The organism is Escherichia sp. E2748 (genome assembly GCF_005781125.1).
Classification (GTDB): Bacteria; Pseudomonadota; Gammaproteobacteria; order Enterobacterales; family Enterobacteriaceae; genus Escherichia.
This window is the reverse complement of the sequence record NZ_VATP01000010.1, coordinates 1-115,343: the sequence shown is the minus strand read 5'-3', so window position 1 is coordinate 115,343 and position 115,343 is coordinate 1. Positions and strand designations below refer to the sequence as shown.

Here is a 115,343-nt window from a genome sequence, read left to right as displayed (position 1 = left end):
CCAGATATCTCTCTGCGTCAGCCCTATATTCATTGATGAGAAATACAAACCAATCAAATCTTTATCCCGCCAACGACGCGGTACTTTTGCCCGTATCTGTGCCCGATGCAGATCGATAACCGAAATTTTTAATTCATCTTCCCGGCCAGTAAATGGCAAATGGAGCAAAAAGTGGCAAATATAACAGTCGCGGTGGTTTATCCCTGCGGCGTGCATTTTACGCACCATGGTTGCCACTCGTGTAATCAGCATACGCTTTACACGTATATCAGGCGGGTTGACTGCCCAATCAGCACAATAATCTTCAAGGCTAATCGTGGGAGTGAGATCTTCGGTAATAATAAATGATGTGCGAGTTAATGGATTTAACCCTTTTTCACCAAACCCAATGCCCTTCATTGTATCAACGCCAACATCACTCAGGCGATGAATAGCGTGCCACTCTCTGTCTGCGCCTAAAACGGGCATCCGCAATGAGAGCAGGTTTTTTATAATTTCTTTTAAAGTCGTCCCTTTGTGCCATTTGAGGAAATAGCTTTTCCCGGCCAGTTCAAAGCGTAATGTGCGACGCGTCTCGAGTTCACGAAAGACCTCGCCATTTAGTTTTTTGACTTCTGCAAAAGCATCTTTACCACGCCAAAGTGTGGCAAGCGGCTCTTTTAATTCAACCATCTAAACCACCTGTAATGATATCTGCGGCTTTCTCTGGCAGGCTATACAAATCCTGAGTATCGGCATAATGGCGAGCATTCTCCGCCCAGGCCATTCGTAATGGAGACTGTGTTAACGCTTTACGTAAAACTTCATTTAATTGTTCCTGGGAGAAAGGTTCAGCGATGACCGTTCCACAATTGGCATCCGCAATATAATGCGCATATCCACATACTGCAGTTGTTAAAACAGGTAATCCAGCAGTGATCGCTTCAAGAAGAACGATACCCGCGGCTTCCTGATAAGCGGGATGCAGTAATAAATCAGCGGCTGCCATTAATTCTGACACATCATTGCGGCCAGAGAAGAAATGCACATTGCTCCGCACGCCGAGTTTTTCTGCCAACGCTTCAAATTTCCGCGGTTTATCCTGACCAACAACAAATAAAAGCGTATTGTGACGTAATGATTCCGGTAACGATGCCAAAGCCTCAATTGAGCGATCCACACCTTTACGGCCAAAATCTGATCCAACCTGCAGTAATAAGTTTTGTTGCTCTTTTATGCCATTTTTCTGGCGATAAATTTCACGACTGTTTGGGATTTGCTCGCTGTATTTTCTGTCCGGATAAATACCGGGAGGAAGAATTTGAAAACGTTCAGATTCAGTTTGATAATGCTTCTGGAAATCGGCGATTTGCTTATCGGTCAGCATCATAAGTTTCGTCGATTTACCCTGCTCGAAAGTCGCTCGCTCAAATGCGGCATAATGGCAATATCGTGATGTTAAACGATATAAAAAACCTTTTTCTTGCGCAACTTTCTCGGCGTAACAAACATCAGCGGCAAAATAAACATCCAGACCTGGCATCTTATTAAACCCAACAACGCGATCAGCGGGATGCGCTTTGAGATGATTTTGTACCCAGGCATAATATTCTGCAGTGCGTCCATGGTTGGTATGGGACTTAACTGGCACCTGGATAAGCTCAAATGCTTTCGGGCAATCACCTTCCCACGACTGCGTATAGACTCGAACATGGTGGCCCCGTGCGGCAACTGTTGATGCAATGCGCATAAAGTCACGTTGAAGCCCACCAAATGGAAAATATTTATATAAACAAAACGCCACGATCATAATTGTGTATTCCTGTCAGCTGATGGGGCATCTTCTGGCAACAGCTTTTCCGTAGCGGCGATCACATCTTCCGCTGGAATAACAGAAAGATATTTTTTGTTGCGGTCAAGTTCATGACGGGTCGGCATTTTCTGATAATTCCCCGCCCAGAATTGAATAATATTCTCAGTCCATGGGCGCCAGAATACATGATCAGTGGCCCCAAATAGACTAATAACTGGCGTCTTCACCGCCGCCGCAATATGCCCCGGCGCAGAATCCACACCAATAAAAAGCACTGCATGATCAATTAACGCGCCTAGTTCAGGAAAACGTGTTTTACCTGCAAGGCCAGTAATGGGTTTTGTTTCGCAACCTCGTGCAATCTCATCTACACAAGCGAGATCATCTGCCGAAGGCCCACAGGTCAGGACAACCTGATACCCTCGCTGTTGCAGCGCATCGATAACCTTAGAAAATTTATCGTTATCCCAGCACTTAAATATCTGACGCGCTGTCGGCTGGATGACAACATAATGATCTTTTACGCCTAGGGCATCTAACTCCTGGCGCATCTTCTTCCAGCAATCTTCGGCGTAACTCATTGTTGTGTCGGTGTAGAAATCGGTAATACCTAATGGCTCAAGGACCGATAAATTACGCTCAACAATATGTGTGCCGTGTATTGGCGCTAAGTGGGTGAAGCTTTTTTTCCAAATGCCATGCTGCCGATGACCATAAAGTTGCGATATTTTCATCCGTGCGGGTAAAAAACGTACCAGCAGCGCCACCATCCACTGATCCGTAAGATTAATGACCAGGTCATAATTATTCGCACGCAGAGTTTTTATCAACGAAAGCACATTTTTAATTTTATCGAATGTTCCCGCACCTTTATTGCTTATCCCGTAGAGCGCATTAATTTCCGGGTTTTCAGACAAAATAGGGATGGTATCCTGATAAAGCAGCATATCGATTTTTGCATCAGGATAATTCTGCTTGAGCGTACTGATGACAGGAGTAGTTAATAACATATCTCCATGATATCGCATCTTTATGACCAGAATTTTTCGAAATGGCTTTTCCACTAGCGACTCTTTTGTGTGATTGTCTGATTAAGTTAAGCAGAAAAAAAGCACGCTACCGCCCCAGGCTCAACAGCTACCTGAATACTGATAACGCACTTACTTGACGTGCTAGTGTATCATTTCTTTCGCAGCAATCCGACCCGAATGATTTTTATACACGAAATATGTTTTAATCATAAAAATCAAATAGATAAAAAAGCATATCAATAATGTCGGTATGGCCTATGTAGAGTTGAAAATGGGGCCGAGTTTCAATGAATCGCATAAAAATACAAAAAAAATGAAGATGTAGCGGCAGATCAGACCAAACTGAAGCTATTTAAGTCAAAAACGGGAAAAGTAATGGTAAAGCCACCGTTAAATACATAGAATCCCCAGCACATCCATAAGTCAGCTATTTATTATGCTCGAATTGCTTTACACCGCCCTTCTCTACCTTATTCAGCCGCTAATCTGGATACGGCTCTGGGTGCGCGGACGTAAGGCTCCGGCCTATCGAAAACGCTGGGGTGAACGTTACGGTTTTTACCGCCATCCGCTAACACCAGGCGGCATTATGCTGCACTCCGTCTCCGTCGGTGAAACCCTGGCGGCAATCCCGTTGGTGCGCGCGCTGCGTCATCGCTATCCTGATTTACCAATCACAGTCACGACTATGACGCCGACTGGTTCGGAGCGCGTACAATCGGCTTTTGGAAAAGATGTTCAGCACGTCTATCTGCCTTACGATCTGCCCGATGCGCTCAACCGTTTCCTGAATAAAGTCGACCCAAAACTGGTGTTGATTATGGAAACCGAACTATGGCCTAACCTGATTGCGGCGCTACATAAACGTAAAATTCCACTGGTTATCGCTAATGCGCGACTCTCTGCACGCTCTGCCGCAGGTTACGCCAAACTGGGTAAATTTGTTCGTCGCTTGCTCCGCCGTATTACGCTGATTGCTGCGCAAAATGAAGAAGATGCTGCGCGCTTTGTGACGCTGGGTGCAAAAAATAATCAGGTCACCGTCACCGGTAGCCTGAAATTCGATATTTCAGTGACGCCACAGTTGGCCGCTAAAGCAGTAACACTGCGCCGCCAGTGGGCGCCGCATCGTCCAGTATGGATTGCCACCAGTACTCATGATGGCGAAGAGAGCGTAGTGATTGCCGCCCATCAGGCGCTGTTACAACAGTTCCCGAATTTATTGCTCATCCTGGTACCCCGTCATCCGGAACGCTTCCCGGATGCGATTAACCTTGTCCGCCAGGCTGGACTAAGCTATATCACACGCTCCTCAGGGGAAGTCCCCTCCACCAGCACGCAGGTTGTGGTTGGCGATACGATGGGCGAACTGATGTTGCTGTACGGTATTGCCGATCTCGCGTTTGTTGGCGGTTCACTGGTTGAACGCGGTGGGCATAATCCGCTGGAGGCCGCCGCACACGCTATCCCGGTGTTGATGGGGCCGCATACCTTTAACTTTAAAGACATTTGCGCGCGGCTGGAGCAGGCAAGCGGGCTGATTACCGTCACCGATGCCACTACGCTTGCAAAAGAGGTTTCCTCTTTACTCACCGACGCCGATTACCGTAGTTTCTATGGCCGTCATGCCGTTGAAGTGCTGTATCAAAACCAGGGCGCGCTACAGCGTCTGCTTCAACTGCTGGAACCTTACCTGCCACCGAAAACGCATTGAGGTTGTTATGCAAAAACGGGCGATTTATCCGGGTACTTTCGATCCCATTACCAATGGTCATATCGATATCGTGACGCGCGCCACGCAGATGTTCGATCACGTTATTCTGGCGATTGCCGCCAGCCCCAGTAAAAAACCGATGTTTACTCTGGAAGAGCGTGTGGCGCTGGCACAACAGGCAACTGCGCATCTGGGAAACGTTGAAGTGGTCGGATTTAGCGATTTGATGGCAAACTTCGCCCGCAATCAACACGCTACGGTGCTGATTCGTGGCCTGCGTGCGGTGGCAGATTTTGAATATGAAATGCAGCTGGCGCATATGAATCGCCACTTAATGCCAGAACTGGAAAGTGTGTTTCTGATGCCGTCGAAAGAGTGGTCGTTTATATCTTCATCGTTGGTGAAAGAGGTGGCGCGCCATCAGGGCGATGTCACCCATTTCCTGCCGGAGAATGTCCATCAGGCGCTGATGGCGAAGTTAGCGTAGCGTTTATGCCGGATGGTATGCCATCCGGCAAGCATCAATTATTTCTGGCAGTGCTTGCAATAAAACGTTGCCCGCTGCGCATGTTTAGACGCCACAATCGGCGTACCGCACACCCGACACTGCTCACCTTTTCGCCCGTAAACCTGCAATTCCTGCGCGAAATAGCCCGGTTTACCATCACTTTGCAGAAAATCTTTCAGCGTCGTGCCGCCCTGCTCAATTGAACGCAGCAACACCGCTTTAATCACCCGAGCTAACAATTCACACTCTGCCAGCGACAGTGATGACGCCAGCCGATCCGGATGGATCCCCGCCGCAAACAGAGATTCGCTGGCATAGATATTCCCTACGCCTACCACCAGTTTGTTATCCATCAGCCAGGGCTTAATCGCCGTCTTTTTCTTCGCGCACTTCTGATGCAGGTACTCACCGTTGAAATCGTCGCTAAGCGGCTCCGGTCCAAGATGGACCAGCACGTTGTGCCCTTCCAGCTCTTTGGTCCACAGCCAGGCACCAAAGCGGCGCGGATCGGTGTAGCGCAGCACTTTACCGTTGCTCATCACCAAATCAACATGGTCATGCTTTTCAGGGGGAAGGTCTTCCGTAAGTATGCGCAAACTGCCAGACATGCCCAGATGAATGATAATCCAGCCCTCAGGCAGCTCCAGCAGCAGATATTTAGCACGGCGCTGTACACTTAGCACTGGTTGATCGCTTAAACGGTAGATTTCTTCCGAAACCGGCCAGCGCAAGCGTCCGTTGCGCACCACCGCATGAAGAATGGTTGCACCAACGAGATGCGGTTCTATGCCGCGACGGCTGGTTTCAACTTCGGGTAATTCAGGCATAGCATCTCCAGGAATGAACAGATGCAGTCAATATGGGGGCAGGCAGATAACAAAAAACCCCGCCGTAGCGAGGTTTTTCGTTACATCAAAGCGAAAATTATTTGATTTTCGCTTCTTTGTAGATCACGTGCTGGCGAACAACTGGATCGAATTTTTTCAGTTCCAGTTTTTCCGGCTTAGTACGTTTGTTCTTCGTAGTGGTATAGAAGTGACCAGTACCAGCAGAAGAAACCAGCTTGATTTTCTCACGAATACCTTTAGCCATGATTTATTTCCTCTAAGTACTTAGTACTTTTCGCCACGGGCACGCAGTTCAGCCAGAACTGTATCGATGCCTTTTTTATCGATTACACGCATACCTTTAGCAGATACGCGCAGGGTGACAAAACGCTTCTCGCTCTCAACCCAGAAACGGTGAGAGTGCAGGTTCGGCAGGAAACGGCGTTTAGTCGCGTTCAGTGCGTGGGAACGGTTGTTACCGGTCACCGGACGCTTGCCAGTAACTTGGCAGACTCGGGACATGTCTATTCTCCAAAAATCAAATTAGCTCGAGCTTCGTATGGGGTATTGGCGCCTCGTCAGGCTTTACAGCCCGGTCATCGCAGTTCTATGTGAACTCTCGATTGCCAGGCCCAAATGCCAAACCCGAGATTCTCAAAGGTGGCGTAGTATACGCTGACTCGGCGATGTGCTCAAGTCCCGAACAGACAAAGATCCCGAAGGATCGCGCATAGCGGATTAAATCCAGCCGCGTTCGGCAAAAGAAACATATTCTCCACGCCCAATCACGATATGGTCGAGCACGCGTAAATCCATGAACTGACAACTTTTTATTATCCGTTCGGTAATGAGTTTATCCGCTTTACTGGGTTCAGCACAACCAGAAGGGTGATTATGGGCAAGGATCAGCGCCGAGGCGTTTATTTTTATCGCTTCACGAATAATTTCTCGTGGATGGACTTCCACATGATTTAACGTGCCGGAAAAGAGTCGGCTGTGAGTAAGGACCCGGTGTTGGGAATCGAGAAAGATCACCATAAAGATCTCTCGTTCCTCTCCCGTAAGTTGGCTTTGTAAAAACTCCCTCGTCATCTCTGGGCTGAGCAACGGGCTTTCTTCGCGCATCCGCACGTTGTAGTAACGCCGCGCCAGTTCCGCAACTCCCTTTAACTGGGCGAATTTCGCCACACCAATTCCATGAACGCCACTAAATTGTTCATATTCAGAGGATAACAAGCCGTAAAGCGACCCAAAATTCTCCAGCATCTCTTTCGCCAGGGTTAACACATCCTTACCGCGCGTACCCGTACGCAGAAATAACGCCAGCAGTTCAACATCCGTTAACGCGCCAATGCCCAACTTCAGCATTTTTTCGCGTGGCATCAACAATTCTACATTGCTTTTCACCTTCACCTCCTTTGTGGAAGGCGCATGCTGTCATAGTCGTTTGGTTAAATCGACGGCCAGTTTTCAATCCTGGAAAGCGCCTCGCAAAGTGATTCTCAGGTGAAAGCACGACAACAAAAGTATTGTGATAAAATCGCCAACTTCTGGTGTCCCCCTACAGGAAAAATCATCATGAGCCTGGCCGGTAAAAAAATCGTTCTCGGCGTCAGCGGCGGTATTGCTGCCTATAAAACCCCTGAGCTGGTGCGTCGTTTGCGCGATCGCGGAGCAGACGTCCGCGTAGCCATGACCGAAGCGGCAAAAGCCTTTATCACCCCACTTAGCTTGCAGGCGGTTTCTGGGTATCCCGTTTCCGATAGTCTGCTGGATCCAGCAGCCGAGGCGGCTATGGGTCATATTGAGCTGGGTAAATGGGCTGATTTAGTAATTCTCGCCCCAGCCACCGCTGATTTGATTGCCCGCGTAGCTGCCGGGATGGCGAATGATCTGGTGTCAACGATTTGCCTGGCCACTCCCGCGCCTGTTGCCGTACTGCCAGCCATGAACCAGCAGATGTATCGTGCTGCGGCTACCCAACATAATTTAGAGGTACTTGCCTCACGTGGTTTGCTGATCTGGGGGCCAGATAGCGGCAGTCAGGCCTGTGGTGATATCGGCCCTGGGCGAATGCTCGATCCATTAACCATTGTGGATATGGCTGTCGCACATTTTTCGCCCGTCAACGACCTGAAACATCTGAATATTATGATTACCGCCGGCCCTACGCGTGAACCGCTCGATCCCGTGCGTTATATCTCTAATCACAGCTCCGGCAAGATGGGCTTTGCTATCGCCGCAGCCGCTGCCCGTCGCGGAGCGAACGTTACACTGGTTTCCGGACCGGTTTCGCTACCGACACCGCCGTTTGTTAAACGTGTGGATGTGATGACCGCACTGGAGATGGAAGCCGCTGTGAAGGCCTCTGTACAGCAGCAAAATATTTTTATCGGTTGCGCCGCCGTGGCTGATTATCGCGCAGCCGCTGTCGCCAGTGAAAAAATCAAAAAGCAGGCGACTCAGGGGGATGAATTAACAATAAAAATGGTCAAAAACCCTGATATCGTCGCTGGAGTTGCCGCACTAAAAGACCAAAGGCCTTATGTTGTTGGATTTGCGGCCGAAACAAATAATGTGGAAGAATACGCCCGGCAAAAACGTATTCGTAAAAACCTTGATCTGATCTGCGCGAACGATGTTTCCCGGCCAACTCAAGGATTTAACAGCGACAGCAATGCATTACACCTTTTCTGGCAAGACGGAGATAAAGTCTTACCGCTTGAGCGCAAAGAGCTCCTTGGCCAATTATTACTCGACGAGATCGTGACCCGTTATGATGAAAAAAATCGACGTTAAGATTCTGGACCCGCGCGTTGGGAAGGAATTTCCGCTCCCGACTTATGCCACTTCTGGTTCTGCCGGACTTGACCTGCGCGCCTGTCTCGACGACGCCGTAGAACTGGCGCCGGGCGACACCACCCTGGTACCTACCGGGTTGGCGATTCATATTGCCGACCCTTCACTGGCGGCGATGATGCTGCCGCGCTCCGGATTGGGACATAAGCACGGTATCGTGCTCGGCAACCTGGTAGGATTGATCGATTCTGACTATCAGGGCCAGTTGATGATTTCCGTGTGGAACCGTGGCCAGGACAGCTTCACCATTCAACCAGGCGAACGTATCGCGCAGATGATTTTTGTTCCGGTGGTACAGGCCGAATTTAATCTGGTGGAAGATTTTGACGCCACCGACCGCGGTGAAGGCGGCTTTGGTCACTCTGGTCGTCAGTAACACATACGCATCCAAATAACGTCATAACATTGCCGCAAACATTTCGTTTGCGGTCATAGCGTGGGTGCCGCCTGGCAAGTGCTTATTTTCAGGGGTATTTTGTAACATGGCAGAAAAACAAACTGCGAAAAGGAACCGTCGCGAAGAAATACTTCAGTCTCTGGCGCTGATGCTGGAATCCAGCGATGGAAGCCAACGTATCACGACAGCGAAACTGGCCGCCTCCGTCGGCGTTTCCGAAGCGGCTCTGTATCGCCACTTCCCCAGTAAAACCCGCATGTTCGATAGCCTGATTGAGTTTATCGAAGATAGCCTGATTACTCGCATCAATCTGATTCTGAAAGATGAGAAGGACACCACAACGCGCCTACGTCTGATTGTGTTGTTGCTCCTCGGTTTTGGTGAGCGTAATCCTGGCCTGACCCGCATCCTTACCGGGCATGCGCTGATGTTTGAACAGGACCGCCTGCAAGGGCGCATCAACCAACTGTTCGAGCGTATTGAAGCGCAGTTGCGTCAGGTATTGCGTGAAAAGAGAATGCGTGAGGGTGAAGGTTACACCACCGATGAAACGCTGCTGGCAAGCCAGTTGCTGGCATTTTGTGAAGGTATGCTGTCACGATTTGTCCGCAGCGAGTTTAAATACCGCCCGACGGATGATTTTGACGCCCGCTGGCCACTAATTGCTGCGCAGTTGCAGTAATTCTCCCCTAAACGTTCAGGCAGAAACGTCTGCCTGACGCTTTTCTTACCATGCCACCAGCATTCGCTTTACACTTTCCCTCGCCTGTTTAAAGGCCTCATCCTCAGGGTTGATTTGCAATAACCAGTTTATTCTTCCCTGCAAAGCATACAGATACGCCGTTGCCTGTGCGTGGAGATCGCCAGAAGGATCAAGTTCACCACGATGACTAAGATGCGAAATAACGCCATATTTTTGGCACAAATGCACCTCCTGACGCAGCGCCCGGCACACTTCACGGGCAAGCTGTGGTTTGTGATTAACAACAATCCCGGTTACCTGCTGGCGCTTACAGGCCGCGACCAGGCAGCTTTTGCGTTGATTGAGGCTCAGGCCCAGTTCCGCTAACAATCCGCACACTTTATTTTTAACCTGGCGGGCATTGAAGTGACCTGAAAAGGTCATGTCATCGCAGTAGCGGGTATAGATAATTCCTCGTGTCTGGCACCATGCCCCAATGCACTCATCAAAACGGCGCATCACAAGGTTGGAAATGGCAGGCGAAGTTGGCGCCCCCTGCGGTAACGCGTCGTTATAGCAACAAAGCCAGGTCAGTATGGTTACCACATTGCGTGGCAACTGGGCCTGTCCAAACACACGCCAGACCTGTAACCAGCTAATACTATCGAAAAAGTTTTCGATATCGAGTTTCAGGATCTGCGACTGTTGGCAGTGAGGCTGCGCGTTGCTGACGATTGGGCAACCTGGCCGGTAGGCGGTAGCAAAAGGGGAAAGCGGAAATCGTGAAAGTACGTTCTTAAGAATGTTGCGCTGTACGGTTTTGAGCAAGTAATCAGGGGCTAGCAGCATCCGCTGACCACCGTGGCGCTTAGAAAGAATAATGCATCGGTAATGGCGTCCGACATGATTACTGAGCGCATACAGCCGCTGTATTTCTTTATCGGCACTCCAGCCCGGCGAGCCGAACAAATCGAGCGCCAGAAGGGTTATCCGGGTAGCATCCATTCCACTCTCCACATCACGGCGGCCAAAAGAGGCGCCAACAGCGGCAATACCATCAAACCATCCCTAAGGCGCGTAACTGTACTGAGCGCGTCAGCGCGACGTACGCGAAGCGTACTTAAGTACAATGAAGCGGCTTTGGGTATATGGACATACTACTGGCGTTAAGTCGGCGACTCGCCGACCCTCCCGGACAAAAGGCCGGAAACGCTATTGCCACTGCTGGCGAAAGCAGATTAACACGATATCTTAAAACGCATCACGCTGCGCACAGCAAAAACCCTGCGCAGCGCATATTTTTAAACGCCAAACTCTTCGCGATAGGCCTTAACCGCCGCCAGATGTTCCGCCATTTCTGGCTTCTCTTCCAGGTAGGCAATCAAGTCTTTCAGGGTGATGATAGAGATCACCTTGCAGTTGTAATCACGCTCAACTTCCTGAATCGCCGAAATTTCGCCGCGACCACGTTCCTGACGATCGAGCGAAATCAACACGCCAGCAAGCGTCGCGCCATTGGCCTGAATAATTTCCATCGACTCGCGAATCGCCGTCCCGGCGGTGATCACATCATCCACCAGCATCACACGCCCTTGTAACGCGCTACCAACCAGATTGCCGCCTTCACCGTGATCTTTTGCTTCTTTGCGGTTAAAGCAGTACGGCAGGTCCAGGTCATGATGCTCCGCCAGCGCCACGGCGGTTGTGGTGGCAATCGGGATCCCTTTGTAAGCAGGGCCAAACAGCAGATCGAACTCAATGCCGGAATCCACCAATGCTTCAGCGTAAAAACGGCCTAACAGTGCCAGGTCGCGCCCGGTATTAAACAGCCCGGCGTTGAAGAAATAGGGGCTTTTGCGCCCGGATTTCAACGTAAACTCGCCAAACTTTAACACCTGCTTGCTAAGCGCAAATTCAATAAACTGGCGCTGATATGGTTTCATGCCTTCGCTCCTCATCTTACTTTTCTACAGACAAAAAAAAAGGCGACTCATCAGTCGCCTTAAAAATCAGTTTTCCAGCGCCGCCTTCTGCGTCGCTACAATGGATTCGATTCCCCCTCGAGCCAAGGCCAACAAGGTGAGTAGCTCTTCGTGGGTGAACGGTTCACCTTCTGCCGTTCCCTGCACTTCAATGATGCGCCCGTCTTCGGTCATCACCACGTTCATGTCCGTTTCAGCCGCTGAGTCTTCAACGTATTCCAGATCGCAAATCGCTTCGCCGTTAACAATACCGACAGAAACCGCGGCTACCATCCCTTTCATTGGATTGGTTTTCAGCTTGCCATTTTCAACCAGTTTATTCAGGGCATCGGCTAGTGCAACACAAGCACCGGTGATAGAAGCAGTGCGGGTGCCGCCATCGGCCTGAAGTACGTCGCAATCCAGCGTAATAGTAAACTCACCGAGGGCTTTCAAATCTACTGCGGCGCGCAATGCACGAGCGATCAGACGCTGGATTTCCATCGTGCGGCCGCCCTGCTTACCTTTCGCCGCTTCACGGGCATTACGGGTATGAGTAGAACGCGGCAGCATACCGTATTCTGCGGTGATCCAGCCCTGGCCCTGACCTTTCAGGAAGCGCGGCACGCCTTCTTCAATAGAGGCGGTACACAACACTTTGGTATCGCCAAATTCGACCAGCACCGAGCCTTCTGCATGTTTTGTATAGTTACGAGTCAGGGTAACGGGACGCACCTGATTATTGCTACGGCCTGCTGGACGCATATTGAAATCTCCGGCTTGAAACAAATGTGGCTGCGCATTATACGGACTTCCGGCGGTTATTCCTATCCTGACAAGGCATCGATGGCTATAATCCTTCCACCTCTCCTTTTATAAACAGGAACGTCTATGATCCGCAGTATGACCGCCTACGCCCGGCGTGAAATCAAGGGTGAATGGGGTAGCGCAACCTGGGAAATGCGCTCGGTAAACCAGCGTTATCTGGAAACTTACTTTCGTCTGCCGGAGCAGTTCCGTAGCCTTGAACCTGTCGTTCGCGAGCGTATTCGTTCTCGCCTGACGCGCGGTAAAGTGGAATGTACCCTGCGCTATGAGCCAGATGTCAGCGCGCAAGGTGAGCTGATCCTCAACGAAAAACTGGCTAAACAGCTGGTAACTGCTGCGAACTGGGTAAAAATGCAGAGCGACGAAGGGGAAATCAACCCGGTTGATATTCTGCGCTGGCCGGGCGTGATGGCAGCTCAGGAGCAGGATCTCGACGCCATTGCTGCTGAAATTCTCGCGGCTCTCGATGGCACCCTGGACGACTTTATCATCGCGCGTGAAACCGAAGGTCAGGCGCTGAAAGCATTGATCGAGCAGCGTCTGGAAGGCGTCACCGCCGAAGTGGTCAAAGTCCGCGCCCATATGCCGGAAATCCTGCAATGGCAGCGTGAGCGTCTGGTAGCGAAGCTGGAAGACGCCCAGGTGCAACTGGAAAACAACCGTCTGGAGCAGGAGTTGGTTCTGCTGGCACAACGAATTGACGTTGCCGAAGAGCTGGACCGCCTCGAAGCGCATGTTAAAGAGACGTACAACATTCTGAAGAAAAAAGAAGCGGTTGGCCGTCGTCTGGACTTTATGATGCAGGAGTTCAACCGCGAGTCGAACACTCTTGCGTCGAAATCTATCAATGCCGAAGTGACAAACTCCGCCATCGAGCTGAAAGTGTTGATCGAGCAAATGCGCGAGCAGATTCAGAACATCGAGTAAGCGACATATCTCCGTAGGCCGTTGTTAATTACAGCGGCGCTACGCATATAGTTTCGTCCTCATATTTATTTACTCCATACTTTTTCTAATGCATTTTACTTATCACAAAATCAGAAAAATGCATTCTCACTACAGAAAATAGCAATTTCACATAACTACAAATTATCAATCCATTCTCTCCTTAAAAAATCTCAATCGTGACAATGCACACAAATCGCTACCCTGCCAGGCAGATTTTTAGGGAGAAAACCATGCTGTTACACATTTTGTATTTGGTTGGCATTACTGCCGAAGCCATGACAGGGGCGCTCGCGGCCGGACGGCGGCGCATGGATACATTTGGCGTAATTATCATTGCGACCGCCACCGCAATTGGCGGAGGGTCAGTGCGCGATATTCTGCTGGGCCACTATCCGCTTGGCTGGGTCAAACACCCGGAGTATGTGATTATCGTCGCCACCGCCGCCGTGTTCACCACTATCGTTGCTCCCGTGATGCCTTACCTGCGTAAAGTCTTTCTGGTGCTCGATGCACTCGGACTGGTGGTTTTTTCTATCATTGGCGCACAGGTCGCGCTGGATATGGGACACGGCCCGATCATTGCCGTTGTCGCGGCTGTGACGACTGGCGTGTTTGGCGGCGTTTTGCGCGATATGTTCTGTAAACGCATCCCTCTGGTATTCCAGAAAGAGCTGTACGCCGGGGTTTCCTTTGCTTCCGCCGTGCTGTATATCGCGCTGCAACACTATGTTTCCAACCATGATGTGGTGATTATTTCCACCCTGGTATTCGGCTTTTTCGCTCGCTTGCTGGCGCTGCGTCTTAAACTGGGATTACCGGTTTTTTATTACAGCCACGAAGGTCACTAAGGCACAAAACCTGTGATCTGCTGGGCAGCCAGCCAGTTGCCCAGCATCTTGATTTGCGCATTATCCTTCCATTCCATAACCTGACTTGCACGACGCAGCCCTGTCCCCGGTAGTTGCTGCCAATACTGTTCGCTTCTCTGCAAAAGTTGCGCCCAGGAGCTGAAGTCGTTGGCATTAAGCGCCGTTTGGGTTAACGGTATTCCCATTGCCATCACCCAGCGAGTAAAAGGCTGCTGACGTGCCAGGTTAAACTGATGCCACAACTGCTCACCTTTACTCTTCGCGATCCCCGGCGTGTGCTGCAATTGCTCTGGAGTTAATGAAAGCCAGGAAAAAATATGCTCAAAGCGATGCGTCTGATGTAGCGAGCGCCAGCCAGATTCACCGATGCCCTCCAGCCCCAAAACCTGTTTTGATCCCAGCCAAACTAATCGCGATATGAATTGTTCCTGACAAACATCAGAAGCAAAGTAGCAGGTCAACGCGTTAAAACGGTTTTCTGGCGGCGTCGGTTTTGTGCGTTCAGCACCGCGCCAGACCACTTCATCAATGCGTGGAATACCCTGACCGGCAAGACTCACAAGGATTTGATCGCCAGGTGCAATGTCCCACTCCTGCCAACTTCTGACGGAACCAATGTTCACCCGCTGGACTTTTTTATCATCCAGCATGACAGGCGCGAGTGACGCCACCACCGAGATTTTTCCGCTCTTACCGACAGCAAACTGTATCGCGTTTACTTCAGTAACCTGGGCCACAGGCTGATATTTCCACGCTATCAGCCAGTCCGCCTGACCCGGTAGCCAATGACGGGATTCGGCTTCCTTAGCCGCTCGCACCACCACGCCATCGGTGACGAAGGGCAATTTCGCTTTCCACCACTCATTACGTGCTCGCTCAACCTCGTCTGCGCTTTTCACCGCAAGGGTATACTTCTGCGTCAAAGTAAAGCCCGCAGTAGCAAGCTGCTGTAATCGCTCGGCCATCAACTGTGGTCCATCCGGCCACGCCCAGATAAACACACCCAGTGAATGCAGCGTGTCGCTATTGTCCTGGCGCATCAAAATGCCAGCGACCTTTGAACGGGCATTCATTCCTCCCATTTGTTGTTGGATATGCCCCTCACGCTGGAGAAATATCTCACCCTGCAGGGTGCTGTTGGCCAAAGCTCCGCTAACAGATTGCGGTACAGAAGGAATCAAGCGTATTTTCTGCGTCCAGTCCTCACCTTTAAGCCCATTGCCACGACTGATCGCTTTAATCAGTTTTCCATCACGATAGACCAGTGTTACCGCAACGCCATCAACTTTTGGCTGTACCCAAAGATCGCTGTGCTCATGCATCCACAGACGTAGCGCATTTTTATCCGCTAACTTACGTACCCCCGTATGCGCAACCGGATGGATAACCGTGCCACTCAACGGCGGCGGCATAGCGTCACCCGTTGTCTCTTCGCCAAAACAGCGTTGCCACTGTGCAAGGCGGGCGCTTAACTGATCGTAAACCCCATCTTCCACATCACTTTTCCCTTTTTTCCAGTAATCATCGTCCCACTGTTTTACTTGCTGTTGTAGGCGGGAGATTTCTTCATGCGCTCTGGCTGGCGACCAGGCCGGACAGACCGCCTTCGCTGATGATTGCCAGCACAAAATACTCATTAACACTGCAATCCATACTTTCATCGTCACCTCCGCTGTAGTCAGGCGGGCAGATATACAACGAGATGAATGCAAAACCGAGTGGCAAAAACGGAGTCTACGAGGACGCTTCCAGAGAATCGTTCTTGTTGCAGTAAATGACCGGGAATTGCGGAAACAGGTACGCAAAACGCAACAACTTTGCGCAAAAAGTGTGAGCAAGGGCTACGTCACATGGCCGCGCCGTGTATAATAAGCCCGTATGTAGGCTTTATTTCGCTTAATCACATACGAAAGATACTCATGGCTCAAGGCACGCTTTATATTGTTTCTGCCCCCAGTGGCGCGGGTAAATCCAGCCTGATTCAGGCTTTATTAAAAACCCAACCGTTGTACGACACTCAGGTTTCTGTTTCACACACCACGCGCGCACCGCGTCCGGGTGAAGTCCATGGTGAACACTACTTCTTTGTTAATCATGATGAATTTAAAGAGATGATTAGCAGAGATGCATTCCTTGAGCACGCGGAAGTGTTCGGTAATTACTATGGCACTTCACGCGAGGCCATTGAGCAAGTACTGGCGAGCGGCGTGGATGTTTTTCTGGATATTGACTGGCAGGGCGCACAGCAAATTCGCCAGAAAATGCCGCATGCGCGGAGTATCTTTATTCTACCGCCGTCAAAAATTGAGTTAGACCGCCGTTTACGGGGTCGAGGTCAGGATAGCGAAGAGGTCATTGCAAAGCGAATGGCGCAAGCAGTTGCAGAAATGAGCCATTACGCCGAATATGATTATTTAATAGTGAATGATGATTTCGACACCGCTCTGGGTGATCTAAAGACTATCATTCGCGCCGAACGCTTGCGCATGAGCCGCCAAAAGCAGCGTCATGACGCTTTAATCAGCAAATTGTTGGCAGACTGAACCTTCTTTCAGTATCATGCCCAGTCATTTCTTCACCTGTGGAGCTTTTTAAGTATGGCACGCGTAACTGTTCAGGACGCTGTAGAGAAAATTGGTAACCGTTTTGACCTGGTACTGGTCGCCGCGCGTCGCGCTCGTCAGATGCAGGTAGGCGGAAAGGATCCGCTGGTACCGGAAGAAAACGATAAAACCACAGTAATCGCGTTGCGCGAAATCGAAGAAGGTCTGATCAACAACCAGATCCTCGACGTGCGCGAACGCCAGGAACAGCAAGAGCAGGAAGCCGCTGAATTACAAGCCGTTACCGCTATTGCTGAAGGTCGTCGTTAATCACAAAGCGGGTCGCCCTTGTATCTGTTTGAAAGCCTGAATCAACTGATTCAAAACTACCTGCCGGAAGACCAAATCAAACGTCTGCGGCAGGCGTATCTCGTTGCACGTGATGCTCACGAGGGGCAAACACGTTCAAGCGGTGAACCCTATATCACGCACCCGGTCGCGGTTGCCTGCATTCTGGCCGAGATGAAACTCGACTATGAAACGCTAATGGCAGCGCTGCTGCATGACGTGATTGAAGATACTCCCGCCACCTACCAGGACATGGAACAGCTTTTTGGTAAAAGCGTCGCCGAACTGGTAGAGGGGGTATCAAAGCTTGATAAGCTCAAGTTCCGCGATAAGAAAGAGGCGCAGGCCGAAAACTTTCGCAAGATGATTATGGCGATGGTGCAGGATATCCGCGTCATTCTCATCAAACTCGCAGACCGTACCCACAACATGCGCACGCTGGGCTCACTTCGCCCGGACAAACGTCGCCGCATCGCCCGTGAAACTCTCGAAATCTACAGCCCGCTGGCGCACCGTTTAGGTATCCACCACATTAAAACCGAACTCGAAGAGCTGGGTTTTGAAGCGCTGTATCCCAACCGTTATCGCGTAATCAAAGAAGTGGTGAAAGCCGCGCGCGGCAACCGTAAAGAGATGATCCAAAAAATCCTCTCGGAAATCGAAGGGCGTTTGCAGGAAGCGGGAATACCGTGCCGCGTCAGTGGTCGCGAAAAGCATCTTTATTCGATCTACTGCAAAATGGTGCTCAAAGAGCAGCGTTTTCACTCGATCATGGACATCTACGCCTTCCGCGTGATCGTCAATGATTCCGACACCTGTTATCGCGTGCTCGGCCAGATGCACAGCCTGTATAAGCCGCGTCCGGGTCGCGTAAAAGACTATATCGCCATTCCAAAAGCGAACGGCTATCAATCTTTGCACACCTCGATGATCGGCCCGCACGGTGTGCCGGTTGAGGTCCAGATCCGCACCGAAGATATGGATCAGATGGCGGAGATGGGTGTTGCCGCACACTGGGCTTATAAAGAGCACGGCGAAACCAGCACCACCGCACAAATCCGCGCCCAGCGCTGGATGCAAAGCCTGCTGGAGCTACAACAGAGCGCCGGTAGCTCGTTTGAATTTATCGAGAGCGTTAAATCCGATCTCTTCCCGGATGAGATTTACGTTTTCACACCGGAAGGGCGCATTGTCGAACTGCCTGCCGGTGCAACGCCCGTCGACTTCGCTTATGCGGTGCATACCGATATCGGTCATGCCTGCGTGGGCGCGCGCGTCGACCGTCAGCCTTACCCGTTGTCGCAGCCGCTCTCCAGCGGCCAGACCGTTGAAATCATTACCGCACCTGGCGCTCGCCCGAATGCCGCATGGCTGAACTTTGTCGTCAGCTCGAAAGCGCGCGCCAAAATTCGTCAGTTGCTGAAAAACCTCAAGCGTGATGATTCTGTAAGCCTGGGCCGCCGCCTGCTCAACCATGCGTTGGGTGGTAGCCGTAAGCTCAATGAAATCCCGCAGGAAAATATTCAGCGTGAACTGGACCGCATGAAGCTGGCTACGCTTGACGATCTGCTGGCGGAAATTGGTCTTGGCAACGCGATGAGCGTGGTGGTCGCGAAGAATCTGCAACATGGGGACGCTTCCATTCCACCGGCGACCCAAAGTCACGGACATCTGCCAATTAAAGGTGCCGATGGTGTGCTGATCACCTTTGCGAAATGCTGCCGCCCAATTCCTGGCGACCCGATTATCGCTCACGTCAGCCCCGGTAAAGGTCTGGTGATCCACCATGAATCCTGTCGTAACATCCGTGGCTACCAGAAAGAGCCAGAGAAATTTATGGCTGTGGAATGGGATAAAGAGACGGCGCAAGAGTTCATCACCGAAATCAAGGTGGAGATGTTCAATCATCAGGGCGCATTAGCTAACCTGACGGCAGCGATCAATACGACCAACTCCAATATTCAAAGTTTGAATACAGAAGAAAAGGATGGTCGCGTCTACAGCGCCTTTATTCGTCTGACCGCCCGTGACCGTGTGCATCTGGCGAATATCATGCGCAAAATCCGCGTGATGCCAGACGTGATTAAAGTCACCCGAAACCGAAATTAATGTTTTATGAACCCAACACGTTATGCACGTATCTGCGAAGTGCTCGCCAGGCGGCAGCCTGATCTGACCGTCTGCATGGAGCAGGTCCACAAACCCCATAACGTTTCTGCGATTATTCGTACTGCAGATGCCGTTGGCGTACATGAAGTTCACGCCGTCTGGCCTGGCAGCCGGATGCGCACTATGGCTTCGGCTGCGGCTGGCAGCAACAGTTGGGTACAGGTGAAAACGCACCGTACCATTGGCGATGCTGTCGCCCATCTGAAAGGCCAGGGCATGCAGATTCTGGCAACCCATCTTTCTGATAACGCTGTCGATTTCCGCGAAATTGATTACACCCGCCCGACCTGTATTTTGATGGGTCAGGAGAAAACGGGCATCACTCAGGAAGCACTAGCCCTGGCGGATCAGGACATCATCATTCCGATGATCGGCATGGTGCAGTCGCTGAATGTTTCTGTTGCCTCAGCCCTCATTCTTTACGAAGCCCAGCGCCAGCGGCAAAACGCAGGCATGTACCTGCGTGAAAACAGTATGTTGCCGGAAGCAGAGCAACAACGCCTGTTGTTTGAAGGCGGCTATCCGGTGCTGGCGAAAGTCGCGAAACGCAAAGGTCTGCCCTACCCTCATGTCAATCAGCAAGGCGAGATTGAAGCTGATGCCGACTGGTGGGCCACTATGCAGGCCGCAGGGTAAGCGCCATGAAAGGTCGCCTGTTAGATGCTGTCCCACTCAGTTCCCTAACGGGCGTTGGTGCAGCGCAAAGTAACAAGCTGGAGAAAATCAATCTGCATACCGTGCAGGATTTACTCTTACACCTTCCCCTGCGCTACGAAGATCGCACCCATCTCTACCCCATCGGTGAGCTACTGCCGGGCGTTTATGCCACGGTGGAAGGCGAAGTGCTGAACTGCAATATCTCCTTCGGCGGTCGGCGAATGATGACCTGCCAGATTAGCGACGGTTCCGGCATTCTCACCATGCGCTTTTTCAACTTCAACGCAGCAATGAAAAATAGCCTGGCGACGGGCCGCCGCGTGCTGGCCTATGGCGAAGCAAAGCGCGGCAAATATGGTGCGGAGATGATCCACCCGGAATACCGCGTGCAGGGCGATCTCAGTACGCCAGAGTTGCAGGAAACGCTCACGCCGGTTTACCCAACAACGGAAGGCGTAAAGCAGGCGACGCTTCGAAAACTGACCGATCAGGCGTTGGATCTGCTCGACACCTGCGCCATTGAAGAACTCCTGCCGCCGGAACTGTCACAAGGAATGATGACGTTACCGGAAGCGTTGCGCACTCTGCATCGCCCACCGCCAACGCTGCAACTTAGCGATCTGGAAACCGGGCAGCATCCGGCGCAACGTCGTCTGATTCTGGAAGAACTGCTGGCGCACAACCTTAGCATGCTGGCGTTACGCGCCGGAGCGCAACGTTTCCATGCCCAGCCGCTTAGCGCCAGTGACGCGCTGAAAAATAAACTCCTCGCCGCCTTACCGTTCAAGCCAACGGGCGCACAGGCACGCGTAGTGGCGGAGATTGAGCGCGATATGGCGCTGGATGTACCGATGATGCGCCTGGTACAAGGCGATGTAGGCTCCGGTAAAACGCTGGTTGCCGCCCTCGCCGCGCTGCGTGCGATTGCTCACGGTAAACAGGTGGCATTGATGGCGCCAACCGAGTTACTTGCCGAGCAGCACGCCAATAACTTCCGCAACTGGTTTGAACCGCTCGGTATCGAAGTGGGCTGGCTCGCCGGTAAGCAGAAAGGTAAAGCGCGACTGGCTCAGCAAGAAGCCATCGCCAGCGGTCAGGTGCAGATGATTGTTGGCACTCATGCCATTTTCCAGGAACAGGTGCAGTTTAACGGCCTGGCGCTGGTGATAATCGACGAACAGCATCGCTTTGGCGTGCATCAGCGTCTGGCATTGTGGGAGAAAGGCCAGCAACAGGGCTTCCATCCACATCAGTTGATCATGACCGCCACGCCGATCCCCCGCACGCTGGCAATGACCGCGTATGCCGATCTCGACACCTCGGTCATTGATGAACTGCCGCCAGGACGTACCCCAGTGACGACAGTGGCAATTCCTGATACGCGCCGTAACGATATTATCGACCGCGTGCGCCACGCCTGCATAACGGAAGGCCGTCAGGCGTACTGGGTTTGTACGTTGATTGAAGAATCGGAATTACTGGAAGCGCAGGCGGCGGAAGCCACGTGGGAAGAGTTGAAACTGGCGCTACCAGAGTTGAATGTCGGTCTGGTGCACGGGCGGATGAAACCTGCCGAGAAACAGGCGGTGATGGCATCGTTTAAACAAGGTGAGCTACACCTGCTGGTTGCCACAACCGTTATTGAAGTCGGCGTTGATGTGCCTAACGCCAGTCTGATGATTATCGAAAACCCGGAGCGTCTGGGTCTGGCGCAGTTACACCAGCTTCGCGGGCGTGTAGGTCGTGGCGCGGTGGCTTCTCACTGTGTCCTGCTCTACAAAACACCGCTCTCCAAAACGGCGCAAATCCGCCTGCAAGTGCTGCGTGACAGTAACGACGGTTTTGTGATTGCGCAGAAAGATTTGGAGATACGCGGACCGGGTGAACTGTTAGGCACACGTCAGACGGGTAATGCCGAATTTAAAGTGGCAGATTTACTGCGCGACCAGGCGATGATCCCGGAAGTTCAGCGCCTGGCGCGACATATTCACGAACGTTACCCACAGCAGGCAAAAGCCCTGATAGAACGCTGGATGCCAGAGACTGAACGTTACTCGAATGCGTAAAAGGCGGCGGTGAGAAGACCGCCGTTTCAGGTTGATCTACCTTCCTGCCGGATGCGGCGTGAACGCCTTATCCGCCCTACAAAAACCTACAAATTCAATAAATTGTGAATCAATACGCAGGCTTGATAAGCGAAGCGTATCAGGCATTTGTCTTTGTTGCGGCGGCACTTCTACCGCCGCTTCATCGGTTAACCCGCAAAAATCGGCAACATTAAATACAGCTTAATCACCAAGGCGTTAACGATATCGATAAAGAACGCACCGACCATCGGCACCACCAGGAAGGCCATATGTGAAGGGCCAAAGCGTTCAGTAATCGCCTGCATGTTGGCGATTGCCGTTGGTGTCGCGCCAAGACCAAAGCCACAGTGACCCGCAGCCAGCACCGCCGCATCGTAGTTTTTGCCCATCATGCGCCAGGTGACGAAGATGGCATACAACGCCATGAAGATGGTCTGTACCACCAGAATCGCCAGCATCGGCAGCGCCAGCGAAGCCAGTTCCCACAGCTTCAGGCCCATCAGAGCCATCGCCAGGAACAACGACAGGCTAACGTTACCCAGCACCGATACCGCACGTTCAAAGACGCGATAAAAGCCCATCATTGACAGACCGTTGCTCAGAATCACGCCTACAAACAGCACACAAACGAAGGTTGGTAATTCAAAAGCAGTGCCAGCCAAAAGTTGCGCAACGATTTTCCCTACCGTCAGACAGATAGCAATTAGCGCAATAGTTTCAATCAGCACCAGCGAGGTGATCATGCGCCCCACATCAGGCTTTTCGAACGCGGTCGGTACTTCCTGGTCATCCGGAATACCGTCCGGCGTGGTGGAGTGTTTCACCAGATAACGCGCCACTGGGCCACCAATCAGACCGCCCAACACCAGACCGAACGTCGCACAGGCCATCGCTACTTCAGTCGCGTTAGTAAAGCCGTAACGTTCAATGAACAATTTACTCCACGCCGCGCCAGTCCCATGACCGCCAGAAAGCGTAATAGACCCTGCTAACAGCCCCATCAGCGGATCAAGACCTAACAGACTGGCCATACCAATACCGATGGCGTTTTGCATCACCAACAGACCAACAACCACAATCAGGAAAATCCCCACCACACGGCCACCGGCACGTAAGCTGGCAATGTTGGCGTTCAAGCCGATGGTGGCAAAGAAAGCCAGCATCAACGGATCTCGCAGGGACATATCAAAGTTGACTTCCCAGCCCATACTTTTTTTCAGCACCAACAGCGCCAGCGCCACCAGCAGCCCTCCAGCAACCGGTTCAGGTATGGTGTATTTCTTCAAAAAGGAGACGGAATGGACCAACTTTCGCCCGAGCAGCAACGTTAGCGTTGCGGCAACAAGCGTTGCTAAAGTATCGAGATGAAACATAGTTACTCCTTTGTGTCCGCACCACTCTTTCATACTCGTCATACATCATCGCGCATTTGCAGTAAGGCGAAATATGACGAGTATCGAGTCATGCTTTCCTGGTTCGAATTCTCAGCTGAAAATAGAAAAATGGCATGGATTTTAAGCAGAAAAATACCAAAAGTTATATAAAAAAGTGCATTTATTGCATTTAAATATTTAGAAGAACGGTTAGCAAACGTTTGCTTTTGCCTTTCGGTCAGCTAAAATGCCCGCTTTGCTACCACGGGATTGTTTTCGATGTCTGTTTCCACCCTCGAGTCAGAAAATGCGCAACCGGTTGCGCAGGCTCAAAACAGCGAACTGATTTACCGTCTTGAAGATCGTCCGCCGCTTCCTCAAACCTTGTTTGCCGCCTGTCAGCACCTGCTGGCGATGTTTGTCGCGGTTATCACCCCTGCGCTTCTCATCTGCCAGGCGCTAGGTTTACCGGCACAGGACACACAACACATTATTAGTATGTCGCTGTTTGCCTCCGGTGTGGCATCGATCATTCAGATTAAAGCCTGGGGGCCGGTAGGTTCCGGGTTGTTGTCGATTCAGGGGACCAGTTTCAACTTCGTTGCCCCGCTGATTATGGGCGGCACGGCGCTGAAGACCGGTGGTGCTGATGTTCCCACCATGATGGCGGCACTGTTTGGTACCCTGATGTTGGCAAGTTGCACGGAGATGGTGATCTCCCGTGTTCTGCATCTGGCGCGCCGCATTATTACGCCGCTGGTTTCTGGCGTCGTGGTGATGATTATCGGCCTGTCGCTAATTCAGGTTGGGTTAACATCCATTGGTGGTGGCTATGCGGCGATGAGCGATAACACCTTTGGCGCACCGAAAAATCTGCTGCTGGCGGGCGTGGTCTTAGCCTTAATCATCCTGCTTAACCGCCAACGTAACCCTTACTTACGCGTGGCCTCGCTGGTGATTGCGATGGCGGCCGGATATGCGCTGGCGTGGTTTATGGGTATGTTGCCAGAAAGCAACGAACCGATGACGCAAGAACTGATTATGGTACCAACGCCGCTCTATTACGGTCTTGGTATTGAATGGAGCCTACTGCTGCCGCTGATGCTGGTCTTTATGATCACCTCACTGGAAACCATTGGCGATATCACCGCGACCTCTGACGTTTCCGAACAGCCGGTTTCCGGCCCGCTGTACATGAAACGTCTGAAAGGCGGCGTGCTGGCAAACGGCCTGAACTCGTTTGTCTCGGCAGTATTTAACACCTTCCCGAACTCCTGCTTCGGACAGAACAACGGTGTAATTCAGTTAACGGGTGTTGCCAGCCGTTATGTCGGTTTTGTGGTGGCGCTGATGTTGATCGTGCTGGGCCTGTTCCCGGCAGTGAGTGGTTTCGTGCAACACATCCCAGAGCCAGTTCTGGGCGGCGCTACGCTTGTGATGTTTGGCACCATCGCCGCATCCGGTGTACGCATCGTTTCCCGCGAGCCATTGAACCGTCGGGCAATTCTGATTATTGCACTGTCGCTGGCCGTCGGTCTGGGCGTTTCTCAGCAGCCGCTGATTTTGCAATTTGCCCCTGACTGGCTGAAAAACCTGCTCTCTTCAGGTATTGCCGCTGGCGGTATTACTGCCATTGTGCTGAACCTGATTTTCCCGCCGGAAAAACCGTAATTCACTTAGCGGCGGTAAGTTTCTTTACCGCCGCAGCGACTCTCTTTCACCATTCCCGCCTTGAGGAATGCGCGTAAATCGTGCATAACTCCCTTATGTGTATTTCGCGGGATGGAAGACTATGAAATTTATTGGGAAGCTGCTTCTCTACATTTTCGTCGCGCTACTCGTAGTGATAACTGGCCTCTATTTTCTTCTGCAAACCCGTTGGGGTGCGGAGCATATCAGCGCATGGATTTCCGAAAATAGCGACTACCATTTGGTCTTCGGGGCAATGGATCACCGCTTTTCCGCGCCGTCTCATATCATACTGGAGAACGTCACGTTTGGTCGTGATGGACAGCCCGCTACCCTGGTGGCAAAAAGTGTTGATATCGCCTTGAGTAGTCGGCAACTGACCGAACCGCGCCATGTCGATACCATTCTGCTGGAAAACGGGACGCTGAATCTCACCGACCAGACCGCCCCGCTACCGTTCAAAGCCGATCGCCTGCAACTGCGCGATATGGCATTTAATAGCCCAAATAGCGAGTGGAAATTAAGTGCTCAGCGGGTAAATGGCGGCGTCATTCCGTGGTCGCCAGAAGCCGGTAAAGTGTTGGGAACGAAAGCGCAGATTCAATTCAGTGCTGGCTCCCTGTCGCTCAATGATGTTCCTGCCACCAATGTGTTGGTTGAAGGCAGTATTGATAACGATCGCGTTACGCTGACCAATCTGGGTGCCGATATCGCGCGCGGTACATTAACCGGAAACGCGCAGCGTAACGCCGACGGTAGCTGGCAGGTGGAAAACCTGCGCATGGCGGATATCCGTCTGCAAAGCGAAAAATCGCTGACTGATTTCTTTGCGTCATTGCGCTCTGTGCCTTCGTTACAGATTGGTCGCCTGGAAGTGATAGATGCTCGCCTGCAAGGCCCGGACTGGGCGGTGACCGATCTCGATCTCAGCTTACGCAACATGACCTTCAGTAAAGATGACTGGCAGACACAGGAAGGAAAGCTGTCGATGAATGCCAGCGAGTTTATTTATGGTTCGCTGCATTTGTTTGACCCGATTATGAACGCAGAATTTTCCCCGCAGGGCGTGGCGCTGCGCCAGTTTACCAGCCGTTGGGAAGGTGGCATGGTGAGAACGTCAGGAAACTGGCAACGCGACGGGAAAACGCTGATCCTCGATGATGCGGCAATTGTCGGGCTGGAATATACCCTGCCAAAAAACTGGCAACAGTTATGGATGGAAACGACACCCGGCTGGTTAAACAGTCTGCAACTGAAGAGATTTAGCGCCAGCCGCAACCTGATCATTGATATCGACCCGGCCTTCCCGTGGCAACTCACCGCGCTCGATGGCTATGGCGCGAATCTGACACTGGTTGCCAATCACCAATGGGGCGTCTGGAGTGGCACAGCGAATCTGAATGCCGCCGCCGCGACGTTCAATCGTGTTGATGTTCGCCGTCCGTCGCTGGCACTGGCCGCCAACAGCAGCACGGTGAATATCAGCGAACTTAGCGCGTTTACCGAGAAAGGCATTCTGGAAGCCACAGCCAGTGTTTCACAAACGCCGCAGCGCCAGACTCATATCAGCCTGAACGGACGCGGTGTGCCGGTGAATATTTTGCAACCGTGGGGATGGCCTGAATTACCATTGACTGGCGACGGCAATATTCAGCTTACCGCCAGCGGCGATATTCAGGCCGATGCACCGCTAAAACCCACGGTTAACGGGCAACTCCATGCCGTGAACGTTGAAAAACAGCAAGTGACCCAAACCATGAATGCTGGCGTCGTTTCCAGTGGCGAAGTTACGTCAACGGAGCCAGTGCAGTAAAAATCAATCTCACCGGGTACGACACAGCCGTACCCGGCATTTTTTCAATAAATAACAAACAGTAGAGTATCCAATTACCATGTTCGTTCCCGCTCATTGCACGGCGTAAACCATCCTTAAGAATACGGACATTGCTATTTTTTGTTATCAACTTACGTTTCTTTTGTCTGGGAGCGCGGTTGTGCCAAAGCGTAACTTATGGATTTGCCGAGAGTTTCTGTGAAGAGGATCATGGCAAGGCGAAACGAAGCGGAAAAAAGTGTGATGGGGGATGTGATAAGGCGAGGAAGTAGCTATAATGCGCCCCGCCTCCATGTAGCAATCGAGGCGCGGAAGATCGTCGTCTCCGGTGAGGCGGCTGGACTTCAAATCCAGTTGGGGCCGCCAGCGGTCCCGGGCAGGTTCGACTCCTGTGATCTTCCGCCAAAATGCCTCTTCTGACGTTCACCAATCCCTTGTAATACCGTTTAAAGCAGATAATTTCTTCTGTTCATGATTCAACCTGCTTTACCGAAGTTGTTCTTAATATTTATTACAGCGGAAGCGACATGCCAGACAAACGCTTAACCCAGTCCCCGACAGGCGAATTTAACGAATCAACAGCAGGCAGGAGAGATCGTCCCCGGCATTGATCATGTCGATCGCTTCATTCATTCGCTGGTTTATCGTTGACGAATGCAAGGTTGACTCGGCAAGGCTCGCCACAATTTTCAGTACCGTTGCCTCATCCAGAGTTGCTTCCAGCGATGTCAGACTCAACAAATGCTTAATATAGAAATAGTCGAGAATTAAACGGTAAACCTGCCGCATGACCGTTGAGAAATCAGCATCCGGAAAATGGCAGTGGTAAATTTTGTAGGTCAGTAAATTGCGCAATACATGCGGGGCGCTAAGGATAGAATCCTGGCAAAGCTGCTGCCACTGTTTATTCAGGACAGCAAACTTGTCAGCCAGAACCTGCTTATCCGGGCTGTTTGCTACGTCTAAATACACCGCCATCTTACGATGCAAGTCAGTAATAATACGATCCCTGCTGCTCTTATTCGCGACAAGCGACCCCAATACCGTCAGCGCACGCACCTTCAATCCCACCGACTCCGTAGGCGTTGATTGACTCATCAGGCTAATACCTGCCGCCAGCTCGCTTAATAGCTCCTGATGGTACTGTTCAGCCTGCGCAAAATGGTTGTGCAAATCGAACTCAATGCGCTGCAGGTAAACCATAAACTGTGCCAGCGCCATCAGATTCTCTTCAACGTTCAACGATGGCGCCTGCAGGAGGTGCCAGGCAAAGAGATGCACAATCTGGTGGATCTGATTAACCGGCTGGCTGGCGGTGAAGGTGTTTTTCGCCTTCGCCAACAGATCATCCTGTTCGTGCACTAACATGCTGTCGGCATCAAACAATACCAGTCGGGCTACTTCTGGACATGAGAGCACCATCGAATGGCGAGTTGTATCCGCGTAGTGTTTTTTGCTACGTGGATAAGTAGAACAGGTTTCTGAAAGTGCTTTTTCTCCCAGATCGCGATGGACCAGGCAGAGTTTATTTTCATCGAGAAACGGACACTGACCCTGCGCGTCCAGTTTGATTATCGAATAGCGGCTTTTACCATTTCGCACCCGAAATAAATTCTCTTTCGCCAACTGGGCAATTTTCGGGTGTTGTTCGTTGAGGTAAGTATGATGGGTTTTCTTGTCGATGTGTATCTTCCATCCCTGACAGCAGGAAATCAGGCAATTGGGGCCGACGCAGGCAAACTTCTTCACAAACTCGGGGGTTACTACTTTATGGATTTGCATAACATTCTTCGCGTTTAAAAAGCGAACAGTAGCACGCTGTCAGAACAAAATGATAACGTCATAACCTGACGGTTTAACAAGTATTTCACTCGTTTCATAAATGCTCGCCCCATCAAATGAATGGTTTACCTGAAGGGGTCATTCTCACCATTTTTGCTATCATGCCTGCATACATAAACGACAAAACAGTATGCAGAGGGAAAAATGGGTTCCACCAGAAAGGGGATGATGAACGTTCTGATTGCCGCCGTATTATGGGGAAGTTCAGGCGTTTGCGCGCAATACATCATGGAACAAAGTCAGATGTCATCGCAGTTTCTGACCATGACGCGACTGATATTTGCCGGATTTATTCTGCTGACGCTCTCTTTTGTCCACGGCGATAAAGTCTTCTCAATCATTAAGAATCATAAAGATGCCATCAGCCTGCTTATTTTTTCCATTGTTGGCGCCCTGACCGTCCAGCTAACTTTCTTACTGACGATTGAAAAATCCAATGCAGCTACAGCAACGGTGCTGCAATTTTTATCACCAACGATTATCGTGGCCTGGTTCTCACTGGTACGAAAATCGCGCCCCGGTATTCTGGTATTTACCGCGATTTTGACCTCCCTGATAGGCACATTTTTGCTGGTCACCCACGGTAATCCAACATCGTTGTCGATCTCTCCTGCTGCGCTGTTCTGGGGAGTTGCTTCAGCCTTTGCTGCCGCATTCTATACGACATACCCCTCAACGCTCATTGCCCGTTACGGCACGCTGCCCGTCGTCGGCTGGAGTATGCTCATTGGTGGGATGGTCCTGCTGCCCTTTTATGCCGGGCAAGGAACAAATTTCGTGGTTAATGGCAGCCTGATCCTGGCTTTTTTCTATCTGGTGGTAATTGGAACTTCGCTGACCTTTAGTCTGTATCTGAAAGGTGCACAGTTAATTGGCGGGCCGAAAGCCAGTATTTTGAGTTGCGCAGAACCATTAAGTAGCGCGCTGCTCTCTTTGCTGTTGCTGGGGATCACCTTCACATTACCAGATTGGCTGGGAACGCTACTGATTCTGTCATCGGTGATTTTGATTTCAATGGATTCCCGCCGCCGCGCCAGAAAAATGTAATCGTCCGGCGCGGTACGGTTGATCATTACCAGCCAGGCACCGCGCCACCGTTAAAGAGGGTTTCTGCCGCTTTAGCAACTTCTGGTGACTGATAAGATTGCAGAAACTCCTTCACGTTTTCTGCATCCTTATTATCTTCCCGCGCCACCAGAATGTTCACATATGGTGAATTTTTATCTTCAATAAATACGCTGTCGTTAACCGGAGAAAGTCCTGTTTGCTGGATGTAAGTGGTGCTGATAATCGCTACATCCACTTTCGGGTCGTCCAGTACACGTGGCAACTGTGCCCCTTCCAGCTCCATTATCTGCAAATGGCGTGGATTCTCAGTAATATCCAACGCCGTTGGCAGTAAACCTTTCCCCTCTTTTAAGGTAATAAGTTTCTCTTTTTGCAACAGTAACAGCGCACGCCCCAGATTGGTCGGATCATTCGGAATCGCTACAGTCGCTCCTTCTTTTAGCTGATCGACTGTTTTAATTTTTTTCGAATAGCCAGCCATGGGGAAGACAAAGGTATTTCCTACCGCCACCAGTTTGTAACCGTGCGCCTGATTATCCTGTTCAAGGAAAGGACGATGCTGGAAGACATTGGCATCCAGTTCACCCTGATTAGTTGCATCGTTCGGCAACAACGAACCACTAAATCCAACCAATTCAACTTCAAGACCATACTTCTCTTTGGCCACTTTTTTAGCGACTTCTGCCACATCCTGTTCGGCACCGTTAATGACGCCAACTTTAATGTGTTTTGCATCGCTGTTTTGCTGGTCGCAGCCTGCCAGCAGGATCCCCGCCAGAAATAATGCTGCCCCTGTCCGTAGATGATGTGTTGTCAGTTTCATTTTTTTATCCTTTTATTAATGATTACCTGACTATAGCGGTAAGGTCGCTGCGGTTTAAAAAACGAAACGCTATCGATAAGAATAAAAAGGAATAAAAGTGGAATATAAGGTCTGGCACTTCTTACTGACCACGCAAGCGCGTTTCGTACAGCATGATGAGAGCGATGAAAGCAAACTACACTTATGCTTCATTCGATACACATTTGTAAAAGGTTGAATCCATGAAACCAACGACGCTACTGCTTATTTTCACTTTTTTCGCTATGCCAGGCATCGTATACGCCGAGTCGCCTTTTAGCTCACTGCAGTCCGCAAAAGAGAAAAATACGGTATTAGAGGATTTGCGGAAAATTTGCACCCCGAAGGCATCGTTGTCAGATGAAGCGTGGGAAAAGTTAATGTTGTCAGATGAAAACAATAAACAACACATACGCGAGGCCATCGTGGCGATGGAACGTAATAATCAGAGCAATTATTGGGAAGCGTTGGGTAAGGTAGAATGCCCGGATATGTAAGTACGGCAACAACCACTGACCAACGCTTCTTTACCTGATATCAGGATTTCTTCATTTTCACCTTTGCCGTAACCAACAATGCAGTCAGTAACATCAATGTGCCGGACAACATCAGCGGCGAAGTCAGACCAATGTTATCCAACGCATAACCGCCGATTGCCGCACCGCAGGTATTGGCAAGCTGAATAACGGCCACCTGAATAGACCCAGCCTTTTCTGCCTGATCGGCCAATGAGCGAGTGATCCACGTTGACCAGCCAACGGGAATTAAAGCAAAGGTCAGCCCCCAGATAATCGCCACACCGGTAGCAACAATTTTATCGCTTCCCCACAGCGTCAGTACCAGCGCGCTCAGGGCGAGCACAAACGGTGCGCCCGCTAAGGCCAGTTTCACCGAACGTTTGAGAATAAACGACGAAAGCGATGTACCAACAAAACTGGCGATACCAAAACTCAACAGCACCAGCGTTAAGCCATCAACGCCGAATCCCGCCAGATTCATATACACTGGGCGAATATAAGTGAAAAAAGCAAACTGTCCGGCGAAGGACATAAAGATGGCGATCATCCCGGCCATCACCCCCGGACGCTGCAACAGGCGAAAGGTATTTTGTTTCTGATGTGACGGTTCGCCAGGCAGCGAAGGCAATGATTTGATAATCCAGATAATACACAGCACGCCCATCACCGCCGCCGCATTAAAGACATTGCGCCAACCGATAAGCTCGCCTAAAAAACTGCCCAATGGCGCGGCAATTACCAGCGCAATGGACACCGCGCCGAAGATCACCGACAGCGCCTTCGGCACTGAACGAGGCGGTACCAGGCGCATGGTCAACGACGCCGACATCGCCCAGAATCCACCCAGTGCCAGCCCCAGACAGGCGCGACCGATTAACAGTAGACTGAATGAGTTGGCAAAGGAAACCAGTAAGCAGGAGAGCGTCAGCAAAACGGCGAACAGAATGACAACGTAGCGGCGGTCAGTGGCCTGAATGGTCTGGGTAATAAACAAACTGGCAAACATCGCCACAAAAGCGGTTACGGTCACCGATTGCCCGGCAACCCCTTCCGAAATGCCTAAATCGTGCGCCATCGGCGTCAACAAACTGACGGGCAAAAACTCAACGATAATCAGACAGGCGACGCAAAACGCCACCGAGAAAACGGCTGACCAGTTCGGTCGGGTAATGGCGTCCGCGCCGCGGTTTTCTGCAATAAATTCACTCATGGTGTTACCCGTGGCATGTTTCAGGGGAAAAGCCGACCAGTCTACATTGAAATGTGTGATGCATTTAACGTTTTTGCAACTTTTACGATGTTGTGGGAAAAATTCGAGGCTGCTCGAGGAAATAAAAATCATATGGCAAGGTGATATGTATTGACGCGATTTCGTTGGAAACAAGGGATAAAGTATCGCACTTAGTGATATGCTTTAATAACAGGACATCAACGATATGCGTGTGTTTAAAACCAAATGGTTTGCAAGGGAAGCCAAGTCTCATGCAATAACAGATGAAGAGTTATGCCGGGCCATTTTAGAAACAGATCAGGGTAAAGCTGATGCGCTTGGTGGTGGCGTTTTTAAAAAGCGCCTTCACCAAAATCGTGAGCGTGCAATTATTCTGGCGAAAGGGGGTAGCAATTGGTTTTACACGTTTTTATATGCAAAACAGGATATGTCGAACATCAATAGTCAGGAACTGTCTGGATTTCGTGAACTCGCAAAGCATTATGCCTTCCTGACGAAAGCCCAACTGACAGCAATGATTAACAGTAAAGAACTGACAGAGATCTGCTATGACTGCAAAAACTAAATTCAAAAGCCCTGCATTTGAGGCCATTCACAGCGCGGCTGCTGGATTGTCCAGCGTTGATGCCATTTCTGCCGAAACAATGCGTACTTTTGACAAAGCCTGCCTGTCCAGCGTGCCAGACTTACAACCTGTTGAGATAAAAGCACTACGGGAAAAATTAAAAGTGAGTCAACCCGTCTTCGCTCACTATCTCAATACCAGCGTTTCAACTGTACAAAAATGGGAAAGTGGCGCTAAACGCCCCAGCGGTATGTCATTAAAACTACTTAGTATTGTGCAAAAACACGGGCTAGAGGTGCTGTTGTAAATAGAACGTAGAGAATGCGTCCGTCTACTGTCAGATCCGATAGCGGATGCGGCGTGAACGCCTTATCCGTACTCGGTCTGTAGGCCTGATAAGACGCGCCAGCGTCGCATCAGGCAAAGCGGTTTTAATGCAGCCAGTAAACGCCCTCAGCAGGCTGGAAAAACGCGTTGTAGCGCATCTGGAATGCATTAATCTCCTGCATTTCAGGCTCTATTTCGCGCAGAAAACCCAGCGCCAGCCTGACCTGAGCATCGGTAATCGGCGCGGCAAGGCGGGCTTTTTGTAAAATCCGATGCCATTGCAGCAGGTTCTGCTCGCTACCATCGACAATGACAACCTGCCAGATAAGCAACACCTGCGCGGCATTTTGCAGGTGCGACTCATCCGGGCGATGCAGATAACGTAAAAATTCGTCACCGGCTGACTTTCCCATTTGATCGACCATTGACTCAACGGGTACAACATCAATATTCAGCCGATCGCTGAGGCGGCGAATCGCTTTTCTGGCCCCGGATGTCAGCACCCGAAAACCAACCACAAACACCACCACCAGCGTAGCGAGCATTATCCAGATCATGAGTTCTCCTGCGTAACCGGCACTCATGATATCTGGAAACGCTTATCAGATACTAATCCACCAGGATGATTTTCAGCGCAAACAATGCCGCTACAACCACCACACACAGATTCAGATCGCGCCAGCGACCCGTACACACTTTCATGATGCAGTACGACATAAAGCCGAGCGCAATCCCTTCAGTGATCGAGAAAGTAAAGGGCATCATCACCGTGGTGATAAATGCAGGTACCGATTCGGTAAAATCATCCCAGTTAACGCGCGCCAGACTTGAGGTCATCAACACGCCAACAAAGATTAACGCCCCGGCGGTGGCGTAAGGTGGAACCATCGCCACCAGCGGTGAGAAGAACATAACCAGCAGGAACATAACGCCAACAACAACCGCAGTCAGCCCCGTGCGACCGCCGACCGCCACGCCAGAAGTACTTTCAATATAGGCGGTAACAGAGGAAGTTCCGATAAACGCGCCAGCCACCGAACTCACGCTATCAACATATAGCGCCTTATTCATGTTAGGGAATTTACCGTTACTATCTATTAAGCCAGCTTTATCAGTTACACCAATTAATGTTCCTGATGAATCAAATAGGTTGATCAACATAAAGGAGAAAATGATACCGGCAAGCTCAAGCGATAATGCCCCGCTCAAATCAACCTCGCCAATAACACCGCTAATATCAGGTGGAATAGAATAGATTCCGCTGAAATGAACATCTCCGAAAAATAATCCACAACAGGAAGTAACGACGATAGAAACCAACACCGCCGCATGAAAATTACGCGATGACAACACGGTTATAATAAAAAACCCTAAAATACCTAACAACACGCCGTGGGAACTTAAATCACCAATCATCACCAGCGTGTCTTTATTGGCGACAATAACACCGGTATTTTTTAATCCCATTAAGGCAATAAATAGCCCGATACCACTGGTGATACCAATACGTAAACTTAACGGAATGTTAGAGATCATCCAGTAACGGATACGAAAAAGAGTCAGCAAAAATAGCCCTATTGCCCCCCAGAATATCGCCCCCATTCCGGTCTGCCAGGAGATGCCCATCGCCCCTACAACCACGAACGCAAAGAAGGCGTTCAGCCCCATTGCCGGCGCCAGCGCCACGGGCAAGTTAGCAAATATCCCCATCGCAATACTACCGATGCCGGCAATCAAACAAGTGGTGACAAACACCACTTTCGGGTCCATTTGTGCCGCACCGAGTATTTGTGGGTTAACAAAAACGATGTACACCATAGTTAAAAAAGTGGTCATCCCCGCAATCAATTCTGTGCGGACGGTAGTCCCATGTTGTGGCAGTTTAAATAATCGAGAAAGCGTCCCTGATTCATTACTCACGTAATCGGTATTATCATTATTCATTTTCTTGTCCATTGGAGGAGATTTAATCCTTTGCTTTTGTAAAACAAATGACAACAACGGTTCAGTGATAATTATCACATTTCAATTGCACATTAATGGATATTCTTTAATAATCACGCGATGTTTCTTTATGATAAATAATAATCAAATTGATAAAATCAAAATGAGAAAAATATGAATAATCCTATTAACCATAAATTTCATCACATTAGTCGAGCTGAATACCAGGATTTGCTGGCTGTTTCCCGTGGCGACGCTGTTGCCGATTATATTATTGATAATGTCGTTATTCTGGATCTGATCAATGGCGGAGAAATTCCCGGCCCGATTGTGATTAAAGGACGTTACATTGCCGGTGTTGGCGAAGAATATGCCGACGCTCAGGCTTTGCGGCGGATTGATGCCCGCGGCGCAACGGCGGTGCCGGGGTTTATTGATGCTCACCTGCATATTGAGTCCAGCATGATGACGCCGGTCACTTTTGAAACAGCTACCCTGCCACGCGGCCTCACAACTGTAATTTGCGACCCTCATGAAATCGTCAACGTGATGGGCGAAGCTGGATTTGCCTGGTTTGCCCGCTGTGCCGAACAGGCAAAGCAAAACCAGTATTTGCAAGTCAGCTCTTGCGTACCCGCTCTGGAAGGCTGCGATGTTAATGGTGCCAGTTTTACGCTCGAACAGATGCTCGCCTGGCGCGACCATCCGCAGGTTACTGGTCTGGCCGAAATGATGGACTACCCTGGCGTAATTAGTGGACAAAATGCGCTGCTCGATAAACTGGACGCCTTTCGCCATCTGACTCTGGATGGTCACTGCCCCGGTCTAAGCGGTAAAGAACTTAACGCCTATATTGCCGCGGGTATTGAAAACTGCCACGAAAGTTATCAGCTGGAAGAAGGACGCCGAAAATTACAACTCGGCATGTCGTTGATGATCCGCGAAGGGTCCGCTGCCCGCAATCTCAACGCGCTGGCTCCGTTGATCAACGAATTTAACAGCCCACAATGCATGCTTTGTACTGATGACCGTAACCCGTGGGAAATCGCTCACGAAGGGCATATCGACGCCTTAATTCGCCGCCTGATTGAACAACACAATGTGCCGTTGCATGTGGCATATCGCGTAGCCAGCTGGTCGACGGCGCGCCATTTTGGTCTGAATCATCTCGGTTTACTGGCTCCCGGCAAGCAGGCCGACATTGTCCTGTTAAGTGACGCCCGTAAAGTCACTGTGCAACAGGTACTGGTGAAAGGCGAACCGATTGACGCACAAACCTTGCAGGCAGAAGAGTCGGCGAGACTGGCACAATCCGCCCCGCCATATGGCAATACCATTGCCCGCCAGCCAGTTTCCGCCAGCGACTTTGCCCTGCAATTTACCCCCGGAAAACGCTATCGCGTCATTGATGTCATCCATAACGAACTGATCACGCACTCCCGCTCCAGCGTCTACAGCGAAAATGGTTTTGATCGCGATGATGTGTGCTTTATTGCCGTACTTGAGCGTTACGGGCAACGTCTGGCTCCGGCCTGTGGTTTGCTCGGCGGCTTTGGCCTGAATGAAGGCGCGCTGGCGGCGACAGTCAGCCATGACAGCCATAATATTGTGGTGATCGGTCGTAGCGCAGAAGAGATGGCGCTGGCGGCCAACCAGGTGATTCAGGATGGCGGCGGGCTGTGCGTGGTCCGTAACGGCCAGGTACAGAGTCATCTGCCGTTGCCCATTGCCGGGCTGATGAGCACCGACACGGCGCAGTCACTGGCGGAGCAAATTGACGCGTTAAAAGTCGCCGCCCGTGAATGTGGCCCATTACCGGATGAACCGTTTATTCAGATGGCGTTTCTTTCCCTGCCGGTGATCCCCGCATTGAAACTGACCAGTCAGGGGCTGTTTGATGGCGAGAAGTTTGCCTTCACCACACTGGAAGTCACGGAATAATAAAAAAAAGCCCGGCGTCATGCCGGGCAAAAGTCACCAGTTACGTTTATGCCACTGTCAACTGCTGAATTTTTTTCTCGCGGCGGATTTTTCGTTCTTCCATCACCGCGACTATCGCCATCAGGCAGATACAGCCAATAGCGGCGATATCCAGTGCAGCGAAGGTGCCTGCCCAGCCGGTGAGGCCGAACACTGGCGTACCATCGGCAATCATTCCCAGACCTAATTTGGCAAAGCTGTCACCAATCAGGTAGGCGAAAGTGCCTTTAATCCCATCGGCAGCGCCGATCGCTTTTTTCGGTACGAAGCCAACAGCCGCTACGCCAATCAACAGTTGCGGACCAAATACCAGGAAACCTAATGCAAAAAGAGAAGCCAGATAGATATATTGGTTGCTGGCGTGTTGATACACACCCAGCGTGGCGATAATCAGCGCGAGTGCAATACACGCCACCAGGCCACGGCGCCCGTTCGCCAGGTCAGAGAGCCAGCCCCACAGCAGCGTGCCAACCAGAGCACCGGCTTCAAACAGCGTAAAGCCCTGAATCGCCACCGATTTAGAGAGTTTCAACTCCTGAAAAGCATACACGGTTGACCACTGGTCGATACCAATGCGTACCACGTACAGGAAGATGTTGGCGAAGCACAGCAGCCAGATCACTTTGTTTTTCAAAACATATTCGACAAAGATCTGCCACTTGGTCATATCGGTGGATTCCGTCTCTTTGTCCTCTTCGCTGATCTCTTCACCGAATAGTTCTTCAGCTTTGCCAAGACCATACGCTTCAGGGGAGTCGCTGCCGTAACGCAGACCGATAAAACCGACAATCAACGCGATAATCGACGGGAAGATAAACATGCCGATCACGTGACCGTCGAACAGGTAATTTGCGCCGAATAGCGCCACACCCGCCGCCCCCGCGCCGCCGAGGTTGTGGGAAATGTTCCAGAAACCGAGGAAGGTCCCGCGCTTACGACGCGGCGTCCATTTGGTAATCGTGGAGTAACTGCATGAACCGCCGGTGCTCTGGAAAAAACCGCTTAAGGCGTAGAAGGCAATCATCAGGAACAGGCTAACCGAGCCGCTGCCCATGCTGGCGCTGAAGCCCAGCATACAAATAGCAGACAGGATCAGCATGAACGGCAGGAATTGTTTGGTATTTTTGCCGTCGGCGTAGTAGGAAACCAGCGTTTTACCCACGCCGTAAGTGATGGAGAAACCCAGGCCGATCATCCCCAGCTGCGTCATGCTCAACCCGTAGGTCGAGATCATGTCGTTCTGTGCGATGTTGAAGTTCTTGCGAATCAGGTACATCGTCAGGTAGCCAATAAAGACCACCAGATAGGATTGCATGAACGGTTTGAACCACATTTTACGCCGCACTTCGAGCGGAAGATCCAGGGTCGGCTTGCGAACCTGGTTTAAGAAAGCCAGCATGGGTTACTCCTGATTTCCCTTCATACTTCAGGCCACAGGTGCCTTAGCTGCTCGCGTTCCTGCAACTTGAATTATTTTGGGAAAGAATTAACGAATGATGGCATTGTAAAAACCTGCAGCAAATCAGGCTTGAGATAGCGTCCAGGCAAAACCAGGAAAATTTCTTAGTTTTGCCGGATATGAGGTAGAAAAGTGAGATGCATCACGCTTCGCGTGGTGCCTGGGCGTTCAAAAAGGGCAGTAACAACAGTGCCGAAACCCCAGCAGCAATGGCGATAACCACGAAAAAACCACTCCAGTGCCAGGTATCCAGCACTTTCGCCAGCGGCCAACCGGCAAGCGACGCCCCCAGATAAGCAAACAAGCCGACAAACCCCGTCGCCGCACCTGCCGCCTCTTTGTGAGAACACTCTGCCGCCGCCATACCAATTAACATCTGCGGGCCAAAGACAAAAAAACCAATGGTGAAGAAGCAGGTTGCCTGCATCACGTAGCTGGCAAATGGCATCAACCACAGCGAGCCAACGGAGAGCAAAATCCCCGCAGCAAAAATCAAATTCATCGGCCCGCGGTTGCCGTTAAACAGTTTGTCCGAGCCCCAACCGGCTACCAGCGCACCGATAAACCCGCCCAGTTCAAACATCGTTACTGCCGTATTCGCCGTGACCAGATCGACGCCCAGCGTCTCGGACATATACAAATTGCCCCAGTCGTTGATTGCCGCACGAACCACATAGACCAGCACATAACAGAACGAAAGCAGCCAGATATACGGATTCAACAACACATATTTGGTGAGGATCTCTTTACGCGTCAGCCCCGCCCCTTCTTGTTGTTGGGCGATTTCCAGCGCATCGTGCCGCCATTCACCAACCGCCGGTAAACCTAACGCCTGCGGGCGATCGCGCAGCCGCCAACAAAGAAAAATCCCCACGACTATCGCCATACAACCGGCAATCATCATCCCGGCACGCCAGCCGTAATGCAGAGCGCTCGCTGCCATCACAATGGGAATGAGCGCACCGCCGACGTTATGCGCCGTATTCCATAGCGCCCACCAACCGCCGCGCTCGGTACGAGAATACCAGGCAGTCAACAGACGCGCACAAACCGGCGAACCCCAGCCCTGGAAAAAGGCGTTCAGCACCCACAGCACGGCAAACGCCCACAACGAGGTGGAGAAGCCAAACAGAATGTTGATGATGCCAGTGGCGATAAGCCCAATCCCCATAAAATAGCGGGCATTAGAGCGGTCACTGACAATGCCGGAGACAAATTTCGATACGCCGTAGGTAATGTAAAACAGCGTTGCTAACAGGCCGATGTCGCTACGACTGAGCACGCCGTTGGCAAGGATTTCTGGTACGGCGGCGTTAAAACTTTTACGCGTGAAGTAAAACAGCGCATAGCCCAGCCAGATGGTCAGCAAAATATGCCGACGCCAGTAGCGGTAGCGAGCATCAATTTCACTTTTATCGCTGATCAGCGGTGCGTCGGCAGGTGCTTTCAGAAACGGCAACATCAACAAGCCTTAAACATAACGTTGAGGTAGAGAAACGCTGACACGCGTGCCGTGCAGGCAGGAAATGGTCAATGTGCCGCCCAGCGCCGTTACGCGCTCGCGCATTCCGGTCAAGCCAAAACCTTGCTGCCCGGACCCTGGCGGTAGACCACTACCATCGTCTTCAATCACCAGCATTAAACGCTCATCCTGCTGCCAGCCTTGCAGGATAACCGCACTGGCATCTGCATGTTTCACAATGTTGTTCAGCCCCTCCTGGCAGATACGAAATAGGGTTACGCGCTGGTTTTCACTTAGCGCTGATTCATCTATCCGCCATTCGAGATGACTGACAATGCCGCGCCCTTCCAGCTCCATTTCCCGCATCAATGAACGGATGGCCTGCTCCAGGGTCAGATCATCCAACTGGCGCGGACGTAACCGCCCTAACAAGCGGCGAACCGCGTCGTAAACGCCCAGCGACAGTTGTTCGATGAGCTGTCCGCTCTGTTTCACACTGGCGTTATCCGCCGCCAGCCGCTGGACAATGCCAGCCTGAGTACGAATGGCAGTGATGGTCTGGCCGATATCATCGTGCAGTTCACGCGCTACGTCGCGACGCACACTCTCTTCGGTTTCAAGCAACCGCTCGGCAAGATGTTGATTACGCGCCAGTTCCTTTTGCAGCGACTGGTTAAGTTCACGCAACCGCTGGATACCTGCGCCCAGTAACAGGCCAGTGAGGCTTTGCACCAGCAGCGAAAGCAATAAATCGACCGGATGATCGCGCCAGGTCTGACTGGCGATCAGCGCGATGGCGTTCATCAGCGTCGCAATCAGCGCCCCTTGCCAGCCATAATGCCAGGCCAGGGCGATAATCGGCAGCGCCAGACAAAACGGGGTAAAGCGCGAGAGTTCGTTCGGCAGCCCCAGTTGCAACCACAGGCTGATAACAAACAACAGCAAATACCAGACCAGATGCCGCCCACGCCAGTTGATCGGCTGGGAAACCAGCGATGGCCCCAGCGGCAGCCAGGTGTTATTCGCCAGATAGTGCCAGAACACCAGGCAAATGGGGGCCAGCGTCAGGCCGCCGGTTAAGGTCATCAGTAGGGCGTTCCAGGGCTCGTTTCCGTACCCATGCCAAAGCCAGGGTGATGACTGTAATAACGCCGCCGCCGTCAGTGCCGCGCCCTGTAACAGCAACGTGCGCCAGTCGCGCTGGTGGCGATAACGGGAAATCAACGCCACAGGAAGTAACGTCAGCAAACTACCGATCATCAATAACGGATCATGCGTTAACCCAACCGCCTGCGTCAGCCAGTAAATCAGCAGCCATTCTGCGCCCATCAGCACCAGCCAGTATCTGCGCGGGCATTGCAACATCAGCCCCAGTCGCAGACCGAACGGAAACAGCAATACCGCCAGATCCGGTCGTACAACCAGGTGCAGGCTGATACTCCACAGGCAAAACCATGCGGCAGAGAAGATAAAAAAGCAGGAAACTACAGTATTCAAGCGGGAGAAAAATGTCTTCATCACCAGCCATCAAACATGCGCCGCGCCAGTTCAACGTCGTTGCTGACGCCCAGTTTTTCCATCAGATTGGCACGATGTACATGCACAGTTTTTGGCGACAACCCCAGTTCGGCGGCAATCTCTTTCACCGCCATCCCTTGCGCCAGTTTTTCTGCCACCTGGCGTTCGCGTTTGGTTAGCGGGTCCTGACGGCCCGATGCCAGTTTAATCGCGATATCCGGCGTCAGATAACAGCCGCCAGTTGCAACCGTATGCACGGCAGCGATCAGCTCGTCCGGGCTACAGCGTTTAGAGAGAAAGCCGCGCGCCCCCGCGTTAAGCGCCTGTTCAATCAGCGCCGGACTGTCGTGAACGGAGAGCATAATTGTCGCCATACCTTTCGGTAGCTGGCTTAGCAGCTCCAGACCGGAGATATCGGGCATGGAGATATCGCAAATACACACCTGCACACCGCGCCCAGGTAAGCCAGTCAGCGCCTCACGCCCGGAACCAAACTCGGCAACTACCTGCAAATCAGGTTCCAGCCCCAGCAGCTGCGCAAAGCCGGAGCGGACGATAAGGTGATCGTCTATAAGAGCAACGGTTATCATGGTCTTGTCCTGGCGGGTAAAAAAACGCGCTTACCTTAACGATAAGCGCGCCACTGTTCAAGCCTTGAGCGGTTACTGAAAAAATACGGCTATCTTGTTAAACATTGTCGGGTCAGACTGATTACGCTGCACTTTCACCACATCCTCCAGTTTGTCTATCTGGCTTATCATTTGTTCCAGTCGCTGATCGTCATTGACCAGTAGCCAGATGTGGCTTTTGTCGCTGTTCTGAATCGGCAGACAAAGAATGCCTTCGACGTTAAAAGCACGACGGGCAAAAAGCCCACAAACGTGGGTCATTACACCGGGATGGTTGCGAACGGTGAGTTCCAGAATCACGTTGTCATGAGTTGTGTTTTGCATGGCTTATTCCCCCACCATTTCAGTATTTGCCGCGCCTGGCGGCACCATTGGGTACACTTTTTCTTCAGCATCAATGCGTACGTGGATCAGCGCCGGACCAGGGCGATTGATAATTTCCTGTAATGCCGCCTGCGGATCGGTTTCATTATTCAAATCACAGGTTTCGAGGCCGAACCCGGCAGCGATTTGCATAAAATTGATTTTTCCCGGATAGGTGGCCGCAAAAACACCCTGCTTGTAGAACAGACTCTGTTGCTGATGCACCAGCCCCAGTGCTTCGTTATTCATCAGGATGATTTTGACATCCAGCTGGTTTTCACTGGCGGTCGCCATCTCCTGAATATTCATCATCAGGCTGCCGTCGCCGGAGAAACACAACACTTTGCGATCCGGGTTAGCCAGCGCCGCACCTATCGCTGCGGGTAAACCGAAGCCCATCGTTCCCAGCCCACCAGAAGTCAGCCACTGACGTGGTCGATTGAGCGGATAAGCCTGCGCCGTCCACATCTGATGCTGACCCACGTCGGTGGTGATAATCGCGTTATCATCGACACAGGCGGCAACGGCGTTAATCAGCCCGTAATGTGTTAATGGATCGCACGCTTTCGGGATAGGACACGGGAACTCGCGCTGTAAATCCGCCACCAGTTGGTGCCACTCTGCACGCGGCTGGGCTTCCACCTGCGAGATCAGCTGCGCCAGCACATCATCAACATCCGCCTGAATCGCCACGTGCGGTTGCTTAACTTTACCCAGCTCCGCGCGATCGATATCCACATGAATAATTTTGGCGTTCGGGCAGAACTCTTCCGTTTTGCCAATTGCCCGGTCATCAAAACGCGCACCGAGAACAATCAGCAGGTCCGCCTCCTGCAAGATATAGTTGGTGCTGCGCACGCCGTGCATCCCCAGCATACCCAGCGACAGCGGATGCGCTTTTGGCAACATGCCCAGCGCCATTAAGGTCATGGTGGTGGGCAGCTGCGCTTTCTCAGCCAGTTCACGCACCCGCGCGGGCGCGTTAATGACACCGCCCCCCAGATAAAGCACCGGGCGTTTGGCGGCGTTAATCATTGCCGCAGCGTCACGAATACTTTCTTCGCTAAAGGCGGGCGCGGCGGCTTTTTCTGCCGCCGCGGGCTGTTCTTCAATTTCAAAAACCGCCGTTTGCACATCCTTAGGAATGTCTATCCACACCGGGCCAGGGCGGCCTGATTGCGCAATGCGGAAGGCATCGCTCATGACCTGCGGGAGTTCTTCGATATGCCTGACCAGATAGTTGTGTTTGGTGATGGGGATAGATATGCCGTAGGTGTCCACTTCCTGGAAGGCGTCGGTGCCGATCATCGAGGCGGGAACCTGGCCGGTGATGCAAATCAGCGGAATGGAGTCCAGCCGCGCATCGGCAATGGCGGTCACCAGGTTAGTCGCACCCGGCCCGCTACAGGCCATACAAACCGCCGGTTTACCGTCGGTGCGCGCCATTCCCTGGGCGATAAAGCCAGCGCCCTGTTCATGACGGGCCAGAATATGGCGGATTTGCGTGCTTTGGCTTAAGGCATCGTAAACAGGGAGAATCGAACCGCCCGGAATCCCCGTCACAATCTTAATGCCCTGCTGTTCCAGGAAATGAACGATAAATTCTGCGCCGGTAAAACGCTTACGTGTCGATGTTGTGCCCGAACTTGCCATGCTCCAGTCCTTTTCTTCTGGGCCGACTTTCCGGGAGGTGTTTAAACGAAAAACCCCGCCCGGTTTGCGCCGGCGGGGTTTTGGAATCGTGTGTTGTTCCAGTCCCTACGGCGCATTGCCGACGACCACCACCACACGCACGACGACCACTGCGGCGGATGGCGCAGTTGGTAGTAGTTTTGCGTTGAGCATGGAAGTAGTCATTGGGGACCTTGTTGGTTTTGTGTTTAACAATATTTATACAAGCACAGCTTTACAGGGGAGACAATGGAAAATTTTTCATCAAGGAATAATTGGGGGGTTGATCACGTTTTGTACTGAAATGCAGGTAACAAAAAACCCCGCCGGAGCGAGGTTTTGTCAGCCGCCCGCGGCTGGTAACCGCAAAGCACACTGTGTCATGTCAACACTGAAAGTATACGTGTTCCGCGTAGAACACGCAATTTCGGCACGAATTTTGACTTATTTAGCGCATAATTGAGTATCGATCACAGTTTGGATTTTGTCTAATTTTTACTGTTTATTTGTACAGTATAATTCTATAATATCACTGTACGCAATGTGTTATGCGGGGCCGCATCGTTACCCGGCGCAATAAGTCCTGGCTGAAACGGGTGGTGCCGTCAGCGCCTTAACCCCGCGTGAGCACACTGTGTTATGTCAACAAGCACAACGTTTCTTCTGAAGAAGCTGCGTGCGCAACAGCTGGCAACAGGCAGCGGAAAGGTACGTCAGCTGGCAGTGCTCCTGAACCACAGGAGACGCGTATGAGCCTGGTGGATATTGCCATTCTTATCCTCAAACTCATTGTTGCTGCACTGCAACTGCTTGATGCTGTTCTGAAATACTTGAAGTAATTCAGATTCAAGTCGCACCAAAGGGGAGCGGGAAACCGCTCCCCTTTCATATTCTGCTGGCAGATTGGTGTCGTATGCGATGCTGACACATCTTTCCGACCTACAGTATTTATTTAAGCTAAAGTCCCTTCCGGCAACATTTATTGCCGCTGTTGTTTATATTTTCTGCCGTTTTGTTATTCATCATTCCGTATATATATCTGGCTAACATTTATCAATGTGATAGATTCCTCTCCTGCATTTATTCGAATGCGTAGTAACTTATTCTAAATATATTTTTAAAAGCGTCCGTGATAATGAAAAGGCATAGAAACGTCAATTTATTATTGATGTTGGTATTACTCGTGGCCGTCGGTCAGATGGCACAAACTATTTATATTCCTGCTATTGCCGATATGGCACAAGATCTCAACGTCCGTGAAGGGGCGGTGCAGAGCGTAATGGGCGCTTATCTGCTGACCTACGGTATCTCACAACTATTTTATGGCCCAATTTCTGACAGAGTGGGACGCCGCCCGGTGATCCTCGTCGGAATGTCCATTTTTATGTTGGCGACACTGGTGGCAGTCACCACTTCCAGCCTGACGGTGTTAATTGCCGCCAGTGCGATTCAGGGGATGGGGACCGGTGTCGGCGGCGTAATGGCGCGTACATTGCCGCGTGATTTATATGAACGGACACAGCTTCGTCACGCTAATAGCATGTTAAATATGGGGATTCTCGTAAGTCCGTTGCTCGCACCACTCATTGGCGGCCTGCTGAATACCCTGTGGAGCTGGCGGGCCTGTTATCTGTTTTTACTGGTGCTTTGTGCCAGTGTGACGTTCAGCATGGCGCGCTGGATGCCGGAAACACGCCCTGCCGATGCGCCGCGTACGCGCCTGCTCACCAGTTATAAAACACTCTTTGGCAATGGCAGCTTTAACTGCTATTTGCTGATGTTAATTGGTGGTCTGGCAGGGATTGCCGCTTTCGAAGCCTGTTCCGGTGTGTTGATGGGGGCAGTGTTAGGGTTGAGCAGCATGACAGTCAGTATTTTGTTTATTCTGCCAATTCCAGCGGCATTCTTCGGCGCATGGTTTGCTGGTCGACCGAATAAACGTTTCTCTACGTTAATGTGGCAGTCGGTTATCTGTTGCCTGTTGGCAGGAATGATGATGTGGATCCCCGGCTGGTTTAGCGTGATGAATGTCTGGACGTTGCTCGTTCCCGCCGCGCTGTTCTTTTTCGGTGCCGGGATGCTGTTTCCGCTGGCAACCAGCGGCGCAATGGAGCCATTCCCCTTCCTGGCTGGCACGGCTGGTGCGCTGGTCGGCGGCCTGCAAAACATTGGTTCCGGCGTGCTGGCGTCGCTCTCCGCGATGCTGCCGCAAACCGGTCAGGGCAGCCTGGGGTTGTTGATGACCTTAATGGGATTGTTGATCGTGCTGTGCTGGCTACCGCTGGCGACGCGGATGTCGCATCAGGGGCAGCCTGTTTAAGCTCACGTCACCGCAGCATCGTCATCAACTCCATAGGAGAACGATGCTGCTTTATCAGGTCACGCATCACCCGCATGTGCGGCGCAGAGTGGGAATAAAAAGCTTGATAGCCAACACAAAGCACGTTGCCAGGAGAATCCTCCTGGGAATGTCGGCACAAGCGACGCCAGTCGCACACCTGACACTCCCGCCGAAGTTGTACGTTTTCGCTCCCGCACCATTTTTGCAGCGTGGCGTCAAAAAGTTCGACTGATATACGACCAATATCTGCACGCACCCAACGCTCGAACAGAGCAATTAAAAATTGCCCCCACAGTTCAGCCGTCACCGAAGAAGCTGTCAGCTCGCCCCGGTCATCAAATTCTATATGGGGAATAAGTTGCACGGAGCGAAGACCCCGCTGTTTGAAATTCTGATAAAAATCGGCAGGTTGTAGCGCATCTTTATACTCTACAACCAGTTTATGCCTGTCCTCTTCAGCATTTACAACCTGACTTCCTGTCATGCGACTCTCTCAATCAATACGATTAGTTGATGTATATGCGTTACAGCAAACAGTATTGCAAGAGATAACACCGCGAGGGAGATCATAAATTTGTCACGGATGACGTTAAATTGAGAAAAATCACTATTAGTCACATCCATTAAATTACGATTACGGGTATAGCGCCAAAGTATTAATGCCACAATGGCGAGGATGCCAATAGAAATCCAGAACAACGCGCCGGCCTGATGCCAGTTGTGTTTAATTGCCAGCGCCATCAGCGCGCCATAACCCAGCATGGTGCGAAACCACGCCAACGATGTCCGTTCTGGCTGAAGTCCGGGATCAGCAATGCGTCTGGCTTTGCGCCTATCCGGCATACAGCACCAGCCCCATGACTATTATCGCTACGATCATCAATATTAAACTGATGATTAATAAGCTGTTGGTATAGGGTAAATCCTCTTTCAGACGCATCGCTTTTTCATTGCGTAACCAGCGCAGATAGCCATACATCGCTAATCCGCCGGAAAACAGGCATAACAATAACGCCAGCAGCTCACGAATGACGGGCGTGGCGAAGTCTGGCGCAAGTTGATCCAACCCGACGCCCGCCGCCAGAAATCCCAACGCGGTACGGATCCATGCCAGAAATGTACGTTCATTAGCCAACGAAAAGCGGTAATCAGGCGCTTCTCCAAGGCGGGAAATTTTCATTGTTGCTCCTTTGCACTTTCACTAACGCTCTGCCTTTAGCGGTTATTTTTAAGAATTTCGTCCGCCCGTTTCCTGATATGCTTTTGCCATCCATTACAAGGAGGTCAGATGGGTATCATAGCGCAAAATAAAAGCAGTTCACTGGGCATGCTGTTCGGTGCCATCGCTTTATTGATGGGTATTATCCACTTTTCATTCGGCCCTTTTGCCGCGCCACCACCAACGCTGGAAAGCATCGTGGCGGACAAAACGGCTGAAATTAAAAGAGGTCTTCTCGCCGGAATAAAAGGTGAAAAAATTACTACGGTAGAGAAAAAAGAGACGGTTGATGTCGATAAAATCCTCGATCAAGGCGGTATCGCACTGGCCATTGCCGCGCTACTCTGCGCATTTGTTGGCGGTATGCGTAAGGAAAATCGCTGGGGCATTCGAGGCGCACTGGTATTTGGCGGCGGGACGCTGGCTTTCCATACCTTGCTTTTTGGTATCGGCATCGTGTGCAGCATTTTGCTGATATTCCTTATCTTTTCCTTCCTGACCGGCGGTTCACTGGTTTAAGCAACGCGGTAATGTTCAGAAATGCATTGTGAATGCCAGGTGGAGAACCATTTATGGCGACTCCACCCGGAAAAGCGTTAGCCGATACTCCAGAAAAGCACCGCCAGTAACTGTGGTGTGATAATGCGCAGGAACATAACTAACGGATACACCGTGGCGTAAGAGAGCGCTGCCGCGCCACTGGTAGGATGAAGATTATTGGCAAACGCCAGTGCCGGAGGATCGGTCATTGAACCCGCGAGCATCCCGCACATCGTGAGATAATTCATTTTGACTAACATCCGCGCCAGAATGCCAGCCGTGATCAGCGGAATTGCAGTAATCAATGCGCCATAGCCTATCCAGCTTAACCCTTCGCCATCCACCAGTGTATGGATAAAATCGCCGCCGGATTTCAGGCCAACTACCGAGAGAAACAGTACGATACCCAGTTCGCGCAGCGCCAGGTTGGCACTTGGCGGCATAAACCAGTAAAGCTTACCAATGCTGCCGATACGCCCGAGGATCAGCGCCATAATCAGCGGACCACCCGCCAGCCCCAACTTCAACGCAGCCGGGAATCCAGGCACAAACACCGGAATGGAACCCAACAATACGCCAAGCCCAATACCAATAAACACCGGTAACATTTGTACCTGTTGCAATTTTTGCTGCGCATTACCTAATACATTAGCAACGGCATCAATCGCGGACGGGCGTCCAACCAGGTTGAGAATATCGCCAAATTGCAGGCTAATATCGCTACTTGCAACTAATTCAACGCCAGCACGGTTCAGGCGCGAAATAACGACGTCATAGCGCTCCTTAAAGTGCAGGTCGCGAATACGTTTACCAAGCACATTCTCATTGGTGACCACCACGCGTTCGACGCGCAGATCGGTGCCTTTCGTCGACAGCGAGGTATCCACTTCCTGACCAATCACCAATTGCGCATTATGTAAATCCGCAGGCTGCCCCACCAGATGAAGCAAATCGCCCAACTGAATAATGGTTTCCGGAGAAGGTACTTTGAGGGTTTCCTCTCGTTTCAATCGCGAGCAGATAACTTTATCGCCATTGAGAATCGGTACATCTTTAATCGCTAAATTATGTAAGTTAGGGTTATCAACACGGATGTTAATGGTCCTGATCAGCACGCTACCGTTAGTCCGCGTGGACTCGTGTTGCAACGCCTCAGTCTCAACATTGACGCGGAAAATAACCCGCAGCATCCACATAGTGAACAAAATGCCGCAAATCCCAAATGGATACGCCATCGCATAGCTCATCCCCATCTGATCGACCATCTCCATCGGTGTCCCCAGGTCGCGTAAGATCTGCTGACCTGCACCCAGCGCTGGTGTATTGGTGACCGCGCCGGAGAAAATCCCCAGTACCACGGGAAGTGGAATATCGAAAAGTTTATGCAGGATGGCGGTGACCAGACCACCGAGGATGACAACCAAAACAGCAAACAAATTGAGGCGTAATCCGGAGACACGCAACGAGGCAAAGAAGCCCGGCCCCACCTGAATACCGATAGTATAAACGAACAGGATCAGACCAAATTCCTGGATAACATGCAGCATGTCGCTGCTTAATGTCATCCCCGCCTGTGAAACAAAATGGCCGACGATGATCCCACCGAACAGCACGCCGCCAATGCCCAATCCAACACCGCGAAACTTGACGTTGCCGATAAACAACCCGACGACCGCCACCAAAGCCAGAATACTGACCGTTAATGCTATATCACTCATCGTCCATTTCTCTTGAAATAACATTTTAATTGCTACGGATTATGGCTGAATCGGTGAAGCAGATTTGCCTTATGGCGCACATTATCACGGTAAAGAAAGTGCCGGAACATCTTAAATTGGCGAAAATTAAAACATTGTTGAAGATTGCAGGCAAAAAAAGCCCCACCAAACTGGCGGGGCAAGGAGAATAGCTAATTAGCTATTTAACGTGGGACGTTCGCTGATAGCGATACGCTGCGCTGCGATGGGTTCAGGCTCATTACGAATTAAATCAATATGCAGTAAACCATTAACGAAGGTTGCGCCAGAGACTTCCATATTTTCAGCCAGCGTAAAGCTCAGGCTAAACGGCTGATTCATAAGCCCTTGATGCAGCCATTTCTTCTCTTCTTTTGGCTGCTCCGGCGTGCCTTTTACGCTCAGGCGCGCTCCTTCCAGTTGAATATCTAAATCTTCCTGACGAAAACCTGCCAGCGCAAGGGTAATGCGGTAGTGGTTATCGTCGCTTTTCTCAATGTTGTACGGCGGGAAGCTCTGGCTTTCACCGGCGTTTTGCAGTGCGTTGGCCAGTTTGTCAAAACCGATCCATTGACGCATCAGTGGGGATAAATCGAAGTTACGCATAGTCATTTCTCCTTCTAAGAAGCGAGTAAGTACCTGCAAATCCGAAGATTCGCATATGCTCCCTGACGGCGAGCATCAAATGTCAGGCCGCGCACTGCGGCCTTAGAGAATTAGTTGATTTCGATACGGCGCGGTTTTTTCGCTTCCGGAATCACGCGTTCGAGATCGATATACAGCAGACCATTCACCAGGTTAGCACCACGAACATGAATGTTCTCAGCTAACTGGAATTTGCGTTCAAAGTTGCGTTCAGCGATGCCCTGGTACAGATAGGTGCGCTCTTTTTGTTCGTCGGCGTGAGCACCTTTCACCACCAGCAGATTATCCTGGGCGGTAATTTCCAGTTCGCTCTCAGCAAAACCAGCCACCGCGATAGCAATGCGGTAATGGTTTTCGTCTACCAGTTCAACGTTATACGGAGGGTAGCCGCCATTACTCTGGCTCTGGTTGTTTTCTAAGTGGTTAAACAAACGGTCAAATCCAATAGCAGAACGGTAAAGCGGGGATAAATCAAAGTTACGCATAATTAATAGCTCCTGAAATCAGCGAGAATGTAAGACCTTCCACAATGGACAGGTCGGATAGCCAGAACACCCATCAGGCGTGTTCTCATTGGCTACGGTATAAAAATGGGTCTGGATATGCACTTTTCAAGTCTTTTCGACGGACTTTTTTTTGCAGTTTGTGGTCTATTGCATAGACTGGGGGGCAGCACGAAACGTTAAAGTGCGATAGCCGCCACAGTGCGACATGATGATGATGTTATTTTCAGCAAGGGATCGCTATAACACATCATGCCAACACCCACGATCAACAGATGAATTTATTATGATAAGAAATGTGTTGTTAGCGCTCATGATATGCAGCGGAATGACGTTACTCGGAGGATGCTCCAGCGTAATGTCCCATACCGGGGGGAAGGAGGGAACGTATCCCGGCACCCGCGCCAGTGCCACCATGATTGGTGATGACACAACAAACTGGGGAACCAAATCGCTGGCAATTCTCGATATGCCATTTACCGCAGTCATGGATACGCTACTTCTGCCATGGGATGCGTTCCGCAAAGACAGTTCAGTGCGCTCGCGCGTGGAAAAAAGCGAAGCCGACGCGCAAGCCATCAATGCCGTCATTCCACCAGCCAGAATGCCCGTGAACTGATTTAGCGGCCAGTTTTGGTTATCCACAACTGGCCGGCTTCCATCCACGCCAGCCATTGACCATCCGGCGAGAAGACCACCGCGTCCGCTGAAGGTGAGTTGGCGTGATTTTCGGTTAAATACTCAACTTCGCCGCTTTGCGCGTGTACGCAGGCAATACGGTTATCCAGCACAACGCCCAGCCATTCTCCCGATGGATGCCAGTTGAATGCTGACTGAATATCCGTTTTGTTATGTGTTAACTGGCGCGGTTCGCCCCCCTGTGGCGAGATAAGCCACAGTTGCACAATGCCGTTATCATCACGCATTAAAAACGCGATTTGCGTTCCTTGTGGGTTACACCGCACCCAGTGGCGCGGGACGTTGACTAACCCCGGGTAATTACGATGGTGCGTAAAGGTTAAACGTCGCTGCACGACGCCACGCGGTGGCGCGGGCAGAGTTGATTCCGTTCCGCTTAACGGCGCGTCGCCCGGCAATTTCCAGCCGTTTTCATCTTGCGGCAATTCAACAATAAACAGCTCCGGCACTTTCTCGCCCTTTTGCGAAAGCGTATCGCCAATAAACGCCAGAGCGTGGTTTCCTACCCATCCTTCTTCATAAGCACGATTGATTTCATCACTGCCAGGCTGCGGCGTGGGCGTTGTTTTACTCACCAGCACGCACCAGTGGCTACCGCTGTATTCACGCGGATGCTGTTTTTGCACATTGACCGGACCAAACGGCGCTGCCACCCCGACGTTTCGCAAATCCAGCGCTGGATCGCATTCATGCAGCACGTGGTCGTTATAGGTAAAACTCACCATTTCACCGTTTGGGCTAAAGACATGTACATGACTGCCGCCGCGTAACGCCCCTGGGGTGTACGGAGCAGTAATATCCATTGCATCGAGATTGCTCACCTTGCCGTCTTCAACAACCACGCCGCGACGGTGATGGAAATCGTAATGCCATGTTTCATCAGGATTTTCAGGGCCGTGGATGAAGATATACTTCTCTGACTTCGGATGAACGGTCACCACGCCGACGTGCGCGCCCTGTGACGCGCGGTAGATAACCTCGACCTCGCCGGTATGGATATTCACACGCTCAATGGTTTCACCGGTAAACGACGCGCCAGAAGGACGCACGTCAAATATCAGCCACTGGCTGTCGGGAGTCCAGGTATTGGTATTGGTGAGCAGGTGATTACGGGGAGCAAAGGTTATCTGTTTCATGGCGCGGTCCTGATACAAAACGGTTCCCGCCATCATACTTCACAAGGACTTCACTTTCAGACATTAGTCTTTTGCCATCGTGATGAATGTGAGTGAAAAGATGGAACATTTTGACGTGGCGATTATTGGCCTCGGCCCGGCAGGGTCGGCGTTGGCGCGAAAGTTAGCAGGCAAAATGCAGGTGATCGCGCTGGATAAAAAGCACCAGCATGGTACTGAAGGTTTCAGCAAACCTTGTGGCGGTCTGCTGGCACCGGACGCGCAGCGATCTTTTATTCGCGATGGACTGACGCTTCCTGTCGATGTGATCGCTAATCCGCAGATTTTCAGCGTCAAAACCGTCGACGTCGCCGCATCTCTCACGCGTAACTACCAGCGAAGCTATATCAATATTAATCGCCACGCTTTCGACTTGTGGATGAAATCGCTGATCCCCGCCAGCGTTGAGGTTTACCACGACAGCCTGTGTCGAAAAATCTGGCGTGAGGATGATAAATGGCATGTCATTTTTCGCGCAGACGGCTGGGAGCAGCATATTACCGCCCGCTATCTGGTCGGTGCCGATGGTGCCAACTCGATGGTGCGGCGACATCTCTACCCGGACCATCAAATTCGTAAATATGTCGCTATCCAGCAATGGTTCGCAGAGAAACATCCGGTGCCGTTCTACTCCTGCATCTTTGATAATGCGATAACTGACTGTTACTCATGGAGTATCAGCAAAGACGGTTATTTTATCTTTGGCGGTGCCTATCCGATGAAAGACGGTCAGACACGTTTCACGGCGCTGAAAGAGAAAATGAGCGCCTTTCAGTTCCAGTTTGGTAAGGCGGTGAAAAGCGAAAAATGCACGGTGCTGTTTCCCTCACGCTGGCAGGATTTTGTCTGCGGTAAGGACAACGCCTTTCTGATTGGTGAAGCGGCGGGATTTATCAGCGCCAGCTCGCTGGAGGGGATTAGCTATGCGCTGGATAGTGCAGAGATTCTGTGTTCGGTGTTGCTGAAGCAGCCAGAGAAGATCAACGCCGCCTACTGGCGCACCACCCGCAAACTTCGTTTAAAGCTCTACGGCAAGATAGTAAAAAGCCGATGCCTGACCACACCGGCCTTAAGACAGTGGATTATGCGCAGTGGTGTGGCGCATATTCCACAGTTGAAAGGTTATCCAACGCGCTTCACATCGCCCACCAGCAGGATGTAAGAGAGCGCGCCAATCAACGCGACGGTGGAAATATAAACCAGTGCAGGTGCGAAACCGTAACCCTGCGCCAGGTACCCCACCACCAGCGGAACGGTGATGCCGCCCAGACCACCGGCGAAGTTAAACACGCCGCCGGTTAAACCAATCAGGCGCATCGGTGCCAGAGAAGAGACCAGCGACCAGGTAATCGAAGCAAAACCGTTGCCAAAGAATGCCAGCGCCATCAGGCACATAATCATCATCGGATCGTTGGTGTAGTTAGCGCCCATAATGCAGGTGGAGATCAGCAAGCCGCAGATAATCGGCGTTTTACGCGCAAAGCCCAGTGAAAAGCCCTTACGTACCAGCAGATCCGCGACCCAGCCAGAGAGCAGGACGCCGACAAACGCAGCGAGGAATGGCACCGTGGTCATAAAGCCTGCTTTCAGCGCGGTGATTCCTTTTTCCTGGGTTAAATAGTTCGGGAACCAGGTTAAGAAAAACCACAGTGTAGAAGCCACCGCAAATTGCCCAAGATAGACGCCGATCAGTTTACGATGGAACACCAGTTTCCAGTCTTTGGCTGTTAACGGCTGACGCGCCTCTTTTTTCACCGGCGCATCGCCATCCACCAGACCGCCGCCATCACGAATGTAATCCAGTTCAGCTTTGCTGATACCTTTGGTCAGGCGCGGCGGCTGATAAACCTTAAACCAAATCAGCGACCAGATAATGCCGATACCACCGGTGACAATGAACACCCAGTGCCAGCTCAACATCTCCTGGATCCAGATCAGCAGCGGAGTCAGAAACGCCAGACCGACAAACTGACCAGAAGTATAAAAACCAACGGCGGAAGCACGTTCATGCTCCGGGAACCAGCTGGTCACCATCCGGTTATTGGTCGGGAAAGCGGGCGCTTCGAAAATACCGGTTATCGCGCGCAGACCAATTAATGACATTAAGCCCGTGGCAAAGCCCTGAAATAATGTCGCCACTGACCAGCCAAATATCGCAATAAAATAAGTCACGCGAGAACCTACGCGATCTAAAAACCAACCGCCAGGGATCTGACATAAGGTATAAAGCCAAGCGAAGGCCGAAAATACATAGCCCATTTGCGCTTTCGTAATGCCGAACTCTTCCTGAATATGGGCAGAAGCCACGGCCAGGTTAGCGCGGTCAACATAACAAATGACCACCGTAATAAAGATCATCACCAGCGTCAGATAACGCCGACGCCCCGGCTTTACTGCATTAACGGGAATATCCATAGCGAGCTGTCTCCAGATTTTGGGCATAGCGAAGCCGCTCACCATGCCCTGTAATTTACAGAGGGTTATATTTTTGTATTGCTGTTTTAGTGCCCGATGAGGGGCTTACGTGGCAGGAATTACCACTCTGCTACGCTGTTATCTTCATGACGCCAGAGCGGATTACGCCAGTCCGGGGCATTTTTACTGAACTCAATAACTTTAGCTTCGTCGATTTCCACGCCTAAGCCCGGTTTCGTTAGCGGTTTAAAGAAGCCGCCGACCATGCTGAAGTCCTCTTTGTTTTTCACAAAGTCGAGTAACTCCGCGCCTTTGTTGTAATGAATGCCCATACTTTGTTCCTGAAGTACGGCGTTATAGGAAACAAAGTCGATATGCAGGCAAGCCGCCAGTGCAATCGGTCCGAGCGGACAGTGCGGCGCAAGGGTCACATCATAGGCTTCTGCCATTGCGGCAATTTTGTAGCATTCGGTAATACCGCCTGCGTGGGAGAGATCCGGTTGCAGAATCGAAATACCGCCCGCCTCCAGCACGCGTTTAAAATCGAAGCGTGAGAACATGCGCTCACCCGCCGCCAGTGGAATATGCGTCTGTGCCGCCAGTTTCGGGTAGTATTCGGCTTGTTCTGCCAGCACCGGCTCTTCAATAAACAGCGGGCGATACGGCTCCAGTTCTTTAATCAGCACTTTCGCCATAGGCGCGCTGACGCGACCGTGGAAATCAAGGCCAAACTCAATCTGATTGCCAAAGGCTTCACGAATTTGTGCCACGGTGTTGACCGCCGCATCCACCGCGCGGGAGTTATCAATCAGCCCAAGTTCTTCGCAACCATTCAACTTGAAGGTATCGAAGCCAATTTCACGCAGAGTTTTAATGCCGTCGATAACATCCGCCGGACGATCGCCACCGACCCAACTGTAGGCTTTGATTTTGTCGCGAACCAAGCCGCCCATCAGTTGCCAGACTGGCGCATTCAGCACTTTGCCTTTGATATCCCATAACGCCTGGTCAATCCCGGCAATGGCGCTCATCAGGATCGGACCACCACGATAAAATCCGGCACGATACATCACTTGCCATAAGTCGTTGATGCGCGAAGGATCCTGACCAATCAAATAGTCACCCAGCTCGTGAACTGCCGCTTCAACCGTGCGCGCGCGGCCTTCAATCACTGGCTCGCCCCAACCGACCACGCCTTCATCGGTTTCAATTTTCAGGAACATCCAACGGGGAGGTAAACGATACGTGGTAATTTTGGTGATTTTCATTGCTCTGCCTCTCGATACGCCTTAACAAATGCTGCAGCCTGCTACGTGGTACGTTCTACGGATTGCCCGGTGCCTGCGCGCCGTGCAATTGGGTTTCTTCACCACGCATATCATTGTGGTTATCGTCATGAGAGAGGCACACGCTGGGGATTATGGAGATATTCCCCAGTCAATTGCGATGTAGCACACTGTCATGTGATTTCCTTTAACCTTCGTGTCGAACTGGCAATCATGCTGAGTGCTGCCTGCTCTGCCGCATCGCCGTCCTGATGCCGTATCGCATCGAATAACACTTTATGTTCCAGGAGAGTTTGTGGCATGTTGGCCTCATCCCCTCGCCAGGTTCGTTCAAAAACCGCTCGCTGCAACGAACTGATCGCAATGCTAAGTTGCTGTAATACCGGGTTATGCACCGACTGCAACACCGCCTCGTGATAGCGAATATCCGCTTCGTTAAACGCCTCGCGATCCTGATTGTTGGCAATCATCTCGTTCAGCGCGGACTCAATCTGCGCCAGATCGCTGGAGGTCGCGCGCTCCGCCGCCCAGCGGGCAATCGCCGGTTCCACCAGATTTCGCACTTCGCTCATTGCACTGATAAGCCGTGGGTCGTAGTCGTTTTCCAGCACCCATTGCAGTACGTCAGTGTCGAGGTAATTCCACTGGTTACGCGCTGTCACAAACGCCCCGCGATAACGTTTCATTTCAATCAGCCGCTTCGCCATCAGCGAACGGAACACTTCACGGATGATGTTGCGCGAGGTTGCAAACTCCTCACAGAGTTCCGCCTCGGCCGGAAGCGGTGAGCCAGGCACGTATTTGCCGTGAACGATCTGTTTACCCAGTGTAATGACGATGCGATCGGTTTTATTGAGAGTCATGGAGAGTCCTTGTGCTCTGTATGTTCTTCTCTACTTTACCCCGATCGATGCATAACGCGGCAACTTTGTAGTACCAGCGTGATGACATTCGCGTTTGCCGTGTGTGTAATGTAGTACAGGTTAATATTGTTGTACTACAATTTAGATCACAAAAAGAACAATGGATAAGAAAATGTCCTGCCTCAGGCAGAAATCTGAAAAGGGATGTCGGGCGCTAAACAGGGGGGAAATAAGAGTATGCTTTCAACGGCTTAGCCACTCGTTTAAAGGATTAATTATGAAGTTGAATTTTAAGGGATTTTTTAAGGCTGCCGGTTTGTGTTCTTTGGCATTTGCGTTGACCGGATGTATCACCGCAGGACTGGTTTTTAATACCGCAAGCCCTCCACATGCCGAGCAATGGCGGTCAGACACGATTAAGGGTTTATCGCTGGCAGAGGATAGTAACGGTACGAAAGGCTATGTTTTTGTTGGTGAATCGTTGGACTATCTGTTGACCACCGGCGGCGGTGAGGTGGTTAAAATGCTGAACGATCCAGCAATTCATGGTGAAAGAATCACCGTTTCTGAGAACGCGAAATTTATTTTAAGCAGCAGTAATAAGAAATTCTCTGGTGCTATTACGCTCTATTACGACTGGAACAACGAAGAAGATAAGGCACTGGCAACACAATATGGTTTTATTTGTGATACCCGGCGTTGTACATGGATGCTGTACGGCCTGAAAGGCTCTATCCACCAGAAAAATAAAAAAGCGGATTACTCAAACGTGATGGTTTTCCATCAACCCTTTACGGTGGGATTTTATGAGTACAAAACAACAGATGGCGTCCCGCGCGGCCTCGTTAACGCGCTGCTACCTGTCACTCTTACGCTGGATATAGTAACGTCACCACTCCAGTTCCTGATTTTATGCACGACCAGAAATTGTTAATCGCTGCGGGCAAACGCATTCATGCTGTTTGCCCGCCCACAGATTAATTCAGCACATACTTCTCAATAGCAAATGCCACGCCATCTTCAAGGTTGGATTTGGTGACAAAGTTCGCCACTTCTTTCACCGAAGGAATAGCGTTATCCATTGCCACACCAACACCTGCATATTCAATCATTGCGATGTCGTTTTCCTGATCGCCAATCGCCATAATTTCTTCCGGTTTAATGCCCAACACGTCGGCCAGTGATTTCACACCCGTACCTTTGTTAACGCGTTTATCGAGGATTTCGAGGAAGTACGGCGCACTTTTCAGCACGGTGTATTTCTCTTTCACTTCCTGTGGAATGCGCGCGATGGCCTGGTCGAGAATAGCGGGTTCATCAATCATCATCACTTTCAGGAGCTGTATATTGGGGTCCATTCTTTCCGCTTCGCAGAATACCAGCGGAATGGTAGCCACAAATGATTCATGCACCGTGTAATAGCTGATATCACGGTTAGCGGTGTACAGCGTGGTGCGGTCCAGCGCGTGGAAATGGGAACCGACTTCGCGAGAGAGTTTTTCCAGGAAACGGTAGTCGTCATAGCTCAGGGCTGTTTGCGCCACAGTGCTGCCATCGGCGGCCTTCTGCACCAACGCGCCGTTGTAAGTAATGCAGTAGTCGCCTGGCTGTTCCATGTGCAGTTCTTTCAGATAGTTGTGAACGCCTGCATAAGGGCGGCCCGTCGTTAGCACAACATTCACGCCACGGGCGCGAGCTGCGGCAATCGCATTTTTAACGGCGGGTGAAATGGTGTGATCGGGCAGCAGAAGGGTGCCATCCATATCGATAGCAATGAGTTTGATAGCCATGAGTTCCCCAGGTAGATTGATTCCTGACCCATGCTAACGCGATTGCGCTCAAAAATCAGTACAACACCCGAGGGAAAAGGGGGATGCAACGCGCGTTGCGTGCCCCCCTTTTGCTTAGCTGAAAAGTTTTCCTTTTAGCAACTCCATGCCTGCGGAAAGCAGATCGTTATTGGCTTGCGGCGAAACTTCGCCCTGCGGCGATAGAGCATCAATAATCTTCGGTAATTGTTCCGCCAGCATGTTGGAAGCAGCACTGGTATCAACACCGAGTTTTTGTCCAAGATCGGACACCGCATTTGTGCCAAGTGCCGATTCCAGTTGTTCGCCGCTCACCGGTTGATTGCTTTGTTGATTACTCAACCAGGTTGTGAGAATGGCACCTAAGCCGCCACTTTGCAGTTTTTCCAGAAGTACCTGAACGCCGCCCTGCTCCTCGACCCAACTTAAAATCGCCTGATATTTCCCCGCATCGCCTTTCAAAAAGGCACCTACAACTTCATCAAAAAGCCCCATGATAATCACCTGTAAAGCGTTACGTGTTGACTCAAAAAGTATAGTTCTGCGGGATGATAATTGCGGATTACAGGAATAAAAAGGGCGGAGATGATCTCCGCCCTTTTCTTATAGCTTCTTGCCGGATGCGGCGTTAACGCCTTCTCCGGCCTACAAAATCATGAAAATTCAATATATTGCATGAGTTTTGTAGGCCTGATAAGCGTAGCGCATCAGGCACGCTCGCATTGTTAACGCCATTAAATATCGATATTCGCCGCTTTCAGTGCGTTCTCTTCGATAAATGCACGACGCGGTTCAACGGCGTCGCCCATCAGCGTGGTGAACAGCTGGTCGGCGGCAATCGCATCCTTAACGGTAACGCGCAGCATACGACGGCTTTCCGGGTCCATAGTGGTTTCCCACAGCTGTTCCGGGTTCATCTCGCCCAGACCTTTATAACGCTGGATGGAGAGGCCGCGACGGGACTCTTTCACCAGCCAGTCCAGCGCCTGCTCGAAGCTGGCTACCGGCTGACGACGCTCACCACGTTCGATAAACGCATCTTCTTCCAGCAAACCACGCAGTTTCTCGCCCAGAGTGCAGATACGACGATATTCGCCACCGGTGATGAACTCGTGATCCAGCGGGTAGTCAGTATCCACGCCGTGGGTACGCACGCGAACAATCGGCTCGAACAGGTTTTTCTCGGCATTGGTGTGGACATCAAACTTCCACTGGCTGCCGTGCTGCTCTTTGTCGTTCAGTTCGCTGACCAGCGCATTCACCCAACGGGTAACGGTCTGCTCATCAGAGAGGTCGGCTTCCGTCAGCGTTGGCTGATAGATAAGCTCTTTCAGCATTGCTTTCGGATAACGACGCTCCATACGCACGATCATTTTCTGCGCCGCATTGTACTCAGACACCAGTTTTTCTAACGCTTCGCCCGCTAAAGCTGGTGCGCTGGCGTTGGTATGTAAGGAAGCACCATCCAGTGCGATGGAAATTTGGTACTGATCCATCGCTTCATCGTCTTTAATGTACTGTTCCTGCTTACCTTTCTTCACTTTGTACAGCGGCGGCTGGGCAATGTAAACGTGACCGCGTTCGATGATTTCCGGCATCTGACGATAGAAGAAGGTCAACAGCAGCGTACGAATGTGCGAGCCGTCGACGTCCGCATCGGTCATGATGATGATGCTGTGATAACGCAGTTTGTCCGGGTTGTACTCGTCACGACCAATCCCGCAGCCAAGCGCGGTGATCAGCGTCGCCACTTCCTGGGAGGCCAGCATCTTATCGAAGCGGGCTTTCTCGACGTTGAGGATTTTACCTTTCAACGGCAGAATCGCCTGGTTCTTGCGGTTACGCCCCTGTTTTGCAGAGCCGCCCGCAGAGTCCCCTTCCACAAGGTACAGTTCAGAAAGCGCCGGATCGCGTTCCTGACAGTCCGCCAGTTTGCCCGGCAGGCCAGCTAAATCCAGCGCACCTTTACGACGGGTCATTTCACGAGCGCGACGCGCAGCTTCACGGGCGCGGGCAGCATCGATAATTTTGCCAACCACGATTTTCGCGTCGGTCGGATTTTCCAGCAGGTATTCCGCCAGCAGTTCGTTCATCTGCTGTTCAACCGCCGATTTCACCTCAGAAGAAACCAGTTTGTCTTTGGTCTGGGAGGAGAATTTCGGGTCCGGCACTTTCACGGAAACGACCGCAATCAGGCCTTCACGCGCATCGTCACCGGTGGCGCTAACTTTGGCTTTTTTGCTGTAGCCTTCTTTGTCCATGTAGGCGTTCAGAGTACGGGTCATCGCCGCACGGAAGCCTGCCAGGTGAGTACCGCCGTCACGCTGCGGAATGTTGTTGGTAAAGCAGTAGATGTTTTCCTGGAAGCCATCGTTCCACTGCAGCGCCACTTCAACGCCGATACCGTCTTTTTCGGTGGAGAAGTAGAAGATATTCGGGTGGATCGGCGTTTTGTTCTTGTTCAGATACTCAACGAACGCCTTGATACCGCCTTCATAGTGGAAGTGGTCTTCTTTACCATCACGCTTGTCTTTCAGACGAATGGAAACGCCGGAGTTGAGGAACGACAACTCACGCAGACGTTTCGCCAGAATTTCATATTCGAACTCGGTCACATTGGTGAAGGTTTCGAGGCTGGGCCAGAAACGCACCATCGTACCGGTTTTATCGGTGTCGCCAGTAACCGCCAGCGGAGCCTGCGGTACACCGTGTTCGTAGATCTGACGGTGAATTTTACCCTCGCGCTGGATAACCAGCTCCAGTTTTTGCGACAGGGCGTTTACTACCGAAACACCAACGCCGTGCAGACCGCCGGACACTTTATAGGAGTTATCGTCAAATTTACCGCCTGCGTGCAGGACGGTCATGATCACTTCCGCCGCCGATACGCCCTCTTCCGGGTGAATACCGGTCGGAATACCGCGCCCGTCGTCCTGTACAGAGACAGAGTTATCGGCGTGAATGGTGACGATAATTTCTTTACAGTGACCCGCGAGCGCTTCGTCGATAGCGTTATCTACCACCTCGAATACCATGTGGTGCAGACCGGTGCCGTCATCCGTGTCGCCGATATACATACCCGGGCGCTTACGCACCGCATCCAGCCCTTTCAGGACTTTGATACTGGAGGAGTCATAAGAATTCGACATCAACGTTTCTCGCTCATTTATACTTGGGTTAATCCGTTATTTTACCCTTTTCCACGGTAAACATCTTCGAATTTTCGTCCGACATGTCTATAACGTGTTCAGCACTGATCGCGCTGACAAAGACCTGTGATTGCGTCGCTTTTAAGCGGCTGGCAAGCAGCCCGCGACGCTCATCATCAAGCTCAGAGGCAAAATCATCTATCAGGTAGAGACACCGCCGCCCGCTTTCACGGGTGAGGAACTCTCCTTGCGCCAGACGTAAGGCGCACATCAGCAGCTTGAGCTGCCCACGCGATAAGGTATCTTCCACCGGCGCACCGTCGGCGCGAATGCGTAAGTCCGCTTTATGCGGGCCGTGCGCGGTGTAGGTTAGCTGGCGATCGCGGTCAAAATTACGTTCCAGCACCTCAGCGTACTCTGTCTCTTTCTCCCAGCCGCGCTGGAAAGAGAAAGTCAGAGAAAATTCAGGGAGAAATTGCTTACAGGTATCGGCCATATCAGCCGCGATACCGGCGCTATACTCCGCGCGCCAGGTGCTGATTTGCTCCGCTAGCGGGATCAATTCTTTATCCCACGGGCGTAGCTGTTCGTAACGTGTCACCTGACGCAGCGCCGCATTGCGCTGCTTGAGCAATCGCTTGAGATTGCTCCAGGCGGTGAAAAATCCGGGTTCGTTGTGAAAGCATCCCCAGTCGAGGAATGCTCTTCTGTATTTGGGGCCGCCGTTGAGTAAAGTAAACCCTTCTGGCGTGATCAGTTGCATCGGCATCAGATGCGCCAGCTCCGCGACTTTATGCCCATCAGTACCGTCGATACGGACTTTGCTGTCGCCCTGTTTGTCTTTGGTTAAGCCAATCGCCGTCTCGCGCTCTTCGCCCTGCAAACGCCCGTGGAGCACAAATGCTTCCTGCTCATGGCGAATAACGCGACCAATCTGCAAACTACGAAACGCCCGACCGTGGCCGAGCGTATAGATGGCTTCCAGCACGCTGGTTTTGCCACTGCCGTTGGCACCTACCAGAAAGTTAAAGCCAGGAGATAAAGCGAGATCCGCGGTTTCGATATTGCGGAAATCGCGGATCAACAAGCGGGTGAGGGACATTACAGTCTCATTGGCATGACAACATAAGCCGCGCTCTGGCTAGCCGCATCTTCAATCTGCACGCTGGAAACCGAATCGGTCAGCATCATGCGCACGTTTTCGCATTTCAGCGCGTTCAGGACATCCAGCACATAGCTGACGTTGAAGCCGATTTCCATCTCCGCACCGCTGTAGGTAACGTCGAGGATCTCTTCCGCTTCTTCCTGTTCCGGGTTATTGGCGGTGATTTTCAGCTGGTTTTCGCTGACATACAGACGCACACCGCGGAATTTCTCGTTAGAGAGAATTGCCGCACGAGCAAACGCCTGCTTGAGTAAATCACAGCCTGCTTCCAGATGTTTGTCCGGGTTCTTCGGCAGAACGCGGCGGTAATCCGGGAAGCGACCATCAACCAGTTTGGAAGTGAAGATAAAGTCGCCGACGTGGGCACGAATATTGTTGCTACCAATCTGCACGCGCAGCGGATTGTCGCCGCCGTCGAGCATACGCATCAGTTCAATCACACCTTTACGCGGCACGATCACCGAATGGCTTGGCAAAGATTGACCAATTGGCATTGAACAGACCGCCAGACGGTGGCCGTCGGTCGCCACGGTGCGCAGTTCTTCACCTTCGGTTTCAAACAGCATACCGTTTAAGTAATAGCGAACGTCCTGATGCGCCATAGAAAACTGGGTCGCTTCAATCAGACGCTTCATCGTCGCCTGCGGCAGGGTAAATTCGACTTCACTCTGCCAGTCATCGAGGTTCGGGAAATCCGCCGCTGGCAGGGTAGACAGCGAAAAACGGCTACGCCCGGAGCGCACCAACATTCGCTCACCTTCCAGCTGCACGGCAATTTCCGCGCCTTCAGGCAGACCACGGCAGATATCAAAGAATTTGCGCGCCGGAACGGTCGTCGCCCCTGGTTCGTGCGGCTGAACCAGCGCAACGCGTGCCACCATTTCCATCTCGAGATCAGTACCGGTCAGCGACAACGTACCGTCAGCAACCTGTAACAGCAGATTACCGAGAATCGGTAGCGTAGGACGACCACCTAACGGACCGCTCACCTGTTGTAGCGGTTTTAATAAATGCTCACGTTCTACGGTAAATTTCATAGGTTTACGATGACAATGTTCTGATTAAATTAGAGAAATCTTCTTTGATATCGTGACTCTCTTCACGCAATTGCTCGATCTTACGGCAGGCATGAAGCACCGTCGTGTGGTCACGACCACCAAACGCATCGCCAATCTCCGGCAGACTGTGGTTAGTCAGCTCTTTCGCCAGCGCCATCGCCATCTGACGTGGACGCGCTACCGAACGGGATCGACGTTTGGAAAGGAGATCCGCGACTTTGATCTTGTAGTACTCTGCCACCGTCTTCTGAATATTGTCGATAGTGACCAGTTTTTCCTGCAAAGCCAGTAAGTCGCGCAGCGCCTCACGTACGAAGTCAATCGTGATCGCCCGTCCGGTAAAGTTGGCGTTAGCAATGACGCGGTTCAGCGCCCCTTCCAGCTCACGTACGTTAGATCGTAGACGCTTGGCAATAAAGAACGCGACTTCGCCCGGCAAACGAATGTCGTTTTCGTCGGCCTTTTTCATCAGGATCGCCACGCGGGTTTCCAGCTCTGGCGGTTCGATCGCTACAGTCAGCCCCCAGCCGAAGCGAGATTTCAAACGATCCTCAACACCGTTGATCTCTTTCGGATAGCGATCCGACGTGAGGATGATCTGCTGATTACCTTCCAGCAGGGCGTTAAAGGTATGGAAAAACTCTTCCTGGGATCGTTCTTTATTGGCGAAAAACTGAATATCGTCGATCAGCAGCGCATCAACGGAACGGTAGTAGCGTTTAAACTCTTCGATCGCATTGTTTTGCAGGGCTTTTACCATGTCCTGAACAAAGCGTTCGGAGTGCATATAAACCACTTTGGCATTCGGCTTGCGCGCCATAATGCCATTACCCACCGCATGAAGCAGGTGGGTTTTACCCAGCCCCGTGCCGCCATAAAGGAACAGCGGGTTATAGGCGCCGCCCGGGTTGTCTGCCACCTGGCGAGCCGCCGCGCGCGCCAGCTGGTTAGATTTACCTTCGACGAAGTTATCAAACGTATGTTTAACGTTGACGTTGGAACGATAGGTCGGTTCTGCCGGAGCCGGAACATTATCCCAGCCTGAGCGCGTAGAAGGCGCAGCACGTTGCGGCTGCACCTGCGCTGCCTGAGCGGGTGCAACTGTATTGCTGGCAGGGACTTTCAGCGTTTGTGTCACGGGCTTTGTGCCCACTTCAAAACGCAGCTGTGGGGCATCCGCTCCGCAGAAACTGGTTAGCAGTCCATTGATATTATTAAGGTACTTGTCCCTTACCCAATCGAGGACAAAACGGTTTGGCGCGTACAAGGCCAGCGTGTTATCGCTCAGTTCCGCCTGCAATGGGCGTATCCACATACTGAATTCTGTGGCTGGTAACTCATCCTGCAATCGGGCAAGACACTGCTGCCAAAGCGAAAGTGACACGGCGGACTCCACTCGAACAAAAGTCGATTATGACTAAGGCTGAAACATTCATGATTGTTGACGCACGTCGAAAAGACCCTGCATGAGGGTGACGCACGAACCGCTGTCTGCGGTTATATGCCCGATCAAGATCCTGCAAAACGATCGGGACCGCGGATCATAGCCTAAACTGCGCAAGAGATCTTCTGTTTCTCACAGATTTTCCCGATTTATCCACAGGGCTTTCCAGAACTCGCTAAGTGTAAACGATCCTGCCGCAAGGCGGGCACGATTTACGCCGCATATTGGAAAATTTAATGACCTTAGACAAAATTAGGCTTAATCGATCTAATAAAGATCCTGGACGATCCTTGCGCTTTACCCGGTAGCCCGTATAATCCTCGCCCCGACGCGCCATGCTGGTTTTCACTGGTGTGAAGCCGTACATTTTCCCAGCGAAAAGGTGCGGAAAAGCGCGGTAAATAAGGAAAGAGAATTGACTCCGGAGTGTACAATTATTACAATCCGGCCTCTTTAATCACCCATGGCTTCGGTGTCCATCGTTTCATTTTTCGGCGGATATCCAATAAAGCCATTGAATTTATTCAAGTTTAGGTAGAAATCGCCATGAAACGCACTTTTCAACCGTCTGTACTGAAGCGCAACCGTTCTCACGGCTTCCGTGCTCGTATGGCTACTAAAAATGGTCGTCAGGTTCTGGCACGTCGTCGTGCTAAAGGCCGCGCTCGTCTGACCGTTTCTAAGTAATATAGCTAACCCCTGCGTGGTTAAGCTCGCATTTCCCAGGGAGTTACGTTTGTTAACTCCCAGTCAATTCACATTCGTCTTCCAGCAGCCACAACGGGCTGGCACGCCGCAAATTACCATTCTCGGCCGCCTGAATTCGCTGGGGCATCCCCGTATCGGTCTTACTGTCGCCAAGAAAAACGTTCGACGCGCGCATGAACGCAATCGGATTAAACGTCTGACGCGTGAAAGCTTCCGTCTGCGCCAACATGAACTCCCGGCTATGGATTTCGTGGTGGTGGCGAAAAAAGGGGTTGCCGACCTCGATAACCGTGCTCTCTCGGAAGCGTTGGAAAAATTATGGCGCCGCCACTGTCGCCTGGCTCGCGGGTCCTGATAGCCCTCATTCGGGTCTATCAACGCCTGATTAGTCCGCTACTCGGGCCGCATTGTCGTTTCACTCCAACCTGTTCAAGCTACGGAATTGAGGCATTGCGCAGGTTTGGAGTGATAAAAGGCAGTTGGTTGACGGTGAAACGCGTATTAAAATGCCACCCTTTACACCCTGGTGGTGACGATCCCGTCCCGCCCGGACCATTTGATACCAGAGAACACTAACGATGGATTCGCAACGCAATCTTTTAGTCATCGCTTTGCTGTTCGTGTCTTTCATGATCTGGCAAGCTTGGGAGCAGGATAAAAACCCGCAACCTCAGGCCCAACAGACCACGCAGACAACGACCACCGCAGCGGGTAGCGCCGCCGACCAGGGCGTACCGGCCAGTGGCCAGGGGAAACTGATTTCGGTTAAGACCGACGTGCTTGATCTGACCATCAACACCCGTGGTGGTGATGTTGAACAGGCTCTGCTCCCGGCTTACCCGAAAGAGCTGAACTCTACCCAGCCGTTCCAGCTGCTGGAAACTTCACCGCAGTTTATTTATCAGGCACAGAGCGGTCTGACCGGTCGTGATGGCCCGGATAACCCGGCTAACGGCCCGCGTCCGCTGTATAACGTTGAAAAAGACGCTTATGTGCTGGCTGAAGGCCAAAACGAACTGCAGGTGCCGATGACGTATACCGACGCGGCAGGCAACACGTTTACCAAAACGTTTGTCCTGAAACGTGGTGATTACGCTGTCAACGTCAACTACAACGTGCAGAACGCTGGCGAAAAACCGCTGGAGATCTCCACCTTTGGTCAGTTGAAGCAATCCATCAATCTGCCACCGCATCTCGACACTGGAAGCAGCAACTTCGCACTGCATACCTTCCGTGGCGCAGCGTACTCCACGCCTGACGAGAAGTACGAGAAATACAAGTTCGATACCATTGCCGATAACGAAAACCTGAACATCTCTTCGAAAGGTGGTTGGGTGGCGATGCTGCAACAGTATTTCGCGACTGCGTGGATCCCGCATAACGACGGCACCAACAACTTCTACACCGCTAATCTGGGTAACGGCATCGCCGCTATCGGCTATAAATCTCAGCCGGTACTGGTTCAGCCTGGTCAGACTGGCGCGATGAACAGCACCCTGTGGGTTGGCCCGGAAATCCAGGACAAAATGGCAGCTGTTGCTCCGCACCTGGATCTGACCGTTGATTACGGTTGGTTGTGGTTCATTTCTCAGCCGCTGTTCAAACTGCTGAAATGGATCCATAGCTTTGTGGGTAACTGGGGCTTCTCCATTATCATCATCACCTTTATCGTTCGTGGCATCATGTACCCGCTGACCAAAGCGCAGTACACCTCCATGGCGAAGATGCGTATGCTGCAGCCGAAGATTCAGGCTATGCGTGAGCGTCTGGGCGATGACAAACAGCGTATCAGCCAGGAAATGATGGCGCTGTACAAAGCTGAGAAGGTTAACCCGCTGGGTGGCTGCTTCCCGCTGATTATCCAGATGCCAATCTTCCTGGCGTTGTACTACATGCTGATGGGTTCCGTTGAACTGCGTCAGGCGCCGTTCGCACTGTGGATCCACGACCTGTCTGCACAGGACCCGTACTACATCCTGCCGATCCTGATGGGCGTAACGATGTTCTTCATTCAGAAGATGTCGCCGACCACTGTGACCGACCCGATGCAGCAGAAGATCATGACCTTTATGCCGGTCATCTTCACCGTGTTCTTCCTGTGGTTCCCGTCAGGTCTGGTGCTGTACTATATCGTCAGCAACCTGGTTACCATTATTCAGCAGCAGCTGATTTACCGTGGTCTGGAAAAACGTGGCCTGCATAGCCGCGAGAAGAAAAAATCCTGATTCGGTGAGTTTTCGCTAAAATAAGGGCGGTCAGTTGACCGCCTTTTTTCTTTTCGTAGGGCGGATAAGCACCGCGCATCCGCCACACAAAGCAACAGGAACATCATGAGCGATAATGACACTATCGTAGCCCAGGCCACGCCTCCGGGACGTGGCGGCGTTGGCATCCTGCGCATCTCCGGCCTCAAAGCCCGTGAAGTTGCCGAAACCGTGCTGGGTAAACTGCCTAAGCCGCGCTACGCCGATTATCTTCCGTTTAAAGACGCCGACGGCAGCGTGCTCGATCAGGGGATTGCGCTATGGTTCCCTGGCCCGAACTCGTTCACCGGCGAAGATGTGCTGGAACTGCAGGGTCATGGCGGTCCGGTGATCCTCGACCTGCTGTTAAAACGTATTCTGACCATTCCCGGCCTGCGAATTGCCCGCCCTGGCGAGTTTTCAGAACGCGCGTTTCTTAACGATAAACTTGATTTAGCCCAGGCAGAAGCGATTGCCGATCTGATCGATGCCAGCTCGGAACAGGCAGCCCGTTCGGCGCTTAATTCGCTGCAAGGCGCGTTCTCCGCACGGGTTAATCATCTGGTAGAAGCCCTTACCCACCTGCGTATTTACGTCGAAGCGGCGATTGATTTCCCCGATGAAGAGATCGATTTCCTCTCCGACGGCAAAATTGAAGCCCAGCTCAATGACGTGATTGCCGATCTTGACGCGGTACGCGCCGAAGCTCGTCAGGGCAGCCTGTTGCGCGAAGGGATGAAAGTGGTGATTGCCGGACGTCCTAACGCCGGTAAATCGAGCCTGCTGAACGCGCTGGCTGGGCGTGAAGCGGCGATCGTAACTGATATCGCCGGAACCACGCGTGACGTGCTGCGTGAGCATATCCACATTGACGGAATGCCGCTGCATATCATCGACACCGCCGGGCTACGTGAAGCCAGTGACGAAGTGGAACGTATTGGTATCGAGCGCGCATGGCAGGAAATTGAACAAGCCGACCGTGTGCTGTTTATGGTTGATGGCACCACCACGGATGCTGTTGATCCGGCAGTGATCTGGCCGGAATTTATCGCCCGTCTGCCCGCCAAACTACCGATCACCGTCGTGCGCAATAAAGCCGATATCACCGGCGAAACGCTGGGAATGAGCGAAGTGAACGGTCACGCGTTAATTCGTCTCTCGGCAAGAACTGGTGAAGGTGTGGACGTGCTGCGTAACCATCTCAAACAGAGCATGGGCTTTGACACCAACATGGAAGGCGGCTTCCTGGCGCGTCGTCGCCACCTACAGGCACTGGAACAGGCAGCGGAGCATTTGCAGCAAGGTAAAGCGCAATTGTTGGGCGCATGGGCGGGCGAATTGCTGGCGGAAGAGCTGCGCCTGGCGCAGCAGAACTTGAGCGAGATTACCGGGGAGTTTACCTCTGACGACCTACTGGGGCGGATTTTCTCCAGCTTCTGTATCGGTAAGTAACCGCACTTACGAAGCCGCATCTGGTAGTCAGGATGCGGCTTTGTTTTCCTGTTTGCATTCTTTTTATTAATCAATTCATCTTATAAACATTAAAATTTTAATGCCGCGTATTTTTCTGAAAAAAAACATTTAATAATGCAGCTCGAACGATTGTGATTCGATTCACATTTAATAAACTTAGGAATAGATATAAAAATCTTAATGTAATAGTGTAGCAACATGTCTTTCGAGGATAAGTGCATTATGAATATCTTACATATATGTGTGACCTCAAAGTGGTTCAATATTGACAACAAGATTGTCGATCACCGCCCTTAATTTGCCCTTCTGTAGCCATCACCAGAGCCAAACCAATTAGATTCAATGTGATCTATTAGTTTGCCATGCCTTAATTTTACCTTTTAGACAAGCCATTATTGTTTTATCTATTTGCTCGTCTAAATAAATGTACTCGTATACATAATTATGGTGAATTAATGGTTATTGCAGACGCAATATTCACAGGGATCACTGTAATTAAAATAAATGAAGGATTATGCAATGGAAAACTTTAAACATCTCCCTGAACCGTTCCGCATTCGTGTTATTGAGCCAGTAAAACGTACGACTCGCGCTTACCGTGAAGAAGCGATTATTAAATCTGGTATGAACCCGTTCCTGCTGGATAGCGAAGATGTGTTTATCGATTTACTGACCGACAGCGGCACCGGGGCGGTAACGCAGAGTATGCAGGCTGCGATGATGCGCGGCGACGAAGCCTACAGTGGCAGCCGCAGCTACTATGCGTTAGCCGAGTCAGTAAAAAATATCTTTGGTTATCAATACACTATTCCGACCCACCAGGGCCGTGGCGCAGAGCAAATCTATATTCCGGTACTGATTAAAAAACGCGAGCAGGAAAAAGGCCTGGATCGCAGCAAAATGGTGGCGTTCTCTAACTATTTCTTCGATACCACTCAGGGCCATAGCCAGATTAACGGCTGTACCGTGCGTAACGTCTATATCAAAGAAGCCTTCGATACTGGCGTACGTTACGACTTTAAAGGCAACTTTGACCTCGAAGGATTAGAACGCGGTATTGAAGAAGTTGGCCCGAATAACGTGCCGTATATCGTTGCGACCATTACCAGCAACTCCGCAGGCGGCCAGCCGGTTTCACTGGCAAATATGAAAGCGATGTACAGCATTGCGAAGAAATACGATATTCCGGTAGTGATGGACTCCGCGCGCTTTGCCGAAAACGCCTATTTCATCAAACAGCGTGAAGCGGAATATAAAGACTGGACTATCGAGCAGATCACTCGCGAAACCTATAAATATGCCGATATGCTGGCGATGTCCGCCAAGAAAGATGCGATGGTGCCGATGGGCGGCCTGCTGTGCGTGAAAGACGACAGCTTCTTCGATGTCTACACCGAATGCAGAACGCTGTGCGTAGTGCAGGAAGGCTTCCCGACTTATGGCGGTCTGGAAGGCGGTGCGATGGAGCGTCTGGCGGTGGGGCTGTATGACGGCATGAACCATGACTGGCTGGCTTATCGTATTGCGCAGGTGCAATATCTGGTCGATGGTCTGGAAGAGATTGGCGTAGTATGCCAGCAGGCGGGCGGTCATGCGGCGTTCGTTGATGCCGGTAAACTGTTGCCACATATCCCGGCAGATCAATTCCCGGCACAGGCACTGGCGTGCGAATTGTATAAAGTTGCCGGTATCCGTGCGGTAGAAATTGGTTCCTTCCTGTTAGGTCGCGATCCGAAAACCGGTAAACAACTGCCATGCCCGGCAGAACTGCTGCGTTTAACCATTCCACGCGCAACATATACCCAAACACATATGGACTTCATTATTGAAGCCTTCAAACATGTGAAAGAGAACGCGACAAATATTAAAGGATTAACCTTTACCTACGAACCAAAAGTATTGCGTCACTTCACCGCAAAACTGAAAGAAGTTTAATTAACACTACAGAGTGGCTATAAGGATGTTAGCCACTCTATTTCCCCTACACCCTCAATAACAAAAATAGCCTTCCTCTAAAGGTGGCATCATGACTGATCAATCAGAAAAAAAGCACTCTGCATTTTGGGGTGTTATGGTTATAGCCGGTACAGTAATTGGCGGTGGGATGTTTGCTTTACCTGTTGACCTTGCCGGTGCCTGGTTTTTTTGGGGCGCTTTTATTCTTATTATCGCCTGGTTTTCAATGTTACATTCAGGCCTATTATTATTAGAAGCGAACTTAAATTATCCCGTCGGCTCCAGTTTTAACACCATCACCAAAGATTTAATTGGCAACACCTGGAACATTATTAGCGGTATTACCGTTGCCTTCGTTCTCTATATTCTCACTTATGCTTATATCTCTGCTAACGGCGCAATCATTAGCGAAACGATATCGATGAATTTGGGTTATCACGCTAATCCACGCATTGTCGGGATCTGTACGGCCATTTTCGTTGCCAGCGTATTGTGGATAAGCTCTTTAGCCGCCAGTCGTATTACCTCGCTGTTCCTCGGGCTGAAGATTATCTCCTTTGTGATCGTGTTTGGTTCTTTCTTCTTCCAGGTCGATTATTCCATTCTGCGCGATTCCACCAGCACCACTGCGGGAACGTCTTACTTCCCGTATATCTTTATGGCTTTGCCGGTGTGTCTGGCGTCATTTGGTTTCCACGGCAATATTCCCAGTCTGATTATTTGCTATGGCAAAAAGAAAGATAAACTAATCAAAAGCGTGGTTTTCGGCTCGCTGCTGGCACTGGTGATTTATCTCTTCTGGCTTTATTGCACGATGGGGAATATCTCGCGAGAAAGTTTTAAAGCGATCATCTCCTCGGGCGGCAACGTTGATTCACTGGTAAAAACGTTCCTCGGCACCAAACAGCATGGCATTATCGAATTTTGCCTGCTGGTGTTCTCCAACTTAGCTGTCGCCAGTTCGTTCTTTGGCGTCACGCTTGGGCTGTTCGATTACCTGGCGGATCTGTTTAAGATTGATAACTCCCACGGCGGACGTTTCAAAACCGTGCTGTTAACCTTCCTGCCACCCGCTTTGTTGTATCTCGTCTTCCCGAATGGCTTTATTTACGGGATTGGCGGTGCCGGACTGTGCGCCACCATCTGGGCGGTCATTATCCCTGCGGTACTGGCAATCCAAGCTCGCAAGAAGTTTCCCAATCAGATATTCACGGTCTGGGGCGGCAATCTTATTCCGGCGATTGTCATTATCTTTGGTATCACCGTGATTTTGTGCTGGTTCGGCAACGTCTTTAACGTGTTACCTAAATTTGGCTAAGCCCTTAAAGAAGCCAGCGGTCATTCGCTGGCTTAAGACTGATGACAAACGTAAAATTGCCTGATGCGCTACGCTTATCAGGCCTACCTTATCTCTGTAATGTTTTGAATTTGCGTATTTTCGTAGGCCGGATAGGGCGTCCACGCCGCATCCGGCATGAATAAAGTGCACTTTATCAACAACCTGAAGCCAGCCATCCACTAGGTTCTTGCCTGAAAGGAAATCTCTTTTGTCCAAATGGCAACTCGCCTGATTCTCCTTCACCACGTATGCTTTGCGTCACCTTCCCGTCAGGACGCTTTATCCCATGTCCCGCTTTTTAATTTGTAGTTTTGCCCTGGTTTTACTCTATCCCGCAGGTATTGATATGTACCTGGTCGGCTTACCGCGCATCGCCGCCGATCTCAATGCCAGCGAAGCGCAGTTGCATATTGCGTTCTCCGTTTACCTTGCGGGGATGGCAGCAGCAATGTTATTTGCCGGTAAAGTGGCCGACCGTTCAGGGAGAAAACCTGTCGCCATCCCCGGAGCGGCGCTATTTATTATCGCCTCTGTGCTCTGTTCACTGGCTGAAACCAGTGCGTTATTTCTTGCAGGACGCTTTCTGCAGGGACTCGGCGCGGGCTGTTGTTACGTAGTGGCATTCGCGATTTTACGCGACACGCTGGACGATCGACGTCGGGCAAAAGTGCTGTCATTACTCAACGGCATTACCTGCATCATTCCGGTGTTAGCGCCAGTGCTTGGCCACCTGATTATGCTTAAGTTCCCGTGGCAGAGCCTGTTCTGGGTAATGGCGCTGATGAGTGTCGCGGTACTCATGTTGTCATTGTTTATTTTAAAAGAAACCCGCCCTGCGGCACCTGCCGCTTCGGGCAAAACACGAGAAAATACCGAGTCGTTGCTTAACCGCTTTTTCCTCAGCCGAGTGCTTATCACCACCCTCAGCGTCTCAGTCATCCTTACCTTCGTGAATACGTCGCCAGTATTGCTGATGGAAATCATGGGCTTTGCGCGCGGAGAATACGCCACCATTATGGCGTTGACCGCTGGCGTCAGCATGACCGTTTCATTTTCTACGCCATTTGCGCTGGGAATTTTTAAGCCACGTACGTTGATGATCACCTCGCAGGTGTTATTTCTGGCGGCGGGAATCATCCTTGCGGTTTCGCCTTCCCATGCAGTTTCGCTGTTTGGCATCACGTTGATTTGCGCTGGTTTTTCGGTGGGATTCGGCGTAGCAATGAGTCAGGCATTAGGGCCGTTTTCATTACGCGCGGGCGTAGCCAGTTCGACATTAGGCATTGCACAGGTTTGCGGTTCATCACTGTGGATTTGGCTAGCGGCGGTAGTCGGCGTAGGCGCATGGAATATGCTGATCGGGATTCTGATTGCCTGTAGCATAGTGAGCCTGTTGCTGATTATGCTCGTCGCGCCTGGACGCCCCGTTACCGCTCATGAAGAAATCCATCACCACACTTGATCTGAATTTGCTGCTCTGCCTGCAACTGCTGATGCAGGAGCGCAGCGTGACCAAAGCGGCGAAGCGGATGAATGTGACGCCTTCGGCGGTGAGCAAATCTCTGGCAAAGCTTCGGATATGGTTTGATGACCTGCTCTTTGTGAACTCACCGCTGGGCCTGACGCCAACGCCGCTGATGGTCAGCATGGAGCAAAATCTGGCGGAGTGGATGCAAATGAGCAATTTGCTGCTGGATAAACCGCACCACCAAACGCCACGTGGTCTGAAGTTTGAGCTGGCAGCAGAATCGCCGCTGATGATGATTATGTTTAATGCGCTGTCGAAACATATTTACCAACGTTACCCACAGGCGACGATTAAACTACGCAACTGGGATTATGACTCGTTGGATGCAATTATTCGTGGCGAAGTGGATATCGGCTTTACCGGACGAGAAAGCCACCCCCGCTCGCGAGAACAGCTTAGCCTTCTGCCGTTGTCTATTGATTATGACGTATTATTTACAGACTTACCGTGCGTCTGGTTACGCAAAGATCATCCGGCGCTGCGTGAAGAATGGGATCTGGATACTTTTTTACGTTATCCACATATCAGCATTTGCTGGGAACAGAGCGATACCTGGGCGCTGGACAATGTGTTGCAGGAATCAGGACGCGAACGCACGATTGCCATGAGTCTGCCGGAATTCGAGCAGTCACTGTTTATGGCGGCGCAGCCCGACAATCTGCTACTGGCGACCGCACCGCGCTACTGTCAGTACTACAACCAACTCCACCAGCTTCCACTGGTTGCACTCCCTCTCCCGTTTGACGAAATCCAGCAAAAAAAGCTGGAAGTGCCGTTTACTCTGCTGTGGCACAAACGGAACAGCCATAACCCGAAGATCGTCTGGTTACGGGAAACCATTAAAAATCTTTACGCCTCGATGACATAATTAAATCGTATAAAACGCGACCATATTTCGCGATAAAATGTAAAAAACATGTAATAAATTTGTCTGAATCGAACTTTTCGCCGCTTTAGTCTGTCCATAATTTCAGTAAATGATTACTCTGTATTCATAATGGACCATTAAGCATGGAGCGAAAAATGGCGACTCACTTTGCCCGAGGGATTTTAACGGAAGGACACCTGATATCTGTTCGTCTACCCTCCCAGTGTCATCAAGAAGCCCTAAATCTTCCCCCTCATCGTCAAAGTCGTTTCCTGGCGTCCAGAGGTTTACTCGCAGAACTGATGTTCTTGCTGTACGGCATTAGTGAATTGCCGGAAATCGTCACCCAGGCTAAAGGAAAACCGGTTTTCCACGATAAAAATTTACCATCATTTTCAATAGCCTATGCCGGAAACATGGTCGGAGTGGCGTTAACAACTGAAGGTGAATGTGGCCTCGATATGGAACTACAGCGCGCGACTCGCGGGTTTCATAGCCCTCACGCGCCCGATAACCATGCTTTTTCCAGCAATGAATCACTATGGATCAGTAAGCAAAACGATCCTAACGAAGCGCGAGCGCAGCTCATCACGCTGCGCCGAAGCGTGCTAAAACTTACCGGTGATGTTTTGAATGACGACCCGCGAAATCTGCAGTTGATGCCCATTGCGGGACGCCTGAAATGTGCCCATGTAAATCATGTAGAAGCGATATGCGACGCAGAGGAAGTGCTGGTATGGTCCGTGGCGGTCAGCCCAGCGATTGAAAAGCTCAATGTCTGGGAGTTTGATGGCAAGCAAGGCTGGAAAAGCCTGCCGGATATTCACAGCCGCGCCAATAATCCTACCAGCCGGATGATGCGTTTTGCCCAGCTCTCTACCGTGAAGTCATTTTTGCCAAATTGATAGACAACCACAGGAGTCATCATGTCTGAAAAATTGAAGGTGGTTACGTTATTGGGAAGCCTGCGCAAAGGTTCATTTAATGGCATGGTTGCACGTACGCTGCCGAAAATTGCCCCAGCGGGTATGGAAGTTAACGCGTTGCCATCTATTGCTGACATTCCCTTATATGACGCAGACGTACAGCAGGAAGACGGTTTTCCAGCAACGGTTGAAACTCTGGCGGAACAGATTCGTCAGGCAGATGGTGTGGTGATCGTGACGCCGGAATATAACTACTCGGTGCCGGGTGGACTGAAAAATGCCATCGACTGGCTTTCCCGCCTGCCCGATCAGCCATTGGCCGGTAAACCGGTGTTGATTCAGACCAGCTCAATGGGCGTAATTGGCGGCGCACGCTGTCAGTATCATCTGCGCCAGATTCTGGTCTTCCTGGATGCAATGGTGATGAACAAACCAGAGTTTATGGGCGGTGTGATTCAGAACAAAGTCGATCCGCAGACAGGAGAAGTGATTGATCAGGGAACGCTAGACCACCTGACCGGGCAGTTGACCGCATTTGGCGAGTTTATTCAACGCGTTAAGATCTAAATAAAAAACCCGCCAGCAATCATGCATGGCGGGTTTTTAACGCGCTATCGATTTTAGTGGGCGTCGATAAAGACAATTTTCAGCACAAACAGCAGCGCCACGATAATCACGCACGGGCTAAGGTCGCGCAGACGGCCTGTACCGATTTTCATCACGCAGTAGGAGATAAAGCCCAGCGCAATACCTTCGGTAATCGAGAAGCTAAACGGCATCATCACGGCAGTAATAAACGCCGGAACGGATTCGGTGAGATCCTGCCATTTCACACGCGCAAGACTTGATGTCATCAGTACGCCAACGTAAATCAGCGCGCCAGCCGCGGCGTAGCCAGGCACCATCCCCGCCAGCGGCGACAGGAAGATAACCAGCAGGAACAGCAAACCAACAACCACTGCCGTCAGACCAGTACGCCCACCAACGGAAACGCCGGAAGAAGATTCAATATACGCCGTAACAGAAGAAGTGCCGATAAACGAACCGGTCACGGAAGAGATACTGTCGACATACAGCGCCTGCTTCATGCGCGGGAATTTACCTTTCTCATCCGCCAGACCTGCTTTATCAGTCACGCCAATCAGCGTACCGGAGGAGTCAAACAGGTTAACCAGCATGAAAGAGAAAATCACGCCAGCCAGTCCGAGGTTGAATGAACCAGCTAAATCCACATGCCCCACCACGGTCATCACGCTCGGCGGCGCGGAGACAATGCCGTTGTAGTGCACATCACCCAACATCCAGCCCAGCAGCGTTGTCACCACGATAGAAACCAGCACCGCTGCGTGAATGTTACGTGAAGCCAGAATGGCGATGATGAAGAAGCCGAGGATACCCAGCAGCACACTGTGAGAAGTCAGATTACCGATACTCACCAGCGTTTCCGGATTAGCGACAATCACACCTGCGTTTTTCAGCCCCATCATGCCGATGAACAGGCCGATACCGCTGGTGATCCCCACACGCAGACTCACCGGAATGTTGGCAATCATCCAGTAGCGAACACGGAAGATTGTCAGTAACAGCAGACCAATTGCGCCCCAGAAGATTGCACCCATCCCGACCTGCCACGGTAAGCCCATCGCCTGCACAACGACAAAGGCGAAGAATGCGTTCAGGCCCATAGCTGGTGCTAGCGCAACTGGAAGATTAGCAAACAGCCCCATCAGAATACTGCCGAACGCAGCAATCAGACAGGTGGTGACGAAGACGGCGCTGGTGTCCATGCCAGCAACGCCGAGAATTTGCGGGTTAACAAAAACGATGTAAACCATCGTCAGGAAGGTGGTAAAACCGGCGATCACTTCGGTCCGTGCCGTCGTGCCATGTTCGCGCAGTTTAAACACGCGTTCCAGCATCCCCTGGCCAGAAGCCTGGGTTGTGTGTTGTTGACTCATTATCTATTTCCGAACAAGGAGGGAAAATACGTCGCTATCGTATACCAAAATGAGACAATATGGACGGCTGAAGATAACTTTTTTTCATTGTATTTGCTTATACGGCAACGATTGCGTCATGCGAATATGCCTGACGAAAACGTTAAACTAACGATAAAGGAAAGACATGTCCCAGATAGAAGCGGTATTTTTCGACTGCGACGGTACGCTGGTCGACAGTGAGGTTATTTGCTCTCGAGCCTATGTCACGATGTTCAGGGAATTTGGCATTAACGTTGACCTTGAAGAAATTTTTACCCGCTTTAAAGGCGTAAAACTCTACGAAATCATCGACATCATTAGCAAAGAACAGGGCGTAGAAATAGTCCGTGCCGATGCCGAACACGTTTACCGTGCGGAAGTGGCGCGCCTGTTTGATAGCGAGCTTGAGGTGATTGCAGGAGCGAACGAATTGCTGGCTAGTGTGAAAGTGCCGATGTGCGTCGTCTCTAACGGTCCGGTCAGCAAGATGCAGCATTCGCTTGGTAAGCTCAATATGCTGCACTATTTCCCGGAAAAGTTGTTCAGTGGCTATGACATCCAACGCTGGAAGCCCGACCCGGCGTTAATGTTCCATGCGGCAAAAGCGATGAATGTGAACGTTGAAAACTGCATTCTGGTCGATGACTCCAGCGCCGGTGCGCAGTCAGGAATCGATGCCGGTATGGAGGTGTTTTACTTCTGCGCTGACCCGCACAATAAGCCGATCGTTCATCCGAAAGTCACCACCTTTACCGAGTTGGCGCAGTTACCTGCACTCTGGAAGGCCAGGGGATGGGATATTACGCGATAAATAAAGAAACCCGGTGAGCATTTCTCCGGGCTGATTTCGTACTCGCAGATTGCCGGATGCGGCGTAAACGCCTTATCCGGCCTACAGTTTGCGTTACGCTTTCGAATCTTTCTCTGCCAGCAATTTATCCAGCTCATCACCACCGACGTGGCGGAAATCCTGCCCCTTCACGTAGTAGAAGATGTACTCGCAGATATTCTGGCAGCGGTCGCCAATACGTTCGATTGAACGTGCGCAAAACAGCGCAGTAAGTACGCTCGGAATGGTGCGCGAATCTTCCATCATGTAGGTCATCAACTGACGAACAATCCCTTCGTACTCCTGATCGACTTTTTTATCTTCACGATAAATACGCACCGCTTCGTCAATATCCATGCGCGCAAACGCGTCCAGCACGTCATGCAACATCTGGATAGTGTGACGCCCCAGTGATTCCAGGCTTACCAGCAACGGCTGATGCTGCTGGGAGAATTTCTCCAGTGCAGTGCGACAGATTTTATCCGCCACGTCGCCAATACGCTCCAGTTCGGAAATGGTTTTACTGATAACCATAACCAGACGCAGGTCGCTCGCCGTCGGCTGACGTTTGGCAATTATGCGCACGCAGGCTTCATCGATTGCCACTTCCATCATGTTGACGTTTTTATCGCCTTCGATGACCCGCTTCGCCAGATCGCTGTCCTGGTTGTGCATCGCGGTGATTGCATCAGAAAGCTGCTGCTCCACCATGCCGCCCATGGTCATCACCTGCGTGCGGATGCTTTCCAGTTCGGCGTTGAACTGGCCGGAAATATGTTTATTAAGATTGAGACTGTCCATAACGCACTCCTGAATCAACCGTAACGACCGGTGATGTAGTCTTCTGTTTGTTTCTTCGCTGGCTTGGTGAACAGATCGTCCGTGTTGCTGAACTCAATCAATTCGCCCAGATACATAAACGCCGTGTGGTCGGAACAACGCGCGGCCTGCTGCATGTTGTGGGTTACGATCACCACGGTGTAATCCTGCTTCAGTTCGGTGATCAGTTCTTCAATACGCCCAGTAGAGATGGGGTCGAGCGCCGAACACGGTTCGTCGAGCAGCAGCACTTCCGGGCGAATGGCGATACCACGCGCAATACACAGACGCTGTTGCTGACCGCCAGAGAGAGAGTAACCGCTCTGGTGCAATTTATCTTTGGTTTCGTTCCACAATGCGGCTTTGGTCAATGCCCACTGCACGCGCTCGTCCATGTCAGCACGGGAGAGCTTCTCAAACAGACGCACGCCAAAGGCGATGTTGTCGTAAATGGACATCGGGAACGGCGTCGGTTTCTGGAACACCATGCCCACTTTCGCACGCAGCAGAGCGATATCCTGAGTGTTGGTCAGGATGTTGTCGCCATCGAGCAGAATTTCACCTTCCGCGCGCTGCTCCGGGTACAGTTCAAACATTTTGTTGAAGGTACGCAGCAGCGTCGATTTACCGCAGCCGGACGGCCCGATAAACGCCGTAACCTGGTTTTTAGCGATATCCAGGTTGATGTTTTTCAGGGCATGGAATTTGCCGTAGTAGAAGTTCAAATTACGAACCTGAATTTTACTCGGGGCAGTTTCAACCATACTCATTGCAATCTTTTCCTCATCGTGCCTGATGCACTTCGCTAATCAGGCTTACCGTAGGCCGGATAAGGCGTTCACGCCGCATCCGGCAAAGTGTTAACCGTGTTTATTCTTCGCAAATACAACGCGCGCCAGAATGTTCAGTAGCAGTACGCACAGGGTAATGATCAACACCCCGGCCCAGGCCAGTTGCTGCCATTCCGCAAACGGACTCATCGCAAACTTAAAGATCGTTACCGGCAGGTTGGCGATCGGTTGCATCATGTCCGTGCTCCAGAACTGGTTGGAGAGCGCGGTAAACAGCAGCGGCGCGGTTTCACCAGCAATACGGGCAATCGCCAGCAGGATACCGGTCATAATCCCGGACACCGACGCTTTCAGCGTAATCGCGGAGATCATCTTCCACTTCGGCGTACCCAGCGCATAAGCCGCTTCACGCAGGCTGTCCGGCACCAGTTTCAGCATGTTCTCGGTGGTGCGGATAACAATCGGCACCTGTAACAGCGCCAGTGCAATCACACCCGCCCAGCCGGAGAAATGCTCCATCTGCGCCACCACGATGGTGTAAACAAACAGACCAACCACAATCGACGGCGCGGAGAGCAGAATGTCGTTAATAAAGCGAATCACTTCTGCCAGCCAGGATTTACGACCATATTCCGCCAGATAAATCCCCGCCATAATGCCCAGCGGCGTACCGAATACCGTGGCCCACAAAATTAACAGCCCGCTACCCGCCAGGGCGTTCGCCAGACCACCGCCTTCCGTATTTGGCGGCGGCGTCATTTCAGTGAACAGCGCCAGCGACATACCATCGATACCGCGAGTGATGGTGGACATTAAAATCCAGATCAGCCAGAACAGACCGAAGGCCATCGTCGCCATCGAGAGCGTCAGTGCAATACGGTTTTTGAGGCGGCGACGCGCCTGCATTTTGCGGCGGGATTCTGCCAGCGCCGCAGTGGTTTGCATTTCAACCATAGCCATTAACGTGCCCCCTCATTCTTAGCCAGGCGCATAATCATAAACTTCGATGCGGCGAGGACGATGAAGGTAATCACAAACAGGATCAGGCCCAGTTCCATCAGTGCGGCAACGTGCAGACCGGATTCCGCTTCCGCAAATTCGTTGGCCAGCGCAGAGGTGATACTGTTGCCCGGCATGTACAGCGAGGCGCTGTCGAGCTGGTAGGTGTTACCGATGATAAAGGTCACCGCCATAGTTTCACCGAGCGCGCGCCCCAGACCCAGCATAATGCCACCGATGACCCCATTTTTGGTGAACGGAAGAACGATACGCCAGATAACTTCCCAGGTGGTGCAGCCGATACCGTAGGCCGACTCTTTCATCATCACCGGGGTTTGTTCAAACACATCGCGCATAACTGCCGCAATGTACGGAATGATCATGATGGCGAGGATCACGCCTGCTGCGAGGATACCGATACCAAAGGCCGGGCCGGAGAACAGCGCGCCGACAATCGGGATATTCGACATGATATTGCCGACCGGCTCCTGGAAGTAAACAGCAAACAGCGGCGCGAAGATAAACAGGCCCCACATGCCGTAAACGATACTTGGAATGGCTGCCAGCAGCTCAATGGCGATACCCAGCGGGCGTTTCAGCCAGCCAGGCGCAAGCTCAGTCAGGAACAGGGCGATACCGAAACTCACCGGGACGGCGATCAGCAGCGCGATAAACGAAGTCACCAGCGTACCGTAGATTGGCACCAGCGCCCCGTAGATATCGTTCGGTGCATCCCACTCTTTGGTCCACAGGAAAGCCAGACCAAATTTCTGAATGCTCGGCCAGGAGGAGATGATCAGAGAGACAATAATGCCACCCAACATCAATAGCACAATCAGCGCCGCCAGTTTTACCAGCACGCTGAAAATTATGTCGCCCTTTTTACCCGGTGGGTTAAAAGCAGGCTTGGTTGCAGCCATAAGTTACTCTTCAGTTAAACGCGTTTACAAAGTCATTTTGTAATGCCGGATGCGGCGTTAACGCCTCATCCGGCCTGGAGTTTTATTAGTACAGCGGCTTACCGCTACTGTCTTTAATATTGGTCTTCCACGCAGCGCGAACCTGTTCAACTACGCTATCCGGCAGACTGGCATAATCCAGGTCGTTAGCCTGTTTAGCCCCGGTTTTGTACGCCCAGTCGAAGAACTTCAGCACTTCTGTGCCTTGTTCTGGTTTCTTCTGATCTTTGTGGATCAGAATGAACGTGGTAGAGGTAATAGGCCACGCATCTTCGCCTTTCTGGTTGGTCAGATCCTGAGCGAATGTTTTGCTCCAGTCTGCGCCTTTTGCCGCATTTGCGAAGTTTTCTTCGGTCGGCGCAACAGGTTTACCATCAGCGGAGATCAGTTTGGTGTACGCCAGGTTGTTCTGTTTAGCGTAAGCATATTCAACGTAACCAATCGCACCCGGCAGACGCTGAACGAACGCAGCAATACCGTCATTACCTTTGCCGCCCAGACCGGTTGGCCAGTTTACGGTAGAGCCAGAACCAATTTTGTTTTTCCACTCTTCGTTCACTTTTGCCAGGTAGCTGGTGAAGACGAAGGAAGTCCCGGAGCCATCTGCGCGGCGCACCACGGCGATGTTCTGTGAAGGCAGTTTCAGACCCGGATTCAGTTTGACGATCGCTTCGTCATCCCACTTTTTAATTTTACCCAGGTAGATGTCACCGAGGGTTTTACCATCCAGAACCAGTTCACCAGATTTCAGACCAGGCAGGTTAACCGCCAGCACCACGCCGCCAATTACGGTCGGAAACTGGAACAGACCTTCCTGAGCCAGTTTTTCGTCAGACAGCGGCGCGTCAGAAGCACCGAAATCAACGGTATTGGCGATAATCTGTTTTACGCCACCGGAAGAACCAATGCCCTGGTAGTTAACTTTATTACCGGTTTCTTTTTGGTAAGTGTCAGCCCATTTGGCATACACCGGCGCAGGGAAGGTTGCACCTGCGCCTGTCAGGCTTGCTTCTGCAAATACAGAGAAAGCGCTCATCGATAAGGTCGCGGCGACAACAGTTGCGACGGTGGTACGCATAACTTTCATAATGTCTCCTGGGAGGATTCATAAAGCATTGTTTGTTGGCTACGAGAAGCAAAATAGGACAAACAGGTGACAGTTATATGTAAGGTTTATGACAGTTTTATGACAGAGAGAGAAAGTCTTCCGTCTGATTTAAATAAGCGTTGATATTCAGTTAATTACAAATATTAATAACGAAGAGATGACAGAAAAATTTTCATTCTGTGACAGAGAAAAAGTAGCCGAAGATGACGGGTTGTCACATGGAGTTGGCAGGATGTTTGATTAAAAACATAACAGGAAGAAAAATGCCCCGCTTACGCAGGGCATCCATTTATTACTCAACCGTAACCGATTTCGCCAGGTTACGCGGCTGGTCAACGTCGGTGCCTTTGATCAGCGCGACGTGGTAAGCCAGTAGCTGCAGCGGAACGGTGTAGAAGATCGGTGCAATCACCTCTTGCACATGCGGCATCTCGATGATGTGCATGTTATCGCTACCGACAAAACCTGCATCCTCATCGGCGAAGACGTACAACTGACCGCCACGCGCACGAACTTCTTCAATGTTGGATTTCAGTTTTTCCAACAGTTCGTTGTTCGGTGCAACGACGATAACCGGCATATTCGCGTCAATCAGCGCCAGCGGACCGTGTTTCAGTTCGCCTGCAGCGTAGGCTTCAGCGTGAATGTAAGAGATCTCTTTCAGCTTCAATGCGCCTTCCAGCGCGATCGGGTACTGATCGCCACGGCCCAGGAACAGCGCGTGATGTTTGTCAGAGAAATCTTCCGCCAGGGCTTCAATTCGTTTGTCCTGAGACAGCATCTGCTCAATACGGTTCGGCAGCGCCTGCAGACCATGCACGATATCATGCTCAATGGAGGCATCCAGACCTTTCAGGCGAGACAGTTTCGCCACCAGCATCAACAGCACGGTTAACTGAGTGGTGAATGCTTTGGTGGACGCCACGCCAATTTCAGTACCCGCATTAGTCATCAGCGCCAGATCGGATTCACGCACCAGAGAAGAACCCGGAACGTTACAGATTGCCAGCGAACCAAGGTAACCCAGCTCTTTCGACAGACGCAGGCCAGCCAGGGTATCCGCGGTTTCGCCAGACTGCGACAGGGTGATCATCAGGCTGTTACGACGCACGGCAGATTTGCGATAGCGGAATTCAGAGGCGATTTCGACGTCGCACGGAATACCTGCCAGCGATTCAAACCAGTAGCGGGAAACCATACCGGAGTTATAAGAAGTACCGCAGGCGAGGATCTGAATATGCTCAACCTTCGACAGCAGTTCATCCGCGTTCGGCCCCAGCTCGCTTAAATCCACCTGGCCGTGGCTGATACGCCCGGTAAGGGTGTTTTTGATCGCGTTCGGCTGTTCGTAGATCTCTTTCTGCATGTAGTGACGGTAAATACCTTTATCGCCCGCGTCATATTGCAGATTGGATTCGATATCCTGACGTTTCACTTCCGCGCCAGATTTATCGAAGATGGTTACCGAACGGCGAGTCACTTCGGCAATATCGCCCTCTTCGAGGAAGATAAAGCGACGGGTCACCGGCAGCAGCGCCAGCTGGTCAGAAGCGATAAAGTTTTCGCCCATACCGAGGCCAATAACCAACGGACTACCAGAACGTGCCGCCAGCAGGGTATCCGGGTGACGGGTATCCATAATTACCGTGCCATAAGCGCCACGCAGCTGCGGAATAGCGCGCAGAACAGCTTCACGCAGAGTGCCGCCCTGTTTCAGTTCCCAGTTCACCAGATGAGCAATAACTTCGGTGTCGGTTTCAGACACGAAGGTATAACCACGCGCTTTTAACTCTTCACGCAGCGGTTCATGATTTTCGATAATGCCGTTATGCACCACCACAATGTGTTCAGAAACATGCGGATGCGCATTCACTTCTGAAGGTTCGCCGTGCGTCGCCCAGCGAGTATGAGCAATACCCGTACCGCCATGCAGAGGATGTTCTTCCGCTGCCTGAGCCAGCATCTGGACTTTACCGAGACGACGCAGACGGGTCATATGACCTTCTGCGTCAACAACGGCCAGACCAGCAGAGTCATAACCGCGGTATTCCAGACGACGTAAACCTTCAAGAAGGATTTCTGCTACATCACGTTGCGCGATCGCGCCAACAATTCCACACATAGTTTTTGATTCCGGTTTATATCGTTGTCGGTCAACCTGTATGCCCGTTTTTTCGGGCGCCCCGAGCCTTGTAGAGAGTGGGGTTATTTTTATAGTTACTGCTTGTGGGAGGGAGATTATGTTATCTCCTCATCCCTGGAGGCCGGATTTACCCAGCCAGAATTACTTTTTCTTTACCGGACGACGCCAGCCTTCTTTTTGCGACTGCGGCACGCGGCTGATCGCCAGGGCGTTTTCGCCAACATTACGCGTCACAGTTGTACCGGCAGCAATCGTCGCACCTTTACCCACCGTTACAGGAGCCACCAGCTGGGTGTCGGAACCGACAAAGACATCATCGCCGATAATGGTTTTGAATTTATTCGCTCCATCATAGTTGCAGGTAATGGTTCCCGCACCGATGTTAACGTTATCGCCGATCTCCGCATCGCCCAGGTAAGTCAGATGACCGGCTTTCGAACCTTTACCCAGACGCGCTTTTTTCATCTCAACGAAGTTACCGACGTGTGCGCCTTCCAGCAACTCAGCACCGGGGCGCAGACGGGCAAACGGGCCGATGGTACAGGCTGCTGCCAGATTAGCATCTTCCACTACGGTATACGGGCTAATTTCGCAATCATCGCCAATCACGCTATTTTTAATCACGCATCCGGTGCCGATTTTCACGCGATTACCGAGAGTAACGTTGCCCTCGATGATAACGTTAGTATCAATTTCAACATCGCGCCCGTGAGTTAGCGTACCGCGCAGATCAAAACGGGCTGGATCGCGCAACATAACGCCTGCTAACAACAGTTTTTCAGCCTGTTCGGACTGGTAAACGCGCTCCAGACGAGAGAGTTGCAGGCGGTTATTCACGCCTTCAACTTCGCTTAAACGTTGCGGGTGAACGGCAACGATTTCACGTCCTTCCTGATACGCCAGCGAAATAATATCGGTGATGTAGTATTCGCCCTGAGCGTTATTGTTGGTCAGCTTCGCCAGCCAGCGTTTCATATCTGCGCCGTTGGCGATCAGAATGCCGGTGTTGATTTCCTGAATCTGACGCTGCTCGTCGGTGGCATCTTTGTGCTCAACAATGCCGGTAACTTTGCCGTTTTCACGGGTGATACGTCCATAACCGGTCGGATCATCCAGTTTCACTGTCAGCAGGCCAATGCCGCCCTGCGGTTTAGCATCACGCAGGCGCTGGAGTGTTTCAACAGAGATCAGCGGCACGTCGCCATAGAGCATTAAAATGTCTTCATCATCGGCAAAGAAAGGTGCGGCCTGCTGCATTGCATGACCCGTACCCAGCTGTTCTGCCTGAAGCACCCAGTTCAGGTTGTCATCTTTCAGCGCCTGTTTAAGCAGATCGCCGCCGTGGCCGTAAACCAGGTGAACGTGCGCTGCACCTAATTCATTCGCGGCATCAATGACATGCTGAACCATCGCTTTCCCGGCAAGGGTATGCAGCACTTTCGGAAGATCGGAATACATGCGAGTGCCTTTGCCTGCTGCAAGGATCACTACGCTCATAGCATTATTCAACATACGCGTCCTGACTGTAATTTGAGAACGAATTTAAACCGCTTCACATTGAAAAAACTACATTTTTTTCATCGTGAAATGGACAGGGGATAAATTGCTCAATAACGGATTATCCCCGCTGGCGAAAGAGCCATTTTCGACCATCGTCACGCCTTTTGTCTTCATAAATGTAAGACACCACCTTCATTTAAGCGTCAGGCTGATGTTTTTGCTCTTATTTCGATCAATGAATAAACAGGAAAATCAGCGAAGGATTTCGCGTAATTATAAAAATGAGTTTAATTGCGGGATATAAAAATGCGCAGGATATAGCAGAACCAATCTCGCTGCGGCGCGCGAAAAAAAAGCCAGCCTGTTTCCAGACTGGCTTTTGTGCTTTTCAAGCCGGTGTTACATCGCTTTTTTGGTCAACTCGATAACGCGCAGCTGCGCGATCGCTTTGGCCAGTTCCGCAGACGCCTGAGCGTAATCTACGTCGCCGTGAGAGCTGCTAATGTGCTCTTCAGCCTTACGTTTCGCTTCCATGGCTCGCGCTTCGTCGAGATCCTGGCCGCGAATTGCGGTGTCGGCCAGAACGGTCACGTTGCCAGGCTGCACTTCAAGAATGCCGCCAGACAGATAGATAAACTCTTCGTGACCGTGCTGTTTCACGATGCGAATCATACCAGGCTTAATGGCGGTGAGCAGCGGTGCGTGGCCCGGGTAAATTCCCAGTTCACCTTCGCTACCCGTTACCTGGATTTTCTCGACCAGACCAGAGAACATTTGTTGCTCTGCGCTGACGACGTCCAGGTGGTAAGTCATTGCCATATCACCCTCCGATTAAGGCGTTAAAGTTTTTTGGCTTTTTCCACAGCTTCTTCGATGGAACCGACCATGTAGAACGCCTGCTCCGGCAGGTGATCGTATTCGCCTTCCATGATGCCTTTAAAGCCACGGATGGTGTCTTTCAGGGAGACGTATTTACCCGGAGAACCGGTGAATACTTCTGCCACGAAGAACGGCTGGGACAAGAAGCGCTGGATCTTACGAGCGCGCGCTACCACCAGTTTGTCTTCTTCAGACAGTTCATCCATACCCAGGATGGCGATAATGTCTTTCAGTTCCTGATAACGTTGCAGGATGGACTGAACGCCACGCGCAGTGTCGTAGTGTTCCTGGCCAACCACCAGCGGGTCCAGCTGACGGCTGGTGGAGTCCAGCGGGTCAACGGCCGGGTAAATACCCAGAGACGCGATCTGACGGCTCAGTACCACGGTTGCGTCAAGGTGCGCAAAGGTGGTTGCCGGAGACGGGTCAGTCAAGTCATCCGCAGGTACGTATACTGCCTGTACGGAGGTGATAGAACCGGTTTTGGTGGAGGTGATACGTTCTTGCAGAACGCCCATCTCTTCCGCCAGGGTCGGCTGATAACCTACCGCTGAAGGCATACGGCCCAGCAGTGCAGATACTTCCGTACCGGCCAGGGTGTAACGATAGATGTTGTCAACGAACAGCAGAACGTCACGACCTTCGTCACGGAATTTCTCAGCCATGGTCAGACCGGTCAGAGCAACGCGCAGACGGTTTCCCGGCGGCTCGTTCATCTGGCCATACACCAGGGATACTTTGTCGATAACGTTGGAGTCGGTCATTTCGTGGTAGAAGTCGTTACCCTCACGAGTACGTTCACCTACGCCCGCAAACACAGAGTAACCGGAGTGCTCGATCGCGATGTTACGAATAAGCTCCATCATGTTTACGGTTTTACCTACACCCGCACCACCGAACAGACCAACTTTACCGCCCTTAGCGAACGGACACATCAGGTCGATAACTTTGATACCGGTTTCCAGCAGTTCCTGAGAGTTTGACAGCTCTTCGTAGGAAGGTGCTGCGCGGTGAATCGCCCAACGCTCTTCTTCACCGATCTCGCCTTTCATGTCGACCGGTTCGCCCAGTACGTTCATGATACGGCCCAGAGTCGCTTTACCTACCGGGACTTCGATCGGGTGTTCGAGGTCTTTTACATCCAGACCGCGACGCAGACCGTCGGAGGAACCCATTGCGATGGTACGCACGATACCGCCGCCGAGCTGCTGCTGAACTTCCAGCACCAGACGCTCATTACCATTTTGCACCTCAAGAGCATCGTACACGCGCGGTACGGCATCCTGAGGGAATTCGACGTCAACTACGGCGCCGATTACCTGGACAATCTTTCCAGTAGCCATCTTAAATCCTCTACGAAATAACCTGTTTAAACCGCGGCGGCCCCCGAGACGATCTCGGTGAGTTCCTGAGTAATGCTGGCCTGACGAGCTTTGTTGTATACCAACTGCAGCTCTTTAATCAGGCTGCCGCCATTGTCGGTCGCGGCTTTCATCGCCACCATACGGGCGGCCTGCTCGCTGGCCAGGTTTTCAACCACGCCCTGATAAACCTGAGATTCGACATAACGACGCAGCAGGGTATCCAGCAACGCCTTCGGATCGGGTTCGTACAGGTAATCCCAGGATTTGTGTTTCAGATCATCATCATCTGACGCCGGTAACGGCAGCAGCTGGCTGATGGTCGGAACCTGAGACATGGTGTTAATAAATTTGTTGCTGACAATGTAAAGCTTGTCCAGACGGCCTTCGTCATAGGCCTGCAACATCACTTTTACCGGACCGATCAGTTCGGACAGGGAAGGGTTATCCCCCATGCCGGTAACCTGGGCAACAACATTGCCGCCCACGGAGTTGAAGAACGACACACCTTTCGAGCCGATCATTGCGAGGTCGCATTGAACGCCTTTGTCTGTCCAGGTCTTCATTTCCGCCAGCAGTTTTTTGAACAGGTTAATGTTCAAACCACCGCACAAACCACGGTCGGTCGACACCACCAGGTAGCCCACGCGTTTAACGTCGCGTTCTTCCAGGTATGGGTGCTTATATTCCAGATTACCGTGCGCAAGGTGACCAATCACTTTGCGCATGGTTTCTGCATAAGGACGGCTGGCCGCCATGCGATCCTGCGATTTACGCATTTTGGAAGCGGCGACCATCTCCATCGCTTTAGTGATCTTTTGCGTGTTCTGGACGCTTGCGATCTTACTACGTATCTCTTTTGCGCCGGCCATGAGCTTCTCCTCAATGCCTTGCGGCCTGCCCTAAGGCAAGCCGCCAGACGTTACCAGGATTGGGTTGCTTTGAAGGAATCGAGGATGCCTTTCAGCTTGCCTTCGATTTCGTCGTTGTAGCCACCGGTCTGGTTGATCTCTTGCATCAACGGAGCGTGATCACGGTCGACGTAAGCCAGCAGAGCGGCTTCGAAGCTGCCGATTTTCGACAGTTCAACATCCGCCAGGTAACCACGTTCTGCTGCGAACAGAACCAGAGACTGTTGCGCAACAGACATCGGCGCATACTGTTTCTGTTTCAGCAGTTCGGTCACTTTCTGACCGTGGTCAAGCTGCTTACGAGTTGCATCGTCAAGGTCGGATGCAAACTGAGAGAACGCTGCCAGTTCACGATACTGTGCCAGAGCGGTACGGATACCACCGGACAGTTTTTTCATGATCTTGGTCTGTGCTGCACCACCAACACGGGATACGGAGATACCCGGGTTAACCGCAGGACGAATACCGGCGTTGAACAGGTTGGTTTCCAGGAAGATCTGACCATCGGTAATGGAGATTACGTTGGTCGGAACGAACGCAGAAACGTCACCCGCCTGAGTTTCGATAATCGGCAGTGCGGTCAGAGAACCGGTTTTCCCTTTCACTTCACCTTTGGTGAAGGCTTCAACGTATTCGGCGTTAACACGCGCAGCACGCTCCAGCAGACGAGAGTGGAGGTAGAATACGTCGCCCGGGAATGCTTCACGTCCTGGCGGACGACGGAGCAGCAGGGAGATCTGACGGTAAGCAACAGCCTGTTTAGACAGGTCATCGTAAATGATCAGCGCATCTTCACCGCGGTCACGGAAGTATTCGCCCATTGCGCAACCGGCATATGGCGCCAGGTATTGCAGTGCAGCGGATTCAGACGCGGTTGCTACCACAACGATGGTGTTAGCCAGTGCGCCGTGCTCTTCCAGTTTACGTACCACGTTAGAAATGGTGGACGCTTTCTGGCCGATAGCGACATAGATACATTTGATACCGGAATCGCGCTGGTTGATGATGGCATCGATAGCCAGTGCGGTTTTACCGGTTTGACGGTCACCGATGATCAATTCACGCTGACCACGACCGATTGGGATCATGGAGTCAACGGCTTTATAACCGGTCTGTACCGGCTGATCTACGGACTGACGTTCGATAACGCCCGGAGCGATTGCTTCTACAGCAGAGAAGCCGTCGTGATCCAGCGGACCTTTACCGTCGATTGGTGCACCCAGAGTGTTAACCACACGGCCCAGCAGGCCACGGCCAACAGGAACTTCCAGGATACGGCCAGTACACTTAACTTTCATGCCTTCGGCAAGGTCAGCGTACGGACCCATAACAACCGCACCGACAGAGTCGCGCTCGAGGTTCAGTGCGATAGCGTAACGGTTACCCGGCAGGGAGATCATTTCACCCTGCATACAATCGGCCAGGCCGTGAATGCGGATAACACCGTCACTTACAGAAACAATAGTACCTTCGTTGTGAGCTTCACTCACAACATTGAACTGAGCAATGCGCTGCTTGATCAGTTCGCTGATTTCGGTGGAATTCAGTTGCATGCTCCAGTCCCCTTAAGACTGCAAGACGTCTGCAAGGCGCTCAAGACGACCGCGTACGCTGCCATCAATGACCATATCACCCGCTCGGATGATAACGCCTGCCATTACAGACTTATCGATTTTGCAATTCAGCTTAACTTTGCGTGACAGACGTTTTTCCATCGCAGCAGAAATTTTCGCGAGCTGTTGTTCACTCAATGCAGCAGCGGAAATGACGTCTACCTCAGCGGTAGCCTCACTCACGGCACGCAGGTGAATAAACTGCTCCAGAACATCCGGGAGCGCGTTAAGACGACCATTTTCAGCCATAACCCGAATCAGGTTCTGACCGTTTTCGTCCAGTTGCTCACCACAAACTGCGATAAACGACTCGGCGAGCGTTTCTGGCGCCAGTGCACCAGAGAGAAGCTCTGCCATCTGTTCGTTTTTGGTTACCTCGGCGGCAAACGCCAGCATGTCCTGCCAGCGTTCTACACTTTGGTGTTCGACGGCAAAGTCAAAAGCTGCTTTGGCGTAGGGGCGAGCTACCGTAATAAATTCAGACATCAGCCCCTCCCTCCTTACAGTTCAGCGACAAGTTTATCCACGATGTCGCTGTTAGCAGCTTCATCCACGGAACGTTCGATGATCTTCTCGGCGCCAGCAACAGCCAGGATAGCAACTTGCTTACGCAGCTCTTCACGGGCACGTTTACGCTCGGCTTCAATTTCCGCCTGCGCCTGGGCCACGATTTTAGTACGTTCCTGTTCTGCCTCAGCTTTCGCTTCGTCCAGAATCTGCGAGCGGCGTTTGTTCGCCTGCTCGATGATTACCTGGGCTTCCGCTTTCGCTTTTTTCAGCTGGTCGGTCGCGCTGGCCTTTGCAAGGTCAAGGTCCTTATGTGCTCGTTCTGCGGAAGCAAGACCGTCAGCAATTTCTTTTTGACGTTTTTCGATGGCTGCCATTAATGGCGGCCATACGTACTTCATGCAGAACAGAACGAACAGGACAAACGCGATGGCCTGGCCGAGGATTGTTGCGTTAAGATTCACAGCACAATGCCTCTATTTAGTTAACGTTCTGATATTGCTCTTTAAATAAAAGCAACGCTTACTACGCGACAGCGAACATCACGTACAGACCCAGACCTACAGCGATCATCGGGATAGCATCCACCAGACCCATAACGATAAAGAACTGAGTACGCAGCAGAGGAATCAGATCAGGTTGACGCGCTGCGCCTTCCAGGAATTTACCCCCGAGGATGCCGATACCGATCGCAGCACCGATTGCCGCCAGACCCATCATCACAGCGGCAGCCATGTACAGCAGATCCATATTCAGGTTTTCCATGACAGTCTCCAGTTTGTTTCAGTTAAAACGTAGTAGTGTTGGTAAATTAATGCTCTTCAGACGCCATCGACAGATAGACGATCGTCAGAACCATGAAGATGAAGGCTTGCAGCGTAATGATCAGGATGTGGAAAATGGCCCACGGCACATTCAGGATCCACTGTGACCACCACGGCAACAGACCAGCAATCAGAATGAAAATCAGCTCACCAGCGTACATGTTACCGAACAGTCGCAAACCGAGTGAAACTGGTTTGGACAGCAGGCTTACCCCTTCAAGGATTAAGTTGACAGGGATGAACGCCCAGTGATTGAACGGCTGCAGCGTCAACTCTTTCGTGAAGCCGCCGATGCCTTTCATTTTGATGCTGTAGAACAGAATCAGGATAAATACGCCCAGTGCCATAGACAGTGTTACGTTCACGTCCGCAGACGGAACCACACGCAGTGCAGGCAGACCCAGTACATGTTCAGCAATGTACGGCAGCAGGTCGATAGGCAGTAAATCCATCAGGTTCATCAGGAACACCCAGACGAAGATCGTCAGGGCCAGCGGAGCAATCAGCTTGCTTTTGCCATGGTACATGTCTTTCACGCTACCATTAACAAAGCCGATCACCAGCTCAATCGCGGTCTGAAACTTACCTGGCACGCCGCTGGTTGCCTTTTTGGCTACGCTACGGAATAAAACCAGGAACAACAGACCCAGCACCACCGAGAAGAACATGGAGTCAATATTAATTGTCCAGAAGGTGGCTGGGGGGTTATGCGGATCCACCAGCGAGAATGTACGCAGGTCCAGCTGAAGGTTATTCAGGTGGTGTCCTATGTAATCCTGCGGCGTCATATTTTCTGAAGCCATGATGCCTTTTACCCTTTGTTGTTAATTACAGCCGGTGCCAGTATCTGAACCACCAGCACCAAAACCCACGTAACGATCAGCGGCAAGAATACCGCCTTTAAAACAGCCAACGCCACCACCAGTAACACCAACATAGCCAGAACTTTGAAAGCTTCGCCAAATGCGAACGTCCAGGCCACCCGGCCTTTCGCTGGTGTATGCGCCTGGTGACGCCAGGCAAATATCATAAAAAAAACGTTAGGCAGAAAGACTGCCAGGCCTCCACTTAACGCAGAGACGCCCCAGAAGGGGTCTTTGAGGCTGAACAGCAATCCACTTGCTATCACCACCAGTAACTGAACGAGCAGAAGCTTCCGAGCAACGTTTCGACTCAAGAGCGACACAGACATCACGTTTTTCACTCCTGCTCCCTTCGAGGTATGCCGCGTGTCGTATAAAACTTTCTTTAAGGCTTAGAGTCAAGCATCAAAAAGCGGTCAAATTATACGGTGCGCCCCCGTGATTTCAAACAATAAGTAGCCAAAAGGTGAATAAATGTTTAAATATTTTTCCAGTGCATACAATTGCGACTTTTCTGCTAACCGTGGTGGATCATGAAAAACTGTAAATAACGCGTAAACACTAGTGGTAAAGCGTGCTTCAGATCACATATCGAGCATGTTCACCCGTAGCATATTTATTTACTTGGCAAATGATGCCTTTGCAAGCTTCTGATATTTAAGTCTAAAAACAGATACTCTTTTCACAAATAGCATTTACACAACAAAAACCACCCATTGACATTCTTAATAAAACTTTAACAGACAATTATGGTTCTTAGCGCCGATTTTTAGCAGCCTGATATTTTCACTAATGACTTATTTTCTGCTTACCAAAAAAAGCCACGTTACTTTGTTGATACAAAATAGTGAACGTGGCGTTAAATGTAACCAGTTATATCAGTAGAAAACCTGGTTGTTGTTAACAGTCTAACCGGTCAATTTTTTATTATTTTTTTGATAAAAATTAAATTTTATTTGCTTTAATAACCACCAGATGACGTTCGCCATCCAGGGCTGGAACCTGAAGTTTAATCACTGATTCAACCTGATATTCTTCGGGCAACAAAGCGATTTCATCTTCCGGCATTTGCCCTTTCAGCGCGTAGAAACGGCCTTGCTCACCAGGAAGATGATGGCACCAGCTCACCATATCGTTCAGAGAGGCAAAAGCGCGGCTAATTACGCCATCAAATGGCGGCTCTGACGGAAACTCTTCTACCCTGCTCTGTACTGGCTCAATATTCTCCAGTTTAAGCTCATGTTGCACCTGACGGAGGAAACGAACGCGTTTACCAAGGCTATCCAGCAATGTGAAATGGGCTTCAGGACGCACGATGGAAAGCGGTATGCCAGGCAACCCCGGTCCGGTTCCCACATCGATAAAACGCTCACCTTGCAGATATGGAGCAACAACAATGCTGTCGAGAATATGGCGTACCAGCATCTCGTTAGGATCGCGGACCGAGGTCAGGTTGTACGCTTTATTCCATTTATGCAGCATATTTACGTAGGCAATAAGCTGATTTTTCTGGTGATCGGTAAGCGAAATTCCTGCGTCTTTCAGCAGTGAAGAGAGTTTGTTGAGCACGGTGATTACCTGTTCTTGATGCGTTGCCAGGTAAGCGGGTGCTTACCTGGCATTTTTAATGCGTTATGCGCTACGACGCAGCATACCCTGTTTTTTCAGCCACACCAGAAGAATGGAGATGGCCGCAGGCGTAACGCCAGAAATACGCGAAGCCTGACCGATAGAGGCCGGTTTGTGATCGTTAAGTTTGGCGATCACTTCGTTAGACAGACCGGATACCTGGCGGTAATCCAGCGTCGCAGGCAGCAGCGTGTTCTCGTTACGCTGTTGCTTTTCGATCTCATCTTGCTGGCGCGCAATATAACCTTCGTATTTAACCTGAATCTCAACCTGTTCCGCCGCCTGTTCGTCTGTCAACGCAGGGGAAAACGGCGTCAGCGTGGTTAATTTTTCATAAGTCATTTCCGGACGACGCAGCAGATCTTCACCGCTGGCTTCACGGGAAAGCGGCGCAGTCAGGTGAGCATTCACTTCGGCTGCAGCTTCCGCTGACGGCGTTACCCAGGTTGACTTCAGGCGCTGACGCTCACGCTCGATGTTCTCAAGCTTCTCGTTAAAGCGCGCCCAGCGTTCGTCATCTACCAGACCCAGTTCACGACCGATTTCAGTCAAACGCAGATCCGCGTTATCTTCGCGCAGCATCAGACGATATTCTGCGCGGGAGGTAAACATACGGTACGGTTCTTTGGTTCCTAAAGTGCACAGGTCATCAACCAGTACGCCGAGATACGCCTGAGAACGCGCAGGCGCCCAACCTTCTTTGTCAGCAGACAGACGGGCAGCGTTAAGACCGGCCAGCAAACCTTGCGCAGCGGCTTCTTCATAACCGGTAGTGCCGTTAATCTGACCAGCAAAGAACAGGCCCTGGATAAACTTACTCTCCAGCGTTGGTTTCAGGTCACGTGGATCGAAGAAGTCATATTCGATGGCATAACCAGGACGCACGATCTTCGCATTTTCCATCCCCTGCATGGAGCGGACGATTTGCATCTGCACATCGAACGGCAGGCTGGTGGAGATACCGTTCGGATAAATTTCGTTAGACGTCAGCCCTTCCGGTTCAAGGAAGATCTGATGCTGATTTCTGTCGGCAAAGCGCATGACTTTGTCTTCGATCGACGGGCAGTAGCGTGGGCCAACACCTTCGATCACCCCCGCGTACATTGGGCTGCGATCGAGGTTACTGCGGATCACATCGTGGGTTTTCTCGTTGGTATGGGTGATATAACACGGAACCTGCTGGGGATGCTGGGCCGCATTGCCCATGAACGAGAATACCGGCATTGGGTTATCGCCATGCTGTTGCGCCAGCACGCTGAAGTCGATAGTGCGCGCATCGATACGCGGCGGCGTCCCGGTTTTCAGACGACCAACGCGCAGCGGCAGTTCACGCAAACGGCGAGAAAGCGGAATGGATGGCGGATCACCAGCACGGCCACCGCTGTAATTATCCAGACCGATATGAATTTTACCGTCGAGGAACGTCCCAACGGTGAGCACGACGGCTTTGGCGCGGAACTTCAGTCCCATTTGGGTGACAGCACCAACCACGCGATCGTTTTCGACAATAAGATCCTCAACCGCCTGCTGGAAGATCATCAGGTTCGGTTGGTTCTCCAGCGCCGTGCGTACCGCCTGACGGTAGAGCACACGATCCGCCTGAGCTCGGGTAGCGCGAACCGCCGGCCCTTTGCTGGCGTTTAGTATCCTAAACTGGATACCTGCCTGATCGATCGCTTTCGCCATCAGACCGCCGAGTGCATCCACTTCTTTTACCAGATGTCCCTTCCCAATACCGCCGATCGCCGGGTTGCAGCTCATCTGCCCCAGAGTGTCGATATTGTGTGTCAAAAGCAGAGTCTGTTGACCCATACGCGCCGCGGCCATCGCGGCCTCGGTGCCTGCATGACCCCCGCCAATGATGATGACGTCAAAAGGATCCGGATAAAACATGGTGATTGCCTCGCATAACGCGGTATGAAAATGGATTGAAGCCCGGGCCGTGGATTCTACTCAACTTTGTCGGCTTGAGAAAGACCCGGGATCCTGGGTATTAAAAAGAAGATCTATTTATTTAGAGATCTGTTCTATTGTGATCTCTTATTAGGATCGCACTGCCCTGTGGATAACAAGGATCCGGCTTTTAAGATCAACAACCTGGAAAGGATCATTAACTGTGAATGATCGGTGATCCTGGACAGTATAAGCTGGGATCAGAATGAGGGGTTATACACAACTCAAAAACTGAACAACAGTTGTTCTTTGGATAACTACCGGTTGATCCAAGCTTCCTGACAGAGTTATCCACAGTAGATCGCACGATCTGTATACTTATTTGAGTAAATTAATCCACGATCCCAGCCATTCTTCTGCCGGATCTTCCGGAATGTCGTGATCAAGGATGTTGATCTTCAGTGTTTCACCAATCTGTTTTGCACCGGAATTTTTGAGTTCTGCCTCGAGTTTATCTATGGCCCCACAAAAAGTGTCGTATTCACGACTGCCAATACCGATTGCGCCAAAGCGCACCGCAGAAAGATCGGGCTTTTGTTCCTGCAATGCTTCATAGAAAGGAGAAAGGTTGTCCGGAATGTCTCCGGCACCGTGGGTTGAGCTGATAACCAGCCAGATCCCAGAGGCAGATAAATCTTCTAACAGCGGACCGTGCAGCGTTTCGGTGGTAAAACCCGCCTCTTCCAGCTTTTCAGCCAGGTGTTCTGCTACATATTCGGCACCGCCCAGGGTGCTGCCGCTGATAAGAGTGATATCTGCCATAAACCGCCACCTTTATTAAGAGTGGCGTATTGTACGCTGTGAACGCGCTGGGATCTACCTGTGGAAAAGTATGGGATTAAAAAAGCTGATCATGGCTTGATGGTGCGCATGATCGGGTTCTGCAGGACGATCAGTGTCTCAGTGGACTGAATTTCATCAATTGTTTGGATCTTGTTGATAAGTACATGCTGGAGGGCGTCGATCGAGCGGCACATTACTTTTATAAAGATGCTGTAGTGGCCGGTGGTGTAATAGGCTTCGGTGACTTCGTCGAGACTTTCCAGCTTTGCCAGCGCGGAAGGATAGTCTTTTGCGCTCTTCAGGATAATGCCGATAAAACAGCCTACGTCATAACCGAGCTGTTTTGGGCTGACGTCGATACGGGCGCCGGTAATGATCCCCGCCTGCTTCATTTTCTCTACACGAACGTGAATCGTCCCCGGGCTTACGCCAAATTGTTTCGCCAGTTCAGCGTAAGCGGTGCGTGCATTGCCCATTAACGCTTCCAGGATGCCGCGGTCCAGATTGTCGATCAGATAATTTTCCATAGGATTTTCTTATGTGTATTGATGATTTATTCTATTTTAGCCTTCTTTTTTAACGAATCAAAAGTGTGCGAGGCTTTTTATTGAATGATTATTGCATGTGTGTCGGTTTTTGTTGCTTAATCATAAGCAACAGGACGCAGGAGTATAAAAAATGAAAACCGCTTACATTGCCAAACAACGTCAAATTAGCTTCGTGAAATCTCACTTTTCTCGTCAACTGGAAGAACGCTTAGGCCTGATTGAAGTCCAGGCGCCGATTCTTAGCCGTGTGGGGGATGGCACGCAGGATAACTTGTCGGGCTGTGAAAAAGCGGTACAGGTAAAAGTGAAAGCTCTGCCTGATGCCCAGTTCGAAGTGGTTCATTCACTGGCGAAGTGGAAACGTCAGACATTAGGGCAACACGACTTCAGCGTGGGCGAAGGGCTGTACACGCACATGAAAGCCCTTCGCCCCGATGAAGACCGTCTTTCCCCGCTGCACTCGGTCTATGTTGACCAGTGGGACTGGGAACGCGTAATGGGTGACGGTGAGCGTCAATTCTCCACTCTGAAAAGCACAGTAGAGGCGATCTGGGCGGGAATTAAAGCAACCGAAGCTGCTGTTAGCGAAGAGTTTGGTCTGGCACCGTTCCTGCCGGATCAGATCCACTTCGTACACAGCCAGGAGTTACTGTCTCGTTATCCGGATCTCGATGCCAAAGGGCGTGAGCGGGCGATTGCGAAAGATCTTGGCGCGGTATTCCTTGTAGGGATTGGTGGCAAGCTGAGCGATGGTCATCGCCACGACGTGCGCGCACCGGATTATGATGACTGGAGCACCCCGTCAGAGCTGGGCCATGCGGGTCTGAACGGCGATATTCTGGTATGGAACCCAGTACTGGAAGATGCGTTTGAGCTTTCTTCCATGGGGATCCGCGTGGATGCCGACACGCTGAAGCATCAACTGGCGCTGACCGGTGATGAAGATCGTCTGCAGCTGGAATGGCATCAGGCGCTGCTGCGTGGTGAAATGCCGCAGACCATCGGTGGCGGTATTGGCCAGTCTCGTTTGACTATGCTGCTGCTGCAACTGCCGCATATCGGCCAGGTTCAGTGTGGTGTATGGCCGGCAGCCGTTCGCGAGAGCGTCCCTTCTCTGCTGTAATCGTTTATCGCCGCCAGCGTCTGAGCAGGCGGCTTCGCATCCCGGTATCAAAGCGCCAGATATGATCGAAAATGCGCATGATGCCGGGTTTGCCGTGTGCTGACATCGCCACGGCGTGAAAGCGATGCTGATGTACCCGCTGCAACTCTTTCACTTTACTCGTCACATCGTCAGGCAACCGCTGGGCGATAAAATCAGAAATCACCACCGCATCAGCGTCAAACCATTCCCGACTTTGTAAGCGTTCCATAATGGCGCGAAAACAACTGGCCAGATCGGTGCCGCCACGAAACTGCTGACTTAAAAAGCGGATCGCTTGTTCAAGACCTTGTGGGCCTGAAAGCTCGTAACGGACGAGCTCGGTGGAAAATAACATAATATAGCAGCGTCGATTTTCAGCGAGGGCTATGCGCATCAAGGCCAGGCAGAACGCTTTCGCACACTGCTCATTAAAACCGCCCATTGAGCCGGAAGTATCTACGCAGACAATAAACGGTCCACGCGGTTGTTCGTCGTAATCTTTATGTACCACCGGGCGTTCGATCACTTTTTCACGCCATGATTCACCGTGCAGACGATAGGTGAGCAACTGTTTTTCCACCAGCCGACGATAAAATTCATATTCCAGTTCAGTGATGCCCAGTGTCGCCAGTTCCGGCGGCAGAAGGCGTAAAATATCATCGCTTTGTTGCAGGCCATCAACCTGCTCAGGAACGGTTGCCGGTTCGCGCACCATAGTGCGGAAGGTTTCCATCTGCGCATCGTTGCGGGGTATTGATTTGGCCTCCCGCGAACGTCCCAGCTGTTCCGCCAGACGTTTCAGTTCCGGCTGTTCGTTAAGAAATTCCCCGTATTTCACAATCAACTGATAGTCGCTGCGTTTAAGCTGACCGGCGCTCATATCCCACAGACGACCGGCTGCGGTGTTGTTATCTGCCAGAACTGGTTCGAGCTGTCCGCTTAATGTCATGCGTTCCTGAACTTCGCTCAACAGTTGTTCGCGTTCTTCTTCTAATAACTGCTGATTCAGGGTCGTCGCTTGCACAATCAGGCTTAAGCGCCAACGCTGGAGAAAAAGCGTATGCAATGACGGAGTGATAGTGCTGTTAGCATCAACCAGCTGTCGGGCTTGTTCGGCCCACGGGGAATTCAGACGATGCAGTAAGTCCAGAATCTGCGGTAGCTGCACAATAAACTGCGGCGTGGAGAGAAGCTGGCTTTGCTGATAGCACATGACCTCTTCAGTGAGTTCCGGCGGGACACGCGTATCTTTCAGACGGCTATGCAGCACCTCACGCCAGCGGGGAATATCATCGGTGATTGCCGCCTTGAGGCGCGGGAATTTTTCAAAGAATACCACCAGCTGCGGTGAGGCCAGCAGCGCGATGATCATCTCTTCGATCAATCCCTCTTCGCTGACGGCCAGCATCACATTGAGCGTATCCAGTGTTAGCATTGTTGCGCCTGGCGAATCTGGGCGCCGACATCCTGTAGGCTGGCTTCAATGCGACCTAACCAGTCGCCAGGGATAAACAGACATTTTTGCTGTTCGCTGAATAAAATGTGTTGCTTACGCCAGTCGCTTTCAAGCTCTTCCAGTTGTTGTTTTATTTCATCTGGTAGACCTTCAGCCGATGAACCGGGGAGCGCCAGCATACTGCCTTGTAAACTTACATCGCGTACAACCAGATGTTGGGCGCTATCAACTTCCAGATTCAGTTTCTGGGCAAAGCCGATACCGTTCAGTTTGCCACGAATTTCACCACCTTTGCTCAGCCACTGTTCCAGCGCGCTACGCTCAAAGGAGATATGAACTACTTCCATATCATGCAGTTTTAACGGTTTTTGCAGCAGCAGAGTCAGATTGGAAGCAGTAACGTTGACAGGAAGCTGATACTGCTGACGACGGCTGAAAATGCCGCCCAGACGAATTACCGTTAAGGCTGTTTTATCGCTTTGTTGCTGCTGGAGTTGCAGACGACGTTGCACAATCGCGCCCAGGCGGGTCAACATCCCCTGCTGTTGCCAGGCATGACCGGTCATCAATAAATCAATTTGTTGTTGAATCAAATTCAGGCTTTGCGCGTCATACCACAGGCAATCTTTCAGCAAGATAAGATCAACCGGGGCAACAGCACTGCGACCACTAAAAAAAGCGCTGGCCTGCAATAAGCGGATCGCTTTTTTCCAGCGACGATCGGAGACGTAAGGCGCATCTGGTAATTTATCCAGTTGCTGGCGCAGCATAAAAATCAGCTCAAATACATGATCGGGCAGCGTAATTTCACTAATCTCTTTCTGCCAGCGTTCATATTCTTCATCAGTGACCTGCAAGGCGGCAGGAACCGGATTGTTATTTTCATCTTGTTGGCTGGTCAGCATGGAGCGGAAATTCGCTTTATCCTGCACTTTATCTAACCACAGACGAATCAGCATGCGGTCATATAACGCTTCCAGACTGCTGTCTGCTTCCGGCAGCTCGTTGGAGGCCGCCACGAGCAAGCGCATCGGGATTTTTTCGACATGAGCACCGTTACGGAATTGACGTTCGTTAATAGCGGTTAGCAGGGTATTAAGAATTGCCGGGCCAGCTTTCCAGATTTCATCCAGAAAGACGATTTCTGCTTCCGGCAGGTAACCGCTGGTTAAGCGTTCATAGCGTCCCTCATCTTTTAACGCCTGAATGGAAAGGGGGCCAAAAACTTCTTCCGGGGTGGAGAAGCGGGTCATCAGATATTCAAAATCGCGCGCATTCTGGAAGGCGAATTTTAAGCGACGGGCGATCAGACTTTTAGCAATACCTGGGGGGCCAAGCAGGAACACGCTTTCACCACTTAATGCCGCTAACAAACACAGGCGGATGGCGTGGCTACGTTCATAAAGCCCCTTTTCCAGCGCGCTGCTCAGGCGGGAAATTCTTTCCGCTAATAAATGAGGGTGAGCCATAATGAAGTGGCGTCCTTTCGTCAAAAGTTCTGCGTAAATTGCGAGTATAGACGTTTCTTGCTGGTGGCAAAAATAGTCTCAAAGAAGGGATATTTTTCTTTGAGCCAGGTTAATGTGGCCGCATTTAGGAGTACGATTTTGCCGTTAATCGTGCATACTGAGCGCTTTTTTGTGGGCCAAGGGACTACGCACACATTTCATATTTCAACGAAAGACTAGTCTATGAGCACTGATAATAAGCAATCGTTGCCCGCGATAACCCTCGCGGCGATTGGAGTTGTCTACGGCGATATTGGTACCAGCCCGTTATATACACTTCGTGAATGTTTGTCCGGCCAGTTTGGTTTTGGCGTTGAACGCGATGCCGTGTTTGGCTTTTTATCGCTGATCTTCTGGCTGCTAATCTTTGTGGTTTCCATCAAATACCTTACCTTCGTGATGCGCGCGGATAACGCCGGAGAAGGGGGAATTCTGACGTTGATGTCGCTTGCCGGGCGTAATACGTCGGCGCGAACGACCTCAATGTTAGTGATTATGGGGCTAATCGGTGGCAGCTTTTTCTATGGTGAAGTCGTCATAACACCTGCTATTTCGGTGATGTCTGCCATTGAAGGTCTGGAAATCGTCGCCCCGCAACTGGATACCTGGATAGTTCCCCTCTCAATCATCGTTCTTACTTTACTGTTTATGATTCAAAAACATGGCACGGCTATGGTCGGTAAGCTGTTTGCGCCGATCATGCTGACCTGGTTTTTGATTCTGGCAGGGCTGGGGTTACGTAGCATTATTGCTAACCCGGAAGTGCTGCATGCGCTGAATCCGATGTGGGCGGTGCATTTCTTCCTTGAATACAAAACGGTTTCTTTTATTGCATTAGGGGCGGTGGTGCTGTCGATTACCGGAGTCGAGGCGCTGTATGCCGATATGGGGCATTTTGGTAAGTTCCCGATTCGCCTGGCGTGGTTCACTGTCGTCTTGCCTTCCTTAACCCTTAACTACTTCGGCCAGGGAGCGCTGTTGTTAAAGAACCCGGAAGCGATTAAGAACCCGTTCTTCCTGTTAGCACCTGATTGGGCGCTAATCCCGCTGCTGATTATCGCTGCACTGGCAACGGTGATTGCCTCGCAGGCCGTTATCTCTGGCGTTTTCTCATTGACGCGTCAGGCGGTACGTCTGGGATATCTTTCGCCGATGCGTATCATTCACACCTCCGAAAGGGAGTCAGGGCAAATCTATATTCCGTTTGTGAACTGGATGCTCTATGTCGCGGTCGTGATTGTGATTGTCAGCTTTGAGCACTCCAGTAACCTGGCGGCGGCGTATGGGATTGCGGTGACCGGAACGATGGTACTGACGTCTATTCTTTCGACTACCGTGGCGCGTCAGAACTGGCACTGGAATAAGTATTTTGTTGCGCTGATCCTGATAGCCTTCCTTTGTGTCGATATTCCATTGTTCACCGCTAACCTCGATAAACTGCTCTCCGGCGGCTGGTTGCCATTGAGCCTCGGTACGGTGATGTTTATCGTGATGACCACCTGGAAGAGCGAGCGTTTCCGCCTGCTGCGACGGATGCATGAACATGGTAATTCTCTGGAAGCGATGATTGCTTCGCTGGAGAAATCACCGCCCGTTCGCGTTCCCGGAACCGCGGTGTACATGTCGCGTGCAATCAACGTCATTCCCTTTGCGCTGATGCATAACCTTAAACATAACAAGGTATTGCATGAGCGGGTGATTCTGTTAACTCTGCGTACCGAAGACGCGCCATATGTCCATAACGTCCGTCGGGTACAGATTGAACAACTGTCGCCCACTTTCTGGCGCGTGGTGGCAAGTTACGGCTGGCGGGAAACGCCAAACGTGGAAGAAGTCTTCCACCGCTGTGGCCTGGAAGGGTTAAGTTGCCGGATGATGGAAACCTCCTTCTTTATGTCCCATGAGTCGTTGATCCTCGGCAAACGCCCGTGGTACTTACGTTTGCGTGGCAAACTGTACTTGCTGTTGCAGCGTAATGCACTGCGTGCACCAGATCAGTTTGAAATCCCACCAAACAGGGTTATTGAACTAGGTACTCAGGTCGAAATCTAACGCCAGACGCCTCCTTTCTCCATAAAGGAGGCGTTTTTGTTTTTCATGCTTAATCACGATGTAAAACGTTTCGATGTTGATCACATTTCAGTAACGTTGCGATGGTTTTCTCTGTTCTGTCAGGATTAAACTGCTGGTCAGCGAAACGTTTCGCTGATGGAGAAAAAAATGAAAAAAGGCACCGTTCTTAATTCTGATATTTCGTCGGTGATCTCCCGTCTGGGGCATACCGATACGCTGGTGGTGTGTGATGCTGGTTTACCCATCCCAAAAAGTACAACGCGTATCGATGTGGCATTAACCCAGGGCGTACCTTCTTTTATGCAGGTACTGGGAGTTGTTACGAGTGAAATGCAGGTTGAGGCAGCCATTATCGCGGAAGAGATCAAACAACATAATCCGCAACTCCACGAAACGTTGCTCACTCACCTTGAGCAGCTGCAACAACACCAGGGAAACACCATTGAAATTCGTTACACCACGCATGAACAATTCAAACAACTAACCGCAGAAAGTCAGGCGGTAATTCGCAGCGGAGAATGTTCTCCGTATGCGAATATCATTCTCTGTGCTGGCGTGACGTTCTGAGGTCGTCATGGAAGCATTACTACAGCTTAAAGGCATTGATAAAGCCTTTCCGGGCGTAAAAGCCCTCTCGGGCGCCGCGTTAAATGTCTATCCGGGCCGCGTAATGGCGCTGGTAGGCGAAAACGGCGCGGGTAAATCCACCATGATGAAAGTGCTTACCGGTATCTATACTCGCGATGCCGGTGCGCTTTTATGGCTGGGGAAAGAAACGACATTTACCGGGCCGAAATCTTCCCAGGAAGCCGGGATTGGGATTATCCACCAGGAGCTGAACCTGATCCCGCAGTTGACCATTGCCGAAAACATTTTCCTCGGTCGTGAGTTTGTTAATCGCTTTGGCAAAATTGACTGGAAAACCATGTATGCCGAAGCGGATAAATTGCTGGCTAAACTTAACCTGCGCTTTAAAAGCGACAAGCTGGTGGGAGATCTTTCCATCGGTGACCAGCAAATGGTTGAAATCGCCAAAGTGCTGAGCTTTGAGTCGAAAGTCATCATTATGGATGAACCGACAGATGCGCTGACTGATACCGAAACCGAATCCCTGTTCCGCGTCATTCGCGAGCTGAAATCGCAAGGGCGCGGCATTGTCTATATCTCCCACCGCATGAAAGAAATCTTCGAGATTTGCGATGACGTTACCATTTTTCGTGACGGGCAATTTATTGCCGAGCGTGAAGTGGCATCACTGACCGAAGATTCGCTGATTGAGATGATGGTGGGCCGCAAGCTGGAAGAGCAGTATCCACACCTGGACAAAGCGCCGGGAGATATCCGCCTGAAAGTCGATAATCTCTGCGGACCTGGTGTTAACAACGTCTCTTTTACCCTACGCAATGGCGAAATCCTTGGCGTCTCTGGTTTGATGGGCGCGGGGCGTACCGAATTAATGAAAGTGCTCTATGGCGCACTGCCGCGCACCAGCGGTTATGTCACGCTGGATGGGCATGAAGTTATTACTCGTTCACCGCAGGATGGTCTGGCAAACGGCATTGTGTATATCTCTGAAGACCGTAAACGCGACGGTTTAGTACTGGGCATGTCAGTAAAAGAAAATATGTCGCTGACTGCGCTGCGCTACTTCAGCCGTACTGGCGGCAGTTTGAAGCATGCCGATGAACAACAGGCAGTGAGTGATTTTATTCGCCTGTTCAATGTGAAAACGCCATCAATGGAACAGGCAATTGGCCTGCTCTCCGGTGGCAATCAGCAAAAAGTGGCGATTGCCCGCGGTCTGATGACGCGCCCGAAAGTACTTATCCTTGATGAACCTACCCGTGGTGTAGATGTCGGCGCGAAAAAAGAGATCTATCAACTGATCAACCAGTTCAAAGCCGATGGCTTGAGCATCATTCTGGTGTCATCAGAGATGCCAGAAGTATTAGGCATGAGCGATCGCATCATCGTCATGCATGAAGGGCATCTCAGCGGGGAATTTACTCGTGAGCAAGCCACCCAGGAAGTGTTAATGGCTGCCGCTGTGGGCAAGCTTAATCGCGTGAATCAGGAGTAAAAAAATGACAACCCAGACTGTTTCTGGTCGCCGTTATTTCACGAAAGCGTGGCTGATGGAGCAGAAATCGCTTATCGCTCTGCTGGTGCTGATCGCGATTGTCTCGACGTTAAGCCCGAACTTTTTCACCATCAATAACTTATTCAATATTCTCCAGCAAACCTCGGTGAACGCCATTATGGCGGTCGGCATGACGCTGGTGATCCTGACGTCGGGCATCGACCTGTCCGTCGGTTCTCTGTTGGCGCTGACTGGCGCAGTTGCTGCGTCTATCGTCGGCATTGAAGTCAATGCGCTGGTGGCTGTCGCTGCCGCACTGGCATTAGGTGCCGCAATTGGTGCGGTAACAGGGGTGATTGTGGCGAAAGGCCGCGTCCAGGCGTTTATCGCTACCCTCGTGATGATGTTATTGCTGCGCGGCGTGACTATGGTTTATACCAACGGTAGCCCAGTGAATACCGGCTTTACTGAGAACGCCGATCTGTTTGGCTGGTTTGGTATTGGTCGTCCGCTGGGCGTACCGACGCCAGTCTGGATCATGGGGATTGTCTTCCTCGCGGCCTGGTACATGCTGCATCACACGCGTCTGGGGCGTTACATCTACGCGCTGGGCGGCAACGAAGCGGCAACGCGTCTTTCTGGTATCAACGTCAATAAAATCAAAATCATCGTCTATTCTCTTTGTGGTCTGCTGGCATCGCTGGCCGGGATCATTGAAGTGGCGCGCCTCTCCTCCGCACAACCCACGGCGGGGACTGGCTATGAGCTGGATGCTATTGCTGCGGTGGTTCTGGGCGGTACGAGTCTGGCGGGCGGAAAAGGTCGCATTGTTGGGACGTTGATCGGCGCATTAATTCTTGGCTTCCTTAATAATGGATTGAATTTGTTAGGTGTTTCCTCCTATTACCAGATGATCGTCAAAGCTGTGGTGATTTTGCTGGCGGTGCTGGTAGACAACAAAAAGCAGTAATAACGACTACAGGACATCTTGAATATGAACATGAAAAAACTGGCTACCCTGGTTTCTGCTGTTGCGCTAAGCGCCACCGTTAGTGCGAATGCAATGGCAAAAGACACCATTGCGCTGGTGGTTTCCACACTCAATAACCCGTTCTTTGTATCGCTGAAAGATGGCGCGCAGAAAGAGGCGGATAAACTCGGCTATAACCTGGTGGTGCTGGACTCCCAGAACAACCCGGCGAAAGAGCTGGCGAACGTGCAAGACTTAACCGTTCGCGGCACCAAAATTCTGCTGATTAACCCGACCGACTCCGATGCAGTGGGTAACGCCGTGAAGATGGCAAACCAGGCGAACATCCCAGTTATCACCCTTGACCGCCAGGCCACGAAAGGCGAAGTGGTGAGCCACATTGCTTCTGATAACGTACTGGGCGGCAAAATCGCCGGTGATTACATCGCGAAGAAAGCGGGCGAAGGTGCCAAAGTTATCGAGCTGCAAGGCATTGCCGGTACATCCGCAGCCCGTGAACGTGGCGAAGGCTTCCAGCAGGCTGTTGCTGCTCACAAATTTAACGTCCTTGCCAGCCAGCCGGCAGACTTCGACCGTACCAAAGGTTTGAACGTAATGCAGAACCTGCTGACCGCTCATCCGGATGTGCAGGCAGTGTTCGCGCAGAACGATGAAATGGCGCTGGGCGCACTGCGTGCGCTGCAAACTGCTGGTAAATCGGATGTGATGGTCGTCGGATTTGACGGTACACCTGATGGCGAAAAAGCAGTAAATGATGGCAAACTGGCAGCGACTATCGCTCAGTTACCCGATCAGATTGGCGCGAAAGGTGTCGAAACCGCGGACAAAGTTCTGAAAGGCGAAAAAGTTCAGGCGAAATATCCGGTTGATCTGAAACTGGTTGTTAAGCAGTAGTCTTAGTCAGGTTTTATAACCTGATAGTGGCATCAATACGTCATCGACAGATGAACGTGTAATATAAAGAAAAGCAGGGCACGCGCCACCCTAACCCGGTGGCGCATTTTATGGACATCCCGAATATGCAAAACGCAGGCAGCCTCGTTGTTCTTGGCAGCATTAATGCTGACCATATCCTTAATCTTCAATCTTTTCCTACTCCAGGCGAAACCGTAACCGGTAACCACTATCAAGTCGCATTTGGCGGCAAAGGCGCGAATCAGGCGGTGGCAGCAGGGCGTAGCGGCGCGAATATCTCGTTTATAGCCTGCACGGGCGATGACAGTATTGGCGAGAGCGTACGTCAGCAGCTCGCTACTGATAACATTGATATTTCACCTGTAAGCGTGATCAAAGGTGAATCAACAGGTGTGGCGCTGATTTTTGTTAATAGTGAAGGCGAGAACGTCATCGGTATTCATTCCGGTGCTAACGCTGCCCTTTCCCCTGTGCTGGTAGAAGCACAACGCGAGCGTATTGCGAATGCCTCAGCATTATTAATGCAGCTGGAATCACCACTCGAAAGTGTGATGGCAGCAGCGAAAATTGCCCATCAAAATAAGACTATCGTTGCGCTTAACCCGGCCCCGGCTCGCGAACTTCCTGACGAACTGTTGGCGCTGGTGGACATTATTACGCCAAACGAAACGGAAGCAGAAAAGCTCACCGGTATTCGTGTTGAAAATGATGAAGATGCGGCGAAGGCGGCGCAGGTACTGCATGAAAAAGGTATCCGTACTGTACTGATTACTTTAGGAAGTCGTGGTGTATGGGCTAGCGTGAATGGTGAAGGTCAGCGCGTTCCTGGATTCCGGGTGCAGGCTGTCGATACCATTGCTGCCGGAGATACCTTTAACGGCGCGTTAATCACGGCGTTGCTGGAAGAAAAACCATTGCCAGAGGCGATTCGTTTTGCCCATGCCGCCGCTGCGATTGCCGTAACACGTAAAGGCGCACAACCTTCCGTACCGTGGCGTGAAGAGATCGACGCATTTTTAGACAGGCAGAGGTGACGCTTGGCTACAATGAAAGATGTTGCCCGCCTGGCGGGCGTTTCTACCTCAACAGTTTCTCACGTCATCAATAAAGATCGCTTCGTCAGTGAAGCGATTACCGCCAAAGTTGAAGCGGCGATTAAAGAACTCAATTACGCGCCATCAGCTCTGGCGCGTAGTCTCAAGCTTAATCAAACACATACCATTGGCATGTTGATCACCGCCAGTACCAATCCTTTCTATTCAGAACTGGTGCGTGGCGTTGAACGCAGCTGCTTCGAGCGCGGCTATAGTCTTGTCCTTTGTAATACCGAAGGCGATGAGCAGCGAATGAATCGTAATCTGGAAACTCTGATGCAAAAGCGTGTTGATGGCCTGCTGTTACTCTGCACCGAAACGCATCAGCCTTCGCGTGAAATCATGCAACGTTATCCGACGGTGCCTACCGTGATGATGGACTGGGCGCCGTTCGATGGCGACAGCGATCTTATTCAGGATAACTCGTTGCTGGGAGGGGATTTAGCGACGCAATATCTGATCGACAAAGGTCATACTCGTATCGCCTGTATTACCGGGCCTCTGGATAAAACGCCTGCACGATTGCGGCTGGAAGGTTATCGGGCGGCGATGAAACGTGCTGGCCTCGACATTCCCGATGGCTATGAAGTGACTGGCGATTTTGAATTTAACGGCGGGTTTGACGCGATGCGACAGCTGTTATCACATCCTCTGCGTCCTCAGGCGGTCTTTACCGGAAATGACGCAATGGCAGTGGGTGTTTACCAGGCGTTGTACCAGGCTGGATTGCATGTCCCGCAGGATATCGCGGTGATTGGTTATGACGATATTGAACTGGCACGTTATATGACGCCACCGCTCACTACTATCCATCAACCGAAAGATGAATTGGGAGAGCTGGCGATTGATGTACTCATCCACCGAATGGCGCAGCCAACCTTACAGCAACAACGATTACAACTTACTCCGATTCTGATGGCGCGCGGCTCGGCTTAGATTTTTGCTGGCGTTTAATCAAATTATTACCATCAGTTGCCTTCAGGAGCATGAACATCGCTGCTGAAGCAACCGTAATCATCCCCATCGTAATAAACGTATAGTGGAATTGTTCAACAATCGTCGTACCTTCCATCCCTTCGTAAACGCGAAGAACGGCTGCGCTAACGGCTACACCTAAACTGATCGACAACTGTTGCGTGACAGCCAGAACGCTATTACCACTGCTGGCGTTGTCATCGGTCAGATCGGCAAGTGTTATGGTATTCATCGCGGTAAATTGCGTCGACATCGCCATCCCTAAAATAAACAACGGCAAAATTAGCATCCAGATCGCCATTGCCGGAGATTGCAATGAGAACTGGGCGATCATCAAACCAATAATCACCGTAATTCCCACTAACGTATGGCGATAGCCCAGACGCCGTAAAACCTGCGTAACCATCGATTTCGCAATAATGGAGCCTAACGCTATCGGTGCCATCATGCAGCCAGCAATAAACGCCTGATAACCAAATCCTACCTGTAACATCAATGGCATAAGGAACGGTACACAGCCGGTCCCCAGACGGGTTGCAATATTGCCTACGATACCGATCGAGAAAGTGCGGGTTTTAAATAAATTTAATGAAATTAATGGGTTTGGCGTTCGTCGCGCATGGAGGATATAGAGAAGCAGTAACACTATGCTGGCCACAATGACCGTCAAGGCGATCCAGGTTTCAACAATTTTCTCACCAAACAGCTCTATTCCACTTGAGAAGAGCACAAGGCTAAGACCAAACAGTAAGAAACCAGTGATATCAAATTTTCGACGTGCTGTGGTGAAGTTGGGCATATGTTTGCGAGCGTAAAGAAGGCCCGCAATACCAATGGGAATATTGATTAAAAAGATCCAGTGCCATGTCGCCCACGTGACTAACATGCCCCCAAGAACGGGCCCTAAAATCGGCCCTACCAGACCCGGCATGGCGACAAAATTCAGTACCGGGAGGAGTTCATTGCGTGGGTATGCGCGCAGTAACGCCAGGCGAGCGACCGGCATCATCATTGCGCCGCCTATCCCCTGAATAACACGGAAGACAACCAGTTGTGGCAGCGAGTTTGAGAGTGCGCAGGCCAGAGAACCCAACGTGAACAAGCTAACGGCAATGGTGAAAACGCTGCGTGTGCCGAAGCGGTCGGCCAGCCATCCGCTGACCGGAATAAGCATCGCCACCGTCAGCGTGTAACTGATGATGGCCGATTGCATAGCGAGGGGGGAGCGATTAAGACTATGAGCGATATCGGGTAGGGCTGTATTCAGGATAGTGGCATCAAGTGCCTGCATGAAGAAAGCCATCGCCGCAATCCATGGCAAACCCGCCATACTGCGCTTCTTTTTCTCGCTCATTCAATGTCCCTTTGTCTGGTTATCACTTATCCGGAGTGTGTAGTAGCGCCTGACAAGCCTTAAATGCCGCGTTGCCATCGCTTTGGATAATCGCATCGACGATCGCCTGGTGCAGATCCAGCTTTATCACGGTGTCACTGGTTATTGACGTGAAGTAAGTGTGATAAACCGAATGGAATAGCGAGGCGAAAGAGGTCAAAAACGGATTGGCGCTCATTTCATAGATGTGCTCATGCCAGGCCATATCGACCTCAACCCAACGTTCTCGGCGAAAGTTATCTTTTAATGCGACCATTTCGGCCATTAGCGTGTTGAGATGCGCCTTCTGTTCTGCTGTTCCTACCGTTGCAGCCAGTAAACAGGCTTGCGGCTCCAGACAGATACGCATAACCAAAAAGTGATCAATGACCTGATGAAAGTTCTCTTCTGTCATCCACCAGGTGAGTAATTCCTGATCAAGAAAGTTCCAGTTGGATTGTGGCATGACCCGAGTACCAATTCGTGGACGCGGTAAAACCATCCCCTTTGCCGTTAACGTCTTGACCGCTTCGCGTACCGCAGTACGACTCACACCAAATTGCTCACCCAGTTCAATTTCACCCGGCAAAATGGTGCCAGGTGCGTATTCACCTTTTAAGATTCGTTGTGCCAGCTTCTCAGCCAGAACATATGAAAGGTTTTTCTGTGCAGCTAACTGTTGTGCGCTTAAAGGCATTACTTATCTTCCTTTTTCTTTTTATTCCTCTTTAGTATGCCACCTGGAAGTGTGATTGCGGTTGCAAAAACGGCAAATTGCTTGTTTTATGGCACGCTTACAGGTGTTTTGCTGAAAAAATGCGCATTCGGAAAATTATTTTAAATTTCCTCTTGTCAGCTCAGAATAACTCCCTATAATGCGCCACCACTGACACGGAACAACGGCAAACACGCCGCCGGGTCAGCGGGATTCTCCTGAGAATTCCGGCAGAGAAAAGCAAAAAAATGCTTGACTCTGTAGCGGGAAAGCGTATTATGCACACCCCGCGCCGCTGAGAAAAAGCGAAGCGGCACTGCTCTTTAACAATTTATCAGACAATCTGTGTGGGCACTCGAAGATACGGATTCTTAACGTCGCAAGACGATAAATGAATACCA

At 51.3% G+C, this 115,343-nt stretch carries 111 protein-coding genes, 1 tRNA gene, 2 pseudogenes and 1 other annotated feature (1 of these 115 running past the window's edge); of the genes and pseudogenes, 48 read left to right on the top strand and 66 right to left on the bottom strand.

The window, feature by feature from the left end:
• The 3 genes in view from rfaP to rfaQ are tightly spaced (each overlapping or abutting the next) and all read right to left on the bottom strand, a layout consistent with a single transcriptional unit that may run on beyond the window.
• Positions 1-672 carry the 5' portion of a lipopolysaccharide core heptose(I) kinase RfaP gene (gene rfaP / locus FEK42_RS11350; protein ID WP_135493156.1) on the bottom strand. The gene continues 126 nt to the left of window position 1, outside the view, so 672 of the gene's 798 nt are visible here — the first part of the coding sequence; the start codon lies at positions 670-672; the stop codon falls past the left edge of the window.
• Complete coding sequence (rfaG, locus tag FEK42_RS11345) at positions 665-1,789, bottom strand: lipopolysaccharide glucosyltransferase I (protein ID WP_135493157.1); 1,125 nt, start codon at positions 1,787-1,789, stop codon at positions 665-667. Before rfaG ends, rfaP begins: the two co-directional genes overlap by 8 nt.
• Positions 1,786-2,856, bottom strand: a complete 1,071-nt coding sequence (gene rfaQ / locus FEK42_RS11340) for a lipopolysaccharide core heptosyltransferase RfaQ (RefSeq protein ID WP_130206721.1) — start codon at positions 2,854-2,856, stop codon at positions 1,786-1,788. Before rfaQ ends, rfaG begins: the two co-directional genes overlap by 4 nt.
• 403 nt (positions 2,857-3,259) lie before the next feature.
• On the opposite strand from rfaQ, the gene waaA reads away from it, so the two are divergent.
• Entirely contained in the window at positions 3,260-4,537 is a 1,278-nt protein-coding gene (waaA, locus tag FEK42_RS11335; protein WP_131161542.1) for a lipid IV(A) 3-deoxy-D-manno-octulosonic acid transferase, read from the top strand.
• A 7-nt stretch (positions 4,538-4,544) separates the two neighbouring features.
• Entirely contained in the window at positions 4,545-5,024 is a 480-nt protein-coding gene (coaD, locus tag FEK42_RS11330) for a pantetheine-phosphate adenylyltransferase (RefSeq protein WP_001171866.1), read from the top strand.
• Positions 5,025-5,062: 38 nt separating this feature from the next.
• On the opposite strand, the gene mutM is transcribed toward coaD, so the two are convergent.
• From mutM to radC, 4 genes are all read right to left on the bottom strand, one after another.
• Complete coding sequence (gene mutM, locus FEK42_RS11325) at positions 5,063-5,872, bottom strand: bifunctional DNA-formamidopyrimidine glycosylase/DNA-(apurinic or apyrimidinic site) lyase (RefSeq protein ID WP_130206725.1); 810 nt, start codon at positions 5,870-5,872, stop codon at positions 5,063-5,065.
• Positions 5,873-5,969: 97 nt separating this feature from the next.
• Positions 5,970-6,137, bottom strand: coding sequence for a 50S ribosomal protein L33 (gene rpmG, locus FEK42_RS11320; protein WP_001051798.1), 168 nt, complete (start codon positions 6,135-6,137; stop codon positions 5,970-5,972).
• A 20-nt stretch (positions 6,138-6,157) separates the two neighbouring features.
• Positions 6,158-6,394 (bottom strand): 50S ribosomal protein L28, encoded by a 237-nt coding sequence (gene rpmB / locus FEK42_RS11315; protein ID WP_000091955.1) that lies wholly within the window; start codon positions 6,392-6,394, stop codon positions 6,158-6,160.
• 216 nt (positions 6,395-6,610) lie between these two features.
• Positions 6,611-7,279 (bottom strand): DNA repair protein RadC, encoded by a 669-nt coding sequence (radC, locus tag FEK42_RS11310; protein WP_130215158.1) that lies wholly within the window; start codon positions 7,277-7,279, stop codon positions 6,611-6,613.
• A 171-nt stretch (positions 7,280-7,450) separates the two neighbouring features.
• On the opposite strand from radC, the gene coaBC reads away from it, so the two are divergent.
• From coaBC to slmA, 3 genes are all read left to right on the top strand, one after another.
• Positions 7,451-8,671, top strand: coding sequence for a bifunctional phosphopantothenoylcysteine decarboxylase/phosphopantothenate--cysteine ligase CoaBC (gene coaBC, locus FEK42_RS11305; protein ID WP_130215156.1), 1,221 nt, complete (start codon positions 7,451-7,453; stop codon positions 8,669-8,671).
• A complete protein-coding gene (gene dut / locus FEK42_RS11300; protein WP_000976070.1) occupies positions 8,649-9,107 on the top strand; it encodes a dUTP diphosphatase in 459 nt (152 codons plus the stop codon). The genes coaBC and dut overlap by 23 nt, the downstream gene beginning before the upstream one ends.
• Before the next feature lie 106 nt (positions 9,108-9,213).
• Positions 9,214-9,810 (top strand): nucleoid occlusion factor SlmA, encoded by a 597-nt coding sequence (gene slmA / locus FEK42_RS11295; RefSeq protein ID WP_130206731.1) that lies wholly within the window; start codon positions 9,214-9,216, stop codon positions 9,808-9,810.
• A 45-nt stretch (positions 9,811-9,855) separates the two neighbouring features.
• Here the strand turns inward: slmA and FEK42_RS11290 are convergent, their stop codons facing one another.
• The 3 genes from FEK42_RS11290 to rph all read right to left on the bottom strand — a co-directional run bounded on the left by FEK42_RS11290 (position 9,856) and on the right by rph (position 12,536).
• Positions 9,856-10,815 carry a reverse transcriptase family protein gene (locus FEK42_RS11290; RefSeq protein ID WP_135493158.1) on the bottom strand — a complete coding sequence of 320 codons (960 nt, stop codon included), beginning with the start codon at positions 10,813-10,815 and terminating at the stop codon, positions 9,856-9,858.
• Between the two features lie 296 nt (positions 10,816-11,111).
• Positions 11,112-11,753, bottom strand: a complete 642-nt coding sequence (gene pyrE, locus FEK42_RS11285) for an orotate phosphoribosyltransferase (RefSeq protein WP_000806177.1) — start codon at positions 11,751-11,753, stop codon at positions 11,112-11,114.
• A 66-nt stretch (positions 11,754-11,819) separates the two neighbouring features.
• Complete coding sequence (gene rph, locus FEK42_RS11280) at positions 11,820-12,536, bottom strand: ribonuclease PH (RefSeq protein ID WP_130206735.1); 717 nt, start codon at positions 12,534-12,536, stop codon at positions 11,820-11,822.
• A gap of 126 nt (positions 12,537-12,662) precedes the next feature.
• On the opposite strand from rph, the gene FEK42_RS11275 reads away from it, so the two are divergent.
• Positions 12,663-13,526 (top strand): YicC/YloC family endoribonuclease, encoded by an 864-nt coding sequence (locus FEK42_RS11275; protein WP_000621326.1) that lies wholly within the window; start codon positions 12,663-12,665, stop codon positions 13,524-13,526.
• A gap of 251 nt (positions 13,527-13,777) precedes the next feature.
• A complete protein-coding gene (locus tag FEK42_RS11270) occupies positions 13,778-14,395 on the top strand; it encodes a trimeric intracellular cation channel family protein (protein WP_064526048.1) in 618 nt (205 codons plus the stop codon).
• Here the strand turns inward: FEK42_RS11270 and ligB are convergent.
• Complete coding sequence (gene ligB, locus FEK42_RS11265) at positions 14,392-16,077, bottom strand: NAD-dependent DNA ligase LigB (RefSeq protein WP_135410581.1); 1,686 nt, start codon at positions 16,075-16,077, stop codon at positions 14,392-14,394. The two genes, FEK42_RS11270 and ligB, sit on opposite strands and share 4 nt — an antisense overlap.
• A gap of 258 nt (positions 16,078-16,335) precedes the next feature.
• On the opposite strand from ligB, the gene gmk reads away from it, so the two are divergent.
• The 5 genes from gmk to recG are packed head-to-tail and all read left to right on the top strand — an operon-like array spanning position 16,336 to position 22,199.
• Positions 16,336-16,959: a guanylate kinase gene (gene gmk / locus FEK42_RS11260; RefSeq protein WP_010344504.1), complete on the top strand. Its 624-nt coding sequence runs from the start codon at positions 16,336-16,338 to the stop codon at positions 16,957-16,959.
• Positions 16,960-17,013: 54 nt separating this feature from the next.
• Positions 17,014-17,289, top strand: coding sequence for a DNA-directed RNA polymerase subunit omega (gene rpoZ / locus FEK42_RS11255; protein ID WP_000135058.1), 276 nt, complete (start codon positions 17,014-17,016; stop codon positions 17,287-17,289).
• Between the two features lie 18 nt (positions 17,290-17,307).
• Positions 17,308-19,416, top strand: a complete 2,109-nt coding sequence (spoT, locus tag FEK42_RS11250) for a bifunctional GTP diphosphokinase/guanosine-3',5'-bis pyrophosphate 3'-pyrophosphohydrolase (protein WP_130206741.1) — start codon at positions 17,308-17,310, stop codon at positions 19,414-19,416.
• Positions 19,417-19,422: 6 nt separating this feature from the next.
• A complete protein-coding gene (gene trmH / locus FEK42_RS11245) occupies positions 19,423-20,112 on the top strand; it encodes a tRNA (guanosine(18)-2'-O)-methyltransferase TrmH (RefSeq protein WP_131161530.1) in 690 nt (229 codons plus the stop codon).
• Between the two features lie 5 nt (positions 20,113-20,117).
• Entirely contained in the window at positions 20,118-22,199 is a 2,082-nt protein-coding gene (recG, locus tag FEK42_RS11240; RefSeq protein WP_138211829.1) for an ATP-dependent DNA helicase RecG, read from the top strand.
• 188 nt (positions 22,200-22,387) lie between these two features.
• Here the strand turns inward: recG and gltS are convergent, their stop codons facing one another.
• Positions 22,388-23,593 carry a sodium/glutamate symporter gene (gltS, locus tag FEK42_RS11235; RefSeq protein WP_130206745.1) on the bottom strand — a complete coding sequence of 402 codons (1,206 nt, stop codon included), beginning with the start codon at positions 23,591-23,593 and terminating at the stop codon, positions 22,388-22,390.
• A gap of 279 nt (positions 23,594-23,872) precedes the next feature.
• Here gltS and xanP point away from each other — a divergent pair, with 279 nt between their 5' ends.
• The 3 genes from xanP (at position 23,873) to FEK42_RS11220 (ending at position 27,521) form a co-directional block, all read left to right on the top strand.
• Positions 23,873-25,264 (top strand): xanthine/proton symporter XanP, encoded by a 1,392-nt coding sequence (xanP, locus tag FEK42_RS11230; RefSeq protein ID WP_135410583.1) that lies wholly within the window; start codon positions 23,873-23,875, stop codon positions 25,262-25,264.
• 121 nt (positions 25,265-25,385) lie between these two features.
• Positions 25,386-27,095, top strand: coding sequence for an AsmA family protein (locus FEK42_RS11225; RefSeq protein WP_135493159.1), 1,710 nt, complete (start codon positions 25,386-25,388; stop codon positions 27,093-27,095).
• A gap of 331 nt (positions 27,096-27,426) precedes the next feature.
• Positions 27,427-27,521 (top strand) — tRNA-Sec (locus FEK42_RS11220).
• A gap of 162 nt (positions 27,522-27,683) precedes the next feature.
• On the opposite strand, the gene fliB is transcribed toward FEK42_RS11220, so the two are convergent.
• Positions 27,684-28,898 carry a flagellin lysine-N-methylase gene (gene fliB / locus FEK42_RS11215; protein ID WP_135493160.1) on the bottom strand — a complete coding sequence of 405 codons (1,215 nt, stop codon included), beginning with the start codon at positions 28,896-28,898 and terminating at the stop codon, positions 27,684-27,686.
• 204 nt (positions 28,899-29,102) lie between these two features.
• Between fliB and FEK42_RS11210 the strand changes: the two are divergent.
• A pseudogene (locus FEK42_RS11210) lies at positions 29,103-30,027 on the top strand (carboxylate/amino acid/amine transporter).
• A 3-nt stretch (positions 30,028-30,030) separates the two neighbouring features.
• Here FEK42_RS11210 and nlpA read toward each other — a convergent pair.
• Complete coding sequence (gene nlpA, locus FEK42_RS11205; protein WP_130261096.1) at positions 30,031-30,849, bottom strand: lipoprotein NlpA; 819 nt, start codon at positions 30,847-30,849, stop codon at positions 30,031-30,033.
• Positions 30,850-31,070: 221 nt separating this feature from the next.
• On the opposite strand from nlpA, the gene yicS reads away from it, so the two are divergent.
• On the top strand, positions 31,071-31,364 hold the full coding sequence (gene yicS, locus FEK42_RS11200; RefSeq protein ID WP_064526021.1) for a protein YicS: 294 nt from the start codon (positions 31,071-31,073) through the stop codon (positions 31,362-31,364).
• A gap of 40 nt (positions 31,365-31,404) precedes the next feature.
• Here the strand turns inward: yicS and nepI are convergent, their stop codons facing one another.
• Positions 31,405-32,595 (bottom strand): purine ribonucleoside efflux pump NepI, encoded by a 1,191-nt coding sequence (gene nepI, locus FEK42_RS11195; protein ID WP_135493161.1) that lies wholly within the window; start codon positions 32,593-32,595, stop codon positions 31,405-31,407.
• A gap of 232 nt (positions 32,596-32,827) precedes the next feature.
• Between nepI and FEK42_RS11185 the strand changes: the two genes are divergently transcribed.
• Together FEK42_RS11185 and FEK42_RS11180 are read left to right on the top strand one after the other, a co-directional pair.
• Positions 32,828-33,181, top strand: a complete 354-nt coding sequence (locus FEK42_RS11185; protein ID WP_135493162.1) for a type II toxin-antitoxin system RelE/ParE family toxin — start codon at positions 32,828-32,830, stop codon at positions 33,179-33,181.
• A complete protein-coding gene (locus FEK42_RS11180) occupies positions 33,165-33,488 on the top strand; it encodes a DNA-binding transcriptional regulator (RefSeq protein ID WP_000125641.1) in 324 nt (107 codons plus the stop codon). The genes FEK42_RS11185 and FEK42_RS11180 overlap by 17 nt, the downstream gene beginning before the upstream one ends.
• Positions 33,489-33,612: 124 nt before the next feature.
• On the opposite strand, the gene FEK42_RS11175 is transcribed toward FEK42_RS11180, so the two are convergent.
• Complete coding sequence (locus tag FEK42_RS11175) at positions 33,613-34,065, bottom strand: DUF1198 family protein (protein ID WP_130206763.1); 453 nt, start codon at positions 34,063-34,065, stop codon at positions 33,613-33,615.
• A gap of 52 nt (positions 34,066-34,117) precedes the next feature.
• Entirely contained in the window at positions 34,118-35,452 is a 1,335-nt protein-coding gene (gene adeQ / locus FEK42_RS11170; RefSeq protein ID WP_016159934.1) for an adenine permease AdeQ, read from the bottom strand.
• A 174-nt stretch (positions 35,453-35,626) separates the two neighbouring features.
• On the opposite strand from adeQ, the gene adeD reads away from it, so the two are divergent.
• Positions 35,627-37,393, top strand: a complete 1,767-nt coding sequence (adeD, locus tag FEK42_RS11165; protein WP_138211828.1) for an adenine deaminase — start codon at positions 35,627-35,629, stop codon at positions 37,391-37,393.
• A gap of 46 nt (positions 37,394-37,439) precedes the next feature.
• On the opposite strand, the gene uhpT is transcribed toward adeD, so the two are convergent.
• The 7 genes from uhpT to ivbL form a co-directional block, all read right to left on the bottom strand.
• A complete protein-coding gene (gene uhpT, locus FEK42_RS11160) occupies positions 37,440-38,831 on the bottom strand; it encodes a hexose-6-phosphate:phosphate antiporter (protein ID WP_130261100.1) in 1,392 nt (463 codons plus the stop codon).
• A gap of 202 nt (positions 38,832-39,033) precedes the next feature.
• Positions 39,034-40,353 (bottom strand): MFS transporter family glucose-6-phosphate receptor UhpC, encoded by a 1,320-nt coding sequence (uhpC, locus tag FEK42_RS11155; protein ID WP_130206854.1) that lies wholly within the window; start codon positions 40,351-40,353, stop codon positions 39,034-39,036.
• A 9-nt stretch (positions 40,354-40,362) separates the two neighbouring features.
• Positions 40,363-41,871, bottom strand: a complete 1,509-nt coding sequence (gene uhpB / locus FEK42_RS11150) for a signal transduction histidine-protein kinase/phosphatase UhpB (RefSeq protein ID WP_131161589.1) — start codon at positions 41,869-41,871, stop codon at positions 40,363-40,365.
• Positions 41,871-42,461, bottom strand: a complete 591-nt coding sequence (gene uhpA, locus FEK42_RS11145) for a transcriptional regulator UhpA (RefSeq protein WP_130206774.1) — start codon at positions 42,459-42,461, stop codon at positions 41,871-41,873. The genes uhpB and uhpA overlap by 1 nt, the downstream gene beginning before the upstream one ends.
• A gap of 72 nt (positions 42,462-42,533) precedes the next feature.
• On the bottom strand, positions 42,534-42,824 hold the full coding sequence (ilvN, locus tag FEK42_RS11140) for an acetolactate synthase small subunit (protein WP_104920000.1): 291 nt from the start codon (positions 42,822-42,824) through the stop codon (positions 42,534-42,536).
• A gap of 3 nt (positions 42,825-42,827) precedes the next feature.
• On the bottom strand, positions 42,828-44,516 hold the full coding sequence (gene ilvB / locus FEK42_RS11135) for an acetolactate synthase large subunit (protein ID WP_135493163.1): 1,689 nt from the start codon (positions 44,514-44,516) through the stop codon (positions 42,828-42,830).
• Positions 44,517-44,621: 105 nt separating this feature from the next.
• Positions 44,622-44,720, bottom strand: a complete 99-nt coding sequence (ivbL, locus tag FEK42_RS11130) for an ilvB operon leader peptide IvbL (protein ID WP_001300753.1) — start codon at positions 44,718-44,720, stop codon at positions 44,622-44,624.
• 563 nt (positions 44,721-45,283) lie between these two features.
• Here ivbL and tisB point away from each other — a divergent pair.
• Both tisB and emrD read left to right on the top strand, forming a co-directional pair.
• Complete coding sequence (gene tisB, locus FEK42_RS11125) at positions 45,284-45,373, top strand: type I toxin-antitoxin system toxin TisB (RefSeq protein WP_000060506.1); 90 nt, start codon at positions 45,284-45,286, stop codon at positions 45,371-45,373.
• Between the two features lie 296 nt (positions 45,374-45,669).
• Entirely contained in the window at positions 45,670-46,854 is a 1,185-nt protein-coding gene (gene emrD / locus FEK42_RS11120; RefSeq protein ID WP_130261104.1) for a multidrug efflux MFS transporter EmrD, read from the top strand.
• A gap of 7 nt (positions 46,855-46,861) precedes the next feature.
• Here the strand turns inward: emrD and FEK42_RS11115 are convergent, their stop codons facing one another.
• From FEK42_RS11115 to FEK42_RS11105, 3 genes are read right to left on the bottom strand one after another with little or no spacing between them, the layout of a single operon-like run.
• On the bottom strand, positions 46,862-47,359 hold the full coding sequence (locus FEK42_RS11115; RefSeq protein ID WP_130261105.1) for a radical SAM protein: 498 nt from the start codon (positions 47,357-47,359) through the stop codon (positions 46,862-46,864).
• Positions 47,356-47,718, bottom strand: coding sequence for a DUF202 domain-containing protein (locus FEK42_RS11110; protein ID WP_135493164.1), 363 nt, complete (start codon positions 47,716-47,718; stop codon positions 47,356-47,358). The genes FEK42_RS11115 and FEK42_RS11110 overlap by 4 nt, the downstream gene beginning before the upstream one ends.
• The gene (locus FEK42_RS11105; protein ID WP_135493165.1) at positions 47,708-48,055 is read right to left on the bottom strand and encodes a YidH family protein; all 348 of its coding nucleotides are present in this window, start codon (positions 48,053-48,055) and stop codon (positions 47,708-47,710) included. Before FEK42_RS11105 ends, FEK42_RS11110 begins: the two co-directional genes overlap by 11 nt.
• A gap of 108 nt (positions 48,056-48,163) precedes the next feature.
• On the opposite strand from FEK42_RS11105, the gene yidI reads away from it, so the two are divergent.
• Positions 48,164-48,613, top strand: coding sequence for a protein YidI (gene yidI / locus FEK42_RS11100; RefSeq protein ID WP_130206780.1), 450 nt, complete (start codon positions 48,164-48,166; stop codon positions 48,611-48,613).
• Positions 48,614-48,690: 77 nt separating this feature from the next.
• Here yidI and FEK42_RS11095 read toward each other — a convergent pair whose 3' ends face one another.
• The 3 genes from FEK42_RS11095 to ibpA form a co-directional block, all read right to left on the bottom strand.
• Entirely contained in the window at positions 48,691-50,352 is a 1,662-nt protein-coding gene (locus tag FEK42_RS11095; protein ID WP_130206782.1) for a putative transporter, read from the bottom strand.
• Between the two features lie 195 nt (positions 50,353-50,547).
• On the bottom strand, positions 50,548-50,976 hold the full coding sequence (ibpB, locus tag FEK42_RS11090; protein ID WP_135493166.1) for a small heat shock chaperone IbpB: 429 nt from the start codon (positions 50,974-50,976) through the stop codon (positions 50,548-50,550).
• Positions 50,977-51,086: 110 nt separating this feature from the next.
• Positions 51,087-51,500 carry a small heat shock chaperone IbpA gene (ibpA, locus tag FEK42_RS11085; RefSeq protein WP_001243437.1) on the bottom strand — a complete coding sequence of 138 codons (414 nt, stop codon included), beginning with the start codon at positions 51,498-51,500 and terminating at the stop codon, positions 51,087-51,089.
• Positions 51,494-51,566, bottom strand: a sequence feature (ROSE (Repression Of Heat Shock gene Expression) occurs in the 5'-region of heat shock genes and acts as an RNA thermometer to modulate expression.). (Overlaps the previous gene by 7 nt.)
• 238 nt (positions 51,567-51,804) lie before the next feature.
• Between ibpA and FEK42_RS11080 the strand changes: the two genes are divergently transcribed.
• Complete coding sequence (locus FEK42_RS11080) at positions 51,805-52,137, top strand: YceK/YidQ family lipoprotein (protein ID WP_130206784.1); 333 nt, start codon at positions 51,805-51,807, stop codon at positions 52,135-52,137.
• 1 nt (position 52,138) lies between these two features.
• Here the strand turns inward: FEK42_RS11080 and FEK42_RS11075 are convergent, their stop codons facing one another.
• Positions 52,139-53,353, bottom strand: a complete 1,215-nt coding sequence (locus FEK42_RS11075; RefSeq protein WP_205713124.1) for a DUF3748 domain-containing protein — start codon at positions 53,351-53,353, stop codon at positions 52,139-52,141.
• Positions 53,354-53,453: 100 nt separating this feature from the next.
• On the opposite strand from FEK42_RS11075, the gene cbrA reads away from it, so the two are divergent.
• The gene (gene cbrA, locus FEK42_RS11070; protein ID WP_130206786.1) at positions 53,454-54,554 is read left to right on the top strand and encodes a colicin M resistance lipid reductase CbrA; all 1,101 of its coding nucleotides are present in this window, start codon (positions 53,454-53,456) and stop codon (positions 54,552-54,554) included.
• On the opposite strand, the gene FEK42_RS11065 is transcribed toward cbrA, so the two are convergent.
• The 4 genes and pseudogenes from FEK42_RS11065 to dgoR all read right to left on the bottom strand — a co-directional run bounded on the left by FEK42_RS11065 (position 54,515) and on the right by dgoR (position 57,956).
• Positions 54,515-55,852: an MFS transporter gene (locus FEK42_RS11065; RefSeq protein WP_167852538.1), complete on the bottom strand. Its 1,338-nt coding sequence runs from the start codon at positions 55,850-55,852 to the stop codon at positions 54,515-54,517. The genes cbrA and FEK42_RS11065 overlap by 40 nt on opposite strands.
• Before the next feature lie 74 nt (positions 55,853-55,926).
• Complete coding sequence (gene dgoD / locus FEK42_RS11060; RefSeq protein ID WP_131161522.1) at positions 55,927-57,075, bottom strand: galactonate dehydratase; 1,149 nt, start codon at positions 57,073-57,075, stop codon at positions 55,927-55,929.
• 61 nt (positions 57,076-57,136) lie between these two features.
• A pseudogene (locus FEK42_RS11055) lies at positions 57,137-57,238 on the bottom strand (2-oxo-3-deoxygalactonate kinase); the annotation flags it as partial.
• A gap of 28 nt (positions 57,239-57,266) precedes the next feature.
• Positions 57,267-57,956: a D-galactonate utilization transcriptional regulator DgoR gene (gene dgoR, locus FEK42_RS11050; protein ID WP_130261114.1), complete on the bottom strand. Its 690-nt coding sequence runs from the start codon at positions 57,954-57,956 to the stop codon at positions 57,267-57,269.
• 277 nt (positions 57,957-58,233) lie between these two features.
• Here dgoR and FEK42_RS11045 point away from each other — a divergent pair, with 277 nt between their 5' ends.
• Positions 58,234-58,890 (top strand): hypothetical protein, encoded by a 657-nt coding sequence (locus tag FEK42_RS11045; RefSeq protein ID WP_138211831.1) that lies wholly within the window; start codon positions 58,234-58,236, stop codon positions 58,888-58,890.
• A 43-nt stretch (positions 58,891-58,933) separates the two neighbouring features.
• On the opposite strand, the gene yidA is transcribed toward FEK42_RS11045, so the two are convergent.
• The 6 genes from yidA to dnaA form a co-directional block, all read right to left on the bottom strand.
• Complete coding sequence (yidA, locus tag FEK42_RS11040) at positions 58,934-59,746, bottom strand: sugar-phosphatase (protein WP_130215106.1); 813 nt, start codon at positions 59,744-59,746, stop codon at positions 58,934-58,936.
• Positions 59,747-59,860: 114 nt separating this feature from the next.
• Entirely contained in the window at positions 59,861-60,259 is a 399-nt protein-coding gene (locus FEK42_RS11035) for a YidB family protein (RefSeq protein WP_205712815.1), read from the bottom strand.
• A gap of 239 nt (positions 60,260-60,498) precedes the next feature.
• Positions 60,499-62,913, bottom strand: coding sequence for a DNA topoisomerase (ATP-hydrolyzing) subunit B (gene gyrB, locus FEK42_RS11030; protein ID WP_130206798.1), 2,415 nt, complete (start codon positions 62,911-62,913; stop codon positions 60,499-60,501).
• A 28-nt stretch (positions 62,914-62,941) separates the two neighbouring features.
• On the bottom strand, positions 62,942-64,015 hold the full coding sequence (gene recF, locus FEK42_RS11025; protein WP_130261115.1) for a DNA replication/repair protein RecF: 1,074 nt from the start codon (positions 64,013-64,015) through the stop codon (positions 62,942-62,944).
• Complete coding sequence (dnaN, locus tag FEK42_RS11020) at positions 64,015-65,115, bottom strand: DNA polymerase III subunit beta (protein WP_000673464.1); 1,101 nt, start codon at positions 65,113-65,115, stop codon at positions 64,015-64,017. Before dnaN ends, recF begins: the two co-directional genes overlap by 1 nt.
• Before the next feature lie 4 nt (positions 65,116-65,119).
• On the bottom strand, positions 65,120-66,520 hold the full coding sequence (gene dnaA, locus FEK42_RS11015) for a chromosomal replication initiator protein DnaA (RefSeq protein WP_000059100.1): 1,401 nt from the start codon (positions 66,518-66,520) through the stop codon (positions 65,120-65,122).
• 296 nt (positions 66,521-66,816) lie between these two features.
• Here dnaA and FEK42_RS11010 point away from each other — a divergent pair, with 296 nt between their 5' ends.
• The 13 genes from FEK42_RS11010 to yieF all read left to right on the top strand — a co-directional run bounded on the left by FEK42_RS11010 (position 66,817) and on the right by yieF (position 78,188).
• On the top strand, positions 66,817-66,888 hold the full coding sequence (locus FEK42_RS11010) for a hypothetical protein (RefSeq protein WP_123057980.1): 72 nt from the start codon (positions 66,817-66,819) through the stop codon (positions 66,886-66,888).
• Positions 66,889-67,126: 238 nt separating this feature from the next.
• Complete coding sequence (rpmH, locus tag FEK42_RS11005) at positions 67,127-67,267, top strand: 50S ribosomal protein L34 (protein ID WP_000831330.1); 141 nt, start codon at positions 67,127-67,129, stop codon at positions 67,265-67,267.
• Between the two features lie 16 nt (positions 67,268-67,283).
• Complete coding sequence (rnpA, locus tag FEK42_RS11000; protein ID WP_000239730.1) at positions 67,284-67,643, top strand: ribonuclease P protein component; 360 nt, start codon at positions 67,284-67,286, stop codon at positions 67,641-67,643.
• Positions 67,607-67,864 carry a membrane protein insertion efficiency factor YidD gene (yidD, locus tag FEK42_RS10995; protein WP_001307474.1) on the top strand — a complete coding sequence of 86 codons (258 nt, stop codon included), beginning with the start codon at positions 67,607-67,609 and terminating at the stop codon, positions 67,862-67,864. The genes rnpA and yidD overlap by 37 nt, the downstream gene beginning before the upstream one ends.
• Before the next feature lie 2 nt (positions 67,865-67,866).
• Positions 67,867-69,513, top strand: coding sequence for a membrane protein insertase YidC (gene yidC, locus FEK42_RS10990; protein ID WP_064525945.1), 1,647 nt, complete (start codon positions 67,867-67,869; stop codon positions 69,511-69,513).
• Positions 69,514-69,618: 105 nt separating this feature from the next.
• Entirely contained in the window at positions 69,619-70,983 is a 1,365-nt protein-coding gene (mnmE, locus tag FEK42_RS10985) for a tRNA uridine-5-carboxymethylaminomethyl(34) synthesis GTPase MnmE (protein ID WP_130206802.1), read from the top strand.
• Between the two features lie 243 nt (positions 70,984-71,226).
• Complete coding sequence (tnaC, locus tag FEK42_RS10980; RefSeq protein ID WP_001364348.1) at positions 71,227-71,301, top strand: tryptophanase leader peptide; 75 nt, start codon at positions 71,227-71,229, stop codon at positions 71,299-71,301.
• A gap of 222 nt (positions 71,302-71,523) precedes the next feature.
• Positions 71,524-72,939 (top strand): tryptophanase, encoded by a 1,416-nt coding sequence (gene tnaA, locus FEK42_RS10975; protein WP_130206804.1) that lies wholly within the window; start codon positions 71,524-71,526, stop codon positions 72,937-72,939.
• Between the two features lie 91 nt (positions 72,940-73,030).
• Positions 73,031-74,278, top strand: coding sequence for a low affinity tryptophan permease TnaB (tnaB, locus tag FEK42_RS10970; RefSeq protein WP_138211827.1), 1,248 nt, complete (start codon positions 73,031-73,033; stop codon positions 74,276-74,278).
• Between the two features lie 307 nt (positions 74,279-74,585).
• A complete protein-coding gene (gene mdtL, locus FEK42_RS10965; protein WP_135493168.1) occupies positions 74,586-75,761 on the top strand; it encodes a multidrug efflux MFS transporter MdtL in 1,176 nt (391 codons plus the stop codon).
• Positions 75,736-76,695 (top strand): HTH-type transcriptional regulator YidZ, encoded by a 960-nt coding sequence (yidZ, locus tag FEK42_RS10960; RefSeq protein ID WP_130258393.1) that lies wholly within the window; start codon positions 75,736-75,738, stop codon positions 76,693-76,695. Before mdtL ends, yidZ begins: the two co-directional genes overlap by 26 nt.
• A 155-nt stretch (positions 76,696-76,850) precedes the next feature.
• A complete protein-coding gene (locus tag FEK42_RS10955) occupies positions 76,851-77,600 on the top strand; it encodes a 4'-phosphopantetheinyl transferase superfamily protein (protein WP_130206812.1) in 750 nt (249 codons plus the stop codon).
• 21 nt (positions 77,601-77,621) lie between these two features.
• On the top strand, positions 77,622-78,188 hold the full coding sequence (gene yieF, locus FEK42_RS10950) for a class I chromate reductase YieF (protein WP_135493169.1): 567 nt from the start codon (positions 77,622-77,624) through the stop codon (positions 78,186-78,188).
• A gap of 53 nt (positions 78,189-78,241) precedes the next feature.
• Here yieF and adeP read toward each other — a convergent pair whose 3' ends face one another.
• A complete protein-coding gene (gene adeP / locus FEK42_RS10945; RefSeq protein ID WP_064525932.1) occupies positions 78,242-79,579 on the bottom strand; it encodes an adenine permease AdeP in 1,338 nt (445 codons plus the stop codon).
• Positions 79,580-79,745: 166 nt separating this feature from the next.
• On the opposite strand from adeP, the gene yieH reads away from it, so the two are divergent.
• Positions 79,746-80,411 (top strand): 6-phosphogluconate phosphatase, encoded by a 666-nt coding sequence (gene yieH / locus FEK42_RS10940; RefSeq protein WP_135490540.1) that lies wholly within the window; start codon positions 79,746-79,748, stop codon positions 80,409-80,411.
• Positions 80,412-80,504: 93 nt separating this feature from the next.
• On the opposite strand, the gene phoU is transcribed toward yieH, so the two are convergent.
• The 20 genes from phoU to asnC all read right to left on the bottom strand — a co-directional run bounded on the left by phoU (position 80,505) and on the right by asnC (position 100,598).
• On the bottom strand, positions 80,505-81,230 hold the full coding sequence (gene phoU / locus FEK42_RS10935; RefSeq protein WP_130206818.1) for a phosphate signaling complex protein PhoU: 726 nt from the start codon (positions 81,228-81,230) through the stop codon (positions 80,505-80,507).
• 14 nt (positions 81,231-81,244) lie between these two features.
• Complete coding sequence (gene pstB, locus FEK42_RS10930) at positions 81,245-82,018, bottom strand: phosphate ABC transporter ATP-binding protein PstB (RefSeq protein WP_000063126.1); 774 nt, start codon at positions 82,016-82,018, stop codon at positions 81,245-81,247.
• Between the two features lie 90 nt (positions 82,019-82,108).
• Positions 82,109-82,999: a phosphate ABC transporter permease PstA gene (pstA, locus tag FEK42_RS10925; protein WP_001251991.1), complete on the bottom strand. Its 891-nt coding sequence runs from the start codon at positions 82,997-82,999 to the stop codon at positions 82,109-82,111.
• Positions 82,999-83,958 (bottom strand): phosphate ABC transporter permease PstC, encoded by a 960-nt coding sequence (pstC, locus tag FEK42_RS10920; protein WP_000741620.1) that lies wholly within the window; start codon positions 83,956-83,958, stop codon positions 82,999-83,001. Before pstC ends, pstA begins: the two co-directional genes overlap by 1 nt.
• Positions 83,959-84,043: 85 nt before the next feature.
• Entirely contained in the window at positions 84,044-85,084 is a 1,041-nt protein-coding gene (gene pstS / locus FEK42_RS10915; RefSeq protein ID WP_130206820.1) for a phosphate ABC transporter substrate-binding protein PstS, read from the bottom strand.
• Between the two features lie 313 nt (positions 85,085-85,397).
• On the bottom strand, positions 85,398-87,227 hold the full coding sequence (glmS, locus tag FEK42_RS10910) for a glutamine--fructose-6-phosphate transaminase (isomerizing) (RefSeq protein WP_135493170.1): 1,830 nt from the start codon (positions 87,225-87,227) through the stop codon (positions 85,398-85,400).
• 162 nt (positions 87,228-87,389) lie between these two features.
• On the bottom strand, positions 87,390-88,760 hold the full coding sequence (gene glmU / locus FEK42_RS10905; RefSeq protein ID WP_130261122.1) for a bifunctional UDP-N-acetylglucosamine diphosphorylase/glucosamine-1-phosphate N-acetyltransferase GlmU: 1,371 nt from the start codon (positions 88,758-88,760) through the stop codon (positions 87,390-87,392).
• A gap of 387 nt (positions 88,761-89,147) precedes the next feature.
• The gene (locus tag FEK42_RS10900; RefSeq protein ID WP_001251965.1) at positions 89,148-89,567 is read right to left on the bottom strand and encodes a F0F1 ATP synthase subunit epsilon; all 420 of its coding nucleotides are present in this window, start codon (positions 89,565-89,567) and stop codon (positions 89,148-89,150) included.
• A gap of 20 nt (positions 89,568-89,587) precedes the next feature.
• Positions 89,588-90,970 (bottom strand): F0F1 ATP synthase subunit beta, encoded by a 1,383-nt coding sequence (gene atpD, locus FEK42_RS10895; RefSeq protein ID WP_000190506.1) that lies wholly within the window; start codon positions 90,968-90,970, stop codon positions 89,588-89,590.
• 26 nt (positions 90,971-90,996) lie between these two features.
• Positions 90,997-91,860: a F0F1 ATP synthase subunit gamma gene (atpG, locus tag FEK42_RS10890; protein WP_000896501.1), complete on the bottom strand. Its 864-nt coding sequence runs from the start codon at positions 91,858-91,860 to the stop codon at positions 90,997-90,999.
• A gap of 50 nt (positions 91,861-91,910) precedes the next feature.
• Positions 91,911-93,452 carry a F0F1 ATP synthase subunit alpha gene (atpA, locus tag FEK42_RS10885; protein WP_001176745.1) on the bottom strand — a complete coding sequence of 514 codons (1,542 nt, stop codon included), beginning with the start codon at positions 93,450-93,452 and terminating at the stop codon, positions 91,911-91,913.
• 12 nt (positions 93,453-93,464) lie between these two features.
• Positions 93,465-93,998, bottom strand: coding sequence for a F0F1 ATP synthase subunit delta (gene atpH, locus FEK42_RS10880; RefSeq protein WP_001288587.1), 534 nt, complete (start codon positions 93,996-93,998; stop codon positions 93,465-93,467).
• A gap of 14 nt (positions 93,999-94,012) precedes the next feature.
• Complete coding sequence (gene atpF / locus FEK42_RS10875; RefSeq protein ID WP_001052219.1) at positions 94,013-94,483, bottom strand: F0F1 ATP synthase subunit B; 471 nt, start codon at positions 94,481-94,483, stop codon at positions 94,013-94,015.
• 61 nt (positions 94,484-94,544) lie between these two features.
• Positions 94,545-94,784 carry a F0F1 ATP synthase subunit C gene (atpE, locus tag FEK42_RS10870; protein WP_000429386.1) on the bottom strand — a complete coding sequence of 80 codons (240 nt, stop codon included), beginning with the start codon at positions 94,782-94,784 and terminating at the stop codon, positions 94,545-94,547.
• Positions 94,785-94,830: 46 nt separating this feature from the next.
• Positions 94,831-95,646 (bottom strand): F0F1 ATP synthase subunit A, encoded by an 816-nt coding sequence (gene atpB / locus FEK42_RS10865; RefSeq protein WP_000135618.1) that lies wholly within the window; start codon positions 95,644-95,646, stop codon positions 94,831-94,833.
• An 8-nt stretch (positions 95,647-95,654) separates the two neighbouring features.
• Positions 95,655-96,035 (bottom strand): F0F1 ATP synthase subunit I, encoded by a 381-nt coding sequence (gene atpI / locus FEK42_RS10860; RefSeq protein ID WP_130206826.1) that lies wholly within the window; start codon positions 96,033-96,035, stop codon positions 95,655-95,657.
• A gap of 616 nt (positions 96,036-96,651) precedes the next feature.
• Positions 96,652-97,275, bottom strand: a complete 624-nt coding sequence (gene rsmG, locus FEK42_RS10855) for a 16S rRNA (guanine(527)-N(7))-methyltransferase RsmG (protein ID WP_130206828.1) — start codon at positions 97,273-97,275, stop codon at positions 96,652-96,654.
• A gap of 63 nt (positions 97,276-97,338) precedes the next feature.
• Positions 97,339-99,228 carry a tRNA uridine-5-carboxymethylaminomethyl(34) synthesis enzyme MnmG gene (gene mnmG, locus FEK42_RS10850; protein ID WP_130206830.1) on the bottom strand — a complete coding sequence of 630 codons (1,890 nt, stop codon included), beginning with the start codon at positions 99,226-99,228 and terminating at the stop codon, positions 97,339-97,341.
• A gap of 378 nt (positions 99,229-99,606) precedes the next feature.
• Positions 99,607-100,050, bottom strand: coding sequence for an FMN-binding protein MioC (mioC, locus tag FEK42_RS10845; RefSeq protein WP_130206832.1), 444 nt, complete (start codon positions 100,048-100,050; stop codon positions 99,607-99,609).
• An 89-nt stretch (positions 100,051-100,139) separates the two neighbouring features.
• A complete protein-coding gene (gene asnC / locus FEK42_RS10840; protein WP_000432970.1) occupies positions 100,140-100,598 on the bottom strand; it encodes a transcriptional regulator AsnC in 459 nt (152 codons plus the stop codon).
• Between the two features lie 151 nt (positions 100,599-100,749).
• Here asnC and asnA point away from each other — a divergent pair, with 151 nt between their 5' ends.
• A complete protein-coding gene (asnA, locus tag FEK42_RS10835) occupies positions 100,750-101,742 on the top strand; it encodes an aspartate--ammonia ligase (RefSeq protein WP_000845136.1) in 993 nt (330 codons plus the stop codon).
• A gap of 4 nt (positions 101,743-101,746) precedes the next feature.
• Here the strand turns inward: asnA and viaA are convergent, their stop codons facing one another.
• Together viaA and ravA are read right to left on the bottom strand one after the other, a co-directional pair.
• On the bottom strand, positions 101,747-103,198 hold the full coding sequence (gene viaA, locus FEK42_RS10830; RefSeq protein ID WP_135493172.1) for an ATPase RavA stimulator ViaA: 1,452 nt from the start codon (positions 103,196-103,198) through the stop codon (positions 101,747-101,749).
• The gene (ravA, locus tag FEK42_RS10825; RefSeq protein ID WP_130206836.1) at positions 103,192-104,688 is read right to left on the bottom strand and encodes an ATPase RavA; all 1,497 of its coding nucleotides are present in this window, start codon (positions 104,686-104,688) and stop codon (positions 103,192-103,194) included. Before ravA ends, viaA begins: the two co-directional genes overlap by 7 nt.
• Positions 104,689-104,910: 222 nt before the next feature.
• On the opposite strand from ravA, the gene kup reads away from it, so the two are divergent.
• The 7 genes from kup to rbsR all read left to right on the top strand — a co-directional run bounded on the left by kup (position 104,911) and on the right by rbsR (position 112,816).
• Complete coding sequence (gene kup / locus FEK42_RS10820; protein WP_130206838.1) at positions 104,911-106,779, top strand: low affinity potassium transporter Kup; 1,869 nt, start codon at positions 104,911-104,913, stop codon at positions 106,777-106,779.
• Between the two features lie 168 nt (positions 106,780-106,947).
• Positions 106,948-107,367: a D-ribose pyranase gene (gene rbsD, locus FEK42_RS10815; RefSeq protein WP_130206840.1), complete on the top strand. Its 420-nt coding sequence runs from the start codon at positions 106,948-106,950 to the stop codon at positions 107,365-107,367.
• A gap of 7 nt (positions 107,368-107,374) precedes the next feature.
• Entirely contained in the window at positions 107,375-108,880 is a 1,506-nt protein-coding gene (gene rbsA, locus FEK42_RS10810; RefSeq protein WP_135493173.1) for a ribose ABC transporter ATP-binding protein RbsA, read from the top strand.
• 4 nt (positions 108,881-108,884) lie between these two features.
• The gene (gene rbsC, locus FEK42_RS10805) at positions 108,885-109,850 is read left to right on the top strand and encodes a ribose ABC transporter permease (RefSeq protein WP_000211858.1); all 966 of its coding nucleotides are present in this window, start codon (positions 108,885-108,887) and stop codon (positions 109,848-109,850) included.
• A 24-nt stretch (positions 109,851-109,874) separates the two neighbouring features.
• Positions 109,875-110,765, top strand: a complete 891-nt coding sequence (gene rbsB, locus FEK42_RS10800; RefSeq protein WP_001056273.1) for a ribose ABC transporter substrate-binding protein RbsB — start codon at positions 109,875-109,877, stop codon at positions 110,763-110,765.
• A 125-nt stretch (positions 110,766-110,890) separates the two neighbouring features.
• On the top strand, positions 110,891-111,820 hold the full coding sequence (gene rbsK, locus FEK42_RS10795; RefSeq protein ID WP_130215333.1) for a ribokinase: 930 nt from the start codon (positions 110,891-110,893) through the stop codon (positions 111,818-111,820).
• 3 nt (positions 111,821-111,823) lie between these two features.
• Positions 111,824-112,816 (top strand): ribose operon transcriptional repressor RbsR, encoded by a 993-nt coding sequence (gene rbsR, locus FEK42_RS10790; RefSeq protein ID WP_130261125.1) that lies wholly within the window; start codon positions 111,824-111,826, stop codon positions 112,814-112,816.
• Here the strand turns inward: rbsR and mdtD are convergent.
• The gene (gene mdtD, locus FEK42_RS10785) at positions 112,782-114,209 is read right to left on the bottom strand and encodes a multidrug transporter subunit MdtD (protein WP_135493174.1); all 1,428 of its coding nucleotides are present in this window, start codon (positions 114,207-114,209) and stop codon (positions 112,782-112,784) included. The two genes, rbsR and mdtD, sit on opposite strands and share 35 nt — an antisense overlap.
• A gap of 22 nt (positions 114,210-114,231) precedes the next feature.
• Positions 114,232-114,924: a FadR/GntR family transcriptional regulator gene (locus FEK42_RS10780; protein WP_130222537.1), complete on the bottom strand. Its 693-nt coding sequence runs from the start codon at positions 114,922-114,924 to the stop codon at positions 114,232-114,234.
• Positions 114,925-115,343 lie beyond the last annotated feature (419 nt).

What these genes read in the sequence shown, in the direction of transcription:
- kup (WP_130206838.1), top strand. Translation starts at nt 104,911, where the DNA reads ATGAGCACTGATAATAAGCAATCGTTGCCCGCGATAACCCTCGCGGCG.
- asnC (WP_000432970.1), bottom strand. Translation starts at nt 100,598, where the DNA reads ATGGAAAATTATCTGATCGACAATCTGGACCGCGGCATCCTGGAAGCG.
- tnaA (WP_130206804.1), top strand. Translation starts at nt 71,524, where the DNA reads ATGGAAAACTTTAAACATCTCCCTGAACCGTTCCGCATTCGTGTTATT.
- rfaG (WP_135493157.1), bottom strand. Translation starts at nt 1,789, where the DNA reads ATGATCGTGGCGTTTTGTTTATATAAATATTTTCCATTTGGTGGGCTT.
- rpmB (WP_000091955.1), bottom strand. Translation starts at nt 6,394, where the DNA reads ATGTCCCGAGTCTGCCAAGTTACTGGCAAGCGTCCGGTGACCGGTAAC.
- yieF (WP_135493169.1), top strand. Translation starts at nt 77,622, where the DNA reads ATGTCTGAAAAATTGAAGGTGGTTACGTTATTGGGAAGCCTGCGCAAA.
- coaD (WP_001171866.1), top strand. Translation starts at nt 4,545, where the DNA reads ATGCAAAAACGGGCGATTTATCCGGGTACTTTCGATCCCATTACCAAT.
- rph (WP_130206735.1), bottom strand. Translation starts at nt 12,536, where the DNA reads ATGCGTCCAGCAGGCCGTAGCAATAATCAGGTGCGTCCCGTTACCCTG.
- yicS (WP_064526021.1), top strand. Translation starts at nt 31,071, where the DNA reads ATGAAACCAACGACGCTACTGCTTATTTTCACTTTTTTCGCTATGCCA.
- ilvN (WP_104920000.1), bottom strand. Translation starts at nt 42,824, where the DNA reads ATGCAAAACACAACTCATGACAACGTGATTCTGGAACTCACCGTTCGC.
- rbsC (WP_000211858.1), top strand. Translation starts at nt 108,885, where the DNA reads ATGACAACCCAGACTGTTTCTGGTCGCCGTTATTTCACGAAAGCGTGG.
- coaBC (WP_130215156.1), top strand. Translation starts at nt 7,451, where the DNA reads ATGAGCCTGGCCGGTAAAAAAATCGTTCTCGGCGTCAGCGGCGGTATT.
- FEK42_RS10955 (WP_130206812.1), top strand. Translation starts at nt 76,851, where the DNA reads ATGGCGACTCACTTTGCCCGAGGGATTTTAACGGAAGGACACCTGATA.
- ilvB (WP_135493163.1), bottom strand. Translation starts at nt 44,516, where the DNA reads ATGGCAAGTTCGGGCACAACATCGACACGTAAGCGTTTTACCGGCGCA.
- uhpA (WP_130206774.1), bottom strand. Translation starts at nt 42,461, where the DNA reads ATGATAACCGTTGCTCTTATAGACGATCACCTTATCGTCCGCTCCGGC.
- mnmG (WP_130206830.1), bottom strand. Translation starts at nt 99,228, where the DNA reads ATGTTTTATCCGGATCCTTTTGACGTCATCATCATTGGCGGGGGTCAT.
- recF (WP_130261115.1), bottom strand. Translation starts at nt 64,015, where the DNA reads ATGTCCCTCACCCGCTTGTTGATCCGCGATTTCCGCAATATCGAAACC.
- atpD (WP_000190506.1), bottom strand. Translation starts at nt 90,970, where the DNA reads ATGGCTACTGGAAAGATTGTCCAGGTAATCGGCGCCGTAGTTGACGTC.
- ibpB (WP_135493166.1), bottom strand. Translation starts at nt 50,976, where the DNA reads ATGCGTAACTTCGATTTATCCCCACTGATGCGTCAATGGATCGGTTTT.
- nepI (WP_135493161.1), bottom strand. Translation starts at nt 32,595, where the DNA reads ATGAGTGAATTTATTGCAGAAAACCGCGGCGCGGACGCCATTACCCGA.
- viaA (WP_135493172.1), bottom strand. Translation starts at nt 103,198, where the DNA reads ATGCTAACACTGGATACGCTCAATGTGATGCTGGCCGTCAGCGAAGAG.
- FEK42_RS11110 (WP_135493164.1), bottom strand. Translation starts at nt 47,718, where the DNA reads ATGCCGGATAGGCGCAAAGCCAGACGCATTGCTGATCCCGGACTTCAG.
- rpoZ (WP_000135058.1), top strand. Translation starts at nt 17,014, where the DNA reads ATGGCACGCGTAACTGTTCAGGACGCTGTAGAGAAAATTGGTAACCGT.
- FEK42_RS11175 (WP_130206763.1), bottom strand. Translation starts at nt 34,065, where the DNA reads ATGATCTGGATAATGCTCGCTACGCTGGTGGTGGTGTTTGTGGTTGGT.
- mdtD (WP_135493174.1), bottom strand. Translation starts at nt 114,209, where the DNA reads ATGAGCGAGAAAAAGAAGCGCAGTATGGCGGGTTTGCCATGGATTGCG.
- atpI (WP_130206826.1), bottom strand. Translation starts at nt 96,035, where the DNA reads ATGTCTGTGTCGCTCTTGAGTCGAAACGTTGCTCGGAAGCTTCTGCTC.
- gltS (WP_130206745.1), bottom strand. Translation starts at nt 23,593, where the DNA reads ATGTTTCATCTCGATACTTTAGCAACGCTTGTTGCCGCAACGCTAACG.
- tnaB (WP_138211827.1), top strand. Translation starts at nt 73,031, where the DNA reads ATGACTGATCAATCAGAAAAAAAGCACTCTGCATTTTGGGGTGTTATG.
- rpmG (WP_001051798.1), bottom strand. Translation starts at nt 6,137, where the DNA reads ATGGCTAAAGGTATTCGTGAGAAAATCAAGCTGGTTTCTTCTGCTGGT.
- dut (WP_000976070.1), top strand. Translation starts at nt 8,649, where the DNA reads ATGATGAAAAAAATCGACGTTAAGATTCTGGACCCGCGCGTTGGGAAG.
- FEK42_RS11035 (WP_205712815.1), bottom strand. Translation starts at nt 60,259, where the DNA reads ATGGGGCTTTTTGATGAAGTTGTAGGTGCCTTTTTGAAAGGCGATGCG.
- pstA (WP_001251991.1), bottom strand. Translation starts at nt 82,999, where the DNA reads ATGGCTATGGTTGAAATGCAAACCACTGCGGCGCTGGCAGAATCCCGC.
- uhpB (WP_131161589.1), bottom strand. Translation starts at nt 41,871, where the DNA reads ATGAAGACATTTTTCTCCCGCTTGAATACTGTAGTTTCCTGCTTTTTT.
- pstB (WP_000063126.1), bottom strand. Translation starts at nt 82,018, where the DNA reads ATGAGTATGGTTGAAACTGCCCCGAGTAAAATTCAGGTTCGTAATTTG.
- mutM (WP_130206725.1), bottom strand. Translation starts at nt 5,872, where the DNA reads ATGCCTGAATTACCCGAAGTTGAAACCAGCCGTCGCGGCATAGAACCG.
- rbsB (WP_001056273.1), top strand. Translation starts at nt 109,875, where the DNA reads ATGAACATGAAAAAACTGGCTACCCTGGTTTCTGCTGTTGCGCTAAGC.
- rpmH (WP_000831330.1), top strand. Translation starts at nt 67,127, where the DNA reads ATGAAACGCACTTTTCAACCGTCTGTACTGAAGCGCAACCGTTCTCAC.
- FEK42_RS11095 (WP_130206782.1), bottom strand. Translation starts at nt 50,352, where the DNA reads ATGAGTGATATAGCATTAACGGTCAGTATTCTGGCTTTGGTGGCGGTC.
- dnaN (WP_000673464.1), bottom strand. Translation starts at nt 65,115, where the DNA reads ATGAAATTTACCGTAGAACGTGAGCATTTATTAAAACCGCTACAACAG.
- FEK42_RS11180 (WP_000125641.1), top strand. Translation starts at nt 33,165, where the DNA reads ATGACTGCAAAAACTAAATTCAAAAGCCCTGCATTTGAGGCCATTCAC.
- atpH (WP_001288587.1), bottom strand. Translation starts at nt 93,998, where the DNA reads ATGTCTGAATTTATTACGGTAGCTCGCCCCTACGCCAAAGCAGCTTTT.
- atpB (WP_000135618.1), bottom strand. Translation starts at nt 95,646, where the DNA reads ATGGCTTCAGAAAATATGACGCCGCAGGATTACATAGGACACCACCTG.
- ravA (WP_130206836.1), bottom strand. Translation starts at nt 104,688, where the DNA reads ATGGCTCACCCTCATTTATTAGCGGAAAGAATTTCCCGCCTGAGCAGC.
- dgoR (WP_130261114.1), bottom strand. Translation starts at nt 57,956, where the DNA reads ATGACTCTCAATAAAACCGATCGCATCGTCATTACACTGGGTAAACAG.
- atpG (WP_000896501.1), bottom strand. Translation starts at nt 91,860, where the DNA reads ATGGCCGGCGCAAAAGAGATACGTAGTAAGATCGCAAGCGTCCAGAAC.
- slmA (WP_130206731.1), top strand. Translation starts at nt 9,214, where the DNA reads ATGGCAGAAAAACAAACTGCGAAAAGGAACCGTCGCGAAGAAATACTT.
- FEK42_RS11290 (WP_135493158.1), bottom strand. Translation starts at nt 10,815, where the DNA reads ATGGATGCTACCCGGATAACCCTTCTGGCGCTCGATTTGTTCGGCTCG.
- ibpA (WP_001243437.1), bottom strand. Translation starts at nt 51,500, where the DNA reads ATGCGTAACTTTGATTTATCCCCGCTTTACCGTTCTGCTATTGGATTT.
- FEK42_RS11065 (WP_167852538.1), bottom strand. Translation starts at nt 55,852, where the DNA reads ATGGTGAGCGGCTTCGCTATGCCCAAAATCTGGAGACAGCTCGCTATG.
- pstS (WP_130206820.1), bottom strand. Translation starts at nt 85,084, where the DNA reads ATGAAAGTTATGCGTACCACCGTCGCAACTGTTGTCGCCGCGACCTTA.
- uhpT (WP_130261100.1), bottom strand. Translation starts at nt 38,831, where the DNA reads ATGCTGGCTTTCTTAAACCAGGTTCGCAAGCCGACCCTGGATCTTCCG.
- cbrA (WP_130206786.1), top strand. Translation starts at nt 53,454, where the DNA reads ATGGAACATTTTGACGTGGCGATTATTGGCCTCGGCCCGGCAGGGTCG.
- trmH (WP_131161530.1), top strand. Translation starts at nt 19,423, where the DNA reads ATGAACCCAACACGTTATGCACGTATCTGCGAAGTGCTCGCCAGGCGG.
- mnmE (WP_130206802.1), top strand. Translation starts at nt 69,619, where the DNA reads ATGAGCGATAATGACACTATCGTAGCCCAGGCCACGCCTCCGGGACGT.
- atpE (WP_000429386.1), bottom strand. Translation starts at nt 94,784, where the DNA reads ATGGAAAACCTGAATATGGATCTGCTGTACATGGCTGCCGCTGTGATG.
- nlpA (WP_130261096.1), bottom strand. Translation starts at nt 30,849, where the DNA reads ATGAAACTGACAACACATCATCTACGGACAGGGGCAGCATTATTTCTG.
- yidA (WP_130215106.1), bottom strand. Translation starts at nt 59,746, where the DNA reads ATGGCTATCAAACTCATTGCTATCGATATGGATGGCACCCTTCTGCTG.
- rbsD (WP_130206840.1), top strand. Translation starts at nt 106,948, where the DNA reads ATGAAAAAAGGCACCGTTCTTAATTCTGATATTTCGTCGGTGATCTCC.
- adeP (WP_064525932.1), bottom strand. Translation starts at nt 79,579, where the DNA reads ATGAGTCAACAACACACAACCCAGGCTTCTGGCCAGGGGATGCTGGAA.
- atpA (WP_001176745.1), bottom strand. Translation starts at nt 93,452, where the DNA reads ATGCAACTGAATTCCACCGAAATCAGCGAACTGATCAAGCAGCGCATT.
- FEK42_RS10780 (WP_130222537.1), bottom strand. Translation starts at nt 114,924, where the DNA reads ATGCCTTTAAGCGCACAACAGTTAGCTGCACAGAAAAACCTTTCATAT.
- FEK42_RS11275 (WP_000621326.1), top strand. Translation starts at nt 12,663, where the DNA reads ATGATCCGCAGTATGACCGCCTACGCCCGGCGTGAAATCAAGGGTGAA.
- mioC (WP_130206832.1), bottom strand. Translation starts at nt 100,050, where the DNA reads ATGGCAGATATCACTCTTATCAGCGGCAGCACCCTGGGCGGTGCCGAA.
- uhpC (WP_130206854.1), bottom strand. Translation starts at nt 40,353, where the DNA reads ATGTTGCCGTTTCTGAAAGCACCTGCCGACGCACCGCTGATCAGCGAT.
- emrD (WP_130261104.1), top strand. Translation starts at nt 45,670, where the DNA reads ATGAAAAGGCATAGAAACGTCAATTTATTATTGATGTTGGTATTACTC.
- rbsK (WP_130215333.1), top strand. Translation starts at nt 110,891, where the DNA reads ATGCAAAACGCAGGCAGCCTCGTTGTTCTTGGCAGCATTAATGCTGAC.
- fliB (WP_135493160.1), bottom strand. Translation starts at nt 28,898, where the DNA reads ATGCAAATCCATAAAGTAGTAACCCCCGAGTTTGTGAAGAAGTTTGCC.
- yidC (WP_064525945.1), top strand. Translation starts at nt 67,867, where the DNA reads ATGGATTCGCAACGCAATCTTTTAGTCATCGCTTTGCTGTTCGTGTCT.
- yidZ (WP_130258393.1), top strand. Translation starts at nt 75,736, where the DNA reads ATGAAGAAATCCATCACCACACTTGATCTGAATTTGCTGCTCTGCCTG.
- yieH (WP_135490540.1), top strand. Translation starts at nt 79,746, where the DNA reads ATGTCCCAGATAGAAGCGGTATTTTTCGACTGCGACGGTACGCTGGTC.
- ligB (WP_135410581.1), bottom strand. Translation starts at nt 16,077, where the DNA reads ATGAAAGTATGGATTGCAGTGTTAATGAGTATTTTGTGCTGGCAATCA.
- FEK42_RS11075 (WP_205713124.1), bottom strand. Translation starts at nt 53,353, where the DNA reads ATGAAACAGATAACCTTTGCTCCCCGTAATCACCTGCTCACCAATACC.
- recG (WP_138211829.1), top strand. Translation starts at nt 20,118, where the DNA reads ATGAAAGGTCGCCTGTTAGATGCTGTCCCACTCAGTTCCCTAACGGGC.
- yidI (WP_130206780.1), top strand. Translation starts at nt 48,164, where the DNA reads ATGGGTATCATAGCGCAAAATAAAAGCAGTTCACTGGGCATGCTGTTC.
- ivbL (WP_001300753.1), bottom strand. Translation starts at nt 44,720, where the DNA reads ATGACTACTTCCATGCTCAACGCAAAACTACTACCAACTGCGCCATCC.
- waaA (WP_131161542.1), top strand. Translation starts at nt 3,260, where the DNA reads ATGCTCGAATTGCTTTACACCGCCCTTCTCTACCTTATTCAGCCGCTA.
- rbsA (WP_135493173.1), top strand. Translation starts at nt 107,375, where the DNA reads ATGGAAGCATTACTACAGCTTAAAGGCATTGATAAAGCCTTTCCGGGC.
- asnA (WP_000845136.1), top strand. Translation starts at nt 100,750, where the DNA reads ATGAAAACCGCTTACATTGCCAAACAACGTCAAATTAGCTTCGTGAAA.
- gmk (WP_010344504.1), top strand. Translation starts at nt 16,336, where the DNA reads ATGGCTCAAGGCACGCTTTATATTGTTTCTGCCCCCAGTGGCGCGGGT.
- adeD (WP_138211828.1), top strand. Translation starts at nt 35,627, where the DNA reads ATGAATAATCCTATTAACCATAAATTTCATCACATTAGTCGAGCTGAA.
- pstC (WP_000741620.1), bottom strand. Translation starts at nt 83,958, where the DNA reads ATGGCTGCAACCAAGCCTGCTTTTAACCCACCGGGTAAAAAGGGCGAC.
- adeQ (WP_016159934.1), bottom strand. Translation starts at nt 35,452, where the DNA reads ATGAATAATGATAATACCGATTACGTGAGTAATGAATCAGGGACGCTT.
- FEK42_RS10900 (WP_001251965.1), bottom strand. Translation starts at nt 89,567, where the DNA reads ATGGCAATGACTTACCACCTGGACGTCGTCAGCGCAGAGCAACAAATG.
- glmS (WP_135493170.1), bottom strand. Translation starts at nt 87,227, where the DNA reads ATGTGTGGAATTGTTGGCGCGATCGCGCAACGTGATGTAGCAGAAATC.
- FEK42_RS11045 (WP_138211831.1), top strand. Translation starts at nt 58,234, where the DNA reads ATGAAGTTGAATTTTAAGGGATTTTTTAAGGCTGCCGGTTTGTGTTCT.
- FEK42_RS11105 (WP_135493165.1), bottom strand. Translation starts at nt 48,055, where the DNA reads ATGAAAATTTCCCGCCTTGGAGAAGCGCCTGATTACCGCTTTTCGTTG.
- dgoD (WP_131161522.1), bottom strand. Translation starts at nt 57,075, where the DNA reads ATGAAAATCACCAAAATTACCACGTATCGTTTACCTCCCCGTTGGATG.
- pyrE (WP_000806177.1), bottom strand. Translation starts at nt 11,753, where the DNA reads ATGAAACCATATCAGCGCCAGTTTATTGAATTTGCGCTTAGCAAGCAG.
- FEK42_RS11270 (WP_064526048.1), top strand. Translation starts at nt 13,778, where the DNA reads ATGCTGTTACACATTTTGTATTTGGTTGGCATTACTGCCGAAGCCATG.
- tisB (WP_000060506.1), top strand. Translation starts at nt 45,284, where the DNA reads ATGAGCCTGGTGGATATTGCCATTCTTATCCTCAAACTCATTGTTGCT.
- mdtL (WP_135493168.1), top strand. Translation starts at nt 74,586, where the DNA reads ATGTCCCGCTTTTTAATTTGTAGTTTTGCCCTGGTTTTACTCTATCCC.
- yidD (WP_001307474.1), top strand. Translation starts at nt 67,607, where the DNA reads ATGGCGCCGCCACTGTCGCCTGGCTCGCGGGTCCTGATAGCCCTCATT.
- phoU (WP_130206818.1), bottom strand. Translation starts at nt 81,230, where the DNA reads ATGGACAGTCTCAATCTTAATAAACATATTTCCGGCCAGTTCAACGCC.
- gyrB (WP_130206798.1), bottom strand. Translation starts at nt 62,913, where the DNA reads ATGTCGAATTCTTATGACTCCTCCAGTATCAAAGTCCTGAAAGGGCTG.
- FEK42_RS11225 (WP_135493159.1), top strand. Translation starts at nt 25,386, where the DNA reads ATGAAATTTATTGGGAAGCTGCTTCTCTACATTTTCGTCGCGCTACTC.
- FEK42_RS11115 (WP_130261105.1), bottom strand. Translation starts at nt 47,359, where the DNA reads ATGACAGGAAGTCAGGTTGTAAATGCTGAAGAGGACAGGCATAAACTG.
- FEK42_RS11080 (WP_130206784.1), top strand. Translation starts at nt 51,805, where the DNA reads ATGATAAGAAATGTGTTGTTAGCGCTCATGATATGCAGCGGAATGACG.
- glmU (WP_130261122.1), bottom strand. Translation starts at nt 88,760, where the DNA reads ATGTTGAATAATGCTATGAGCGTAGTGATCCTTGCAGCAGGCAAAGGC.
- xanP (WP_135410583.1), top strand. Translation starts at nt 23,873, where the DNA reads ATGTCTGTTTCCACCCTCGAGTCAGAAAATGCGCAACCGGTTGCGCAG.